Source organism: Pseudarthrobacter xylosi (genome assembly GCF_055412765.1).
On sequence record NZ_JBVAYT010000004.1, the window covers coordinates 280,545 to 395,887 of the forward strand.

The 115,343-nt window shown below is 65.5% G+C and carries 93 protein-coding genes, 2 tRNA genes, 1 pseudogene and 1 riboswitch (2 of these 97 cut by a window edge); of the genes and pseudogenes, 56 read left to right on the forward strand and 40 right to left on the reverse strand.

The genetic code is table 11. The features are described 5' to 3' along the window. Both ACZY1F_RS11390 and ACZY1F_RS11395 read right to left on the reverse strand, forming a co-directional pair. Positions 1-474 carry the 5' portion of a DUF1003 domain-containing protein gene (locus ACZY1F_RS11390; protein WP_463941785.1) on the reverse strand. Its footprint begins 306 nt before the window's first position, so the window shows 474 of its 780 coding nt (coding positions 1-474); it begins with the start codon at positions 472-474; the stop codon falls past the left edge of the window. Further along, complete coding sequence (locus ACZY1F_RS11395) at positions 467-1,750, reverse strand: magnesium transporter MgtE N-terminal domain-containing protein (RefSeq protein ID WP_463941786.1); 1,284 nt, start codon at positions 1,748-1,750, stop codon at positions 467-469. Before ACZY1F_RS11395 ends, ACZY1F_RS11390 begins: the two co-directional genes overlap by 8 nt. 77 nt (positions 1,751-1,827) lie before the next feature. Between ACZY1F_RS11395 and ACZY1F_RS11400 the strand changes: the two genes are divergently transcribed. Continuing rightward, positions 1,828-2,880 carry a YflT domain-containing protein gene (locus tag ACZY1F_RS11400; protein ID WP_463941787.1) on the forward strand — a complete coding sequence of 351 codons (1,053 nt, stop codon included), beginning with the start codon at positions 1,828-1,830 and terminating at the stop codon, positions 2,878-2,880. Positions 2,881-2,996: 116 nt separating this feature from the next. On the opposite strand, the gene ACZY1F_RS11405 is transcribed toward ACZY1F_RS11400, so the two are convergent. From ACZY1F_RS11405 to ACZY1F_RS11420, 4 genes are all read right to left on the reverse strand, one after another. Next, entirely contained in the window at positions 2,997-3,830 is an 834-nt protein-coding gene (locus ACZY1F_RS11405; protein WP_463941904.1) for a carbohydrate ABC transporter permease, read from the reverse strand. An 80-nt stretch (positions 3,831-3,910) separates the two neighbouring features. Beyond that, positions 3,911-4,894: a carbohydrate ABC transporter permease gene (locus tag ACZY1F_RS11410; RefSeq protein WP_463941788.1), complete on the reverse strand. Its 984-nt coding sequence runs from the start codon at positions 4,892-4,894 to the stop codon at positions 3,911-3,913. Between the two features lie 33 nt (positions 4,895-4,927). Then, entirely contained in the window at positions 4,928-6,292 is a 1,365-nt protein-coding gene (locus tag ACZY1F_RS11415; protein WP_463941905.1) for a sugar ABC transporter substrate-binding protein, read from the reverse strand. Positions 6,293-6,495: 203 nt separating this feature from the next. Next, positions 6,496-8,094 (reverse strand): aminopeptidase P family protein, encoded by a 1,599-nt coding sequence (locus ACZY1F_RS11420; protein ID WP_463941789.1) that lies wholly within the window; start codon positions 8,092-8,094, stop codon positions 6,496-6,498. An 82-nt stretch (positions 8,095-8,176) separates the two neighbouring features. Here ACZY1F_RS11420 and ACZY1F_RS11425 point away from each other — a divergent pair, with 82 nt between their 5' ends. Next, complete coding sequence (locus tag ACZY1F_RS11425; RefSeq protein ID WP_463941790.1) at positions 8,177-9,025, forward strand: PHP domain-containing protein; 849 nt, start codon at positions 8,177-8,179, stop codon at positions 9,023-9,025. 15 nt (positions 9,026-9,040) lie between these two features. Here ACZY1F_RS11425 and ACZY1F_RS11430 read toward each other — a convergent pair whose 3' ends face one another. The 4 genes and pseudogenes from ACZY1F_RS11430 to thiE all read right to left on the reverse strand — a co-directional run bounded on the left by ACZY1F_RS11430 (position 9,041) and on the right by thiE (position 14,271). Continuing rightward, positions 9,041-9,913, reverse strand: coding sequence for a DNA-methyltransferase (locus ACZY1F_RS11430; protein ID WP_463941791.1), 873 nt, complete (start codon positions 9,911-9,913; stop codon positions 9,041-9,043). A gap of 8 nt (positions 9,914-9,921) precedes the next feature. Next, a complete protein-coding gene (locus ACZY1F_RS11435; RefSeq protein WP_463941792.1) occupies positions 9,922-11,616 on the reverse strand; it encodes a DEAD/DEAH box helicase in 1,695 nt (564 codons plus the stop codon). A gap of 292 nt (positions 11,617-11,908) precedes the next feature. Further along, positions 11,909-13,430: pseudogene (locus ACZY1F_RS11440) on the reverse strand (RNB domain-containing ribonuclease). Between the two features lie 64 nt (positions 13,431-13,494). Further along, the gene (gene thiE / locus ACZY1F_RS11445; RefSeq protein ID WP_463941793.1) at positions 13,495-14,271 is read right to left on the reverse strand and encodes a thiamine phosphate synthase; all 777 of its coding nucleotides are present in this window, start codon (positions 14,269-14,271) and stop codon (positions 13,495-13,497) included. Positions 14,272-14,298: 27 nt separating this feature from the next. Beyond that, positions 14,299-14,418: riboswitch (TPP riboswitch) on the forward strand. On the opposite strand from thiE, the gene thiO reads away from it, so the two are divergent. From thiO to ACZY1F_RS11465, 4 genes are all read left to right on the forward strand, one after another. Continuing rightward, positions 14,411-15,787 (forward strand): glycine oxidase ThiO, encoded by a 1,377-nt coding sequence (thiO, locus tag ACZY1F_RS11450; RefSeq protein WP_463941794.1) that lies wholly within the window; start codon positions 14,411-14,413, stop codon positions 15,785-15,787. (Overlaps the previous riboswitch by 8 nt.) Then, positions 15,784-16,020, forward strand: coding sequence for a sulfur carrier protein ThiS (gene thiS / locus ACZY1F_RS11455; protein WP_463941795.1), 237 nt, complete (start codon positions 15,784-15,786; stop codon positions 16,018-16,020). Before thiO ends, thiS begins: the two co-directional genes overlap by 4 nt. Before the next feature lie 4 nt (positions 16,021-16,024). Next, positions 16,025-16,840: a thiazole synthase gene (locus tag ACZY1F_RS11460; protein WP_463941796.1), complete on the forward strand. Its 816-nt coding sequence runs from the start codon at positions 16,025-16,027 to the stop codon at positions 16,838-16,840. A 75-nt stretch (positions 16,841-16,915) separates the two neighbouring features. Further along, complete coding sequence (locus ACZY1F_RS11465) at positions 16,916-17,242, forward strand: 4a-hydroxytetrahydrobiopterin dehydratase (RefSeq protein WP_463941797.1); 327 nt, start codon at positions 16,916-16,918, stop codon at positions 17,240-17,242. Positions 17,243-17,308: 66 nt separating this feature from the next. Here the strand turns inward: ACZY1F_RS11465 and ACZY1F_RS11470 are convergent, their stop codons facing one another. Genes ACZY1F_RS11470 through ACZY1F_RS11480 form a run of 3 tightly spaced genes read right to left on the reverse strand, consistent with a single transcriptional unit; the run spans position 17,309 to position 18,605 of the window. Continuing rightward, on the reverse strand, positions 17,309-17,611 hold the full coding sequence (locus tag ACZY1F_RS11470) for a hypothetical protein (protein ID WP_463941798.1): 303 nt from the start codon (positions 17,609-17,611) through the stop codon (positions 17,309-17,311). A gap of 53 nt (positions 17,612-17,664) precedes the next feature. Next, positions 17,665-17,889, reverse strand: coding sequence for a DUF3107 domain-containing protein (locus tag ACZY1F_RS11475; protein ID WP_463941799.1), 225 nt, complete (start codon positions 17,887-17,889; stop codon positions 17,665-17,667). 50 nt (positions 17,890-17,939) lie between these two features. Continuing rightward, entirely contained in the window at positions 17,940-18,605 is a 666-nt protein-coding gene (locus ACZY1F_RS11480) for a TetR/AcrR family transcriptional regulator (protein WP_463941800.1), read from the reverse strand. A gap of 84 nt (positions 18,606-18,689) precedes the next feature. Here ACZY1F_RS11480 and moeB point away from each other — a divergent pair, with 84 nt between their 5' ends. Then, positions 18,690-19,889, forward strand: coding sequence for a molybdopterin-synthase adenylyltransferase MoeB (gene moeB / locus ACZY1F_RS11485; protein WP_463941801.1), 1,200 nt, complete (start codon positions 18,690-18,692; stop codon positions 19,887-19,889). A gap of 150 nt (positions 19,890-20,039) precedes the next feature. On the opposite strand, the gene ACZY1F_RS11490 is transcribed toward moeB, so the two are convergent. Next, a complete protein-coding gene (locus ACZY1F_RS11490) occupies positions 20,040-21,353 on the reverse strand; it encodes a glutamyl-tRNA reductase (RefSeq protein ID WP_463941802.1) in 1,314 nt (437 codons plus the stop codon). Positions 21,354-21,511: 158 nt separating this feature from the next. Between ACZY1F_RS11490 and hemE the strand changes: the two genes are divergently transcribed. The 10 genes from hemE (at position 21,512) to hemL (ending at position 32,460) form a co-directional block, all read left to right on the forward strand. Then, complete coding sequence (gene hemE, locus ACZY1F_RS11495) at positions 21,512-22,630, forward strand: uroporphyrinogen decarboxylase (protein WP_463941803.1); 1,119 nt, start codon at positions 21,512-21,514, stop codon at positions 22,628-22,630. A 4-nt stretch (positions 22,631-22,634) separates the two neighbouring features. Beyond that, a complete protein-coding gene (gene hemG, locus ACZY1F_RS11500; RefSeq protein ID WP_463941804.1) occupies positions 22,635-24,077 on the forward strand; it encodes a protoporphyrinogen oxidase in 1,443 nt (480 codons plus the stop codon). Positions 24,078-24,177: 100 nt separating this feature from the next. Then, on the forward strand, positions 24,178-24,981 hold the full coding sequence (locus ACZY1F_RS11505; protein WP_463941805.1) for a hypothetical protein: 804 nt from the start codon (positions 24,178-24,180) through the stop codon (positions 24,979-24,981). A gap of 120 nt (positions 24,982-25,101) precedes the next feature. Then, positions 25,102-25,803, forward strand: coding sequence for a hydrogen peroxide-dependent heme synthase (hemQ, locus tag ACZY1F_RS11510; protein ID WP_463941806.1), 702 nt, complete (start codon positions 25,102-25,104; stop codon positions 25,801-25,803). Then, entirely contained in the window at positions 25,800-27,065 is a 1,266-nt protein-coding gene (locus ACZY1F_RS11515) for a ferrochelatase (protein WP_463941807.1), read from the forward strand. The genes hemQ and ACZY1F_RS11515 overlap by 4 nt, the downstream gene beginning before the upstream one ends. Beyond that, positions 27,062-28,045 (forward strand): hydroxymethylbilane synthase, encoded by a 984-nt coding sequence (gene hemC, locus ACZY1F_RS11520; protein ID WP_463941808.1) that lies wholly within the window; start codon positions 27,062-27,064, stop codon positions 28,043-28,045. Before ACZY1F_RS11515 ends, hemC begins: the two co-directional genes overlap by 4 nt. Beyond that, complete coding sequence (locus tag ACZY1F_RS11525) at positions 28,032-28,922, forward strand: uroporphyrinogen-III synthase (RefSeq protein ID WP_463941809.1); 891 nt, start codon at positions 28,032-28,034, stop codon at positions 28,920-28,922. The genes hemC and ACZY1F_RS11525 overlap by 14 nt, the downstream gene beginning before the upstream one ends. Further along, the gene (gene hemB, locus ACZY1F_RS11530) at positions 28,919-29,899 is read left to right on the forward strand and encodes a porphobilinogen synthase (protein ID WP_463941810.1); all 981 of its coding nucleotides are present in this window, start codon (positions 28,919-28,921) and stop codon (positions 29,897-29,899) included. Before ACZY1F_RS11525 ends, hemB begins: the two co-directional genes overlap by 4 nt. A 43-nt stretch (positions 29,900-29,942) precedes the next feature. Beyond that, complete coding sequence (locus tag ACZY1F_RS11535; protein ID WP_463941811.1) at positions 29,943-31,061, forward strand: LLM class flavin-dependent oxidoreductase; 1,119 nt, start codon at positions 29,943-29,945, stop codon at positions 31,059-31,061. A 79-nt stretch (positions 31,062-31,140) separates the two neighbouring features. Next, entirely contained in the window at positions 31,141-32,460 is a 1,320-nt protein-coding gene (gene hemL, locus ACZY1F_RS11540) for a glutamate-1-semialdehyde 2,1-aminomutase (protein ID WP_463941812.1), read from the forward strand. A gap of 114 nt (positions 32,461-32,574) precedes the next feature. Here the strand turns inward: hemL and ACZY1F_RS11545 are convergent, their stop codons facing one another. The 4 genes from ACZY1F_RS11545 to ACZY1F_RS11560 all read right to left on the reverse strand — a co-directional run bounded on the left by ACZY1F_RS11545 (position 32,575) and on the right by ACZY1F_RS11560 (position 36,040). Further along, a complete protein-coding gene (locus ACZY1F_RS11545) occupies positions 32,575-33,312 on the reverse strand; it encodes an amino acid ABC transporter ATP-binding protein (protein WP_463941813.1) in 738 nt (245 codons plus the stop codon). Next, positions 33,309-34,073 carry an amino acid ABC transporter permease gene (locus ACZY1F_RS11550; RefSeq protein WP_463941814.1) on the reverse strand — a complete coding sequence of 255 codons (765 nt, stop codon included), beginning with the start codon at positions 34,071-34,073 and terminating at the stop codon, positions 33,309-33,311. Before ACZY1F_RS11550 ends, ACZY1F_RS11545 begins: the two co-directional genes overlap by 4 nt. A gap of 17 nt (positions 34,074-34,090) precedes the next feature. After that, positions 34,091-35,026 carry an ABC transporter substrate-binding protein gene (locus ACZY1F_RS11555; RefSeq protein WP_463941815.1) on the reverse strand — a complete coding sequence of 312 codons (936 nt, stop codon included), beginning with the start codon at positions 35,024-35,026 and terminating at the stop codon, positions 34,091-34,093. A 306-nt stretch (positions 35,027-35,332) separates the two neighbouring features. Further along, positions 35,333-36,040, reverse strand: coding sequence for a 3'-5' exonuclease (locus tag ACZY1F_RS11560; RefSeq protein ID WP_463941816.1), 708 nt, complete (start codon positions 36,038-36,040; stop codon positions 35,333-35,335). 63 nt (positions 36,041-36,103) lie between these two features. On the opposite strand from ACZY1F_RS11560, the gene ACZY1F_RS11565 reads away from it, so the two are divergent. The 3 genes from ACZY1F_RS11565 to ACZY1F_RS11575 are packed head-to-tail and all read left to right on the forward strand — an operon-like array spanning position 36,104 to position 43,499. After that, entirely contained in the window at positions 36,104-36,520 is a 417-nt protein-coding gene (locus ACZY1F_RS11565) for an MGMT family protein (RefSeq protein WP_463941817.1), read from the forward strand. Next, a complete protein-coding gene (locus ACZY1F_RS11570) occupies positions 36,517-39,972 on the forward strand; it encodes an ATP-dependent helicase (RefSeq protein WP_463941818.1) in 3,456 nt (1,151 codons plus the stop codon). Before ACZY1F_RS11565 ends, ACZY1F_RS11570 begins: the two co-directional genes overlap by 4 nt. Beyond that, positions 39,969-43,499 carry an ATP-dependent helicase gene (locus ACZY1F_RS11575; protein WP_463941819.1) on the forward strand — a complete coding sequence of 1,177 codons (3,531 nt, stop codon included), beginning with the start codon at positions 39,969-39,971 and terminating at the stop codon, positions 43,497-43,499. Before ACZY1F_RS11570 ends, ACZY1F_RS11575 begins: the two co-directional genes overlap by 4 nt. A gap of 38 nt (positions 43,500-43,537) precedes the next feature. Here the strand turns inward: ACZY1F_RS11575 and ACZY1F_RS11580 are convergent, their stop codons facing one another. Next, entirely contained in the window at positions 43,538-44,800 is a 1,263-nt protein-coding gene (locus tag ACZY1F_RS11580; RefSeq protein ID WP_463941820.1) for a macrolide 2'-phosphotransferase, read from the reverse strand. 169 nt (positions 44,801-44,969) lie between these two features. On the opposite strand from ACZY1F_RS11580, the gene nudC reads away from it, so the two are divergent. From nudC to ACZY1F_RS11595, 3 genes are all read left to right on the forward strand, one after another. Further along, positions 44,970-45,992 carry an NAD(+) diphosphatase gene (nudC, locus tag ACZY1F_RS11585; protein ID WP_463941821.1) on the forward strand — a complete coding sequence of 341 codons (1,023 nt, stop codon included), beginning with the start codon at positions 44,970-44,972 and terminating at the stop codon, positions 45,990-45,992. Between the two features lie 69 nt (positions 45,993-46,061). Then, positions 46,062-48,197, forward strand: coding sequence for an ATP-dependent DNA helicase UvrD2 (locus ACZY1F_RS11590; protein WP_463941822.1), 2,136 nt, complete (start codon positions 46,062-46,064; stop codon positions 48,195-48,197). Next, complete coding sequence (locus tag ACZY1F_RS11595; RefSeq protein ID WP_463941823.1) at positions 48,194-48,805, forward strand: M48 metallopeptidase family protein; 612 nt, start codon at positions 48,194-48,196, stop codon at positions 48,803-48,805. Before ACZY1F_RS11590 ends, ACZY1F_RS11595 begins: the two co-directional genes overlap by 4 nt. Before the next feature lie 122 nt (positions 48,806-48,927). On the opposite strand, the gene ACZY1F_RS11600 is transcribed toward ACZY1F_RS11595, so the two are convergent. Continuing rightward, positions 48,928-50,373: a zinc-dependent metalloprotease gene (locus tag ACZY1F_RS11600; protein WP_463941824.1), complete on the reverse strand. Its 1,446-nt coding sequence runs from the start codon at positions 50,371-50,373 to the stop codon at positions 48,928-48,930. A gap of 131 nt (positions 50,374-50,504) precedes the next feature. Here ACZY1F_RS11600 and ACZY1F_RS11605 point away from each other — a divergent pair, with 131 nt between their 5' ends. The 5 genes from ACZY1F_RS11605 to ACZY1F_RS11625 all read left to right on the forward strand — a co-directional run bounded on the left by ACZY1F_RS11605 (position 50,505) and on the right by ACZY1F_RS11625 (position 56,316). Continuing rightward, complete coding sequence (locus ACZY1F_RS11605) at positions 50,505-51,698, forward strand: YlbL family protein (RefSeq protein ID WP_463941825.1); 1,194 nt, start codon at positions 50,505-50,507, stop codon at positions 51,696-51,698. A gap of 135 nt (positions 51,699-51,833) precedes the next feature. Next, complete coding sequence (locus tag ACZY1F_RS11610) at positions 51,834-54,836, forward strand: UPF0182 family membrane protein (RefSeq protein WP_463941826.1); 3,003 nt, start codon at positions 51,834-51,836, stop codon at positions 54,834-54,836. Positions 54,837-54,916: 80 nt separating this feature from the next. Then, a tRNA-Met gene (locus tag ACZY1F_RS11615) sits at positions 54,917-54,990 on the forward strand. Between the two features lie 147 nt (positions 54,991-55,137). After that, a tRNA-Met gene (locus tag ACZY1F_RS11620) sits at positions 55,138-55,214 on the forward strand. Positions 55,215-55,383: 169 nt separating this feature from the next. Beyond that, on the forward strand, positions 55,384-56,316 hold the full coding sequence (locus ACZY1F_RS11625) for a cytochrome b/b6 domain-containing protein (RefSeq protein WP_463941827.1): 933 nt from the start codon (positions 55,384-55,386) through the stop codon (positions 56,314-56,316). Here ACZY1F_RS11625 and ACZY1F_RS11630 read toward each other — a convergent pair. The 3 genes from ACZY1F_RS11630 to ACZY1F_RS11640 form a co-directional block, all read right to left on the reverse strand. Further along, positions 56,306-57,778: a cryptochrome/photolyase family protein gene (locus ACZY1F_RS11630; RefSeq protein ID WP_463941828.1), complete on the reverse strand. Its 1,473-nt coding sequence runs from the start codon at positions 57,776-57,778 to the stop codon at positions 56,306-56,308. The two genes, ACZY1F_RS11625 and ACZY1F_RS11630, sit on opposite strands and share 11 nt — an antisense overlap. A 163-nt stretch (positions 57,779-57,941) precedes the next feature. Then, complete coding sequence (locus ACZY1F_RS11635) at positions 57,942-58,733, reverse strand: PspA/IM30 family protein (protein WP_463941829.1); 792 nt, start codon at positions 58,731-58,733, stop codon at positions 57,942-57,944. A 112-nt stretch (positions 58,734-58,845) separates the two neighbouring features. Next, positions 58,846-60,894, reverse strand: a complete 2,049-nt coding sequence (locus ACZY1F_RS11640) for a TPM domain-containing protein (RefSeq protein ID WP_463941830.1) — start codon at positions 60,892-60,894, stop codon at positions 58,846-58,848. A 286-nt stretch (positions 60,895-61,180) separates the two neighbouring features. Here ACZY1F_RS11640 and ACZY1F_RS11645 point away from each other — a divergent pair, with 286 nt between their 5' ends. The 4 genes from ACZY1F_RS11645 to ACZY1F_RS11660 all read left to right on the forward strand — a co-directional run bounded on the left by ACZY1F_RS11645 (position 61,181) and on the right by ACZY1F_RS11660 (position 65,608). After that, the gene (locus ACZY1F_RS11645; protein ID WP_463941831.1) at positions 61,181-62,797 is read left to right on the forward strand and encodes a S1C family serine protease; all 1,617 of its coding nucleotides are present in this window, start codon (positions 61,181-61,183) and stop codon (positions 62,795-62,797) included. 259 nt (positions 62,798-63,056) lie between these two features. Beyond that, complete coding sequence (locus ACZY1F_RS11650; RefSeq protein WP_463941906.1) at positions 63,057-63,857, forward strand: electron transfer flavoprotein subunit beta/FixA family protein; 801 nt, start codon at positions 63,057-63,059, stop codon at positions 63,855-63,857. Between the two features lie 14 nt (positions 63,858-63,871). Then, a complete protein-coding gene (locus tag ACZY1F_RS11655) occupies positions 63,872-64,825 on the forward strand; it encodes an electron transfer flavoprotein subunit alpha/FixB family protein (protein WP_463941832.1) in 954 nt (317 codons plus the stop codon). 3 nt (positions 64,826-64,828) lie between these two features. Continuing rightward, a complete protein-coding gene (locus ACZY1F_RS11660; RefSeq protein ID WP_463941833.1) occupies positions 64,829-65,608 on the forward strand; it encodes a PIG-L deacetylase family protein in 780 nt (259 codons plus the stop codon). A gap of 46 nt (positions 65,609-65,654) precedes the next feature. On the opposite strand, the gene ACZY1F_RS11665 is transcribed toward ACZY1F_RS11660, so the two are convergent. From ACZY1F_RS11665 to ACZY1F_RS11680, 4 genes are all read right to left on the reverse strand, one after another. Beyond that, complete coding sequence (locus tag ACZY1F_RS11665) at positions 65,655-66,533, reverse strand: anti-sigma factor (protein WP_463941834.1); 879 nt, start codon at positions 66,531-66,533, stop codon at positions 65,655-65,657. A 1-nt stretch (position 66,534) separates the two neighbouring features. Beyond that, positions 66,535-67,143 carry a sigma-70 family RNA polymerase sigma factor gene (locus tag ACZY1F_RS11670; RefSeq protein ID WP_463915202.1) on the reverse strand — a complete coding sequence of 203 codons (609 nt, stop codon included), beginning with the start codon at positions 67,141-67,143 and terminating at the stop codon, positions 66,535-66,537. Between the two features lie 189 nt (positions 67,144-67,332). Then, a complete protein-coding gene (locus ACZY1F_RS11675; RefSeq protein WP_463941835.1) occupies positions 67,333-67,800 on the reverse strand; it encodes a tRNA (cytidine(34)-2'-O)-methyltransferase in 468 nt (155 codons plus the stop codon). A 35-nt stretch (positions 67,801-67,835) separates the two neighbouring features. Continuing rightward, positions 67,836-68,798, reverse strand: coding sequence for a J domain-containing protein (locus ACZY1F_RS11680; RefSeq protein WP_463941836.1), 963 nt, complete (start codon positions 68,796-68,798; stop codon positions 67,836-67,838). Positions 68,799-69,047: 249 nt separating this feature from the next. Between ACZY1F_RS11680 and ACZY1F_RS11685 the strand changes: the two genes are divergently transcribed. Next, positions 69,048-69,638 carry a hypothetical protein gene (locus ACZY1F_RS11685; RefSeq protein ID WP_463941837.1) on the forward strand — a complete coding sequence of 197 codons (591 nt, stop codon included), beginning with the start codon at positions 69,048-69,050 and terminating at the stop codon, positions 69,636-69,638. Between the two features lie 36 nt (positions 69,639-69,674). Here ACZY1F_RS11685 and ACZY1F_RS11690 read toward each other — a convergent pair whose 3' ends face one another. Further along, the gene (locus ACZY1F_RS11690) at positions 69,675-70,103 is read right to left on the reverse strand and encodes a hypothetical protein (protein ID WP_463941838.1); all 429 of its coding nucleotides are present in this window, start codon (positions 70,101-70,103) and stop codon (positions 69,675-69,677) included. A gap of 90 nt (positions 70,104-70,193) precedes the next feature. On the opposite strand from ACZY1F_RS11690, the gene ACZY1F_RS11695 reads away from it, so the two are divergent. Then, a complete protein-coding gene (locus tag ACZY1F_RS11695) occupies positions 70,194-70,856 on the forward strand; it encodes a helix-turn-helix transcriptional regulator (RefSeq protein ID WP_463941839.1) in 663 nt (220 codons plus the stop codon). Positions 70,857-70,912: 56 nt separating this feature from the next. Beyond that, positions 70,913-72,145, forward strand: a complete 1,233-nt coding sequence (locus ACZY1F_RS11700) for a cysteine desulfurase family protein (RefSeq protein WP_463941840.1) — start codon at positions 70,913-70,915, stop codon at positions 72,143-72,145. Here the strand turns inward: ACZY1F_RS11700 and ACZY1F_RS11705 are convergent. Then, entirely contained in the window at positions 72,121-73,392 is a 1,272-nt protein-coding gene (locus ACZY1F_RS11705; RefSeq protein ID WP_463941841.1) for an NAD(P)/FAD-dependent oxidoreductase, read from the reverse strand. The genes ACZY1F_RS11700 and ACZY1F_RS11705 overlap by 25 nt on opposite strands. Before the next feature lie 207 nt (positions 73,393-73,599). Between ACZY1F_RS11705 and mnmA the strand changes: the two genes are divergently transcribed. The 7 genes from mnmA (at position 73,600) to ACZY1F_RS11740 (ending at position 81,966) form a co-directional block, all read left to right on the forward strand. Then, a complete protein-coding gene (mnmA, locus tag ACZY1F_RS11710; protein WP_463941842.1) occupies positions 73,600-74,724 on the forward strand; it encodes a tRNA 2-thiouridine(34) synthase MnmA in 1,125 nt (374 codons plus the stop codon). A gap of 174 nt (positions 74,725-74,898) precedes the next feature. Next, on the forward strand, positions 74,899-76,539 hold the full coding sequence (locus tag ACZY1F_RS11715; protein WP_463941843.1) for an ABC transporter substrate-binding protein: 1,641 nt from the start codon (positions 74,899-74,901) through the stop codon (positions 76,537-76,539). Between the two features lie 111 nt (positions 76,540-76,650). After that, positions 76,651-77,733 carry an ABC transporter permease gene (locus ACZY1F_RS11720; protein WP_463941844.1) on the forward strand — a complete coding sequence of 361 codons (1,083 nt, stop codon included), beginning with the start codon at positions 76,651-76,653 and terminating at the stop codon, positions 77,731-77,733. Then, entirely contained in the window at positions 77,733-78,746 is a 1,014-nt protein-coding gene (locus tag ACZY1F_RS11725; RefSeq protein WP_463941845.1) for an ABC transporter permease, read from the forward strand. The genes ACZY1F_RS11720 and ACZY1F_RS11725 overlap by 1 nt, the downstream gene beginning before the upstream one ends. Then, positions 78,743-80,458 (forward strand): ABC transporter ATP-binding protein, encoded by a 1,716-nt coding sequence (locus ACZY1F_RS11730; protein ID WP_463941846.1) that lies wholly within the window; start codon positions 78,743-78,745, stop codon positions 80,456-80,458. Before ACZY1F_RS11725 ends, ACZY1F_RS11730 begins: the two co-directional genes overlap by 4 nt. 120 nt (positions 80,459-80,578) lie before the next feature. Continuing rightward, a complete protein-coding gene (locus ACZY1F_RS11735; RefSeq protein WP_056343785.1) occupies positions 80,579-80,965 on the forward strand; it encodes a chorismate mutase in 387 nt (128 codons plus the stop codon). After that, on the forward strand, positions 80,956-81,966 hold the full coding sequence (locus tag ACZY1F_RS11740; protein WP_463941847.1) for a uroporphyrinogen decarboxylase/cobalamine-independent methonine synthase family protein: 1,011 nt from the start codon (positions 80,956-80,958) through the stop codon (positions 81,964-81,966). The genes ACZY1F_RS11735 and ACZY1F_RS11740 overlap by 10 nt, the downstream gene beginning before the upstream one ends. Positions 81,967-82,048: 82 nt before the next feature. Here the strand turns inward: ACZY1F_RS11740 and ACZY1F_RS11745 are convergent, their stop codons facing one another. From ACZY1F_RS11745 to ACZY1F_RS11770, 6 genes are read right to left on the reverse strand one after another with little or no spacing between them, the layout of a single operon-like run. Then, complete coding sequence (locus tag ACZY1F_RS11745) at positions 82,049-82,762, reverse strand: DUF4166 domain-containing protein (protein ID WP_463941848.1); 714 nt, start codon at positions 82,760-82,762, stop codon at positions 82,049-82,051. 41 nt (positions 82,763-82,803) lie between these two features. Next, positions 82,804-84,096, reverse strand: coding sequence for a DUF58 domain-containing protein (locus ACZY1F_RS11750; protein WP_463941849.1), 1,293 nt, complete (start codon positions 84,094-84,096; stop codon positions 82,804-82,806). Between the two features lie 11 nt (positions 84,097-84,107). Continuing rightward, positions 84,108-85,109, reverse strand: coding sequence for an AAA family ATPase (locus tag ACZY1F_RS11755; protein ID WP_463941850.1), 1,002 nt, complete (start codon positions 85,107-85,109; stop codon positions 84,108-84,110). Next, positions 85,106-86,341, reverse strand: a complete 1,236-nt coding sequence (locus tag ACZY1F_RS11760) for a DUF4350 domain-containing protein (protein WP_463941851.1) — start codon at positions 86,339-86,341, stop codon at positions 85,106-85,108. Before ACZY1F_RS11760 ends, ACZY1F_RS11755 begins: the two co-directional genes overlap by 4 nt. A 14-nt stretch (positions 86,342-86,355) precedes the next feature. Then, positions 86,356-87,012, reverse strand: a complete 657-nt coding sequence (locus ACZY1F_RS11765; protein WP_463941852.1) for a DUF4129 domain-containing protein — start codon at positions 87,010-87,012, stop codon at positions 86,356-86,358. After that, on the reverse strand, positions 87,002-88,084 hold the full coding sequence (locus tag ACZY1F_RS11770) for a DUF7847 domain-containing protein (RefSeq protein WP_463941853.1): 1,083 nt from the start codon (positions 88,082-88,084) through the stop codon (positions 87,002-87,004). Before ACZY1F_RS11770 ends, ACZY1F_RS11765 begins: the two co-directional genes overlap by 11 nt. A gap of 358 nt (positions 88,085-88,442) precedes the next feature. Between ACZY1F_RS11770 and mtrA the strand changes: the two genes are divergently transcribed. From mtrA to secA, 7 genes are all read left to right on the forward strand, one after another. Continuing rightward, positions 88,443-89,117 carry an MtrAB system response regulator MtrA gene (mtrA, locus tag ACZY1F_RS11775; protein ID WP_056343773.1) on the forward strand — a complete coding sequence of 225 codons (675 nt, stop codon included), beginning with the start codon at positions 88,443-88,445 and terminating at the stop codon, positions 89,115-89,117. Continuing rightward, complete coding sequence (gene mtrB, locus ACZY1F_RS11780; RefSeq protein WP_463941854.1) at positions 89,089-90,936, forward strand: MtrAB system histidine kinase MtrB; 1,848 nt, start codon at positions 89,089-89,091, stop codon at positions 90,934-90,936. Before mtrA ends, mtrB begins: the two co-directional genes overlap by 29 nt. Further along, complete coding sequence (locus tag ACZY1F_RS11785) at positions 90,933-92,651, forward strand: LpqB family beta-propeller domain-containing protein (RefSeq protein WP_463941855.1); 1,719 nt, start codon at positions 90,933-90,935, stop codon at positions 92,649-92,651. The genes mtrB and ACZY1F_RS11785 overlap by 4 nt, the downstream gene beginning before the upstream one ends. 63 nt (positions 92,652-92,714) lie before the next feature. Then, positions 92,715-93,671, forward strand: a complete 957-nt coding sequence (locus ACZY1F_RS11790) for a ComF family protein (protein WP_463941856.1) — start codon at positions 92,715-92,717, stop codon at positions 93,669-93,671. A gap of 199 nt (positions 93,672-93,870) precedes the next feature. After that, on the forward strand, positions 93,871-94,596 hold the full coding sequence (hpf, locus tag ACZY1F_RS11795) for a ribosome hibernation-promoting factor, HPF/YfiA family (protein ID WP_463941857.1): 726 nt from the start codon (positions 93,871-93,873) through the stop codon (positions 94,594-94,596). Positions 94,597-94,628: 32 nt separating this feature from the next. After that, positions 94,629-95,894, forward strand: coding sequence for a winged helix-turn-helix domain-containing protein (locus ACZY1F_RS11800; RefSeq protein ID WP_463941858.1), 1,266 nt, complete (start codon positions 94,629-94,631; stop codon positions 95,892-95,894). A gap of 47 nt (positions 95,895-95,941) precedes the next feature. Next, entirely contained in the window at positions 95,942-98,680 is a 2,739-nt protein-coding gene (gene secA / locus ACZY1F_RS11805) for a preprotein translocase subunit SecA (RefSeq protein WP_463941859.1), read from the forward strand. A 121-nt stretch (positions 98,681-98,801) separates the two neighbouring features. Here the strand turns inward: secA and ACZY1F_RS11810 are convergent, their stop codons facing one another. Together ACZY1F_RS11810 and ACZY1F_RS11815 are read right to left on the reverse strand one after the other, a co-directional pair. Further along, the gene (locus tag ACZY1F_RS11810) at positions 98,802-99,269 is read right to left on the reverse strand and encodes an Rv3235 family protein (protein WP_463941860.1); all 468 of its coding nucleotides are present in this window, start codon (positions 99,267-99,269) and stop codon (positions 98,802-98,804) included. A 43-nt stretch (positions 99,270-99,312) separates the two neighbouring features. Continuing rightward, complete coding sequence (locus ACZY1F_RS11815) at positions 99,313-100,146, reverse strand: LysM peptidoglycan-binding domain-containing protein (RefSeq protein WP_463941861.1); 834 nt, start codon at positions 100,144-100,146, stop codon at positions 99,313-99,315. A 148-nt stretch (positions 100,147-100,294) separates the two neighbouring features. On the opposite strand from ACZY1F_RS11815, the gene ACZY1F_RS11820 reads away from it, so the two are divergent. Continuing rightward, positions 100,295-100,867, forward strand: a complete 573-nt coding sequence (locus ACZY1F_RS11820; protein WP_463941862.1) for a hypothetical protein — start codon at positions 100,295-100,297, stop codon at positions 100,865-100,867. Between the two features lie 118 nt (positions 100,868-100,985). Here the strand turns inward: ACZY1F_RS11820 and ACZY1F_RS11825 are convergent, their stop codons facing one another. Then, positions 100,986-101,201, reverse strand: a complete 216-nt coding sequence (locus ACZY1F_RS11825) for a helix-turn-helix domain-containing protein (RefSeq protein WP_111909281.1) — start codon at positions 101,199-101,201, stop codon at positions 100,986-100,988. A 152-nt stretch (positions 101,202-101,353) separates the two neighbouring features. Between ACZY1F_RS11825 and ACZY1F_RS11830 the strand changes: the two genes are divergently transcribed. The 4 genes from ACZY1F_RS11830 to ACZY1F_RS11845 are packed head-to-tail and all read left to right on the forward strand — an operon-like array spanning position 101,354 to position 109,711. Next, the gene (locus tag ACZY1F_RS11830; RefSeq protein WP_463941863.1) at positions 101,354-101,995 is read left to right on the forward strand and encodes a hypothetical protein; all 642 of its coding nucleotides are present in this window, start codon (positions 101,354-101,356) and stop codon (positions 101,993-101,995) included. After that, positions 101,995-103,302 carry a CpaE/TadZ family protein gene (locus ACZY1F_RS11835; RefSeq protein WP_463941864.1) on the forward strand — a complete coding sequence of 436 codons (1,308 nt, stop codon included), beginning with the start codon at positions 101,995-101,997 and terminating at the stop codon, positions 103,300-103,302. Before ACZY1F_RS11830 ends, ACZY1F_RS11835 begins: the two co-directional genes overlap by 1 nt. Before the next feature lie 57 nt (positions 103,303-103,359). Beyond that, positions 103,360-108,213 (forward strand): NAD-glutamate dehydrogenase, encoded by a 4,854-nt coding sequence (locus ACZY1F_RS11840; protein WP_463941865.1) that lies wholly within the window; start codon positions 103,360-103,362, stop codon positions 108,211-108,213. A 28-nt stretch (positions 108,214-108,241) separates the two neighbouring features. Beyond that, positions 108,242-109,711, forward strand: a complete 1,470-nt coding sequence (locus ACZY1F_RS11845; protein ID WP_463941866.1) for a sensor histidine kinase — start codon at positions 108,242-108,244, stop codon at positions 109,709-109,711. 174 nt (positions 109,712-109,885) lie between these two features. Here the strand turns inward: ACZY1F_RS11845 and ACZY1F_RS11850 are convergent, their stop codons facing one another. Continuing rightward, positions 109,886-110,134: a WhiB family transcriptional regulator gene (locus ACZY1F_RS11850; protein ID WP_003804966.1), complete on the reverse strand. Its 249-nt coding sequence runs from the start codon at positions 110,132-110,134 to the stop codon at positions 109,886-109,888. Between the two features lie 231 nt (positions 110,135-110,365). On the opposite strand from ACZY1F_RS11850, the gene ACZY1F_RS11855 reads away from it, so the two are divergent. Then, on the forward strand, positions 110,366-110,803 hold the full coding sequence (locus ACZY1F_RS11855) for a hypothetical protein (RefSeq protein ID WP_463941867.1): 438 nt from the start codon (positions 110,366-110,368) through the stop codon (positions 110,801-110,803). A gap of 14 nt (positions 110,804-110,817) precedes the next feature. Here ACZY1F_RS11855 and ACZY1F_RS11860 read toward each other — a convergent pair whose 3' ends face one another. Continuing rightward, positions 110,818-114,831: an FtsK/SpoIIIE domain-containing protein gene (locus ACZY1F_RS11860; protein WP_463941868.1), complete on the reverse strand. Its 4,014-nt coding sequence runs from the start codon at positions 114,829-114,831 to the stop codon at positions 110,818-110,820. 257 nt (positions 114,832-115,088) lie between these two features. On the opposite strand from ACZY1F_RS11860, the gene ACZY1F_RS11865 reads away from it, so the two are divergent. Further along, positions 115,089-115,343 carry the 5' portion of an acyltransferase gene (locus ACZY1F_RS11865; RefSeq protein WP_463941869.1) on the forward strand. 336 nt of this gene lie beyond the right edge of the window, so only the first 255 of its 591 coding nucleotides appear in the window; its start codon is at positions 115,089-115,091; its stop codon lies off the right edge, out of view.

Below are 115,343 nucleotides of genomic sequence, written 5' to 3' on the forward strand. Positions count from 1 at the left end.
GACGTAGTCGCGGGTGGCAACCTCGCGCAGCGCGATCCTCAGCGACGCCAGTTCCCGGGTGAGGTACTCGGTGTCGGAGAGATTGCGTTCGGCGCGCTGCCTGTCCTGCTGGAGCGAGACCCGGTCCCGGTCATCCTGCCGGTTCTGGGCAAGCAGCAGTAGCGGAGCCGCGTACGAGGCCTGCAGCGAAAGCATCAGGGTCAGCAGGGTGTAACCCAGGAGGCGCGAATCGAACTGCCATTCTCCCGGCGCCCACGTGTTCCAGACCAGCCAGATGACAACGAAGACCGTCATGTAGACCAGGAACTGCGGCGTGCCCATAAACCGGGCGAAGCCTTCCGTGGCGTGGCCGAACGCGTCCGGATCCGGCGAGAATTTGGGCAGGATGCGTTGGCGGCCGCTTAAGGGTGTGTCGAGCCCGCCCTTGGCCGCGGCCTTCTTGTTGGGATTCTTGGGGGCGCCGGTGTCAGCCAATGCGGCCTCCCAGTTTTCTTATCGGGGCTTCGCCATCATAGGCGCGCCAGTCATCGGGTAACAGATGATCCAAGACGTCATCAACAGTCACCGCCCCTACTAGCCGGCCGGCGTCATTGACCACCGGAAGGGAGTTCAGGTTGTACGTTGCCAGGGTGCGGGCCACTTCGCTGATGTGGGCCTGGTCGGACAATGGCTCAAGGTTCTTGTCCACCAGGTTGCCCAAGGGCTCGAAAGGCGGGAACCGCAGCAGCTGCTGGATGTGGACCACACCCAGGAAGCGTCCGGTGGGGGTTTCCAACGGAGGCCGGGTGATGAAGATAGAGGAGGCCAGGGCGGGGGAGAGTTCTTCCCGGCGGACGTGGGCCAGTGCCTCGGCGACAGTCGCCTCCGGAGGAAGGATCACCGGAACAGGCGTCATCAGGCCACCGGCAGTATCCTCGTCGTATTCGAGGAGCCGCCTGACGTCCTCGGCGCCTTCGGGTTCCATAAGCTGTAGCAGTTCTTCCGCCTGGGCTGTCGGCAGTTCGCCAAGGAGGTCTGCGGCGTCGTCGGGATCCATCTCCTCCAGGACGTCGGCTGCGCGTTGGACGTCAAGGGCGGACAGGATTTCCACCTGATCGTCCTCGGGCAGTTCCTGCAGGACGTCAGCCAACCGTTCATCCTGGAGTTCGCTGGCCACTTCGAACCGGCGTTTGTCGCTCATCTCCTGTAGCGCCTCGGCGAAGTCTGCGGGTTTGAGGTCCTCGTGGTTGGCCACGAACTGGGTAGCTGCCTGAGGTTCAGTGCGGGCACCCTGGCGGGCGTCTGCCCAGTCGATGATCATGGTCTCGTTCCGGCGCAACCGGCTGAGCGGGGACAGGGAGTGGCCCCGGCGGACGAACAGCTTGCTCACGAACCAGTCGCGGGACCGGTGCTGGTCCATGGCGATGTCTTCGATCGTGGCGTCTCCGCTGCCGTCCCGGAGTGTGACGCGGCGATCGAACATTTCGGCGACCACCAGCGTCTCCGCTCCGCGCTGCTCAAAGCGCCGGAGGTTGACCAGACCCGTGCAGATGATCTGTGTCTGGTCGATGGAGGTAATACGTGTCATCGGCACAAAGACGCGCTTTTTGCCGGGAACTTCGACGACGATACCCACCACGTGCGGGGCACCGCGGCTGCCACGTGAGAGCACCACCACATCGCGCAACCTGCCCAAGCGGTCGCCCAAGGGGTCGAAGACGTCAAGACCCAGCAGGCGGGCCACAAAGACGCGCGAAAGATTTGTACTCACGTCTACAGGCTACCGAGTCTGCTCTCTTTTAGCTGAATTTACAGGCGGCATACATGCTGATGGGCAAGAATGGGTGTATGTCAAACATTTTTGGTGCTCCCAAGGCCGGTGGCCCCAGTGGGCCCGACGACGCCAGGACGGTGCCCACCGGCGACACCGTGGGCTCGTACACCTCCTACTTGGATGCCCAGAAGGCGGTGGACTACCTCGCAGACCAGCAGTTCCCGGTCCACATGGTTTCCATCGTGGGCAACGAACTGAAGATGGTTGAGCGGGTGACCGGCCGCCTCAGCTACCCGCGGGTGGCTCTCTCCGGGGCTCTCAGCGGTATGTGGTTCGGCCTTTTCGTCGGCGTTATGCTTTCCTTCTTCGCGCCGTCGCCCGGCTACTTCTCCATCCTGGCGTCCGTGCTGATGGGGGCCGCCTTCTTTATGCTGTTCGGCATCGTCACCTATGCCATGCAGCGCGGAAAGCGGGATTTCACATCCACCAGCCAGGTGGTGGCCACCAACTACGACGTTGTGGTGTCGGTGGAAGCCGCCCATGATGCGCGCCGGCTGCTCCAGCAACTGCCCATGAACCGTTCGGACGCAGCTGCCCCGTACAATCCCCAGGGCTACCAGAACCAGCCGTACGGCCAGTCGGGTCCGCAGGGCCAGCAGCCCGGCCAGCAGGGCCAGCAGGGCAATCAGTCCGGTCCGGCGCCCGCACGTCCTGCCACGTGGAATGACCCTTACGGGCAGCAGGGTGCTGGCACACCAGGCGAGGGGGAAGCCCAGGGCGGCCAGGTGCACGCCGCCGGGCCGGACCAGGGCGCGCAGCCGGAGGCAGCGGCTCAGCCCCCGAAGACTCCCGCCGCCGCCGTCCGCTACCCGGACCTCCCTGACGGCCGGCCCCAGTACGGCGTCCGTGTCTCGGACCAGCCCGCCTCGGACCAGCCCGCCTCAGAACAGGCCACCACTGGCCAGCCCGCCTCAGAACAGGCCACCACTGGCCAGCCCGGCGCGGAACAGCCTGGCTCAGAACAGCCGGGTTCGGCACAACCCGGCGCAGGCCAGCGGACCACAGAACACTCCCGGACGCCGTCCCAGGCTGACGCCACCAAGGACTCCGGCGACTCCACACCTTAGGCCGCGCCCCCGGAGTCCTGGTTATCCATGGCCCGGGGAGCGATGCCCGCAGTCCACAAACAACTCCGCCCGGTGCAGCACTTGCTGCACCGGGCGGAGTCGTTTGTGAAGCTGTCTTACTTGACGCTGCCGGCTGTCAGGCCGCCCACGAGGTATTTCTGGAACATGAAGTACAGCACCACCACAGGGACGGCACAGACCAAGGAGGCCGCCATCAGCTGCGAATACACCGGAATTGCGCCACCCTCAACCGCGGACGCGAAGACCTGCAGCGCAACTGCGGCAGTGTGCGTGTCCGGCCGGGTGAACACGGACGCGAAAAGCACGTCATTCCAGCCCAACAGGAAGGCAAAAATTGCTGAAACGATGATGCCGGGCCAGCTGAGCGGAATGATGATCCGGAACAGGATCCCGAGGTTGGACGCGCCATCGATACGCGCCGCTTCCTCCAGTTCCCTTGGCAGGCCGCGGAGGTACGTGACCATAACCCAGGTCGAGAACGGCAGCGCGAACGTCAGGTAGGCGATAAACAGGCCCCAGAGGGTGCCGATGACGGTCACACCCAAGTAAGTGCCGGCGGAGGAGAAGAGCACAAAGACCGGCAGGAGCATCAGGGTGCCCGGGACGGACTGGAGACCCAGCAGCCCGCGCAGCACCGTCAGGCGCCCGCGGAACTCAAACCGGACCAGGACGTAGGCCGTGCCGATGGCCATGATGGCCGAGACGACTGCCGTGGCCCCGGAAACGATCAGGCTGTTGCCGATGGCTTTGGCCAGGCCCACGGAATCCCAGATTTTGGTGTAGCTGTCCAGCGAGAAGCTGCTCGGCCAGAACTCGCCGCTGGCGACTCCCACATCCGTGTTCAGCGAGGCCAGGAAGATGTACACGATGGGAACGAGGACCAGGGCGCAGAGCAGGACCGTGAGGATGGCCAGCAGCGGCCGAGGCATGAGGCGTGTGACCTCCAGGGCTGCGTCACGCCGGATGGGCTGCTTCTTCTGCTGCTCGATCGGGTTTGCCGCGTCGATGGTCATTTCTTTCCTCCTTCGTGCACATCAAGCCGGACTGCGCGCAGGTAGATGAAGAGCGGAATGGCGATCAGGATCAGCGATACGACCGCCATGGCGGCGCTGAGGCCAAACCGGAAGCTCTGGAAGCTGGTGACGTACACCAGGATCGGCAGCACATTCACATCCGACGGCGCCGGCGCACCAAACAGGACGTAGGGGAGGGTGAAGTTGTTGATGTGGTTCAACGTGGCCAGCAGGAAGGCCAGCGAAACCGGTCCCTTCAGGTAAGGGAAGATCACGTAACGCAGCTTGTTCCACCACAGGGCCCCATCAAGGGCAGACGCCTCGTGGACCTCGTGGTCCACCGCCTGCAGACCGGACAGCGCCAGCAGGTAAATGAACGGCCAGGCCGCCCAGATTTCCACCCACACCAGCGTCCAATAGGCGTTCGGGCCGTTGAGCCACAGTCCGCCGTCCATTCCCATGTTGGTCAGCGTCACGTTCACGATGCCATCAGGCTGCAGCATGGTCCGCCACACGCTGGCCACCACAAACGACGGCAGGACGTAGGGGATCAGGAAGATGGAGCGCACCACGGCACGGCCCCGGTAGGCGTTCTGGGTGACGACGGCGGCGGCCACGCCAAGCGGGATGGTCACCACGGTGGAGATCAGCGCGAAGGAAACAGACAGCCAGATGGAGCGAAGCAACTCGCTGGTGAGCGCCGCTTCAATGTAGTTCTGGACGCCGATGAATTCGGCACTGACCCATTGGCGAAGGGTGTACTGATCCAGATCGATCAGCGACATCCAGATGCCCATGGCCAGGGGGACGAGGATGACGATCGTCATCAGCAGCCCGCCGGGAATCAGGAGCCACAGGGGCCGGTTCTTCTCGCTCAGCCCCTTGCGGCGCTTGCCAGGGGGTGAAGTTTCGCCGGGTCCGGCGGCCGCCCCGGCCGCGGGACTGCCCAACGGCCGGGGCTCGGTGACGCTGCTAGCCATTTTCCGTAACCTTCCGCAGTTGGTGGGTCGGTCCTACTTCTTGGCCCGGTCCAGTGCGGTCTGCGATTTGGCCTGTTCGTCCTTGAGCCGTTGGGACAGGTTGGATTCGCTGACTGCACCGGAGGCAAGATCCGGAATGGACTGGACAACTACGTTGGTCAGCGCCAGCTGCACATCGCCCCACGCACCGCTGAAGGGCGTCGCTACTGATTTGGCTCCCGACTCGAGGGCTGGCGCAATCACTTCATTGGTGGCGAGTTCCTTCGCGGCTTCCTGGTTTGCGGGAAGCTGGCCGAAGACCTTGAAGTAGTTGAGCTGGACGTCCTTGCTGGTGATCATCTTGATAAACGCAAAGGCGAGGTCTTTCTGCTTCGAGTAGTCAGCTACCACGAGGTTGTCACCGGAGAGGATGCTGGCGGCAGGCTTTCCCCCCGAAGGGTTGGCGGTCTGGCCCGGGGGAACAGTGGGCATCAGTGCGTACTTGTACTTGCCCTTGACGGCCGAGGCATCCAGTGCCGGGATGGACAACGGCGAGGTCATGGGGAAGTACGCGGCCTTGCCGGCGGCGAAAGCGGCCAGGGCCTGCGGGTTGGCCCAGCCGACGGAGGAGGGGTCAACTACCTTGTCCTTGGTCACCCAACCGAAGTAAGTCTCGTAGGCCTTCTTGGTAATGGGGTCATCGAGACGGACCTTGCTTCCGTCAATGATGGGGTTGCCAGCTTGGATGGACATGCCCCAGATGTACTTCCAGGGGTCGAAGTTGTCCTTGTATGCCACGGCAACACCGTACTGGTCGCCCTTGGTGAGCTTCTTTGCCTGCTCGGTGAACTCATCCCACGTGGTGGCAGGCTTTTCAATGCCGGCGGCTGCCAGGAGATCAGTGTTGTAGGCCATCACGAACGGCCGGCTCACGAAGGGGATACCGATCTGGTTGCCGTCATCCGGACCGGAAATGCCGAGTGCCGCGGGAACGAACTTGTCCTTGCCGCCGAGCTGGTTCCATTCGTTGTCGCCCAGTTTCACGAACGCCCCGGTGGAGTACGCCGTGGGGGTGAAGGTGGTGCCCAGTCCGTAGACGTCAGGTCCCTGGCCCGAGACGACAGATGTCTGGATCCGGGTCATTTCGTCATTGGCGGTGGCGAAAGTCTCCCACTGGATGTCTGCTCCGGTTTCCGTCTTGAACTTGGCGCTCATCTCCTTGAACCAGGCCTGCTGCTCCTGGGGGTACTGCGCGGTGACGTTCATTAGGACGTTGAGCGTTTTTCCCGTGCCGTCCACCTTGCCGCCCGAGGCGCCGGAGGTCGCACCGACCGAGCCGCCCGAGCCGCCGCACGCGGCAAGCATAAGAACGGAAATGGCCGCTGCGGCGATAGTGCCGACCCGGCGCGGTTTGGACATACCCATGAGACTTCTCCTTTGAAGACATACATTGCGGCAGAGACCCGAGACTCAAATTCAGTCTACGATTTCTTTCTCCGCGGCTAGCGTAATCATCAACGCCAACTTTTGGCAAGCGATTGCCAAAAACTGTTATGAGAGCTTCATCCAGGGGTGTGGCCGTCCAGCGCATCACGGCGGTGATGCGCTGGACGAAAGTACTTCTAGCGGATGTCTCCGGTTGCCAAACCGCCGTCCAGCTCCTGGTAGATGCCGGCCATCCAGGACTGGATGTCGTCGGCCTTGCGGGGCAGCGCGGCGCTGAGGTTCACCGGACCATCGGCGGTCATCAGGATGTCGTCCTCGATCCGCACTCCGATGCCGCGGTATTCCGACGGGATGGCCAGGTCCTCGTTCTTAAAGTACAGGCCGGGTTCGATGGTAAAGACCATGCCCTCCGTAAGGATCCCATCGAGGTAAAGCTCGCGCTTTGCCTGGGCACAGTCGTGGACATCCAGGCCGAGATGGTGGCTGGTGCCGTGGGGCATCCAGCGTCTGTGCTGCTGGCCTTCGGGGCTGACGGCTTCCTCGACGCTCACCGGGAGGAGCCCCCACTCGGCGAGGCGTTCCGCCAACACAGTGGTGGCGGCGGTGTGGATGTCACGGAACCTCGCACCCGGCCGGGCAGCGGCGAATCCGGCATCGGCAGCATCCAGGACTGCCTCGTAGACCTTGCGCTGGACTGCGGTGAACGTGCCGTTGACGGGCAGCGTCCGGGTGACGTCGGCGGTGTAGAGCGAGTCCGCTTCAACGCCGGCGTCCAGCAGCAGCAGTTCGCCGGCGTTGATCCTGCCGGTGTTCCGCGTCCAGTGCAGGACCGTGGCATTGTTGCCGGCGGCGGCGATGGTGTCGTAGCCGAGTTCGTTGCCTACCTCGCGGGCACGGGCAAAGAACGCGCCTTCAACGACGCGCTCGCCGCGGGCATGGGTCAGGGCCCGGGGCAGGGCCTTGACCACCTCCACGAAGCCCTCGACAGTCGCAGCCACCGCAGTCATCATCTGCTCGATTTCCCACTCATCCTTCAGGAGCCGGAGTTCGGACAGCGCTTCGGAAAGCTTTTCATCGAGTGCATCCAGGACAGCGAGGTCCAGGTTGTCCGGGTCCTTGGCAGTGTTGTACCGGGCAGTATCCACCAGGGCGTCGATGTTCTCGTCCACCTTGCGGACCAACCGGATGGAGATGCCGCCGATCTCGGGGGCGCCCACGTTCTTGGTGATCGCTGATTCAAGTCCGTCGATGTGGGCCGTGGCCAGGCCAAGGCGCGCTTCGAACTCTGCAAGGGTGGGCCGTGTGCCGATCCAGAACTCGCCGGAACGGGAGTCAGCGTAGAACTGTTCTGTATCCCTGCCTGCCAGCGGACGGAAGTACAGCGTGGCACGGTGGTGACTGCCGCCGTCGCCCTTTCCTTCACCGGCAGGCTCCAGAATGAGGACAGCGTCCGGTTCGTGGTCCAGGCCCAGGCCAGTGAGATGCGCAAAGCCCGAATGCGGACGGAACCGGTAGTCGCAGTCGTTGGAGCGGACCTTCAGGGGACCGGCGGGGATGACCAGGCGTTCGCCTTTGAACTTCTCCGAGATGGCCTTGCGCCGGGCCGCTGCGTAGTTGGCCACGGCGTCGAGCGCCGGCAGTTGTTGCTCGGACGGCGCCCAGTTGCCGGCCATAAAGGCCTTGAAGGCGGCGGAACTGGGCCGCTGCGAGCGGTTGTTGACGCGCTCGTCGAGGGGCTGGGAGACAGAGGTCGGGGTGTTTTCGGCATCGTTCACGGCACCATCGTCTCACCAGCACCGGGGCGCGCGCGACAAAGGATCCAATGCCGGCGCGGGCGCGGTCAACTAGGCTGGGTAAGTGAGGATTGACCTGCATGCCCACTCGAATGTTTCGGACGGCACCGAAACCCCCGCCGACGTGATGGCTTCGGCTGCCCGGGCGGGCCTGGACGTGGTGGCACTGACCGATCACGACTCAACCGGAGGCTGGGCCGAGGCGTCCCTCGCGGCGCTGGAAAACGGGGTGGCGCTGGTTCCCGGCATGGAGGTTTCCTGCCGGACCGGGCAGGGCATCAGCGTGCATCTGTTGAGTTACCTGCACGATCCTGCCCACCCGGGGCTGCTTGAAGAGATCACCAAGGCCAAGGACGCACGCCTCACCCGGGCCGAACACATGGTGACCTTGCTCGCCGAAGACTACCCGCTGACGTGGGACGACGTCATCCACCATGTGGCTCCCGGGGCGACACTGGGGCGGCCGCATATTGCTGATGCCCTGGTGGCGGCCGGCGTGGTTTCGGACCGCTCCGAGGCGTTCACGTCCATCCTGACGTCCCATTCACGCTACTTTGTCCAGCACTACGCGCCCGACCCAGCCACCGCCGTCGAACTTGTCCGTGCCGCTGGCGGGGTGCCCGTGTTCGCGCACCCCGTGGCGTCCGGCCGGGGCCGGGTCGTGGGGGAGCGCACCTACCGGGACATGATCGACGCCGGCCTGGCCGGCCTGGAGATCGACCACCGTGATAACCCGGAGGAAGGGCGCGAGTTCCTCCGGGGCCTTGCCGCCAAGCACGGACTGCTGATCACAGGCTCTTCGGATTACCACGGAACGGGCAAGCCGAACCTGCTCGGAGAGAACCTGACCACAGAGGAAGTGCTGGCACGGATCGAAGAACTCGGCACGGGAACCGCCGTGGTCCGTCCCTAACGGGTCCGCATCGACCTAGCTGGCCGGGAACGACGTAAAGCTCGCCTTGGCACCCAACCGCTTGGCCATCACGTCGATGGCAGGCTGGTTCTGGTCCACACACACGAATTTCCGGTCGAGCTTGGCCGCCACGGCGCCAAGGGTCCCGGAACCGGCGAAGAAGTCCAGGCACCAGTCACCGGGCCGGCTTGACGCCGACACCACCCGGCGGATGAGGCCCTCGGGTTTCTGCGTGGGGTAGCCGGTCTTTTCCTTGCCGGTGGGGGAGACGATGGTGTGCCACCAGACGTCGGTGGGCAGTTTCCCGAGCTCCCGCTTCGCCGGAGTCACCAGGCCAGGCGCCATGTAAGGCTCGCGGTCCACCTCGGCGTTGTCGAAGTGGTATTTCGCCGGGTTTTTGACGTAAACGAGGATGTTGTCGTGCTTGGTAGGCCAGCGGTACTTGGCACGGGCACCGTAGTCGTACGCCCAGATGATCTCGTTGAGGAAGCACTCGCGGCCGAAGATCGCGTCAAGCATCACCTTGGCGTAGTGGACTTCGCGGTAGTCGAGGTGGAGGTAGAGCGTGCCGTCGTCTGCCAGCAGCCGCCAGGCCTCCACGAGCCGGGGTTCCAGGAACGACCAGTAGTCGCTGAAGGCGTCATCGTACCGGTGCAAGGCTCCCTTGATGGTGTCGTAGGAACGCCCCTTGAAGCCCACGCGGTCGCCGTCACCATCGGTGTTCAGGACCATCCGCGTTTCCTGGCGCTTCTGGACCCTGCCCGTGTTGAACGGCGGGTCAACGTATATCAAGGTGAAGGCGCCGTCCGGCAGCGAGGGGAGGTACTCCGCGTTGTCCGCGTGAACCACCAGGTTGCTGCCGTCCGGCGCCCAGACGGTGTCAGTCATCGAGGCTGTTATGCCTCGGTGCTGCGCTGCTGCGGGCCGTTGTCGGCACCGGCCACCACTTCGCCGTTGCGGCGGCGGGTCCGGGTCCGGCTGCGACGGGCGCGGGGGTCCACTTCGCCTTCGGCCGGAGCCGCGGTAGCCGGCTCTGGGGCGGGGCTGGTGCCGGCGGTCGCCGCATCAGAGGTACGACGACGGCGGTCACCGGAGCGTCCGCCGGGCTCGCTGGTGCGGCGGCTGCTGCTGTCCCGAGCGCCGGAGCGGCCGGCGTCGCGGTTGCTGTCGCGGCCGCCGTCACGGCCGCCGCTGGGGCGGGTGTTCTTTTTGCCGGTCTCGCCCAGATCTTCGAGGACCTCTGCGTCGACACCGGCCAGCACGCGCTTGTTGCGGGGCAGGCGGCCCTTAGTGCCTTCCGGGATGTCCAGCTCTTCGTAAAGGTGCGGCGAGGAGGAGTACGTTTCCACCGGCTCCGGGACACTGAGTCCCAGGGCCTTGTTGATCAGGCCCCAGCGCGGCATGTCGTCCCAGTCAACGAAGGTCACGGCGGTGCCCTTGTTGCCGGCGCGGCCGGTCCTGCCCACACGGTGCAGGTAGATCTTTTCGTCTTCAACGCACTGGTAGTTGATGACGTGCGTGACGTCGTCGACGTCGATGCCGCGGGCGGCGACGTCGGTGGCCACCAGGACGTCCACCTTGTTGTTGCGGAAGGCGCGGAGGGCCTGCTCGCGGGCGCCCTGGCCCAGGTCGCCGTGGATGGCGGCGGCGGCGAAGCCACGGTCCACAAGCTCCTCGGCAACCTTCGCGGCAGTGCGCTTGGTCTTGGTGAAGATGATGGTCCGGCCGCGGCCGCGGGCCTGCAGGATGCGGGCCACAACTTCGATCTTGTCCATGCTGTGGGCACGGTAGATGAGCTGGCGAATGTCGCGCTTGGTCAGGCCCTCGTCGTCAGGATCAGCGGCCCGGATGTGGGTGGGCTGCGTCATGTAACGGCGGGCCATGGCGATGACCGGGCCTGGCATGGTGGCGGAGAACAGCAGCGTCTGGCGGACCGCAGGGGTACCGGCGATCAGCGTTTCCACATCCGGCAGGAACCCGAGGTCCAGCATTTCGTCAGCCTCGTCAAGGATGACCATCTTGACGTTCTTCAGGACCAGGTGCTTCTGCTTGTAGAGGTCGATGAGGCGGCCCGGAGTACCGACGACCACCTCGACGCCGTTCTGCAGGGCCTCCACCTGGGGCTCGTAGGCGCGGCCACCGTAGATGGTGGTGATGCGGGCGTTGCGCTTGCGGGACGCGTTCTGGAGATCGTTGGCCACCTGGACGGCCAGTTCGCGGGTGGGCACGATGACCAGGGCCTGCGGTGCACCCGGAACGGCGAGCTTGTCATAGCCGGCGTCGTCCGGACCCACCACACGCTGCAGGGCGGGAATGCCGAAGCCGAGGGTCTTGCCGGTGCCGGTCTTGGCCTGGCCGATGATGTCGTGGCCCGAAAGCGCCACCGGCAGGGTCATGGCCTGGATGGGGAAGGGGTGGGTGATCCCGGCATCGGCCAAGGATTCCACAATGTCGGCGCGGACGTTGTAGTCCGCGAAGGATTTCTCCTCGATCTCGTGCGGCTTCTCGTCCGAGATGATGGTTTCTTCCGGCTCGAGGACTTCGAGGCCGGAATCGTCGATCAGAAGTTGGTGCGTATGCAATTCACTCACAGTGGAGTTTCCTTAATTCATTGGGCATTGGCGCTGCCTGCTCAACGGGCCGGCCAACGTGGCCGTTCCGGAGCACGCTCGAAGCGCGCAAGCAAATCCAGTGGAAGCCGATCGCGGGCTATCAAATGCTGGCACTGGTGACCAACGGGTGCATCTCAAGATCGCGTAGGGGCGGGCTTGTTGAATTCAAAATCAAGGAAATCAACGACCGGGCATCCATATCTACTTCTTCAGTCTAGCCGTACGGACCCGGAATCCCGGCTTTGGGCTGAACAGGCAGGGCGCCAAACCGTCAGGCCAGCAGCTCGAAGTGGACTTCGCGGGCGGCAATATCGGAGGAGATCAGGCGGACCCTCACCTTGGTGCCCGATTCCAGATCGCCGGCGCAGCGGGCCGTCACGGCGGGTTCGGCGATCTGGATGATCCCCGAGGGACCGTTCCCGTTTTTCGCGGCGCCGTTTCTCGCAGTGCCGTTCTTGGCGCCGTTGCCGTTTTTCCCGTTGCCGTTTCCGTTGTCCTTTTGTGGCTTGGAGCCGGAGATCACGATCGCATCGAATTCCTGGCCCACATGGTTGACCAGGAGCGCGGCTTCCACAGTATCCAGCGCCATGCGTTCCATCCGCGATGCCAGTTGGTCGGATCCGGCCATGATCTCCGGCAGGGACGGCAGGGCTTCCCGCGCCCAGTCCGGTACAGGGTTGCCGTTGCTCAGGGCTTCGCAGATCACCAGCACGAAGCGGTCGATAAGGCGCCGGAGCGGTGCCGTGGTGTGGGCGTAGGCGGCGCCGATGGCGGACTGGACGGCGGCGTCCGGGACGGTGCCGTCAAACGCCGTGTAGCTGGCGCCGCGGAACAGCATGCCGGCCGAGTGCAGGATGGCCAGTTGCCGGGGCTCTGTCGGATCAAGGCTGCGGAGGTATTCGCCGTAACTGATTTTGCCGTCCCACGGCTTGCCCAAGGCCTCGGTCTGGAGGCGGAAGTGGCGCAGGGAGCGCTCGTCCGGCGCCGGCATGGTGCGCAGGATGCCCACTTTTCCTGCCAACATCAGGTTCGCCGCCGCCATTCCGGTCATCAGGGAAATCTGGGCGTTCCAGTCCTCCACCGGAAGCTGCGGTGCCGCGGCAATCCGGTAGCCGCCGTCGGGCAGTTGCACGATTTCCTGCTCGGGCATGTTCAGGCTGGCGCCGCCACGCTGCCGCTCCAGCTCAACACGCTTGAGCCCCACTTCCTTCAGGAGCTGGAGCACGGGACCGGCTGTCCCGGCGTCGAGTTCGGCCTGGACTCCCTTGTAGCTCAGCTTGGCCCGGCTGCGGATGGTGGACCGCCGCACGCTCACAGTGGCGACCTGTGCGGCGTCGTCCAGCCCGAACTCCCAGACATAGGCGGAACAGAGCTGACCGGCCAGGAGGCTGCCGGCCCCTTCGCTGATGACCTCCGGATGCAGCGGAATACGGCCGTCAGGGACGTAGAACGTCTGGCCGCGGCGGCGGGTCTCTGCGTCCAGTCTGCCGCCAGGGCGGACAAAGGACGGCACGTCAGCGATGGCGTAAAGCACCCGGTAGCCAGTGTCTGCGCGCTCGATGAACAGCGCCTGGTCCAGGTCAGTGGAGGACGCCGGATCGATGGTGAGGAAGTCCACGTCCGTCAGGTCAGCGCCCGGCAACTCGTGTGCGGCCACGGCCGCTTCCGCGTCCCGGACCGCCTCCGCGGGGTTAGGGCCCCGGCAGTTCAAGCTCGGTCCGCAGGGCGCTCAGTGCCGCCGCGAGGTCGTTGGTCTGCTCGTGGACATTTGGGGCCAACCGATGATGTGACACGAAAATTAGGTTAGCCCGATTTCCATGGATCGTGCACGCCCACCGTCCGCCACGCGGGGGATTGTCAGGATGCGCCCGCGTCCAGGGCGGCCACGAATGCCGCCGCGGCCGCTGCGGGATCGGAGGCCTCGGTGATGGCACGCACCACAACAATCCTGCCGGCACCGGCCTCCACCACCTGCTCCACGTTGCCAAGATCGATGCCGCCGATGGCAAACCAGGGCAGCGTGGCCTGGATGCCACCGGCAGCGCGGACTGCTTCGGCCGCATACCGCACCAGGTCAAGGCCGACGGCGGCCCGACCGGGTTTGGTGGGAGTAGCCCAGACCGGTCCGACGCAGAAGTAGTCCAGGCCGCGTTCGGACGTCAGCCCGCCGGACAGCCGGATGGCGCCTTCGATCTGCTCGGCGGTGTGCGTGGAAAGACCGACCGCAACGCGCCCGCCCAGCAGCGTACGGGCGGAAGCAACCGGCAGGTCCTTCTGCCCGATATGGAAGACGGGGGCGCTGGACAGCAGCGCGATATCGGCGCGGTCGTTGACCGCCCACAGCCTTCCGTGGCGCTCGGCCGCAGCCTGAAGCACGGCCAGCAGCTCCAGTTCCTCCGCCGCCTCGATGGACTTGTCGCGGAGCTGGATGATGTCCACGCCACCGGCAAAAGCCGCGTCCACAAACTCGCCAAAGTCCCCGCGGTCCCGGCGCGCATCAGTGCACAGGTAGAGCCTGGCACTGTGTGGGATGCCTGTGGCCACGCCGCCGGTATGGTCTGTTCCGGCTAGGGATTCGGGAGCGGAGGAGGTGGCGGAGGGCGTGCCTGCAGCGGCGAAGGATTGCGCGTTCATGGAAACCAGCCTAATTCCCCTAAACTGGGCGGGTACTGCGGGAGCCCGTTACAGCCGTCACAAAGCGGCCGGGCTGAGAGGGCGTCAGAGCCGACCGCTTGACCTGATCCGGCTAGTACCGGCGTAGGGAAGGAACCAGATGCCCCCCGCAATAAGCAGCCCACCTGTGACTGCATCAACCAGCGTCCCGGCCAGCACGGCCGCCGTGCTGCATGCCGACGTGGCAGTCATCGGCGGTGGAGTGATCGGCCACGCCATCGCCTGGGAGGCCCGGCGATCCGGCCGTTCCGTTGTGCTGATCGATGACGCGCCCGGGAGCGGCGCCAGCTGGGCAGCCGCCGGCATGCTTGCCCCTGTGAGCGAACTGCATTACCAGGAGGAAGACCTGCTGGAGCTGATGCTTGCATCCTCCGGCCTGTGGCCCGCCTTCGCGGCAGACCTCGCCCTGGCGGGGGCTGGCGAGACCGGATACCTGACGACGCCGACCCTCGCCATCGGCGCGGACGCTGCGGACCGCCGGGCGCTGATGGACCTCCGGGCTGTGCAGCAGGCCAGCGGCCTGGTGGTGGAACCCCTGACTGTCCGTGAGGCCAGGTCCAGGGAATCCCTGCTCAGCCCGGCCATCTCCTGTGCCCTGGACATCCCCGCCGACCACCAGGTGGATCCACGGAAGCTGGTGGCGTGCCTCCAGGAAGTCCTGGCCCTCCATGAACCGGGGGCTGGAACCGCCGTGGCAGGTGCCCGCAGGGGATTCGCCGTTGACCACCGGGCCACTGCCCTTCTCTGGCAGGACGGCCGCGTCAGCGGCGTGGCGCTCGCCCACGGCGGAACTGTCCGGGCCCGGGAGACCATCGTGGCCAACGGATTGCAGGCGGCCTCGCTGGAAGGCCTGCCGGCAGGACTGCTCCTGCCCCTGCGGCCCGTCTACGGTGACATCCTTCGACTGGCTGTTCCGCAGCACCTGCGCCCGCTCCTCACCTCGACAGTCCGCGGAATGGTCCATGGTGTGCCGGTTTACATCGTTGCCCGACAGGACGGCACCGTGGTGATTGGGGCAACGCAACGGGAGGACGCGCTCGCCGGGACAGGCGATGGTGCCGTCTCAGCCGGTGGCGTCTACCAGTTGCTGCGTGACGCCCAGGTCCTGGTGCCAGCCGTCTCGGAGCTTGAACTCCTGGAATGCACGGCACGGGCAAGACCGGCGACGCCGGACAACGCGCCGCTCCTGGGCCGCGTTCCGGTTTCCGCACCAAGGCCGGGGAACGCGGGGAACCCGGGGAGCACAGGAGACATTGCAGGGCTGATCATTGCCACCGGATTCTTCCGCCACGGTGTGCTGCTTGCTCCCGCGGCGGCAGCCATCTGCCGGGACCTGCTGGACGGCCGGACAGACCCGCGATGGGGGGCGCTCAGCCCCGCCCGCTTTTCTGGAAAGCACCACGTAGCCGGCACACAGGCCCCACCCAAGGACATCAGCAGCATGAAGGACCTCGACCCGCAGAAGGAATCAGCATGAACATCACCCTCAACGGCTCGCGCCATTCCGTGGCGGACGACGCCTCCATCACCACCCTCATCAGCCAGATCACAGGCCGGCCCCTCGCAGCCAACGGCCAGGCGGAAGACGGGCAGAAACTCGGCGTCGCCGTCGCCCATAACTCGGAAGTAGTACCCCGCAGCCAGTGGTTCGTCACGGCGCTCGCCGAAGGTGACGACGTCGAACTGGTCACAGCAGTCCAGGGAGGCTGACACCATGACAGTAACCAGCAACATCAGCACACAGAACCCGCCGGAGGCCGCCGACAGGCTGGTGATCGACGGCGTCGAGCTCGGCTCCCGCCTCATCATGGGCACCGGGGGAGCCCCTAGCCTGGACGGGCTGGGCGCTGCCCTGCTGGCGTCCGGAACCGAACTGACCACGGTGGCCATGCGGCGCTATTCGCCGGCCGAATCAGGGTCCCTTTTCCAGCTTCTGGTGGACCACGGGATCCGGATCCTGCCCAACACCGCAGGCTGCTTCACCGCCCGGGACGCGGTCATGACGGCGGAACTCGCCCGCGAAGCGCTGGAAACCGACTGGCTCAAGCTGGAAGTCATCGCCGACGAACAGACCCTGCTGCCGGACGCCGTGGAGCTGGTGGACGCCACGGAACAGCTGGTAAACCGGGGCTTCAAAGTGTTCGCCTACACCAACGATGACCCGGTCCTGGCCCTGCGGCTGGAAAACCTGGGTGCCACCGCGGTTATGCCGCTCGGAGCGCCCATCGGCACCGGCCTGGGAATCCTGAATCCGCACAACATCGAACTGATCGTCTCGCGCGCCTCGGTGCCCGTGGTGCTGGACGCCGGCATCGGCACGGCGTCCGACGCCGCACTGGCCATGGAGCTTGGCTGTGACGCCGTGCTGCTGGCCACAGCGGTCACGCGTGCGCAGAACCCGGCACTCATGGGGGAGGCCTTCAAACACGCCGTCATCGCCGGTAGGCTGGCGAAAGCGGCCGGTAGGATTCCGCGCCGCGAGCACGCTTTGGCGTCATCAGCCATGGAAGGCCGGGCAGAGTTTCTCTAGGCCGTTTCATCCAGGCCGGCCGGACCCGTCGACCAACGCCGCGGCGGTCTCACCAGACGAGCCAAGGAGGCCGCCATGGCCGGCAAGCACGACACACTCACGCGCGAGCGGATCGAGGCCGTCCTCGCCGCGCTGCCCGACTGGCGGTACCGGCTGGGCGGGTTCGTGGCTGTCTATAAGACGCCGACGGCGGCCGCCGCACTGGAGCTGATTGCCGCCGTCGGACGCCTGGCCGAAGAACAGAACCACCACCCGGACTTGGAATGGCGCTACAACAAGGTCCATCTCCGCTATACGTCCCACGACGCCGGCGGGGAGGCCACCGAGCGGGATGCCAAAGCTGCGGCGGCCGTAAGTGCTGCTGCCGCCCGGCTCGGTGCCACTGCCCAGCCGGCGAGTTAGACCGCCGGGTAACAGAACGGCGACCACCACCCTGCTGGGTGGTGGTCGCCGTTTTTAAGAAATTGCCTACAGCTTGAGCGCTTGCGTCAGCCGCTGCGTGTCGTGGCCTTCGCGGGTCCGCCCGAGGTAAACGACCGTTCCAACGGCAGCGACGGTGCCCAACGCCATGGGCACGACCCAGGGAATCCACGTCAGGCCCGGTTGGTAGCCAAACCCTGCCGCGATGAAAATGATCCAGCTGACCGCACCCACCACAACGGCAACCCCTGCGGGCAACCCCGTCCCATACCGGGTGTGGCGCTTGTCATTGGCCCAGACAACAAAGCCTGCGGCCACTGAGACCAGGACAACGATGGTCAGCGAAAGCATGAATCTCCTCGGAAAGCAGCGGCCAACCGCCAGGGCGGCTGGCCGCGGACGTGCTAGAACTGGCCGAAACCGACCTTGCGGGCCTCTTCGGCGCCGATTTCCACGTAGCCCAGGGCATTGCCGGGAACGATGATGATGCGTCCCTTGTCGTCCTTGAGGCGGAGGTCGGTGCCCTTGTTGATGGCTTCTTCAACGACTGTCGCTACAGTGTCAGCATCCTGAGCCGATTCCAGGACGATTTCGCGGCCAATGTTCTGAATGCCGATCTTAATTTCCAACAGGGGGCCTCCCAGCCAATCAAAGTTTCTTGGGTTCTCTTATTTGTAGTCTAGGACTCTTTGGGGAAGCGAGAGATTCCGCGCCAAGCTAAACGGTAAATGAGGTCGCTGGCCACATCCAGGTCCAGGTTCCCGTCCGTTTCAAGCCAATAACGCGCGCTGACCTGGGCCATTCCTGCCAGGCCGCGTCCCAGAAGCTGTGCCTCCAGGTGCGGCAGTTTGGTGTCCTCGGCAATGACACGCGCCACGGCGTCCGCAAACGTCTTGTTGAACGTCTCGAGGCGTGAACTGACATCGGGATCATTGATGAGGTCTGATTCGAAGACCAGGCGGTGCGCTTGGTCGTCGCTGGCGATGAAGCGGTAGTAGGCGCGCATCACCGCCTGGACACGTTCGTCATTGTCGGTAGTGGAGCTCAAAGCACCGAGCATCAGGTCGGTCAGGGACGCTAGATGGCTGTCCAGCAGGGCAAGATACAGCTCCCGTTTGGACGGGAAGTGCTGGTACAGCACCGGTTTGCTGACATGGGCCGTTTCGGCGATTTCATCCATGGCAGCGCCGTGGTAGCCGTTGGCGACAAAAACCTCCTGCGCCGCAGCCAGAAGCTGCGCCCGGCGCTCATCCCGGGGAAGCCGTGCGGACCGCTGGCCCGCAGCCCGTTGGGGTGCAGCCGGTTCGCCGCCGGACGCCCGGTCAGCCCGTGCTTCATGGACCACAGTTGCCCTACTTTCGCTTGCCGTTACCTACACAATACTGCGCGGTAATATGACCGGGCGGCATCTCGGGGCATACATTGAAGTATGGCTTCGACTTTGACCGCAAATGATTCCTCTGTCTCGCTTAAACCGCTCGTGGAGCCTGCCGGCGAGCTGACGCCGGCCGAGGTGGAACGCTACTCGAGGCATCTCATCATCCCCGAAATCGGAGCGGTGGGGCAGCGGCGGCTGAAAAACGCCAAGGTGCTGGTCATCGGTGCCGGGGGACTCGGGTCACCGGCCCTGCTCTACCTGGCTGCAGCGGGTGTGGGAACCCTGGGAATCATCGACGACGACGACGTAGACCTCAGCAACCTCCAGCGCCAGGTGATCCACGGCGTCGCCGACGTAGGACGGCCCAAGATCCAATCTGCGCGGGACGCCATCGCGGCCCTGAACCCGCTGGTGGACGTCCGGCTGCACAATGTCCGGCTGGATGCCTCCAACGCGCTGGAGCTGTTCGCGGACTACGACCTGATCCTGGACGGGGCGGACAACTTCGCCACCCGCTACCTGGTCAATGATGCCGCGGCCATCCTCGGCAAGCCCTACGTGTGGGGATCGATCTTCCGCTTCGACGGCCAGGTCAGTGTGTTCTGGGAAAAGCACGGACCCACCTACCGGGACCTCTACCCCGAGGCCCCGCCGGCCGGATCCGTGCCCTCCTGCGGCGAGGGAGGCGTCTTCGGCATGCTCTGCGCTGCTGTGGGGTCACTTATGGTGACCGAGGCAGTCAAGCTGATCACCGGCGTCGGGCGTTCACTCCTTGGCCGGGTGGCACTGTTTGATGCGCTGGGCGGCAGCTGGCGCGAGATCCGCGTGTCCAAGGACCCTGCAGCGGAACCCATCACGGAACTGACGGACTACGAAGCCTTCTGCGGCATCACTCCTGCCGTCTCCGCAGACACGGAGCACACCGTGACGGCAACCCAGCTGGCCACCATGCTCGCGTCCCGGAAGGCAGGCCTGAAGGACTTCGAGCTGGTGGACGTCAGGGAAACCGGCGAACACGAGATCGTGAGCATTGACGGCTCGGTGCTGATCCCGCAGGGCAGGATCCTCGCAGGGGAGGCCTGGGCGGAACTCCCGCAGGACAAGGACATTGTGTTCCACTGCAAGGCCGGCACCCGGTCGGCCAACGTGCTGGAGGCTGCGCGGAAGGCCGGCTACCAGCGCGTCAGCCATCTCGACGGCGGAATCCTGGCCTGGGTGCGCGACGTGGAGCCGCAGAAGCCGGTCTACTGACGATACGAACGCTCTCTCACCTTTGGGCCCTAAATCAACAACGCTCTCTCACTACCTTGAAGGTAGTGAGAGAGCGCTGTTGAGAAACCTGCTATACGTGAGAGAGCGTTGTTGAGAAACCTGCTATAGGTGAGAGAGCGTTGTTGGGGGTCAGGCGGTTTCGAGGCCCCGGTGGTCCACAGGGCACTCCGCCTGCGCTGCGGTGGCCGGCTGCTCCACGGTGATGCCGTAGAGGGTTTCGAGCGCCGACACGTAGTCGTCCTGCTGGCCGTTGGCGGCCAGCTCACGGGCACGGACGGTGGGCACGTGCAGCAGCTGCTTGACCATCCGGCGGAGGGCGAACTCCACTTCCTCGGCGGCGGCCGTGCAACCGTGGCGGGCCCGGACGCGTTCCATTTCCGCGTCCAGGACGTTCATGGTGTGCCGGCGGAGCGCCACGATGGCGGAATCCACCGAGCGGGCTTCACGTTCCTGCTCGAAGGCCCGGGCTGCGCCGGACACAATGCCGCTGGCCTGAGTGAGGGACTCGGCCTGTTCCTGGGGTGCCGCCAAACGCACGGATTCCAGCGTGAGCAGCTCAACGCCGTCGAGCTGGCCGACTTCCGGGTCAAAATCATGGGTGAGGGCAAGGTCAATCGCGATCAGCGGCTGAGGAGAGTCCGCGCGGATCTCGGCAAGTTCGCCGGCCTCGACCCGGGTGTCGGAGCCGCTGCAGCCGATCATAACGTCGGCCGCCGCCACGGCTACCGGCAGGGAATCGCTGTCCAGCGATGTTCCGCCGCGGGTGGCGACGAACGCTTCGGCGCGGCCCGAGGAGGAGAACACGGAGATGTCGGAGCAGCCCCTTTCGCGGAGCAGCGCCATGGTGGCGCCGGCGTAGGCGCCAGTGCCGAACACCACCACCTTCTTCGCTGACCAGTCGGGGCTCTCGGAAAGATCGGTGGCCAGATCCAATGCCACTGAAACGATGGACAGGCCACGGGAACCGAGGGCGGTCTGCGCGCCCACGTCCTTGGCCGTCTTGGAGGCGGCCTGGAAGAGGCGGACCAGTCCGGAGCTGGCCGTGCCTTCCTGCTGGGCAGTGATGAGTGCGCGGCGGACCTGGCCTGCGATTTCACGTTCACCCACCACGGCGGAGTCCAGTCCGGAGCTGACGGCGAACAGGTGCTGGCTGACTTCAGGGCCTGTGCGTGTGCTGAAAGAGCGGGACACGAGCTGTTCGTTGAGGCCGCTGAGGCCGCTTATCTCGGACACAAGAGCCGCGCGAGCAGCCTCAACATCGTCAGCGTGGGGCGCTTCGCCATAGATTTCGTAGCGGTTGCAGGTGGCAAGGACAATGGCACCCGTCACTGCCGGCGATCCGGAGAGTGCGGATGTTGCGATACCGGAAGCACCGTTGCTCAGTTGAGCAACGGTCTCAAGGTCGATGTCGGCGTGTGTAGCCACCAATGAAAAAAGAACCACAGCAGATCAATCATAGCTTTTTCGTTGCCCGGTAGAACAACCCGGCAAACAGCCATGGGCGCCGAAGGGCCGTGTTTCCTGCCACGGCGCGGCCGGGGCGGCCGCAGGTGACAGGCTGTCGTTATCTTTTAGGGCCGATTTTGGGCACAATCAAAGGCATGACTTCCAGCTCCGCCGTGTCCAAAGCCGTGTCCAGTGCCTTGTCTAACGACAGCGCGCTGGCCGCCGGCCATCCGCTGATGGACGGCCGCACCGCAGATTCGCCGCTCATCACCGCCTACCGTGGCGGCAAGCCGTCGCGGCGTCCGGTGTGGTTCATGCGCCAGGCCGGGCGCTCGCTGCCGGAATACCTGAAGGTGCGCGAAGGCGTGGCCATGCTTGATTCCTGCCTTCGGCCCGAGCTCGCAGCTGAAATCACGCTGCAACCTGTCCGGCGCCATGACGTGGACGCTGCCATATTCTTCTCCGACATCGTCATTCCGCTCAAGCTCGCCGGCGTCGGCGTGGACATTGTGCCGGGCGTGGGCCCCGTGCTGGACAAGCCGGTGCGCACGGCTGCCGACGTTGCCGCCCTGCCCCAGCTGACCTGGGAAGCACTGGAACCGATCCGCGAAGCCGTGCGGCTGACCGTCGCCGAGCTGGGCAAAACCCCGCTGATCGGCTTCGCCGGTGCCCCGTTCACCCTTGCCGCCTACATGGTTGAGGGCAAACCCTCCCGTGACCATCTGGGCCCGCGCACCATGATGCACGCGGACCCGGAAACCTGGACGGCGCTGGCCAACTGGGCCGCCGACGCCTCCGGGATGTTCCTCCGCGCCCAGCTGGAAGCCGGCGCCTCCGCCGGACAGCTCTTTGACTCCTGGGCAGGATCACTGGGCCTGGCCGACTACACCAAGTTCGTGGCACCGGCTTCGGCCCGCGCGCTGGACCACGTCCGCCACCTCGGCGCGCCGCTGATCCATTTTGGTACCGGAACCTCCGAACTCCTCGTTGCCATGCGCGACGTCGGTGTGGACGTAGTGGGCGTGGACTACCGCCTTCCGCTGGATGAGGCCAACCGGCGCCTGGGCGGAACGGTTCCGCTGCAGGGAAACATCGACCCCGCGCTGCTGTCCGCGCCGTGGGACGTGCTGGAAGCCCATGTGCGTGCGGTCATTGCGGCCGGAGCCTCTGCGCCCGGCCACGTGCTCAACCTCGGCCACGGGGTGCCGCCCGAAACCGATCCGACGGTCCTGACCCGGGTTGTCGAACTGATCCACTCCATTTCCCCGGAGTAGGACCGTGGGCAGCTCCTTGACGCCGAACCAGGCCGCCCTCGTCCTGGGCGGCGGCGTCTCAGGCCTGCTGGCCGCACGGGAGCTGGCAGCTGCCGGACTCACGGTGACCGTCCTGGAAGCCACAGCATCCTGGGGCGGCTGCGTGGGCAGCCACGTGGTGGCCGGGCTCACCCTCGACAGCGGCGCGGAGTCCTTCGCCACACGCTCCGCCGCTGTGGCGGACCTTGCTGCTGAACTTGGACTCGGCGCCAATATTGTGGCGCCCCGCCCGGGCGGTGCCTGGGTGCAGCTTCCGGAGGGCCCGCGCGAACTGCCCAAGACGGGAGTTTTGGGCATTCCCGCCAATCCCTGGGACCCGGAGGTCAGGCGGTCCTTGGGATTTTTGGGCTCGCTCCGGGCGTCCCTGGATAAGTACCTGCCGGCATCGATCGGCGCATCCGCGGACGTCACCAGCGTCGCGGCCTTGGTGCGGGCACGGATGGGCCGCCGTGTGTTGGAACGCCTCGTGGCCCCGGTGGTGGGCGGCGTGCACTCCGCGGACCCCGGCCTCCTGGACGTGGATATGGTGGCCCCCGGCCTTCGGGCCGGAATCCGCGAACACGGTTCCCTCGCAGCCGCGGTGGCCGCCCAGCGGCGCGGCTCCACCCAGCCGTCCGTCGCGAAGGCGGGTTCCGCCGTCGCCGGCCTGGAAGGCGGGATGCACACCCTGGTGGTGGCCCTGCTCAGCGATCTCCGCGGCCGTGGGGTCACCCTGATAGGTGGAACAGCCGCGGACGCCGTCGAACGGACGGCGGACGGGTGGCGGGTCACCGCCGGTGACGCAACGTACGACGGCGGCCTGCTGGTGGTGGCGCTGCCAGGCCCGGCAGCCGTGGGGCTGCTTCAGGGGGCCGTACCCGCTCTCGCCGGCAGGAGTCCGGAAAGCGGCCCGGACGTCAGGCTGGTCACCCTGGTGGTGGACGTGCCCGAACTTGACCGCCGGCCGCGGGGCACCGGGATCCTGGTAGCCCCCCAGACCCCGGGCGTCCAGGCAAAAGCCCTTACGCATGCAACCGCGAAGTGGGATTGGCTGGCCGCCGCGGCCGGTCCCGGAACACACGTGCTCCGGCTCTCCTACGGCCGGCGGGAAGCCTCGGAAACCGCGACCCCGAAAAACGGCGGCTCCGCCCCGGCCGCCGACACTGAACTCCTGGCTGCTGCCTTACGTGACGCTTCGGCCCTGCTGGACGTCCCGGTGCAGGGGACCGACGTGGTTGGCTGGGATGTTGTCAGGTGGCAAGGCGCCCTGCCGTTCGCGGCCGTGGGACACAAAGCCCGGGTAGCCGAGGTCAGGAAGCTCTGCGCCGCAGAGCCCGGCCTTGGCATTGTGGGCGGATGGGTGGCCGGGAACGGACTCGCCGCCGTGGTGGCCGATACCCAGAAAGAAATTCGCAGCCTGCTCAGCTGACCATCGCCCCTGTTCAGTGGAATATGGGCCTCGAAGGGCCGCTTCGGGGTGCACTTTCCGGTTTTTCATCCGCCCCCTGATGTGGCTAGGGTCGATAACTATGGTTATTTACAGGTCCGATTTTTCCCGTTCCCGGACCAGTATCCATGGGGGAATCCGGCGTGGCGCTGCAGCGGCCGGCGTCGGAGTGGTACTGGTCCTGTCCGCCGGCGTGTCGGCATCCCAGGCGGCCGATGACAGTGCTGATCCCACCGCCTCTGCCGAGGTCGTAGCGGACGGCGACCTCGCCGGGGTTACTGGCCTGCTGAATGGCCTCCTAGGCGGTTCCGGCGGACAGGCCAAAGCCTCGCCCCAACCTACTCCCGCGCCCTCAGGCTCTCCCACTCCGACGTCCACGGCTACACCGTCTCCCGCACCTACGTCCACGGCGCCCACGTCAATTGCGCCGACGTCAACTGCGCCGACGTCGTCCGCTCCAACGACGTCTGCCGGCCCAGTGCCCCAGGGCCCAACTCCGCAGGGCCCAACTCCGCAGGGCACGATGCCGCAGAGCCCAGGATCGCCGTCCAGCGTTCCGTCGCCGATCAGCACTTCCCCGGATGCCGCCGGTTCGCCGGCGGGCACGCAGCCGATCGGACAGCCCGGTGCGCCCGCCGACGGGACGCAAGAGGACGGCCAGGATGGCGACCCCACTGCGGACCAGCCCGCGGGCTCCCACAGCGCCAACGCCACGCCTGTTTCGGGACCGGGGCGCCACGGAAACGCACCTGCCAGCCGGGACAATATCGCATCGGCCACGGCAGCAGCTGCGGCGGCGGAACCCGCAAAGGTCTGGCTTGGTGTGGGACTGGTGGGGTCTGCCGGGGCCGCGGGACTCCTTTTTGCCCGGATCCGCAAGATCTGACCACTGAGGCGGATCGGCTCAAGACCCGCACTGGGCCGAAGCTGTGACTTTAAGCACTTCTACGTCTTGTAGAAGTCGCCGGTTTCGACTTGGCGGTAGGGAAGGGGCAAACTGGTAACCATGAGCCACACTTCTGCCGAATCTGTCACTAAAACCGAAGAATCAGCCGAGCAGTTCTTCACTCTCTGGACTGTCTTCAAGCGGTCTGAAGAACTGGTACGCAGCGCTGACGCTGCCGCCGATTTCGATGCCCTGCTGGTCCGCCTGGCCGAGGCCGGAGTGACGCACCGCGGCAGCTACGACGTTTCCGCTATGCGCGCCGACGCCGATGTCATGGTGTGGCTGCACGGCCCGAAGCCCGAAGCGCTGCAGCAGGCCATCCGCGACATCCGCCGCAGCACCCTTTTCGCCGGAACCGAGATTGTCTGGTCCGCCATGGGTGTCCACCGGGAAGCCGAATTCGCCAAGAACCACACCCCGGCTTATTCACGTGGTGTGGCCCCAGCCGAATGGCTCTGCGTCTACCCGTTCGTGCGTTCCTATGAGTGGTACATCCTCCCCGACGACGAGCGCGGCAAGATGCTGCGCGACCACGGCCTGCTGGGCCGGGAATTCCCGCAGGTCATCTCCAACACGGTATCCTCCTTCGCCCTGGGCGACTGGGAGTGGATCCTGGGCCTGGAAGCCCCCGAGCTGGTGGACCTCGTGGACCTCATGCGCCACCTCCGCGCTACCGAAGCACGCAACCACGTACGGGAGGAAATCCCGTTCTACACCGGCCGCCGCATCACCGCTGTAGAGGTCGCTGAGGTCCTCGCATGACCAAGCCTGAGCCCGCGGCGGGCGCCGTATTCACCGGAATCAACCCCGTTACCGAAGCCGGCCGGATGGCGCCCAAAAACTATGACGGCGTCCTGCTGGCCTCCTTCGGCGGGCCCGAGGGCCAGGACGACGTTATCCCGTTCCTGCGCAATGTCACCCGCGGCCGCGGCATCCCGGACGAACGGCTCGAAGAGGTGTCCCACCACTACCGGGCCAACGGCGGCATCAGCCCCATTAACCAGCAAAACCGCGAGCTCAAGGCTGCCCTAGAGGCGGAGCTCTCGGCCCGCGGCATTGAGCTTCCGGTGCTGTGGGGCAACCGCAACTGGGACCCCTACATTCCGCAGACCCTGCAGAACGCGTACGACGCCGGCCACCGCAAACTGCTGATGGTCACCACGAGTGCCTACTCCTGTTACTCCAGCTGCCGCCAGTACCGCGAGGACATCGGCATCGCCCTGACGGAGTCCGGGCTGGACGGCCGGCTTGAGGTGGACAAGGTCCGGCAGTACTTCGACCACCCGGGATTTGTGGAGCCCTTCATTGAAGGAACCGCCGCCGGGCTGGCGGATGTGCGGGCGCAGCTTGCGGCCGCCGGAACACCAGACGCCCCCGTGCATATCCTTTTTGCCACGCACTCCATCCCCACCCGGGATGCCGAGGCCGCCGGACGGTCCGGGGACGAGCCGCGCGAGTTCGAGGAAGGTTCCGCGTACGTGGCCCAGCACCTGGCCACCGGCACAGCTGTCATCAGCCGTGTGGAGGCCGAGTCGGGCCTGACCGCGCCCTGGTCCCTCGTCTACCAATCCCGCTCGGGTGCGCCCCACGTGCCGTGGCTGGAGCCGGACATCAATGATGCCATCGCCGACCTGGCGGATCAGGGCATCAAAGGCATCGTCATCGTCCCGCTGGGCTTCGTCAGCGACCACATGGAAGTTGTCTGGGACCTGGACACCGAAGCCCTGGAAACCTGCCGCAACCTTGGCCTGGCCGCTACGCGTGTACCCACGCCCGGCACGCACCGGAAATTTGTGAACGGCCTGGTTGACCTCATCTCCGAACGGACGCGCGCCAACAACATCGGCGACCGGCCCGCCGTGACCGGGCTGGGCCCCTGGTACGACGTCTGCCGGCCGGGATGCTGCGCCAATTTCCGCGGCGAGAAGCCCACCATCGCCGGAGCCGACACCACCGTCGGCACCGGACATGACGCATACCCGGCCGCATCAGCGGGCGCTGCCGGGGGAGAAGGAACCCCGTGACAGTACGGATCGGAACCAGGGCCAGCAAGCTCGCCCTGACCCAGACGCAGCAGACGGCGGACCAGCTGGCTGCCGTCGGAGGCTTCCCCGTGGAGCTGGTGCACGTCACCACCGAGGGCGACGTCAAGACAGGATCACTGTCCCAGATGGGCGGCACCGGGGTGTTTGTCGCCGCCTTGCGCGATGCCCTGTTGCAGGACACCTGCGATGTCGCCGTGCACTCGCTCAAGGACCTCCCGACGGGCGCGGCGTTGGGCCTCACTATCGCCGCAACACCCAAGCGCGCCGATGTGCGGGATGTTCTGTGCGCACGCGACGGCCTCAAGCTGGCTGACCTGCCGCAGGGCGCCACGGTGGGCACCGGCTCGCCGCGCCGAGCCGCCCAGCTGCGGGCCGCCCGGCCTGACCTGGACGTGCAGGACATCCGCGGCAACGTTGATACCCGTCTGGGCCGAGTACCCGGTCTGCCCGGAAACGCGGCAGACGCACCAGGGGACCTCGACGCCGTCGTGCTGGCCGCAGCCGGCCTGGAACGCATCGGCCGCCTGGATGCCGTCAGTGAATTCTTCGAGATGGACGTGATGCTGCCGGCCCCGGGACAGGGTTCGCTGGCCATCGAATGCCGGAGCGCCGACGCCCCCCGCAAGGCAGGTTCCACCGAAGGGTCGCACGGTGTTTTGGCGCAGGCCCTGGCAGCGCTCAACGATGAGGACACGCGCCTTGCCGTGACCGCGGAGCGTGCCGTGCTGGCCCGCCTCGAGGCCGGCTGCGCCGCCCCGGTGGGTGCCTTCGCCTACCGCAAAGGCAGCATCCTGTACCTCGAAGCCGCCGTCTGCGCCGTGGACGGCACCAGGACGGTGCGCGAAAAGAAGGCTACGGACGGTCTCACCGAAGTTGGGGCCACACTGCTGGGCATCGAGGTGGCCGAGCTCCTGCTGGCCGCCGGCGCCGCGGAGATCGCGGACCTTGCCGCATCCTGATGCACCGGCAGGCACGCATCTGGCCGCCGCTCTGGGTGGCCGGCGAGTCCTGATCACCAGGAGCGCCGACCGTGCCGGCCCGCTGGCCGCGCTGCTCGGCAGCCTGGGGGCCGAACCGCTGGTCCTGCCGCTCATCGACTTTGAACGGGCCGCCGACCAGCCGGCCTTGGATGCGGCCTTGGCTGCCCTGGCGGCCGGTGGCTTCGACTGGCTGGTGGTCAGTAGCATCACCACCGTGCGTGTGCTCGTGGAAAAGGCGGCCGAGCGGGGCACCACGGCGGCTGTACTGGTGCCGGCGGGAACGCGTGTGGCCACGATCGGGCCATCCTCCCGGCGGATCCTCGAAGCCGCAGGAATCCCCGTGGCACTCGCCCCGGTGGACAGCCAGTCCGCCGAAGGGCTCGTGGACCTCTGGACCGCCGCCCCGGCCCGCGTGCTGTTGCCACAGGCTGACATCGCCGCGCCGGCACTGCGCGACGGCCTGACAGCCAAGGGGGCCGACGTCACCGCAGTCGTGGCCTACCACACCGTGGATTACCCGGCCCGGCCCCAACTCCGCCTGCAGGCGGAGCTGCCGTCCGCCGTCGGGGTCTCCCACCCCGGCGCTCCCCGTGAGCTCAGTCAGTCGCAGACCCGCAGGGAGCTCGACGCCGGCATGCTGGACGCCGTCGTGGCCGCCTCGCCGAGCGCCGCGCGGCGCATCGCCGCGACCTTGTTGCCGCTGGGCCGCTGCCGTTTCGTCGCCATCGGACGCCCGACGGCGGCGGAAGCTGCTGCCCTGGGCATCCCGGTGGCTGCCACGGCCGAAGTCCCCACCCCGGACGGCATAGTGGCCGCCCTGGGTACCGTATTTGCCAACGAAGGGAACACCCGATGAGCTTTCCGAACCACCGCCCGCGCCGCCTCCGCACCACGCCCGCTCTTCGCCGGCTCACCGCCGAATACCGGCTTGCGCCGGCGGACCTGATCCTGCCTGCGTTCATCCGTGAAGGCCTCAGCGAGCCGTTGCCCATTTCCTCCATGCCCGGTGTTGTGCAGCACACCACCGATTCGCTCAAGCGTGCCGCCGCGGAAGCCGTCGAGCTTGGCGTGGGCGGCATTATGCTGTTTGGCGTTCCCGCCGTGCGAGATGCCCGTGGCACCGCGTCCCTGGACCCGGACGGCGTGCTCAACAAGGCCATCCGCGACGTCCGCGCCGAGGTGGGCGATGACCTGGTCATCATGGGCGATGTCTGCCTGGACGAATTCACCGACCACGGCCACTGCGGCGTCCTGGATGCCGCTGGTTACGTGGACAACGACGCCACGCTGGAAATCTACGCCCAGATGGCCGTGGCCCAGGCCGATGCGGGCGCCCATGTCCTGGGGCCCTCCGGCATGATGGACGGCCAGATCGCCGTCATTCGCCAGGCCCTCGAGGAATCCGGCCATAAGAACACCGTCATCCTGGCCTACGCGGCCAAATACGCCTCCGCCTTCTACGGCCCCTTCCGTGAAGCCGTGGATTCGCAGCTCAAGGGAGACCGACGCACCTACCAGATGGACGCCGCCAACCGCCGCGAAGCCATCCTGGAGGTGGAACTGGACCTTGAGGAAGGCGCAGACATGGTCATGGTGAAGCCGGCCATGAGCTACCTGGACATCCTGGCCGACGTCGCCGCCATGAGCCCTGTGCCCGTCTCGGCCTACCAGATCTCGGGTGAGTACTCGATGATCGAGGCCGCCGCGGCCCACGGCTGGATCGACCGTCGGGGGGCCATCACGGAGTCCATCCTCGGCATCAAACGGGCCGGCGCCAACACTGTGCTGACCTACTGGGCCGCCGAAGTAGCAGGCTGGCTGAAGGAATCCTGACGCGGCAGGGAATGTTTCCGGATGTTCCGTGGTTTGTATGCGTATGCATGAAAATAGCGAGCCTTCCGTGACCACTCCGTCAACCCCTGGCAACCCCACTGCCCCCGTCCCCGCGGACACCATCCTGCTGGGCGTCAGCACATTCGGCGACGTTGATCTGGCTGCCGATGGCGCACCCAAGCACCACGCCGAGGTGCTGCGCCAGGTGGTGGAACAGGCCAAGGTGGCCGACGCCGTCGGACTTCACTCCTTCGGCGTAGGGGAGCACCACCGCAGGGACTTCGCCGTCAGCGCGCCGGACGTGGTGCTGGCAGCCATCGCCACGGCCACGGAAAACATCCGGCTCGGCAGTGCGGTTACAGTCCTGAGCTCGGACGATCCCATCCGCGTTTTCCAGCGCTTCGCCACACTCGACGCCGTTTCCAACGGCCGCGCCGAAGTGATCCTGGGCAGGGGTTCATTCACGGAGTCCTTCCCGCTCTTTGGCTACGACCTGGGCGACTACGACGCCCTCTTCGAGGAGAAGCTGGACATCTATGACCGCGTTCGGTCCCAGAACCCGGTGAACTGGGACGGCCGCACCCGGGCGTCGCTTCGGGGCCAGATGGTGTACCCGCATGTGGAAGGCCGACTGCTTCCCACCTGGATCGGCGTGGGCGGCTCACCCCAGTCCGTGGTCCGCACGGCAACCTACGGCTACCCGATGGTCCTGGCGATCATCGGCGGCGAGCCCGAGCGCTTCCGTCCCTACGCCGATCTGTACCGCCGCACGCTGGCCGAAGCCGGCAAGGAACCGCAGGCCCTGTCCGTTCACTCGCCCGGCTATGTGGCAGAGTCTGACGAGCAGGCCCTTGAGGAGTACTACCCGCATTGGCTCGCCACCCGGAACAAGATCGGGGCGGAGCGCGGCTGGGGACCGGCCGGGCGCGGCGAGTACGAAGCTGCGGCGGCCGAGGACGGTGCCCTGTTTATTGGTTCGCCGGAAACGGTGGCGGCGAAGGTAGCCCGGCTCAAGCGCACCCTCGGGGCGGACCGCTTCGAGATGAAGTACAGCAGCGGTACGCTGCCCCACGAGCAGATGATGCGTTCCATCGAGCTGTTCGGTTCCAAGGTGGCGCCTCTCGTTGCGGATAAGCTCGCGGACATGCTCGCGGACCGCTGAGCCAGGCGGCCACTGTATCCGGCGTCCCGCCAGTAGCGTGGCGCCGGATACCACCGCACGGGATGGAAGAATAGGGGGCATGACTCGTTCCGAAGACCTTTTCGCCCGTGCCCAGACCCTGATGCCCGGTGGCGTCAACTCGCCCGTCCGTGCCTTCGGTTCGGTGGGCGGAACCCCGCGGTTCATGGTGTCGGCCAAGGGCCCATACCTGACAGATGCCGACGGCAAAGAATACGTGGACTTGGTCTGCTCCTGGGGCCCGGCACTGCTGGGGCACGCCCACCCGGCCGTTCTGGAGGCTGTCCACGCGGCGGTTGACCGCGGCCTCTCTTTCGGCGCGTCCACTCCGGACGAAGCCAACCTGGCAGCCATCGTGCAGGAGCGCGTCCCCGCCGCCGAACGCGTCCGCATGGTCTCCACCGGGACCGAGGCCACCATGACGGCAGTCCGGCTGGCCCGAGGCTTCACCGGCCGTAACCTCATCATCAAGTTCGCCGGCTGCTACCACGGACACCTGGACGGACTGCTCGCCGCCGCAGGATCGGGTGTCGCCACCCTGGCACTGCCGGGCTCGGCCGGCGTCACCGAAGCCACGGCCGCCGAAACGCTGGTCCTGCCCTACAACGACCTCGCCGCCGTCGAAGCCGCTTTTGCTGCGCACGGGCCCAACATCGCGGCCGTCATTACCGAAGCCGCACCCGCCAACATGGGCGTGGTGACACCGGGGGAGGGCTTCAACCTGGGGCTGTCCCGCATCACCCGCGAGTACGGCGCCCTGCTGATTCTGGACGAAGTGCTCACCGGCTTCCGCACCGGCTACTCAGGCTACTGGGGGCTCACCGGCGGCGCTGCTGACGCAGCGGACCCGTGGACCCCTGACCTGCTCACCTTCGGGAAGGTCATCGGCGGTGGAATGCCGACGGCGGCCCTCGGCGGGCGTGCCGACGTGATGGACTACCTCGCGCCGCTCGGCCCGGTGTACCAGGCGGGCACGCTCTCCGGGAACCCTGTGGCCATGGCAGCCGGCGTAGCCACACTGACGCACGCCACCCGCGACGTCTACTCGTTTGTGGATGCCCGCTCGCTGGAGCTCTCCTCGGCGCTGTCCGCGGCCCTGGACAGTGCCGGCGTGGACCACTCCGTCCAGTTCGCCGGAAACCTCTTCTCCGTGGCGTTCGGCACGTCCGCGAACGGCGTTCACAACTATGCCGACGCCCAGGCCCAGGAATCCTTCCGGTACGCGCCGTTCTTCCACTCCATGCTTGATTCCGGCGTTTACCTGCCGCCGTCGGTCTTCGAAGCCTGGTTCCTCTCGGCCGCCCACGACGACGCCGCGATGAACCGGATCTTTGACGCTCTCCCGGCCGCCGCAAAGGCCGCCGCAGCCGCACAAGGTTAGTCGCGGCGTCGGGCATCAACAACGGCTTCAGCAAGAAAATCCCCGTCTCCCGGACAAATCCCACACCAGGTGTGGGGGGAATGTTCGGGAGGCGGGGATTTGCTGTTGGTGCGTCTAGAGCACGTCCGAAAGGAAGCCCTTCAGGCGGTCCGTCGCGGGCGAGGTGAAGATCTGCTCGGGCGGACCCGATTCGACCACCACGCCGGCATCCATGAACGTGACGGTGTCCGAGACGTTGCGGGAGAAGCCCATTTCGTGGGTCACCACCACCATGGTCATGCCGCCCTTGGCGAGGTCGGTCATCAGCGCCAGGACTCCCTTCACCAGCTCCGGGTCAAGGGCCGAGGTGGCCTCGTCAAAGAACATCACCTCAGGCTTCATGGCCAGCGCGCGGGCGATCGCTACGCGTTGCTGCTGGCCGCCCGAGAGGTTTGCCGGACGGGCATCAGCTTTGTGCTTGAGGCCCACCAGGTCCAGCTGCTCCAGGGCTTCGGCGCGCGCCTGCTCGTTGGAGAGCTTCCGGAGCTTGCGGAGCGCGAGCGAGACGTTGTCCAACACGGTCTTGTGTGGGAACAGGTTGAACTGCTGGAACACCATGCCGATCCGCTGGCGCAGCTCGTCCGGGTTGTCCTTAAGGACCGACCGGCCATCGAGCAGGATGTCGCCCTGGTCCGGTTCGATCAGCCGGTTCATGACCCGCAGGAGCGTTGACTTTCCGGAGCCGGACGGGCCAATGACCGAGGCCGTGGTGCCCTTCTCAACGTGGAGGTCGATGCCGCGGAGCACATGGTTATGCCCGAACGAAAGGTGCAGGTTCTTGCCGGTCAGGGTGCCGGAAGTAAATTCCGTCATGCCTGTGCCCCCTTGCCGATAGGTGCCGCCAGCTCGTCCGGTTCCTTCTTCTCCGGCCGGCCGGTACGAAGCCGGTTGTCGATGAAGTTCACGAAGTGGGTCAGCGGCACAGTCAGGATCAGATACAGAACGCCGGCGGCCACCAGCGGCGAAAGGTTCCCCGTGTTGGCCATCGCATCGTTACCGATCCGGAAGATCTCGCGGTCGGAGGCAGCCAGGCCCAGCACGAACACCAGGCTTGAATCCTTCAGCAGCGAAATGAACTGGTTCACCAGGGCCGGCAGCACACGGCGGATGCCTTGTGGCACCACCACCAGGCGCATCGACTTGCCGTAGCTGAACCCCAGGGCACGCGAGGCCTCCAGCTGGCCTTTCTCCACGCTCTGGATACCGGAGCGGAAGATCTCACCGATGTAGGCGCCGGCGATCAGTGTCAGCGCCAGGATCCCGAGCGGATACGGGTTCCGGCTACCGGTGAGTTCCCGGGCGATGGGGCTCAGTCCGATGCCGATCACCAGAATGACTAGGATGGCGGGCAGGCCCCGGAACAGGTCGGTGTAGATCCTCGCGGCCCAGCGGGCCGCCGGATTCCGGGAAATGCCCATGAGTGCGAGCAACAGCCCCAGCAAGGAGCCCAGGACGCCCGATGCCAGAGCCAGGATCAGGGTGTTGGGCAAGCCCACCGTGAGAAGGGAGGGCATGACTTTCGCCATTTCCTCCCAGTTAAGGAACGTTTCACCCAGCTGGTCCAAGAGATCCATAAGCGCTTAGGCCCAGATCAGCTCTGGGGAGCCGGAGCAGCCTTGCTGCCCGGCTTCCAGTCGGCAGGGGTCTCGCGGTCCGGGTACCATTCCTTGGTCAGCTTGGACCAGGTACCGTCAGCAATCACGGCGTCAAGGCCGGAGTTCAAAGCGTCGATCAGGGCCTTGTTGTCCTTGTTCACGGCGTAGGCGGTGAAGTTCTGGGTGTTGACCACGGATTCGGCGATGACAGTTCCGTCGCCTTCCTTCACCTGGCCGGTGGCCTGCTGCGAGGGTGCTACCCAGGCATCGATCTGGCCGTTGCGCACGTTGGCGTACACGGTGGCGTAGTCCGGGAATCGGACCGGCTCAAGCTTCAGGGTGTTGGTGACGTAGTCGTCCTGGACCGTGCCCTGGACGACGCCGATGCGGACATCGGCATCCAGGTTTGCGAAACCCTTGACGTCGCTGTCTGTCTTGGCAACGACAGCCATAAAGCCGAAGTCGTAGCCGTTGGTGAAGCCCACGTTGGCGCGGCGGGCGTCAGTGGTGGAAATCGAGGACGATCCCACATCGAACTGTTTGGTCTGCACCTGGGCGAGCAGCGCCGAGAAGTCGGTGGCAACGAATTCAACCTCGAGGCCGAGCTTGCCGGCAACGGCGCGCAGCAGCTCGTTGTCGTAACCGGTGAACTTGCCGGCCGGGTCGATGAAGATGTTCGGCGGCGCGTCGGAGAGTGTGCCAACTTCAAGCTTGCCTTCAGTGTTGAGGCCCAGCTTGGTCTTGTCGATCTTGTCCAACGGCGTGACGTCGGCGGTGGTGTACTTGTCCAGCGTCTGCTGGTCGCTGCCGGCGAGGGCATCGGTGGGCGTGCCGCTCGGCTGGGCAGTCCCCGAGCCGCAGGCGGCCAGCGAGACAGCAAGGGCAACCGCGACGGGAACGCTGGTCAGCCACTTCATGGCTTTGGTCTTCATGAGAAAGTCACTTTCATCAGAGTCATAAATTCAACCGGGCCTGAGGCTGCGCGTGTGGCGTCTGGCGCCTTGCTCCCAACTGCCGGCCGGCCGGGGCGGGATTACCGCTGAACTTAATCATCTCATTTCCGGCTTTCAGGGCTTTCGGACGAATAAAGACTCGACCATTGCTGCTTTTTTCCGAACTAATGGATGACCGAAACTCTTCCTGAACATCTGATGAATGAATGCTGCCTTTGCGGCCGAATCCGAGTGTTCCTGCGGTGGCAGTCCGCGGTTCCGGCCTAATTGTGAGTTAGCTCTCAGCTAGAATTCACTGCTGGCATCTTCGGGTGGAAGGACGGGCCATTCCCCTTCGATCACGGCGGCGGGCTTGGTCTTGCGCAAGTAGTTCTGGAAGTCCGCCGCTTGGCTGACGGCCCAGTCCTTTTGCAGTTCGTGAAGCTGGCTGGCCGGCATCTTGAGCTTCGGAAACTTGATGGCCATGGCGTCCAACATCCGGAGCGTGGCCAAAGCATCCGCGGCCGACGTATGGGCGTTGTCCAGCGTGATGCCGTACTCCTCGCACAGGGCCGTCAAAGTGCGCTTACCCTTGCGGTACCGGTCCACCTGCTTGTTCATGATGAATGGGTCCAGGACGGGGAACCGGCTCAACTGCCGGACGCCGTACCGGGCGGACTCAGCGGCCAGGACGGTGAAATCGTAGCTGGCGTTGAAGGCAATGACCGGAATGCCGGCGTCAAACAGGTCCTGCAGGACCGTAGCCAGCTCCCCGGTGACTTCATGGGCCGGCCGTCCCTCACTCCGGGCCTGCTCCGTGGTGACGCCGTGGATATCGCTGGCCTCGGTGGGGATTTCGACGCCGGGATCGGCCAGCCATTCGTGTTCGGTGATGACGTCCCCCTTGTGGTCCACCACGGTGACCGACGCCGTGACGATGCGCGCGGCACGCGAATTCCGTCCGGTGGTTTCGAGATCGAAGGCTGCGCGGGGGAGGGTGTTCCAGGAGGTCATGCTTCCACGCTACCGGCCAGGACCGACAGGACCCGCCAACGCCACTGCCGGTAACCTTGATGTATGCGGACTGAGTACATTGAGGCGGTGCTCGCGCTGGTCGAGCTGGTTCCAGCCGGCACCGCACTGGCCTACGGTGATGTGGCCGAGCTGCTGGGATCCGGCGGTCCCCGGCAGGTGGGCCACGCCATGAGCCACTACGGCAGCCAGGTCGCGTGGTGGAGGATCCTCAAAGCAAGCGGTCAGGGTCCGGAAGGCCATGAGGCCGAAGCACTGCGCCACTACCTGCAGGAGGGGACGCCGCTGCTCGGCAACTACGATGCCTTCCTGCGTACCGGCGAAGGCAAATGGCGGGTGGACCTGATGGCAGCACGCTGGGCCCCGGGCGAGGGTGGCTTCGACCGGATCGACGCCATTGCGGAGCAGCTGGAGCGGCGGCTGCATAGATTGTCGGTGGCAGATGATGAAATGTCTGTGTGACCGTATCAATCCCCGTAGTTGACCCCGCCAAGTCCACACGCACGTCAGCCAGGCCCGCGTCCGCGGCCGGACGTGCCAGCGGAACGGGCCTGCGTCTTCTTCCGCCGCGGCAGCTGCACGCCGATGTTCCGGCGTTGTCTGCAGACCAGCGCGACGCCGTCGACGTTCCCCACGGCTCCGGACCGGTCCTGGTTCCCGGCGCACCGGGAACCGGAAAATCAACGGTCCTGATCGAAGCCGCCGTACGTCGCGCCCTGCAGGGCGACGTGGACCCGGAGCGGATCCTTATCCTGGCGCCCGGACGCCTCGCCGCCGACTCACTCCGCGACCGGTTCACCGCACGCTTGGACCGGAGCCTGAGCACCACTCCGGCCCGGACCTGGGCATCCTATGCCTTTGACCTGATCCGCCGGGCAAAGGCAGAGGGAATCCTTCCGCTTCCGCGCGCGCCGCGCCTTCTGTCCGGCCCGGAACAGGACCTTATCATCCGCGAACTATTGGAGGGCCACCGGATGCCCGGGCTGGAACTTCCATGGCCAGCGGACCTGGAAGCGGCACTGGAGACGCGGGGCTTCCGCCACGAGGTACGCCAACTCTTCGACCGGATCATCGAATCCGGCCGGACCGCCGGTGACCTCGAGGAGCTGGGCCGCCAGTGCGGCCGGCCGGACTGGATCGCCGCGTCGGCACTGTACGCCGAGTACCGGGACGTCCTGGACCTGCGCATGCCGGAGGCCTTCGATCCTGCCGGCATCATCACCACGGCACGGCAGATCTTCCAGGACGAGCCTGAGTTCCTGGCCGCGGAACGGGACCGGCTCCAGCTGGTGCTGGTGGACGATGTGCAGGAGGCAAACCCCGCCGTTTTCGAACTGCTCGCCGACATCGCCGCCGGCAAGGACTGCTATGTCGCCTTCTCCCCGGATACCGTTGTGCAGGGATTCCGCGGGGCCAGGCCCGACCTGGTTGCGGAACTGCCGCACCTGCTTTCGGCGGAAACCGGCATCATCGAGCGGCCGCTCTGGCACACCCATCGGCACACCCCCGCCATCGCAGAAGCCTGGCTCGGCATTGCGGGCCGGATCTCACAGCGTGCGGGCGGCCAGCTGGCCAGGCGGCTTGAGCAGCCCGAACCCCTGGCCGGAACCGCGCACGGCCCCGCCGCCGTCGTCGAACCCCAACCACAATCCGCCGGAACGGTGGAGGCACACCTCGTTCCGTCGCCGGTCCACGAACTGCGGTACGTTGCCCAGCGCATCCTGGACCAGCACGTCAACCATGGCCGCGACCTGGCCGAGATCGCCGTGATCGTGCGTAACGGCGGCCAGCTCAGTGAGCTGCAGCGATACCTCACGGGCCAGGGGATCCCGGTGCGCGTTCCGGTAGCTGAGTCCGCGGTCCGCGATGAGGTGGCCGTCCGCCCGCTGCTGGACGCCTACGCCATTGCGCTGGATCCGGAACTGCTGACCCCGGAAGCCGCCGTCGCCCTGCTGACGTCGCGGATCGGGGGCGCCACGTCCATTGAACTGCGCCGGCTACGTCAGTCGCTCAGGCGGGAAGAACTGCTGGGCGGCGGCGGACGCACCAGCGACGCCCTGCTGGTTGAAGCATTATCGGAACCCGGTGCCCTGGGGACGCTGGGCCTGGAAGGCCGTTCCGCGCGCCGGACCGCCCGCATGATCCAGGCAGGGCGGAGCGCCGCCGCCGAGCCCGGAGCCAATGCCGAGACTGTTCTCTGGGCCCTGTGGCACTCCACCGGACTGGCCAACGCGTGGACCGAATCCGCCCTCACCGGCGGTTCCCATGGAGCCCGCGCCGACCGGGACCTCGATGCCATGATGGCGCTTTTCCACACCGCCGAGCGCTACGTGGACCAGATGCCGGGCGCCGGGCCGGAGCAGTTCCTTGAGTACCTCCTGAACCAGGAGCTGCCGATGGATACCCTGGCCGCGCGGGCGCAGGTGGACGACGCCGTCGAGCTGATGACCCCGGCCAGTGCTGCCGGGCGGCAGTGGCCCGTGGTCATTGTGGCGGGGCTGCAGGAAGGCGTCTGGCCTAATACCCGGCTCCGCGGTGAGCTGCTGGGCAGCAGCCTGTACGCTGACGCTGTGGAGCACGGGGTCAGCTATGCATTGCAGCTGGACCCGCTGAGCCGGCTGCGGGAAATCCGCTACGACGAACTCCGAAGCTTCTCCACGGCCGTTTCCAGAGCATGTGAGATCCTGATTTGCACTGCGGTTTCGTCCGAGGATGACCAGCCGTCGTCTTTCCTTGACTATGTAGCGCCGCTTGCCGCTGGCGCCGAGGGCAGGGGGTTTACCCCGGTGGAACGGCCCATGACCCTTCGCGCCCTGGTGGCAGAACTGCGCCAATACGCGCAGCTGGATGGAAAATATGAGCCCGAAGCCGCCGAGGCCGCCAGAGTCCTGGCCGGACTTGCTGCCGTGGAACCGGCGGTCCCCGGAGCGCATCCGGACAGCTGGTGGGGCCTGTCGCCTTTGACGACGTCGGAGCCGGTTGTCCCGCCCGGAGGGACGGTTTACGTCTCGCCGTCGAAGGTGGAATCCGTCCAGAAATCACCGCTCGACTGGTTTGTGCAGGCGGCTGGTGGAGAAGCCGCCACCGACTTCGCCCGGAGTCTGGGCACGCTGGTGCATGCCATCGCGCAGGACCTGCCGGACGCCTCCGGGGGCGAGTACGTCGCCGAACTCATCCGCCGGTGGCCAACCCTGGGCATGAAGGACAACTGGGAAGGCAAACTCGACTTCCAGCGTGCCGAAACTATGGTGCGCAAGCTCGCACAGTACGTCCTGGTGATGCGGAGCGAGGGGCGGAGCCTGCTGGGCGTCGAGCAGGACTTTGAGGTCCGGCTGCCCGACGTTCCGCCGGCGGATGCCGGGCAGCACGATGCCCGGTCCGTCGGAGATTTGGACGGCGGGACCGTCCTTCCCCGCGCCGCCGTGCTCCGCGGCCAGGTTGACCGGCTGGAGGTCGACGCCGAAGGAAGGCTGGTCATTGTGGACCTCAAAACCGGTAAAAGGCAGCCCGGCAAGACAGAGTTGTCTCGCCATCCCCAGTTGGGGGCCTACCAGGCGGCGGTCCTTGCAGGCGGTTTCGCGGATGTACACGGGCTGCCCGGCTCAGCAGAACCCGACACGGTAGTGCCGGACTTACCAATACCGGGCGCACCTGTGCCGGGCTCACCTGTGCCGGGCGGCGCGGTGCTGGCGCAGCTCGGAACAAGCACCAAGAGCCCCGGCATCCAGCAACAGGATCCCCTGGAGGCCCAGGATAACTGGGCTCTGGACATGGTCACGGATGCGGCCGCCGTTATGTCCGGCAACAGCTTCGAGGCCAGGCACGACCCCGCAAAGAGCAGCCACGGAGGGCACGGTTGCCGGCTCCCCGAGGTCTGTCCGCTCTGCGTCCGCGGAAAGCAGGTCACTGAATGAGCCAGCCCCAGGTTCCAACGCCGCTGTTTACCCCGGAGCAGCTGTCCAGGCTACTGGGCGAAAAGAATACGCCGACGCCCGAACAGTCCGCCATTATTTCCTCACCCCTGGCTCCCCGGCTGGTGATCGCGGGAGCGGGCTCCGGCAAGACCGCCACTATGGCCGACCGCGTGGTCTGGCTCGTCGCCAACGGCTGGGTCAGGCCTGAGGAAGTCCTGGGCGTGACCTTTACCCGGAAGGCGGCGGGTGAGCTTGCCACCCGGATCCGGGCCAAGTTGGCCGCGCTGCAGCGGGTCGCTGCCCAGGACACGCGGCATGAAGTGTTCCCCGAGGGGCTGCTAAGCACCGACGCACTTGAGCCAAAAGTGTCCACGTACCACTCATTTGCCAGCGGCATCGTTTCTGACTACGGGCTGCGGCTGGGCGTGGAACGCGACGTTGTGCTGCTTGGCGGGGCCCAGGCCTGGCAGCTCGCCAGCGAAGTGGTGGAAGCGTTCGACGGCGATTACAGCCACTTCAAGGCCGCCAAGTCCACGCTCGTCAAGGCAGTCATCCAACTCGCGGGGGAGTGCGCGGAGCACCTGCAGGAACCGGCCGACGTCGAGGCCTGGCTGCTGGCGCGGCTCACCGAGTTCGAAGAACGTCCCTATGTGGCCGGAGCGACAAAAAACGCCCCCCAGGCAGCCGGTGAACTCGCCGCGATGCTGCGTACGAGGGCCAGCGTGGCTGACATGGTGGGCCGATACGCCACCGCCAAGAAGTCACGGGGAGCCTTGGACTTCGGCGACCTGGTGGCACTTGCGGCCCGTGTTGCCCGTGAGATCCCCCTTGCGGCGGATATGGAACGCCAGCGCTACAAGGTGGTGCTCCTCGACGAGTTCCAGGACACGTCGTATGCCCAGCTGGTCTTGTTTTCGCGGCTATTCGGGGAGGGCCATGCGGTCACCGCTGTGGGAGACCCCAACCAGTCGATTTACGGCTTCCGGGGTGCTTCGGCAGGTCAGCTCTTCCACTTTGTCCGTGAATTCCCGGTCCGCGTGGACACTGACTACGGGCCGGGACGCTTCGAGCCCGCCCCTACGTCATACCTCACCACGGCGTGGCGCAACGGCCGGGCCATCCTGTCTGCTGCCAACATCATGTCAGAGGCCTTGGGGCGCGCCGAGGCCCAGAAGGCCCCTGCCGGCAGCGCTGCGAAAGGCACCATTCCGGCGGGCACGGCACCCGCGGCGGCGAATGTGCCGCCCCTGCAGCCCAGCCCCTTCGCGGTGGAGGGGCGGGTGGTACTGGGCCGCTTCGGCACAGACCTCGACGAAGCCGCAGTCCTTGCCGAGGACGTCTTGAAGTACCGGATCACGGACTTTGAACGTGAGGCTGACGGCACCCCGGTGCCACCGGCACTAGCCGTCCTGTGCCGGCGACGTGCCCAGATGGAGACCATCCGGCGGGAGTTCGAGGCGCGGGGGATTGCCTACGAAATTGTGGGGCTAGGCGGGCTGCTCGACACCCCCGAAATCGTTGACCTGGTGGCTACGCTCCGGGTGCTGGCCGATCCTGGACGCTCGGACTCCCTAATGCGCCTCCTGGCCGGCGCGCGCTGGCGGATCGGGCCGGCAGACCTGATGGCCTTCCGCGACTGGTCCAGCCAGCTCGCACGCCGCCGCGGCCGCCCGTCCTCCGGCGCTGCTACACCGGAGGTCGGGCCCGTAGACGCGTCCGAGGAGGCCGTCATCGAAAGTGACCTGACTGACGGCGCCAGCCTGGTCGAAGCACTGGACTGGCTGCCACGCGCAGACTGGACCTCGTCCCACGGCCGGACGTTGACCGAGCCGGCCCGCGACCGCCTCGGCAGGCTCTCAGCGGAACTCAGGCAGCTGCGTGGCTACCTCGGGGACGAGCTCACCACCCTGCTCGGCGAGGTGGAACGCGCCATGTTGCTCGACATCGAAGTGGCAGCGCGCCCGGGAACCAGCATCCACCAGGCCCGCCGAAACCTGGATGCCTTCCAGGACGCGGCGGCCGGTTTCCTGCGGACCTCGGACCGGGTGGACATCCTTGCGTTCCTGGCCTGGCTTGAAGCCGCCGCGGCCGAGGAAAACGGCCTCGAAGCTCCGCCGTCGGATATCAACCGCGAGGCCGTGCAGCTGCTGACCGTTCATGCGTCAAAAGGCCTGGAATGGGACGTCGTTTTTGTTCCGGGCCTCAACGCCGGTGCCTTCCCCAGCAGCAAGGACTCCCGTTGGAGCAGCGGCGCGGCGGCCCTGCCGTGGCCGCTGCGGGGCGACCGTTCGGATCTGCCCCAGTGGGATACCGACCAGCCGGACCAGAAGGGCTGGCTGGACGCCGAGAAGGACTTCAAATCAGCGGTCCAGGCCCACGGCGAGGGCGAGGAGCGCCGCCTCGCCTATGTGGCGTACACCAGGGCAAAGCACGTCCTTTGGGTCACCAGCGCAGCATGGGTGGGCTCCCGGGCAGGGCGTGCTGAAATGTCACCGTTCCTCGCTGAACTGGAACAGCTTGTCGGCTCCGTCCCTGACAGCGCTCCGGGAAGGGACATGGAAACGAACTGGGCCTTGGTCCACCCGGCGTCAGTGGACGAGGCCTCCTTGCCGGAGAAGAGCCCGTTGACTACCGAAACTGAGGTGGCCAGATGGCCCTATGACCCCCTCGAAGGCCCGGTGGATGCGCGGACCGGGGAGCGACTGCGGGTTGTTCCCGGCAGGAGGCTGGCCATGGAGCACGCCGCGGCTTGTGTCCGCGACGCCTTGGAGCTCTTGGTTTCCGGGAACCAGGTGCCGGTCCTTGAACATGCATCCGGCAATGAGTCCAGGCCAAAGCTCCGGGGCAATGCGGCTGGCTGGGCGAGGGAAGCGGCCTTGCTGCTGGAACGGCGTTCCAGGCGCGCATCCGGGCAGGACGTTCACTTGCCCGGTCACATCTCTGCGTCCACGCTGGTGGATCTTGGCGAGGACCCGGCGGGGGTAGTGGGCCGGCTGCGAAGGCCTGTTCCGCGTGAGCCCGGCATGTCGGCGCGGAAGGGGACGGCATTCCACGCCTGGGTTGAAGAGTACTTCGGCGCAGCCGGCATGCTGGATCTTGGCGAGGCCCCCGGCTCCGACGATCACATTGACGCCGCCTATGATCTAGACAGCATGGTGGCCACCTTCAAAGCCTCCGAATGGGCGGACAGGTCACCGGCATTTGTCGAAGTGCCGGTGGAAACGCGCGTGGGCGACGTGGTTGTCCGTGGACGCATAGATGCTGTCTTCCAGGACGCGGACGGCAGGTGGGACCTGGTGGACTGGAAAACCGGCCGCCGGCCCTCAGCCGCCCAGCTGAAGGCCAAATCGGTGCAGCTCGCCGCGTACCGGCTTGCTTGGGCCCGGCTCAAGGGCGTGGCAGTGGAGGACGTCAGGGCCGCCTTCTTCTACGTTGCGGACAACCAAGTGGTTCGGCCGCACGATCTGGGCACTGCTGAGGAGCTCGAACAGATCGTGTCCGCCGCCCTGGAAGTCAGCGTTCCCTGACACCAATGCTCCCTGAATTCAGGAAGCGATTCCGGGTGTCAGTGCTTCCTGACTTCGACGATGCTGATGGCGGCGGTGGACGTGTCCTCGGCGGACGGCCGTACTCCCGGCTTGTCGTCAGGCTCTTCGTCCGCAGAGTCTACGTCCGCCGGTGCCACGTCGGACGGGATGGGCTCGGCGGGGATAGGGCTGACTTGTACTGCGGGCACGGCCGGAACGGGCTCCACCGATAGGACGGGCACCGGCGCGACGGTCACCGCCGGAGCAGCGGCCAGACCCACCGGCTGGGACCTGCCCGCTGCCGGGGGGTGGGCAGCAGGGGACTGGGCGGCGTCGTCGGCCGGGGCAGCCGGTGCGGGCAGCGGTTCGACACTGATGGCCTGGCCGCCGTGCTCTTCGACGTCGGCCGCGAGCGTTTCCAGCATGCCTTCGGCTTCGGCAACCAGCCCGTCGTCGCCGGCCGCAATGCCCTTGACGAGGTATTGCGCCAACGCGAACTCGGCTGACAAAGCGGCCCGCCGGATCAGGTGCTGGTCCGGTACGTCGCGGCGGCTGCCGGTGTAACTTGCCAGTACGGCGTCCACAAAATCCTGTTCATTCGAGGCAACCAGCCAGGCAAAGTCGTCGGCGGGATCCCCGATCCGAAGGTCCGTCCAACCCGTAACGGCCGTGACACGGCCGCTTTCGACGAGCAGGTTGTCCTCGTGGAGGTCGCCGTGGACAACGCACGGGTTGAACCGCCATAGCGAGACGTCTTCGAGTGCATGTTCCCAGCGGAGCAGCAACGAAGCCGGGATTTTTCCGGTAGTTGCTGCCTGGTCAAGCTCGTTGAGCCGGCGCTGGCGGAATTCGTTGGGGGTATAGCTGGGCAGGTCCGCGTTGCTGACCAGGGAGTGCGGAAGATCATGGATGGCTGCCAGGGCTGTCCCGATTTCCCGGGCAAGCGCGGCGGGACCCGCGGTGAGTTCCTCAACACTTTGCGTGCTGCCGGCCAGATGGGAGTAGACAAAGGTGCTGAGGCTGCCCAACCGGACGCTGCCGGCAACCGTGGGCATCAGGAAGGGCAACTCGGCCCGGATGGCAGGTGCGAATGCGCGGAGGACAAGGAACTCCGTCTCGAGCCTCGCGCTTGCTTCCGCATGCCGCGGCGACCTGACCCGCCACCGCTTGCCCTCCGAATCCAGCAGCAGCGCGGAGTCGAAATCCGCGGGATCGTCCGCAGCGGAGCTAACGGCGGTAGGGGTCAGCCCGGGGACTGCCGCGGTTGCCACGGCTGCCAGTTCGATCGGTTTTCTTCTCACCGTTCCACGGTAGATTGAGTGGCGGCCAAGACAACGATGTGCGGCGGCGAGTCTCCAGATATGCTGCAAAAGTCGGCTTCGGCACACCGCCTGGAGGCCCATGCCACATGTGCTGGCCGAATGTCCCCGCCGAATGTAAATTGTCCGTCCGAGTCAGTACGGTGGACACATGAGTCATGCGGAGTCCGCTATACCGGCCTACCAGCCGCAGGCAGTCCAACTGCCGGCCAACCACCTGTTTGATACCGTGCTGCCGGTCCTCCCGGCTGCCGTTGACCGCGGCTCCGCTGATCGTGTCCGGCCAGGCATGGTTGAGGAACTGCTGGACAGCGAGCATACGCGGGCAGTGGTCCTAGCCGGGCGGCAGGCCCTGGTGCAAGGCAACCAGCTGCTGCTGCCCGCCGCCGCACAATTGCTCGCTCACCTGCGGGACCGCGGCTCAGCCCCGGAGCAGGTCATCTATCTTGGCGCCGCGTTGGACGGCTCGGATCTTGCCGCCGGCACCGAAGTGGTCCTTGTTATCCTTCCCGAACCTGCCGAGCCCGGCACTGCGGGAATCCCGAACGATGCGCAGTGGGCCGGCTTCCGCGACATCGCTGCCGTCCTGAACCCCACTGACACGGCGTTGTTCGTCGAGGCCAGCGCCATCGCCAACTGGCATGCCGGCCATACACACTGCCCCCGTTGCGGAGCACGTACTGAAGTGGCGGCCGGCGGCTGGGTCCGCCGCTGCCCCGAGGACAGCTCGGAACACTACCCCCGGACGGATCCGGCCATCATCGTCACGGTGGTAGGGCCGGACGGACGGCTGCTGCTCGGTGGCGGCGGCCCGGTTGACGCCAAGAACTACTCCACGCTGGCAGGATTCGTCGAACCTGGCGAATCCCTGGAACAGGCCGTCATCAGGGAAATCCACGAAGAGGTGGGTGTCAGGGTCACCGGCTGCCAGTACTTGGGCTCGCAGTCCTGGCCGTTCCCGGCCTCCCTTATGCTTGGATTTACCGCCATCACCGAAGACGCCGTGGCAAAGCCCGACGGCGTGGAGGTAACCCGTGCGCGCTGGTTCAGCCGGGAGGAACTCCAGGGCGCCGTGCTCACAGGTGAAATCACCATCTCCAGCCGGCTGTCCATCGCCCGCTCGCTGATTGAGCACTGGTATGGCGGCCGGATCATGGACCGTACGGATACCTGACCCCCCGGATCAGGCATCACCATTGGCCAGACGCCAGCATGTGGCAGTCGCGACAACAGAGCAGCAGAAGTGACCACAGAGAATTTTGACAGTACCGAGTCCCTTGAGGAACGAATCCTTGGGGGGCTTGACGCTGAACAGCGCGAGGTCGCCAGCACGCTGAATGGGCCGCTGTGCGTCCTCGCCGGTGCCGGCACCGGCAAGACCCGGGCCATTACGCACCGGATTGCCTATGGCGTGCACTCCGGGGTGTATAGCCCCCAGCGGCTCCTCGCCGTGACGTTCACGGCCCGGGCCGCAGCGGAAATGCGCAGCAGGCTGCGGGACCTCGGCGTAGGCAATGTGCAGGCACGCACGTTCCACGCCGCCGCCTTACGGCAGTTGCAGTTTTTCTGGCCACAGGCGGTCGGCGGCACCCTGCCCAACCTGTTGGACCACAAGGCCCAGATGATCGCCGAAGCGTCCCGCCGCCTGCGGCTCAGCACTGACCGCGCGTCCATCCGGGACCTCGCCTCCGAAATCGAATGGGCCAAGGTGTCCATGCTGACCCCGGCCAACTACCTCGAGAACGCGCAGGGCAGGGGAACCCCTGGCGGGTTCGACCTTACCGCCGTCGCCCGGGTCTTCCAGTCCTATGAGGACGTCAAGACGGACCGCAACGTCATCGACTTCGAGGACGTACTCCTGATCACCGTAGGGATCCTGCAGGAGGACCAGAAGGTCGCGGCCACTGTCCGCGAGCAGTACCGGCATTTTGTGGTCGATGAGTACCAGGACGTTTCGCCGCTGCAACAGCGACTCCTGGAACTGTGGCTTGGTGGCCGGGACGAGCTGTGCGTAGTGGGCGATGCGAGCCAGACCATCTACTCGTTTACCGGCGCTTCGCCCAAACACCTGCTGGGATTCAAGGCCCAGTACCCCGAGGCCAATGTGGTGAAACTGATCCGGGATTACCGTTCCACGCCGCAGGTGGTCAAGCTGGCCAACGATCTCCTTGCCGCCCGTCGCGGCGGCGGACCGGTGGCCGATGCTGCCTGGGCGGCTCCGCTGCAGCTGGTGGCCCAGCGGGCGGCGGGGCCGGTGCCCCAGTTCACCGAATGCAGCGACGATGAAGCCGAAGCCGCCACAGTGGCCATTAAGATCCAGGAACTGCTCGACGCCGGCACTCCCGCCAGCCAAGTGGCTGTCCTCTTCCGCACCAACGGGCAGTCCCAAGCGTACGAACAGGCGCTCGCTGCGGCCGGGATCAGTTACCAGCTCCGTGGCGGTGAGCGTTTCTTCGCACGCAAGGAAGTGCGTGACGCCATCCTTCAGCTGCGCGCGGCCACCAGGGCCGTCGCCGAAACTGCGACACCGGAACCGCTCGGCCAGCTGGTCCGCGATATCGTGGCCTCGCTGGGATACACGGAGGCTCCACCCCATAACGGCGGCGCGCTGCGCGAACGCTGGGAGTCCCTGGCGGCGCTGGTGGCGCTCGCGGACGAGCTTGTCCACGTCCGCGGCGAGCACTTCAATCTCGGGGACTTCGTTAATGAACTCCAGGAGCGGTCCCTCGCGCAGCATGCTCCCACTGTCCAGGGCGTGACGCTCGCGTCGCTGCACGCCGCGAAGGGCCTCGAATGGGATGCCGTGTTCCTGGTGGGCCTCTGCGAAGGCCTGATGCCTATTTCCTTCGCTGACACACCCGAAGCCGTGGATGAGGAGCGCCGCCTGCTCTACGTAGGTATCACGCGTGCCCGTGAGCACCTATCGCTTTCCTGGTCCACGGCACGCACGCCGGGCGGCCGGGCCAACCGCAAACCTTCACGCTTCCTCGACGGGCTCCGGCCCAATTCGGTGGCCAGCTCCAGCGCCCGCGGAAAAGGGCCGGTGCCGCGCCGGAAATCAGCTGCCCCCGCCACTTGCAGGGTCTGCGGGAGCATGCTGTCCAGCGGCGCCGAACGCAAAGTGGGCCGCTGCAACGACTGTCCCCCCAGCTACGAAGAACAGACATTCGATGCCCTTCGGCAGTGGCGGAAGGAAATCGCCTTGGCTGCCGAGGTGCCGGCGTTTGTGGTCTTCACGGATGCCACGCTGACGGCCATCGCTGAGGCCAAACCGTCCACGCTGGAGGAGCTTGCGGCACTAGCCGGCGTGGGTCCGTCCAAGCTGGAAAAATACGGCGAACACGTGCTGCGGGTGCTCGTCGAAAGCACCACCCTGTGACCCGCCGGCCGGCGGGACAGGACACCTTCCCCCTTACCACGGCGGACGGAGCGCCCGTTGAGGTTCGGCGGTCGGCCCGCCGGACCAGGACCGTGGCTGCCTTCTGGGAGAACGGGACGGCGGTGGTGGCCATTCCTGCCCGGTTCACCGCCGCGCAGGAGTCCGAATGGGTGCACCGCATGCTGGAGAAGCTGCACCGCCAGGGGGAACGGCGCTCACGCAAAGGAAGCAAGCAGCCAGCCACAGATACTGCGCTGGCCGCCCACGCCGCAGCCCTTTCGGCCAGGTACTTCGGCGGCAGGGCAGTCCCGACGTCGGTCCGCTGGGTCAGCAACCAGAACTCGCGCTGGGGCTCCGCAACGCCGTCGGAAGGATCCATCCGGCTCTCCGACAAGCTCAGGCCCATGCCGCAGTGGGTCATCGACTATGTCCTCTTGCATGAGCTCGCCCACCTGCTGGTGGCCGGGCACAACGCCGCCTTCTGGAAGCTGTTGGAGGCCTACCCCGACACGATGAGGGCCAAGGCATTCCTGGAAGGCGTCTCCTTCGCCACTTCCCGGGGTCTGACCGCGGGCAGCAACGATTCAGCGTCAGGTGACGCCGACTAAGGAGGGTCGCTTAAACGTCTCCATCGCGCAAGGACACCGACATCATCAGGATGATACGGCGCATTCGAACACCACCAGCGGCGGCGTAAGCCGGTGTGGCCGCGTCGTAGCGTGGGGTCTGGCTAAGCCTTGGGCTGGTCACCGTCGCCGGCGGGCTGGTCACCGTCGCCAGTGGGCTGGTCACCGTCACCGTCACCGGCGTCGGAATCATCCTGCGGCGCGTCGTCGAAGCCGCCGCTCAGCAGCTTCTGCAGGGCATCGTCCACTTCGCTGTCGCTGGCCTCGGCCAGCTGGCGGCGGCCGCTGAAGCCCTGCGGGTCATCTAGGTCCTCGGCGGTAGGCAGGAGGTCGGGGTGCTGCCAGATGGCATCGCGTCCGGCAATACCGCGCTCGTCCTTAAGCGCGGCCCACAACGTGGCCGCCTCGCGCAGGCGGCGGGGACGGAGTTCCAGTCCCACGAGGGAAGAGAACGCGTGCTCCGCCGGACCGCCGGTGGCACGGCGCCGCCGGACTGTTTCCCGGAGCGCGCCGGCGGAGGGCAGCAGCTTCTCCGTGGCCGCAGCGGTGAGCTCATCCACCCAGCCTTCAACGAGGGCCAGGGCGGTCTCCAGTTTTTCAAGCGCCTGCTCCTGTGCGGGGGTCCGCTGCGGCATAAAGACACCCTGGGAGAGTGCTTCCTGGATGCCTTCAGGGTTGCTGGGGTCCAGGTCGCGGGCCAGTTCTTCAATCCTGGACGTGTCGATGTGGATGCCGCGGGCGTAGGCCTCGATGGCGCCGAGCAGGTGGCCGCGCAGCCAGGGAACCTGGACAAACAGCCGCGCGTGGGCTGCTTCGCGGACGGCCAGGAACAGCCGGATGTCGTTCTCCGGGAGGCTCAGGCCCTCCCCGAACTTGGTCACATTGGCCGGCAGGAGCGCCATTTCCAGGTCGGCCAGGGGAACGCCGATGTCGGTGGAGCTGACAACCTCGGCGGACAGTGCGCCGATGGCCTGCCCGAGCTGCATCCCAAAGATCGCGCCGCCCATGTTCTGCAGCATGGATGATGCCCCGCCCATCATGGACTTCATCTCTTCGGGCATCTGTTCGGTCATGGCGCTCGAGAGTGCGTTGGCGATGCTGTTGGCTACGGGCTCGGTCAGCCGCTTCCACGTCCCAAGGGTGGCTTCCACCCACTCAGCACGGGACCACGCACGGCCGATCAGGCCGGTTGCAGGCAGGTCGGTCACGGGATCGAGCCACAGTTCCGCCAGTCGGAGGGCCTCGTCGACTTCGCGGGTCTGCAGCGACGTGACGGACGGGTCCGCGCTGCTGGCGGCAACCCGGCGGGCGTTCTCGTGCGCGAGCTGCCAGTTGACGGGCCCCTCGGACGGGGCACTCATCATGGCCTGGACCTGGGAGAACATCTGGGCCAGGAGATTGGGGTCGTTCGGCAGGCCAGCTGCCTTCGCGAGTTCGGCAGGATCGAAGTTTTCCATGCCCTTGCCGCCCATCAGGTTCTGCAGCATCTCGGTCAACGGATCCTTCGGCGTATCGTCGCCGTTGGACGGATTGAGTGGGTTGGAGGTCATGATCCCGCCGATCGTCGGTGTGACTGTTCACTTCACGGTACCCCGGGCCGGAGCGGCTGTCTGCCGGACAGGCGTCACGTTCGCTGTAGGCAAAGAGCTGGCCGGCGGCGGCACCGCGTACTGTTGATTCAGTGACTACAACCCGCGGCGATCATCCGCATGAGGACCACACTCCAGAGTTCGACGCCGCCACCACAGCGAGTGCCGCAGCACCCGGAACGGGTGTGGCCGGCATCCCGCCGACCGGGCAATATGCCCCCCGCAGCTCCCCGCCGGGGGACCGGCGCGTGTCCGTGATGATGCTCTCCGGGGTCCTGGCGCTGGGTCTAGGGATCGCTGCCGTCACCGTCCCGGTGCCTTATGTTGTGGAGTCTCCCGGACCCACCTTTAACACCATCGGCCAGAGCCAAGGCAGTCCTGTCATCAGCGTGACGGGCCACGAAACCTATCCCGCCAAGGGAAATCTGGACCTAACCACCGTTTATGTTGACGGCGGCCCTAACGGCCCGGTGAGCGTCTTGGGTGCTTTCACCGCTTGGCTGGACGGGTCCAAGTCCGTTCACCCGGTGGAACTGCTCTACCCCACTGGGACCACGAAGGAGGAGGCCGACGAGCAGAGCTCCGTGGCCATGACCTCGTCGCAGGAGAACGCTGTGGCATCAGCACTCAAGGAGCTCGATATTCCCTTCGGCCAGCAACTCCAGGCCGCGGGACTGCCGGACGGTTCGCCGTCGGCCGGCAAGGTTGAAAACGGCGACATCTTCGAATCGATCAATGGCAAACCCATCACGTCGCTCGCCGTTGTGCAGGAGGAACTTGCCGCCGGCCAGGGGACACCGGCCAGCCTGGTGGTGCAGCGTGGAGGGGAATCCGTCACGCAGACCATCACCCCCATGGACAACGGTGCGGGCCGCTACATTCTCGGAGTCATGCTCAAGTACCTGTTCACGTTTCCGTTTGACGTGAAGATTTCCCTGGACAAAGTTGGCGGACCAAGCGCGGGGCTGATGTTTTCGCTCGGCATCATTGACACCGTGACGCCGGGGGACCTTACCGGCGGCAAACATGTCGCCGGAACGGGGACCATCACCCCGGACGGCGCGGTTGGCCCCATCGGCGGCATCCGGCAGAAGATGCTCGGCGCGCGTGAGGGTGGAGCCACCGTGTTCCTCGCCCCGGCAGAGAACTGCGATGAAGTTGTAGGGCATATTCCGGACGGGCTGCAGGTGCTCAAAGTGGAGAACATCGCAGAGGCGCGGCACGCCGTCGAAGTCGCCGGATCCGGGCAGGACATGGGCGCTTTGCCGGTCTGCACCAGCAACTAGACTGAGGCAGGAACTAAGCTTTACCGCCACTCGTGGCAGATATGACGGACGTTGCCACACGCTTGACCGGTGCCGGACGTCAACCGCACGCACGCTTCTCATGTAAACCTGACGACCAGCTATGAGGTACCGAGTTTGTCCCGTCCTACCAGCCCCATCCCGCCCGGAAGACCCCCCTCGCGACGCGGGGCCCTAACGCCCACGCTGATCGTTGTTGCCATCGCAGTGGTGGGCTTCATCTTCTTCGCCAACGTGTGGACTGACGTCCTCTGGTACCGGCAGCTCGGCTACTTCGAAGTGTTCGTCACGGAAAACCTCGCCCGGATCGGGATCTTCCTCGCCGGCTTCGCGCTTATGTTCGTGGCCGTCTTTTTTGCCATCCGGGTTGCCTACCACGCACGGCCGGTCTATGCACCGGACTCCGAAATGCGCGATAACCTGAACCGCTACCAGGCCCAGCTTGAACCGGTCCGCCGCGTCGTTATGGTGGGCCTGCCCATCCTGTTCGGCCTCTTCGCCGGCAGCGCTGCGGCCAGCCAATGGCAGAAAGTGCTGCTGTTCTTCAACCAGGAGCCGTTCGGCAAGCAGGATCCTGAGTTCGGCCTGGACCTCAGCTTCTACCTCATGACTCTTCCGTTCTTCGGATTCGTCACAGGGTTCCTGATCAGCGTGGTGGTAGTGGCCGGCATTGCCGGCATCCTCACCCACTACCTCTACGGCAGCATCCGGCTGATGGAACGCGGCGTGTTCACCAGCCGCGCGGCACAGATCCACCTCGCCGTGACCGGCGCAGCCTTCCTGATCCTGCTCGGCCTCAACTTCTGGCTGGACCGCTACGCCGCGCTGCAGGGCAACGGCGGGCGCTGGGCCGGAGCGCTGTACACGGACGTGAACGCCGTTATCCCCACCAAGGCGATCCTCGCCGTGGCGGCAGGCCTGGTGGCCATCCTCTTCATAGTCGCGGCGGTCATCGGCCGCTGGCGCCTGCCGGTCATCGGCACCGCCATGCTGATCATCACCTCAATCCTGGCCGGCGGCGTGTACCCGTGGGTCATCCAGCAGTTCCAGGTGCGGCCGTCCGAGCAGACGTTGGAGAAGGAATTCATCCAACGCAACATCGAAATGACCCGGGCTGCCTATGGCCTGGACCAGATCCAGGTGGATCGCTACGACGCCACGAACACCGCCAGCACCGGTGCGCTGGCCCCGGACGCCCAGACCACGGCAAACATCCGTCTCCTGGACCCCAACCTGATCTCCGATGCCTTCTCCCAGCTGGAGCAGTACCGCCCGTACTACCAGTTTCCGGAGGCACTGAACGTCGACCGCTACGAGGTTGACGGCAAAATCCAGGACACCGTCATCGCCGTTCGCGAGCTGAACCCGGAGAATGTCGCCACCAACCAGCAAGGCTGGCTCAACCAGCACGTTGTCTACACCCACGGCTATGGCGTCGTGGCGGCCAAGGGAAACAAGTTCACCGTTGACGGCAAACCGGAGTTCCTCCAGTCGGGTATCCCGTCCACTGGTGTCCTTGGCGATGACTCCACGTATGAGCCGCGTATCTACTTCGGCGAAGACTCCCCGGAGTACTCCATTGTTGGAGCGCCCGAGGGATCACCGCACCGCGAACAGGACAGGCCTTCCGGCAAGGAAGGCGATGGGGAAACCCAATACACCTTCACAGGCAACGGTGGACCCAACGTTGGCAGCTTCTTCAACAAGGTCCTCTACTCCATCAAGTTCCAGTCCTCGGACCTGCTCCTCTCCGATGGGGTCAACGCGGAATCCCAGATCCTGTACGACCGCAGTCCGCGTGACCGTGTGGAAAAGGTTGCCCCGTACTTGACCGTTGACGGTAACGCCTACCCGGCCGTTGTTGACGGCCGCGTCAAGTGGATTGTGGACGGCTATACCACCAGCCAGTACTACCCGTACTCGCAGCAGGAGCAGCTCTCGGCGGCCACTGCGGACTCCCAGACCACGTCAGGCCGGACGGTTGCCCTGCCGAACAGCTCGGTGAACTACATCAGGAACTCCGTCAAGGCCACGGTCGACGCCTATGACGGCTCAGTCACGCTCTATGCGTGGGATGACCAGGACCCTGTTTTGAAGGCCTGGCAGAAAGTTTTCCCCACATCCCTGAAGCCCTACTCGGAGATGTCCGGAGACGTTATGAGCCACGTCCGGTACCCGGAAGACCTGTTCAAGGTCCAGCGCGAACTGCTGGGCCGCTACCACGTCACAGACCCTGTGAGCTTCTTTAAGAGCGACGACGTGTGGAGCGTGCCGAACGATCCAACCGTGGATACCGAAGTGAAGCAGCCGCCGTTCTACATGTCGCTGCAGATGCCTGATCAGGACGATCCGGCGTTCCAGCTGACCTCGTCCTTCATTCCGCAGCCGGGGAACGGCACAGCCCGGAACGTGCTCTACGGCTTCCTGGCGGCCGACTCCGACGCCGGAAAGGAGAAGGGCGTGAAGGCCGATACCTATGGCAAGCTCAGGCTGCTGCAGATTCCGCCGGCGATCCAGGTTCCCGGGCCGGGCCAGGCCCAGAACAAGTTCAACTCCGATCCAACGGTGTCCCAGGCTTTGAACCTTCTGAGGCAGGGTGCTTCCGAAGTGCTCAACGGCAACCTGCTGACTCTGCCTGTGGGCGGCGGCATCCTGTACGTCCAGCCGGTTTACCTCAAATCGACCGGCGAGACGTCCTACCCCACCCTCCAGCGTGTGCTGGTGGCCTTCGGTGACAAGGTCGGCTTTGCTCCGACTCTCGATGGGGCCCTGAAGCAACTCTTCGGTGGCGACTCCGGTGCTGCCGCAGGTGACTCCGACAACACCGGCCAGACCCCGCCCGCTCCAGGGACTACACCGCCGGTGAGCGCAGGTGCCCAGGCTGACCTGAAGGCCGCGCTGGATGAGGCGAACGCCGCTATCAAGGCCGGCCAGGCAGCCTTGGCAGCCGGGGACTTTGCGGCCTACGGGGAAGAGCAGAAGAAACTGGCTGCGGCCCTGCAGAAGGCACTTGACGCCGAGGGCAAGATCCCGGCGCCGGCCCCTGAAGCCACGCCGTCGCCCGAGGCTACGCCGACGGCTACACCTACGGCGACGCCCTCACCGGCAGCCAGCAACTAGGGGGCTTGACCCAGCGAGACGCACATCACGCCACCAGGATTTGGCCTCCCGTTCACCGAACGGTAGAGTTGATCTTGCGACGCGGGGTGGAGCAGTTCGGTAGCTCGCTGGGCTCATAACCCAGAGGTCACAGGTTCAAATCCTGTCCCCGCAACTGGTGAAAAGTCCGGATTCTGGAAACAGAATCCGGACTTTTTGGTTTAACTGAACCCGTCCCAGATAGGCAACCTCGGGGCTGCGGCGTCCTGCAATCACGATTGGTTTTTACCTACTCCAAAGTACGGTAGTGTTGTTCTTGCGACGCGGGGTGGAGCAGTTCGGTAGCTCGCTGGGCTCATAACCCAGAGGTCACAGGTTCAAATCCTGTCCCCGCAACCATGTAGAAGACCCCGACCGGCATTACGCCGGTCGGGGTCTTCTTTTGCCCGNCGACCGGCATTACGCCGGTCGGGGTCTTCTTTTGCCCGATTACATGTGGTTCCTAGTATTCTCGTTCGCAAAGCCCTTTGAGCACCTGGTCAGTCATTCTCGAGAGGAATGTTGTTCGATGTCCACACCCACGAAGAAGCCCGGTTCCTCTACAGGCAAGCGGTCCAGGCTCTACTGGGGTGTTCCTGCCGCTCTAGTAGTACTGGTGCTGGTGGTGCTGGTGGCGAAGTGGATGACAGGCCTTCCTGCGGTGGCCTCGTTCCTGGCTGACTATCCCGGACATTCGGAACTGCCTGAGGGCGCACCCGTCGGATTCCCGGCGTGGCTGGCCTGGCAGCACTTCCTGAATGGTTTCTTCCTGCTGCTCATCATCAGGACCGGCTGGCAGGTGCGGACCACCACCCGACCCAGCGGCCACTGGACGCGCAACAACAAGGGCCTGATCAAGACCAGGAACGCGCCTACCAAGATCACGTTGGAGCTTTGGTTCCACCTGACGCTGGACGCATTGTGGATCCTCAATGGACTGGTGTTTGCCGTCCTCCTGTTCGCGACAGGACAGTGGACGAGGATCGTCCCCACTAGCTGGGATGTCTTTCCCAACGCGCTGTCCGCAGCCCTGCAGTACGCATCCCTGAACTGGCCCACGGAAAACGGCTGGGTCAACTACAACGCCTTGCAGTTGCTGACCTACTTCCTCACCGTCTTCGTCGCTGCGCCACTTGCCTTCATCTCGGGCATCCGGACGTCCTCCGCCTGGCCCAAGAAGGCTGTCGCGCTGAACAAGGCGTACCCGATCGAACTGGCGCGGGCCATCCATTTTCCCGTCATGATCTACTTCGTGGCTTTCATCGTGGTGCATGTCTTCCTGGTACTTGCCACTGGTGCACTGCGGAACCTGAACCACATGTACGCAGTGTCCGACGGCGGCGGCTGGCTCGGCTTCTGGATCTTCCTCGTGTCTGTGGCTTTGATGGTCGCGGCATGGTTCCTCGCCCGGCCCATCTTCCTGCGCCCCATTGCTTCCCTGATGGGCAAAGTCAGCCGCTGATTTCCGAGCCGGTGGGCGCGTCCCGGCCTGGCTGGTCCTCCCGAAGCTTCTGATAGGTCGCAAGCGCCCGCTCCCTGGACTCGGGGAGTCCCACCACGGGAGCGGGGTAGCCGTGGACGTCGGGCTGCTTCCACGGTTCATGGATGGCCTTGCGGTCCATCCGGGCGAGCTCCGGAATGAACTCGCGAAGGTACCGGCCCTCGGCGTCGAACTTCTTGCTCTGCGTCACCGGATTGAAGATCCGGAAGTACGGGGACGCGTCGGCGCCTGAGCCCGCCACCCATTGCCAGTTAGCGGGGTTGCTCGCCGCATCGGCGTCCACCAGGGTGTCCCAGAACCACGCCTCTCCCAGGCGCCAGTCGGCCAGAAGGTTCTTGACGAGGAAGGACGCCGCGGCCATCCGGACCCGGTTATGCATCCAGCCTGTCTGCCAAAGCTGCCGCATCCCCGCGTCCACCAGCGGGTAGCCGGTCCGGCCCTGCTGCCAGGCGCCCAGTTCCGCCGTGGTGGGCTGCTGCCATTCGAACCGATCGAATTCCGGCCTATAGTTTCGGGTAGCCAGCTGGGGGTTGGCATAAAGCAGTTGCCAGCAAAACTCCCGCCAGCCCAGTTCGGAGCGGAAGATCCCGACGTCGGGAGTCACTTCGCGGGGGAAGCGGAGGCGAAGCTCATGCCAGACGCGGAACGGGCTGATCTCACCAAAACGGAGGTGCGGGGACAGCCTGGACGTGCCTTCCACCCCGGGAATGTCCCGGCCCGTGCCGTACTCCTGTGCGGGCCCGTCCAGGAAGTCCTCCAGCCTGCTGTGTGCTCCGGCCTCGCCGGGTTCCCAGCTTGCGGCCAGCCCGCCGCTCCAGTCCGGGGACATGGGCAGCAGTGACCACTCCGCCAAGGCGTCGCTGCCGGGCTTCATCGAACCGGCGGCTGCGGGGGAGGGCAGGCGGGCCGGCGCATCCAGCGGCGGACGGGGCTCGCCGGACGCTGTGCAGGCCCGCCAATAGGGGGTGAACACCTTGTAGGGGCCGCCGCTGCCGGTGGTGATGGTCCACGGCTCGAAGAGCAGGTTGGCCTGGAAGCTGACTGCTTCGATGCCGTTCTCCGCCGCCCAGGCCTTGAGGTCCGCGTCCACGGACCGCTCAGGACCGCCGTAGCGGCGGTTCCACAGAACGTGCTGCGCGCCAGTTTCCGCGGCGAGCTCCCGGATCACACGGCCGGCGGGTCCTCGCCGGAGGGTGAGCGTGGAACCGGCCTCAGCAATCGCCGCCGCCAGGGACGTCAGTGAGTGGTGCAGCCACCAGCGGGCCGCGCCTCCCAAGGGACGGATTCCGGGGGATTCCTCGTCGAGGATGTAGACCACAGTGAGCGGTAGTCCGAGTTCGACGGCGTGGGAAAGTGCGGGGTTATCGTCCAAGCGAAGGTCATCACGGAGCCAGACGATGGAGGATGCAACGAGGGAGGCCATGGCCTCCACGCTACACACCCGCGTCAGGACCCGCACGGCCGCATGGGGCTGGTTGCCCCGCCGGTGGCACTACCGGTTGGAGGTTCTGCCCGGGCACAACAAGGGCCGGGGTTCATGATGAACCCCGGCCCCGGCTGGCCCGCTAAGTGGCGGACGCGGCTGGCTACAGCTTGTCGAAGTCGGCTTCGTCGACCGTGGACGCGGACGCGGACGTGGCGCCGGAAGCGCCGATGGCCGGCTTGGCGCCGCCGGACTTCAGGGCTGCCAGGCGTGCCTCGATTTCCACCTGCTCGCCGAGGTCTTCCAGCTGGTTGAACTGGGCGTCAAGACTCGACGCGGAAAGCTCCTGCTGGCCGCGGACCTTGGCCTCTTCGCGGCGGATTTTCTCTTCGAAACGGCCAACTTCGCTAGTGGGATCCATGAAGTCGATGCTCTTGATGGCATCGTGCACCTGGGACTGCGCCGCTGCAGTCTTGGAGCGTGCAACCAGCTCGTTGCGCTTGCTGGTCAGCTCGTTGAGCTTGCCCTTCATCTGATCCAGGCCCGACTTGAGCTTGTCCACGACCTCGGTCTGCGAGGCGATGCTCGGCTCAGCACCCTTGGCTTCGCTTTCCGCGGACATCTGGCGCTGCAGCGCCACCTTTGCGAGGTTGTCGAACTTCTCGGCATCAATACTGTCGCCGGCACCGCGGTATTCGTCAGCCTTGCGGGATGCGGCAAGGGCCTTGTTGCCCCAGTCCTGGGCGTTCTTGATGTCCTCGCGGTAGTCATCCTGGAGCATACGCAGGTTGCCGATGGTCTGGGCGACTGCGGATTCCGCCTCCGCGATGTTGTTTGTGTAGTCCCGGACCATTTGGTCCAGCATCTTCTGCGGATCCTCAGCGTTGTCCAGCAAAGTGTTGATGTTTGCCTTTGCCAGCTGTGCGATCCGGCCGAAAATGGACTGCTTAACCATGGTGTTACCTTTCGTCCTGCTCAATGGTGGCCACTGAGATCAGTGAACAGTTGTTGTACCGCTTCTCTTCGCCAGCAGGTTCGTTCCTGCCGGCGCCTAGCCTGTTGTCGGATCAGAAACTTCCGGAGTCTCCGCCGCCAAAATCTCCGCCGCCGAAGTCCCCGCCGCCAGAGTCCCCGCCCCAGCTGCCGCCGTCGCTGTGGCCTCCGCCCCAGCCTCCGCCGCTGCCTCCATTGAGGATGGAGTTGATGAGGATCCCGCCAAGGATGGCGCCACCGAGCCCGCCACCGCCTCCGCCGCGCCCGCCGAACATGCCTCCGCCGCCGAAGCCCTGGTTGGCGTAGCCACCAAAGTTGTCGACGTCGGCCTGGGCCAGCTGCGCTGCCTGAGCCGCGAGGGCGTGGGCCTGCTGGGCGTAAGTCAGCGCGGTGACGGGATCGTTGCGGGAGATGGACAGTGCGTAGTCGAGGTTGCGCTGGGATTCTGCGAGCCGCGTGCGCGCTTCGGTGCCCACGCCGCCACGGCGGGCGGTGATGTAGTCCGAGGTGGCGCTGATCTGCGCCTGCGCCGACATGATGGTTTGTTGCAGCGAAGCCTGCGCACGGCGGGCCTGGTCCTGCTGGTTCCGGATGCCGGTGAGGGACTGGTCCAGGGCCTGGTGTGCTGTTTCGACGCGCTGCAGGGTGGCGATTGGATCGATTTTCCCGCCTTGGATTTCGGCCTTGACCTGGCTCAGTGCAGCTTCAACGCCGGCGACCGGGCCGGCCAGTTCGGGGTGCTCGCCGGACTGGATCATAGCCTTCGCCTGCGCGAGGTCCTGGGAGGTTTCGACGACGGCCGCCTCCAGGCCGTTGCGGGCCTCGTCGAGGCTGGCGGAAACCTTGGCGATGGCATCCAGGAGGACATTGGTCTGGTGCAGGCTCTCTTCAGATGCCCGCACGGCGACCGCGGCAAGGCTGCCCTCGCCCGCGGTGAGCTTGTCCTGGGCGGTGGCCGTGGCGTTCTGCACAAAGGCCAGCCGTTCCTTGGCCTGGGTGATGTTGTCGGCGACCTGCACCAGTGCACTGTCCGCGTACTTGGCCCGCAAGGCCGTCAGAGACTGTTCGGCGCTGGCGATCTTGGCGTCGGCTTCGTGGGCTCCGGCGCTGATGGCTGCCAGTGCCTGCGGGGCGTTCTTCTCAAGCTCGCGGAGCGAGTCGAAGTCGGCCTTCTGTTCCTGGAGCGAGCCAAGCGCTGCCTCTGAACGGCGGATGATTTCGCCGAGCCAGCTGCGCTGCTGTTCCTCCGTGTCCGGGATATGGTCGTCAAGCTGCTGCTGGAGCTTGAAGGATTCGGACATGTGGGCCTTGGCTTCGGCCAGGGCCCTGGTGAAGTTTCCCACCGCGGCATCGCCGTACTGGGCCTCCGCGAAGCCGAGTTCCTGTTCGCTGGACTTGATGGCGTCATCGGCCTCGATGATCAGCGAGCCGCTCTTGCGGCGGAGTTCCTCGATGCTGAGTGAAGCCAGCGGATCCAGCTCGGCGCCCTGGGGGCCGTAGCTGGCACTGGACGCCTGGGCGGCCTTTTTCCGTTTGTTGCGGAAGTAAAGGTAGGCACCGGCCCCACCGGCTGCGACTACGCCCGTGCCAACGAGCACAGCTGCGCCGGCGCCGTCACCCGAAGGCACGTTGCCGCTGCCGCCGCCTGCGGCGTCGCCAATGGCTCCAGCGGTGTCAATGGCTGCCTGGGCGAAGTCCCTTTTGCCGCCAGCCAGGTTGGCCGTGACGGCGTTCTGGCTGATGGCTCCCTGCTTGGACTTGATGGGGCTGGCAGAGTTCAGGGCAAAGCTGAATTTGCCGTCCTCCTTAGCTATCGCCAGAACGGCGTCGGACCTGCCCATGCCCTTGTTCGTCGCAACGGCCGCGGCCCAGTCAGCTGGAACCGTTGGGTTGGTGAAAGAGTCCACTGTGACCACATAGAGGTTGTATTTGTGGTCCTTCAGGAGCTTCTGGATGGCTTCCTGGACTTCGCCACTGCGTCCGCCGAGAACCTTGGCGTTATCCACAATGTTGGTTCCGGATGGGATAGTCACCGGGTCTTCAGCCCAGGCCGCGCCGGCAGGAACCGCGAGCAGCCCGGTCAGGCCGATCACGGCGAGGATACGTTTGAACTTTGACCGCATGTGCAACCCTTCAGCACGACTGACACCGATTCGGGACGAATAAGCGTCTCAGAATGCAGCAGCGCCCCCACGCGTGGTGTAAAGCCGCAGGTCGCTGTGGCAATTCCTTTTGATTCTATGGTGCACCTCCTGGTGCGTCCACAGCGGCGAATATGCCACCAGCGAAACCACCGGAAGTGCCTGCTTGCGCGCGAATTCGGTCTCTCAGCAACCTCCCAGCCAACGTTCGCCCCAGTTCCAGCCAGACAGTACATAGTTAATGCAGACGAGGATGAAAGGAAGTCCAATGACTGAGAACCCAACCCAGGGTGCAGCGCCGGAGAACCGCAATCCGGACGAGAACCGGAATGCGGGCCAAAGCCCTGCGGAGGTCCGCAGTGACGCTGCCGGTCAGGCTAATCCGACGGAGCAGCTGGACCGCTCCGGGGCACCAGAGAACCACACCCAGCCGCTGCCGGGTGCGCCCCGTCCGGTTTTTCCTCCCCGCGAGCCGTTCTACGGTCAGCAGACACCGGGCCAGCCCGCTTCCGGACACCAGTACGCCCAGCACGGAGCGCATTCGGCAACGCCCGGCGGCCCTGCTGGCCAGCACAACCCAGGCCAGCACAACCCAGGCCACAACGGCCCGGGCCCGTACAACGCAGGCCAGTACGCCCCGAGCCAGTACAACGCTGCCCCGAATCCGGCCGACGCGCCCCGCCGGAAGGCCGCGTTCGGCGTCGGCACCCTGGTGGCCAGCATCCTTGCCGCCGGCCTCGTGGGTGGCGGCGTAGCAACAGTCGGTTCCGGCAACCTCTTCAACAACGGCTCTCCGTCGGCGGCGAGCAGCAGCAGCCAGCCTGACACCGTCATCGTCAACAACAAGGACGACGTCAACGCCATCACGGCGGCAGCTCTGAAGGCTTCCCCCAGTGTGGTGACCATCAGTGCCACCAGCGGCAGTTCCGGCGGCACGGGCTCAGGCATCGTCCTGGACGACGACGGGCACATCCTCACCAACACGCACGTGGTTACCCTGGATGGCCAGAGCGCCAACGCAACCCTGGAGGTTCGCACCAGCGCGGGCAAGGTCCTCAAGGCCACGCTGGTGGGCACCGACCCCCTTTCTGACCTGGCGGTCATCAAGGTGGACGACACTTCCGGACTGACTCCTGCGACGCTCGGCGATTCCGGCAAGCTCAATGTGGGTGATACGGCCATCGCCATTGGCTCTCCGTTGGGCCTCACGGGCACCGTCACTGACGGCATCGTGTCTACCCTGAACCGGACCATCAGTGTTGCCTCTTCGGCAGCACCCAAGGAGGGTGACGGGACCGAGAGCGGCGACGGCGGCTTCCAGTTCGCCCCGCCAAACGGCGGGCAGGGCCAAAGCACCGCGAACCAGGGTTCCATCTCCATCAACGTGATCCAGACGGATGCAGCCATCAACCCAGGCAACTCCGGCGGCGCCCTGGTGAACACCAAGGGCGAAATCATCGGCGTCAATGTGGCCATCGCGTCCGCCGGCTCCGATTCTTCGTCCTCCAGCGGAAACATCGGCGTGGGCTTCAGCATCCCCATCAACAACGCCAAGCGGGTGGCCCAGGAGATCATCGACAACGGCAAGGCATCCCACGGCCAGTTGGGTGTCAGCGTCCGGGACAAGTCATCCAGCGGGGCGACCTCAGGGTTCTCCGTCGGCGCTGACGTGGCCACGGTAGAGGCAAACTCACCAGCAGGCAAGGCCGGCATCAAGGTTGGCGATGTGGTGACCAAGTTCAATGACCTGGTCATCAGCGAGCCAAACCAGCTGACCGCGGCCGTCCGCGAGCAGCCCGGCGGCTCCAAGGTCAAGCTCACGGTCCTGCGCAACGGCCAGGAGCAGACGTTCGACGTCACGCTTGGCACTGCAGCTGACCAGTAAGGCCTGAGCCGCAGAACACACGGCACACGATAAAAACGGACGACGGCGGCGCTCACCAAAGGTGATCGCCGCCGTCGTCGTACGTGTTCCCCGCGGCGCCGGGGCTGGGCCGTGACACAGGCGTTAACGGGACGGCAACAGGGGACGGCTATATGGTTAGCTAGGATCTACCCGTACCCCGGGCGTTCCGAGGCCATGACCCCATCCGGCTGGCTGTCCACAAGCATGGAAGGCTGCTGTAAATACAGTGGAAGAGACATTGAAGATCATCGTCCTGGTCAAGCATGTACCGGACGCACAGTTTGACCGTCACCTTACCGGCGAGGGCTACACGACGGACCGTGACGAAAGCATCCTTTCCGAGCTGGACGAATACGCGCTGGAGGCCGCATTGCAGCTGGCGGAGGCCCGCGGTGGCGCCAAAGCCGGTAACCAGGTCATTGCGCTGAGCATGGGTGCGTCCGGTGCCGTGAACGCGGTGAAGAAATCACTCCAGATGGGCGCCACGGAAGGTGTGCACCTCACCGACAGTGCGCTGGCCGGTTCAGATGCCGCCGCCACGTCGCTTGCGCTCGCGGCCGCGATCCGCCACCTCGGCACCGGCGCCCCGGTGGACCTTGTCCTCACCGGAATGGCGTCCACCGACGGCGAAACGTCCCTGGTCCCGGCCCAGCTCGCCGAGCGCCTCGGCCTGCCCCAGGTCACCTTCGCGTCCTCGCTGACGGTCGACGGCGGACGGCTCACCGCACGCCGCGACGCCGACACCTACTCGGAGACCGTCGAAGCTTCGCTCCCCGCGGTGGTCTCCGTGACAGACCAGATCAACGAGCCGCGCTACCCCAACTTCAAGGGCATCATCGCGGCCAAACGCAAGAGCATCACCACCCTGTCGCTGGCCGACATCGGAGTTGATCCCGCGCACGTGGGCCACGCCGGCTCCTGGACCGCGGTCACCGCTGCTGAGGAACGTCCGCCCCGCACCGCCGGAACCATCATCACCGACGAAGGCGACGCCGGCATCAAGCTCGTCGACTTCCTGGCCGCCCAGAAGCTGCTCTAAGAGGGATCACAGACATGGCAAACGTACTCGTATTCATTGACAACCCCGGGGATGCCCTGAAGAAGAGCACCCTTGAACTGCTCACCCTGGGACGCTCCCTCGGCGAGACCGCTGTTGCGCTGAACGGCGAACTGCGCCAGGGTGTTTCGGCCACGCTCGCCGAATACGGCGTCACCGGCGTTTTCCGGCCCTCCGCCCAGGACCTGGATGACTACCTCGTCTCGGCGAAGGCAGCCTATCTCGCGGCCGCCGCCGGTGCCGCCGGTGCCGGCACGGTCCTTCTGGACAACTCGCCCGAAGGCAAGGAGATTGCTGCGCGGCTGGGAATCCGGCTCAACGCCGGCGTCATCACCGACGTCGTGGCGGTCGACGCCGACGGTACAGCGCACAAGTCGGTCCTGGCGGGCTCCTACACCACCGCTGCCAGGACCACCACGGCGGTTTCCGTCCTGACGGTAAAGGCCAACAACGTCACGCCCGAGCCGGCCGCCGTGGCTTCCGCCCCGGAGACGTCCACCGTCGAAGTGCCGGCGGACGGCACCGCCACGGCGGCCCGCATCACCGGCCGCGAACAGAAGGTGGCCAGCGGCCGCCCTGACCTGTCGGACGCCCGCATCGTGGTGGCCGGCGGACGCGGGGTGGACGGTGACTTCGGCCCCGTGGAGCAGCTTGCGGACGCCCTCGGTGCTGCGGTCGGTGCTTCCCGTGCAGCCACGGACGCCGGCTGGATCAGCCACGACGCCCAGGTGGGCCAGACCGGCAAGACCGTGTCGCCCCAGCTCTACATCTCCGCCGGTATTTCCGGTGCCATCCAGCAGAAAGCCGGGATGCAGACAGCCAAGGTCATCGTGGCCGTGAACAAAGACGCCGAGTCACCGATCTTCGAAATCGCCGATTTTGGGATCATCGGGGACCTCTTCGACGTCCTGCCGCAGGCAACCGAAGAAATCAAGAAGCGAAAAGGCTGACCCTTGGCCCACTCCGCTGCCTCAGCACAGAGCCCGTTCAGCCCGGACATCCACCGGATTGGGCGGGTGCTCTGTTTCGCCGCCCACCCGGACGACATCGACTTCGGTGCGGCGGGCACCATCGCCGCCTGGACGGCCGCGGGAATCCCCGTCAGCTACTGCATCATGACCGACGGCGACGCTGGCGGCTTCGACCCGGCGCACCGGACGGAGATCATCGCCCTCAGGGCGGCCGAGCAGCGCCGGGCCGCCGAACTCGTGGGTGTGACCGACATCCACTACCTCCATGAGCGTGACGGCTACCTGGAACCGACGCACGAGGTCATGAAGGGTGTGGTGAAGCTGATCCGGGAACTCCGCCCCGACGTCGTGCTCGCCATGCATCCGGAACGGAACTGGAACCGCCTGCAGAAGAGCCATCCGGACCACCTCGCCGTGGGGGAGGCGGTGACCCGGGCCGTCTATCCTGCTGTGGAAAACCCGTTCGCCTATCCGGAGCTGGCTGAGGCTGGCCTCGCGGCGTACAAGCTGCCGTGGCTATGGCTCTACGCCGGGCCGGAGGAACGCGAGAATCATTTTGTGGACGTCACCGACCACGTGGACGCCAAGCTTGAGGCGATCCACGTGCACGTGAGCCAGCATCCCGACGTCGGCGCCATGGAATCAGCGGTGCGGAATGGAATGCACGTGAATGCCCGGCGCGCGGGCTTTGCCGAGGGACGCAGCGCCGAAACCTTCCACGTAGTCGCCGTGAACGGCCCGGGAACCATCGCGGGTTTCTAGGACTTCCGGCGAGGGGCGGCTGGCCGTTGGTGCAGCCGCCCCTGGCTTAGGCGCCCAGAGGTGCGGCAGCCACGGTGGGGAACGTCGGGGTGGACGAACCGCCTACCGGCTCCACGGTGATGCCGAGCGCAGAAGCGGACGCAATGCCCTTCACCACGGCAGGCTTCGAAAGGGCGGCTTCGTCCATCAGGCCCTGGGAAACCGGTGCCGAGCCGTCCTTCGGGATCAGCCACATCTGGTAGACCTTGCCGGCCGGCGGCGCGGGTACACCGTTCATTTTGACCACCACGGCATCTTTGGATGACGAAATCAGCACGGTGGCGGTGCCGCCGGCCGAGACGGGTACGGATGCTTCGCGGACGTCGCCTGCCCGGACCACCTGGTTCAGGGGGTCGTTCTGGTCTGAGATGTACGCGCCCACGCCCACGCCACCGAGGGCGATCACAGCGGCTGCCGCCACGGCGGTGAGCCAGCGGCGGGCGCCGGCAGGCCGGCGTCGTTCTTCCCGGCGGACCCTGGCAGCGGCGAGCTCATCCAGGGCTTCTGCCGGCGGCTGTGCGGCCGGCGTGGCCGTGGCGGCAGGGGCAGCCATGACTGCGGTGGGACCATCGGCAGGCAACTGCGCGAGGGACGGCAACTGCGACACGATACGGGCGAAAAGATCCGCGGGAGGCTCCGCGTCGGCCGTGAAGGACGTCGCGAGAGTCTCCCTGGCCTGGCGGACACGCTCAAAGAAGGCGCTGCGCTCGGCGTCGGGCGCGGCGGAGATGTAGCGATCAATGGCGGCGCGTTCGGTATCGCTGATCGCGTCCAGGGCATAGAGCTCAGCGAGATCCACGGCCCGCCCGGATTCGAGGTCGGCAGCGATCTCAGTTCCGAAAGAGCCGGGACGGCGGGTGCCTCCCTGACTATTCATTTCTGTCATCTCAACTCACCCCCAGACAGGTCTTCAAGCGGATCAGTCCGTCGCGGATGCGGGACTTGATGGTGGGTACTGCTGCGTTTAGCTTTTCCGCGACTTCGCGGTAAGTGAGGCCGCCGTAGTAGGCAAGCCGCACGGATTCCTGTTGTGTATCGGTCAGCGTTTCCAGGCACCGGACCACCGCCTCGGCCTCGAGCCTGCTGTCCACCTCGGCGGAGACGGAGTCGTGGTCCACGTCCTGGCTGCTGGCGCCGTACTTGGCCTCACGGTCTGTGGCCGACTGCGAGGAACGGACCTTGTCCACCGCCCGGCGGTGCGAGATGGTCATCAGCCACGACAGCGGACTGCCTGCTTCCGGGTTGAACTTCGCGGCGTTCTGCCAAACCTGGAGGAAAACCTCCTGCGTGGTGTCTTCGCTGAGTTCGGGATCGATGAGGACCCGCCGCGCCATGCCGAACACCCTGCGCGATGTCAATTGGTAAAACTCGGCAAACGCGGCCTGGTCGCCGCCGGCTATGCGGGCTAGTAGCCCGGCCAAGCGCTTGCTGAGATCCGCCGGTGAGTCTGTGACTGCGGCCGGGGCCTCGGGGTTTGGCGCATTGGGAGTTTCCATCACTACCCAGCATAAGTCGCCCGGCGGTGAAACCTGAGCATCGCGGCCTGTGCTGCCCCTGGGAGGGGGGGAAGCCGACGGAGACGCGCGCCTCGTCCGTAGCAGTGTCACCTTCCGCTCCTTCCTCGCCCCGGAATTGCTGTCAGGAGTGATTCGGTGCGGGCAGCCCGGCGGATGGGCCGCAGGCGCTCAAATCTGGGCGCCGGGAAATCCGTGCTGGCGCCAGGCCTCATAGACAGCAATGGACGCGGCGTTGGCCAGGTTCAGCGAACGCAGGGACGGCAGCATTGGAAGCCGCACGGTGGCCGTGACATGCGGATCACTCTTGAGGTGTTCCGGGAGGCCCACTGATTCCTGGCCGAACATCAGCACATCGCCGGGGCGGTAGGCGATGTCCGCATAGCTGGCGGTGCCGTCCGAGGTGAAGGCGTACACGCGTTCCGGCTGCAGTTCGCGCCAGGCATCCTCGATGGTTTTGTGGACGGTGACGACGGCAAGATCGTGGTAGTCCAGGCCGGCACGCCGGAGCTTGGCGTCGGAGAAATCAAAGCCGAGGGGTTCCACCAGGTGCAGTTCGGCGCCGGTAATGGCTGCCAGCCGGATCGCATTGCCGGTGTTGCCAGGGATTTCGGGGGCGTGGAAGAGGATTCGGAACACCGTCCAATCCTAGTCAACCAATCCGGTTCAACTGTTCAGTGCATGCCGCGAAGAAGCCTGGCGAGCACGGACACATTGACGGTGTTGGGCGTGGGGCCGGAGGAGAGGAATTGTTTGAGGCCGCGGACCAGGCCCGCTGCGTTGACCACCTGAATGGTTTCGGAGGTGCCGGCTGTTCGCCGGTGGTGGTCGATGACGGGCTCGTGGAGGTTGCCGTCGGCGCTGTGGATGACTGTCCAGCCCGTGACGTTCAGCTCCGGGAAGATGTCCTGCATGGCCCGGACAACATGGGCCAGTTGCGGCGGCGCGATGGAGCGGCCGCCGTGGTTCAGCGTCTGCCCGTCCCAGGCATAGGCTCCCTTTGGCAGCAGCATGGACCCGATCAGCGCCAGCCGGTAGCCGGACAGGAGCGCGTGGTCGATGTGGCTGTTGTCAGCGGGGGACTGCAGGCCGTTCACCAGCCGGGCCGCAGGGATCGTGGGCAGGACCTGGCGGGTGATGAGCTGCACGGTCCGCAGTTCACGCTGGATCCTTGCCTCAGCGCCAAAAATGCCCCGTTTGCGCGGCATCCCGTGGACCTGCTGGCTGGCCTGGGCGAACGGGATGAGCGGTACCGTGCCCGACGCCTCGTAGGCCGCAGCATCGTAGGGCGGGACGTACGCGGGAGGGTCGCCAGCGGTGTTCCGGGGCTTGGTGGTCCTGTGCACGGTGGCCGAGGCGTGGCTGCCCGCCGCCGGCGCATCAAAGTGCGGCCCCGCGGCGGAATCGTCCGTGTTGCGGGATGATCCTGCGGCGTAGGAGCGGTCGTAGGCCTTCCGGCGCGTCGGGTCCATCAGGGTTTCGTACGCCGCCGTCACCCGCCGGAAAGCAGCGGCGTCCCCGCCATGGTCAGGATGGGCCTTTCGCGCGGCCCGGCGGTAGGCCACCTTGATCTCCTTGTCGGTGGCCGTCACGGCGACACGGAGCACCTCGTAGTAGGAGCTGCTGCTCTCGGTCAAGCACTCATCCTTCTTCTTCGTCTGGCCAGTCCACGGCACGCAGCCCGGTGGGCCCCAGTTTACGGCCTGCCCACACAACGTCTGCGCAGGCCTCAGTGGTTCCCGCGGCCCGGCGTCTAGACTCTTTGAGGATGACGGCAGGCTGGCCGTCCGGGCGAACAAATTGGGGTGGACGTGAAGGCACAGGCGGCTGTAGTCGTGGCGGGGGCGCTGCTTGGCGTGACAGCACTGGGAGGCTGCAGTGTTGGTATGCCCGATCCGACCGCCCCGAAAGTGGAGCCAACCGGCACCGCCCTGGCCACCCCTACCATTACCCCCGGCCACGACGCAGAAGCAGTGGCCGGAAAAGACATGCCGTTCTCCGCCGGCGGTTCCCTGGCTGCCGGGGTCCCCGTGGCGATCTCGGACGGACTGAAGAAAGTGCCTGGCTGGCAGCAGGTCAAGGATAACGTTGCCGGCGAGAGCCAGTACCTGAAGGCCGATGGCTGCGTCGTGGCGGCCAAGGTCCGCACCAATCAGGTCCCGCTGGTGCGCGAGGACGATAAAGAGTCAACCATTGGGCTGTTCACGTACCTTGATCCCACCATCTTGCCCGGTTATCTGAAGACCGGGACGCTGCGATGGGGCGGCGAGGTTGGCAAGCCGGGGCCATCCACCGAGGTGTTGGTGCTGGAGAAACCCGGCCAACCGGGCGTCAGGCCCACGGCGGTGATGGCGCGGGTGTTCGGCACCGCCGCATCATCGGTCTACATTTCCGTGGCCTGCCCGGACGACGCCGCTCTGGCAGCCGCCCGGGCCGACGTCGCAGAACACCTACTGGTGCTTCCGCCGTCGAATTAGCCGTGCCCGTTCCAACCCTCCAGCTGGCCCTGACGGTTACCTGCCGTGCCTGCGCCAAGAACCGGTAGGGGAAAGACGGTTCAGGGCGAGCGCGCCCACAAGCAGGCCGAAGTCCCGCAAAGCAACGTCGTAGAAGCTGCCCAGGACCAGAAGGTTAATGATGATGCCCAGCAGCCAGACGGCAACCAGCAGGGAACCGAACCGGGGACGGACCGCCACCGCGATGCCGGCGACGATCTCCACGACGCCGACGATGTACATAAAGGCCTGCGCCGACACCGGCACCACGGTGGTGGCAACGGGCGCAAGGTAGTTGGTCCAGTCCGTCAGGATATTGGCGAACTTGTCCAGACCGAAGAGAATCGGTGCGACGGTGAAGACTGTTCGCAGCAGGAAGAACGCCTGCCGGTTCGGGGCCATCGACTGAAGCCGACCGCCGGCGTCGATGTTCGCGTTGGTTGTCATGGTGGACTCTTTCTAAAAGTAGGTATTATTATTTTAGAAAGATCAAGATAATTAAGCAATGGATGTTGTTTTTAGAGCGAGAGGCAAAGGATGCGCAGACTTCCGTGGGGCCGCCGCATGGCCGCCGTCGCGTCATTGGGCGATGAGAAGCGCCGGCAGCTTTTTGAACTGATCGCCGCCTCGGATGCCGCCGTAGGGCGCGATGAGGCAGCGCTGGCCCTCGAGCTGCCAAGGAGTACGGCATCCTTCCATCTCGACAGGCTTGTCCAGGACGGACTCCTGGCCGTGGAATTTCACAAGGCTGCCGGGAAGTCGGGTCCAGGCTCCGGGCGGCCGGCGAAAATGTACCGGCAGGCAGCGGGCGAGGTCGGGGCATCCGTGCCTGACCGCAACTATGATCTCGCTGCTGAGCTGTTGGTCGCAGCCATCGAGCATTCTACAGAGACGGGCGGCGCGGTGCGCGATTCGCTGCTTGCAACGTCGTACGGCAAGGGCCAGGCGCTGGCCTCCGGCGCCGCAACCCTGCGGGACTTCCTGGACGGAGAAGGGTACGAGCCCCGGCCCGACGGCGCGGGCGGCTTCGTGCTGGCTAACTGCCCGTTCCATCGGCTCTCGGACGGGCACCCGGGCGTGGTCTGCGCCATGAATGGATCATTCCTGCAGGGCGCGGCAGCGGCATGCGGGGAGCCGGAGGAGCGCGTGGCGCCGAACAGTGTGCCGGGCCAGTGCTGTGCCAGGATCACCCCGCCATGACGCCTGATCGGCCAGGGCCGCGGCTGCACCCTCCTGCCCGCCGCTAGAATTGAAGCGTGCCCGTCTACCTCGATCATGCAGCCACCACGCCCCTTTCTGCCGAGGCGCTGGCAGCCCTGACCCGGGAACTGTCCCGCACTGGCAATCCTTCGTCCCTGCACGGCTCGGGCCGCCGGGCCCGCCGCTCCGTGGAGGACGCCAGGGAGGCCATTGCGACAGCGGCCGGCGCCCATCCTTCCGAGGTCATCTTTACGTCCGGAGGCACTGAGTCGGACAACCTCGCCGTCAAGGGCCTGTACTGGGCCCGTTCCGGCGAGGACCCGGCACGGCGGCGCATCCTTTGCTCCGCCGTCGAGCATCATGCCGTGCTGGACACGGTGGAATGGCTGGAGCGGCACGAGGGCGCCATTGTCACCTGGCTTCCGGTCGACAGCGAAGGGGTGGTGGACCTGGATGTCCTCGCCGCCGAGCTGGCCCGGGACCCTGGGACCATTGCGCTCGTGACGGTTATGTGGGCCAACAATGAGGTGGGCACCATCCAGCCGGTGAGCAGGATTGTGGAGCTGGCGCATGCCGCCGGGGTGCCGGTTCATTCGGATGCCGTGCAGGCCTTCGGCTCGCTGCCGGTGGGTTTCAGGGCCTCTGGACTGGACGCCATGTCGGTTTCCGGGCACAAGATCGGCGGACCGGTGGGAGTCGGTGCACTCCTGTTGGGACGGGCCGTTAAGCTGACCCCGGTGCAGCACGGTGGCGGCCAGGAACGCGACGTGCGTTCCGGGACGCTGGACACGGCGTCCATCGCCGCTTTCGCTGCAGCCGCCGAAGCCGCCGCCGCACAACTTGCCGCGGAGTCCGCGAGGATCGCTGCCCTGCGGGACAGGCTCATCGACGGCGTTCTCGAGCAGGTGCCCGAAGCTGTGCTCCGTGGCGCGCCGGGGGAGGGGCGGCTGCCGGGCAATGCGCACTTCACGTTCCCTGGCTGCGAAGGTGATTCCCTGTTGTTCCTGCTGGATTTGGCGGGGGTGGAATCCTCCACGGGATCAGCCTGCACGGCCGGTGTTCCAAGACCGTCCCACGTGCTGCTGGCCATGGGGTTGGACGAGGCGACGGCCCGCGGTGCGCAGCGCTTCACGCTGGGGCACGCCTCAACCGACGCGGACGTGGATGCCTTGTTGACAGCCCTCCCCGGCGCGTACCAGCGCGCCCGCCAGGCAGGGATGGCCGGGCACGAATCCTCGATCCAGACTGCGGGAACGGTAGCGCGTCAGGCGTCCTCCGGCAGGAGCTGATCAAGTCCGGCGGAGCTGTCGGCCAGACGCTCCGCTGAGACGGGAGTCCTGGCCGAGATGAGGGCCTTGATGGTCTTCTGCGCGCCGGGCTGTGGCTTTCGCGGCCAATTGACGCTCATGCCGGCCACCACCCTGGAATCCTGCTGCCAGAACGCGAGGAACTCCTTGTCCTCCAGCGATCCTCGGATCACCGGCTCAGCACCGGCAGCCAGTGCCGGGAAGCCTGAGTACTCCATGCTGACGTCGTACTGATCGGTGTAGAAGTAGGGGATAGTGCTCAGGACGGCGTCCTGGCCGAGCATGGCCCTGGCGGCCACCTTTCCGCCGTTCAGGGCGTTGGACCAGTGCTCGCTGCGGTGGTGCTGGCCGGTGAAGGGGTGCAGGGCGTTGGCGATGTCCCCGGCGGCAAAGATGCCGGGTGCGCTGGTCCGCAGGGAGGCGTCCGTAAGGATCCCGTTGTCCACGGCGAGGCCGGCCGCCTGCGCGAGTCCCGTCTCGGGAACCACGCCGACGGCGATGACCACGATGTCCGCCTGGAGCACCTCTCCGGAATCGGTGATTACCGCGGTGACAGCCCCGCCGTCGCCGGTAATTTCCCGTGCAGAGGCAGGAAGCCGGAAGCTCACGCCGTTGGCTTCGTGGAGTCTGCGGAAGAACCGTCCGAGGTCAGGACCGATGGCCGAAGCCAGGGGGATCGCTTCCAGTCCCAGCAGGGTGACCGTATTGCCGTACGTGGCGGCAGCCGCAGCCAGTTCCATACCGATCCAGCCGGAACCGATCATCACCACGTTCAGGCCGCCCGTCGCGAGGCGGCTGCGCAGCCGCCGGCTGTCATCCAGGGTGCGGAAGGTGGAGACGCCGGCAAGGTCGCGGCCGGGCAGGCGCAGGGTGCGCGGCGTCGCTCCTGTGGCGAGCAGCAGGGAGCCGTAGTCCAGGGTGCTTCCGTCGTCCAGCTCCACCGTCCGGGTGTCCGGCCGGATGCCCGTGACGCGGGCACCCAGGCGGAGTCCGACGTCGTTCTCCGCGTACCAGCCCGGCGGCACCACCGGGATGGTCTCCTCTGCGGCCTTGCCCAGCAGATACTCCTTGGACAAGGGCGGACGCAGGTAGGGATGATGGGCCTCGGCGCCGATGATGGTCACCGGCCCGGCGAACCCCTCCGCCCGCAGTGTCTTGGCGGCGGTGGCCCCGGCCAGCCCGCCGCCGGCAATCACAATGCCCTCCGCGGTCGCAATGTGCTTAGTCATGTCCGCCCGATTCCCGCTGGTGCGCGCTCGAAGTCTAAAACTGTATATCCTGACTTTAGAAGGATGGGCTGGCCGGGTCAAGGGTCTTTTGGGCAGGATTCGGCGTGGCGATAGACTGGTGCGGCAGGCATTGTGCTATTTCTGCGGCCGCCGGTTGATCGGCAGCCGCCCTCTGCCGGCATCCCACGAACCCTAAAGAAAGCCAGCATGCGAGTTCTAGCAGCCATGAGCGGTGGAGTCGATTCCGCCGTCGCCGCAGCACGTGCCGTTGAAGCCGGGCACGACGTCGTCGGCGTTCACCTTGCGCTGTCCAGGATGCCCGGCACCCTGCGGACCGGCAGCCGCGGCTGCTGCACCATCGAGGACTCGCGCGATGCGTGGCGGGCTTGCGATGTGCTGGGCATTCCCTACTACGTCTGGGATTTCTCGGAACGCTTCAAGGAAGATGTGGTCCAGGACTTCATCGATGAGTACGCCGCCGGGCGGACGCCGAACCCCTGCATGCGCTGCAACGAGCGGATCAAGTTCGCAGCCTTGCTGGAAAAGGCCATTGCCCTGGGGTTCGATGCCGTCTGCACCGGCCACTATGCCAAGGTCATCCAGGATGCTGACGGCAATCCGGAGCTGCACCGCGCCGCCGACTGGGCCAAGGACCAGAGCTACGTCCTGGGTGTCCTGACCCACGAGCAGCTCAAGCACTCCATGTTCCCGCTGGCGGACACGCCTTCCAAGGCCGAAGTGAGGGCGGAAGCTGAGCGGCGGGGACTGTCGGTGGCCAATAAGCCCGACAGTCACGACATCTGCTTCATTCCCGACGGTGACACCGCGGGCTGGCTCGCGGAAAAAATCGACATGACCACCGGTGACATCGTGGACGAGACCGGCTCGAAGGTGGGGGAGCACCCGGGAGCCAACGCGTTCACTGTGGGCCAGCGCCGCGGCCTGAAGCTAGGCACGCCCGCAGCGGACGGCAAGCCCAGGTTCGTCCTGGAGATCCGGCCCAAGGAAAACAAGGTAGTGGTGGGGCCACAGGCGCTGCTGGCCATTGACGAGATCCGCGGCATCAAGGTCTCGTGGGCCGGCCTGCCCATCGCGGAAATCGAGACCGGCGCCGAGTTTGACTGCTATGCCCAGGTCCGTGCCCACGGGGACCCGGTGCCGGCAACCGCGCGTATGCTGCCCGGAGAGGATGCGCCTCAGCTGCTGGTCACCCTGACCACGCCGTTGCGCGGTGTGGCGCCCGGCCAGACGGTGGTCCTCTACCAGGGCAGCCGTGTCCTGGGTCAGGCAACGATCGACGCTGCCCGGTCGTTGCAGCGCGCGGAGCTCTGACGCGGAGCGAATTTACCCTGGTCAGGTAAATTTTGTGTCTCAACTCACAAAAAAGCCGGTTGATGAGTCCGGCGTCTGGTTGAATCTAGGCATCAGGACAGCGCGCTGCCCGCTCTAGCCAAGACACCCATTAGCGGGCGGCGAGCGCGTACTCATCGAACAGAAAGTTCACAGATGACTAAGAGCACTAAAGCCTTGCGGAGCGTAATCGCGCTCGCAGGCGTTTCCGCCTTCGCATTGACGGCCTGCACGGGCCCAACAGAGGGCGGCGGCGGTGGCAGCACAGCATCGGAGAATGCAAGCAGCGTCATTGCGTACGGAACCACAGACAAAGTCACCGCACTGGACCCGGCGGGCTCGTACGACAACGGTTCGTTTATGCTGATGAACCAGATCTACTCTTTCTTGTTAAACTCCAAGCCTGGTGGCGCCGATCCCGTGCCGGACCTGGCCGAATCGTCGTCGTTCACCAAGCCCACGGAATTCACCGTCAAGCTGAAGAGCGACCTCAAATGGGCCAACGGACACGTGCTGGATTCCAAGGACGTGAAGTTCTCGTTTGATCGCCAGGTCGCGATCAACAACCCCGACGGACCGGCATCGCTGCTGACCAATATTGAGTCCATCGCCACGCCTGATGCCAGCACCGTGGTTTTCACGCTGAAGAATGCCAACGACCAGACGTTTCCGCAGATCCTGACCAGCCCGGCCGCTCCGATCGTTGACGATGAAGTCTTCCCGGCAGACAAGCTCCTCAGTGACGAGGAAATTGTCAAGGCCAATGCCTTCCACGGCCAGTACATCATCGACTCCTACAACAAGAACACTCTGGTCAGCCTGAAGGCTTGGCCGGACTACAAGGGGGTCCTGGGCAAGCCTGCCAACGCAGGGGCAACGATCAAGTATTACACCGACCAGACCAACATGAAGTTGGAGGTCAAGGGCGGCCAGATCGATGTTGCCAACCGCAGCCTGAGTGCCACGGACATCGATGACCTCAAGAAGGATTCGAACGTTACGGTCCACGTTGGACCCGGCGGCGAGATGCGTTACATCGTCTTCAACTTCGACACCATGCCTTTTGGCGCCAAGACCCCCGAAGCGGATCCGAAGAAGGCGCTTGCTGTCCGGCAGGCCACGGCAAACCTCATTGACCGCCAGGCCATCTCGGACCAGGTCTACAAAGGCACCTACCTGCCGATGTGGTCCAACGTTCCCTCCGGATTTGTGGGGGCAAACGAATCCTTCAAGCAGGCCTACGGCGATGGCTCCGGCAAACCAAGCCTGGACAAGGCCAAGAAAGTCCTGGCCGACGCCGGTATCAGCAGCCCGGTGAACATCAAGCTGCAGTACAACCCTGACCACTACGGCAAGTCATCCGGTGACGAATACGCCATGGTCAAGGACCAGCTGGAGAAGAGCGGACTGTTCACAGTGGATCTCCAGTCCACCGAGTGGGTCACCTACAACTCTGCGTCGAAGAAAGACAGCTACCCTGTCTTCCAGCTGGGCTGGTTCCCGGACTTCAGCGACGCGGACAACTACCTGACTCCCTTCTTTGTGGGCGGCGGGTTCATGAACAACCACTACTCCAACAAGGAAGTCGAAACGCTGATCGCAAAGCAGCTTGTTACAGGTGACAAGGCCGAGCGCGAGAAGTCGATCCAGGAAGTCCAGAACCTCCTCGCCAAGGACATCTCCACATTGCCGTTGCTGCAGGGCGCCCAGGTTGCTGTCTCCGGGACGAAGGTCAAGGGCGTGGATGCCACCCAGGACGCGTCGTTCAAGTTCCGGCTCGGCACGGTTTCCAAGTAGCGGCCAGGTTCACAGGTAACACCCAACACCGCGTGAGGAGGTGGGGCCGGACGGCCCTGCCTCCTACGTGTTGGCTCCCAAAGTTCTAGATCCAAACCAAGCAGGGACAGCATGGCCACATTAATAGATGCGCCGCCGCCGACGGTTGCGGCACCCAAATCCAAGTCAGCGGGAGGTGGCCTGGGGAAATACATCCTGGTCCGCTTCCTGCTCATTTTCCCGACGATTTTCATCCTGGTTACCCTGGTCTTCTTCCTGATGCGGATCACCGGCGATCCCATTACGGCGGCCCAGGGCGGACGCCTCCCACAAGCCCAAATTGACGCCCTGATACACCAGGCCGGTTACGACCGGAACCTCTTCATCCAGTACATCGAGTACCTCGGCAACATCGCCACCGGCAACTTCGGCCGGACCATTTCAGATGGCCGGCCGGTGGTCGAGATGCTGGCCAAATTTGGTGCCGCCACCCTGGAACTGAGCATCAACGCCCTCGTGGTGGCGCTGCTGGTAGGAATTCCGCTGGGTATGTTTGCCGCCCATAAGCGGGACAAAGTTCCGGATGCAGTCCTGCGGATGTTCGCCATCCTTTGCTACGCCACCCCTGTCTTCTTTGCCGGCCTGCTGTTGAAGCTGACATTTTCGGTAGGCCTGGGCTGGTTCCCAGTGGCCGGCCGTGCTTCCACCACAACGGAATTGGCGATGGGCAGGCTCGCAGCGCCATCAGGTATCTACTGGCTGGACGCCCTGCGCAGCGGCAACCTGTCAGCCTTCGGCGACATCGTCCAGCACGCGGTTCTTCCCGCAGTCGCGCTAGGCCTCCTGACCGCCGGCGTCTTCCTCCGTCTGGTCCGCACCAACGTGATCGGCACGCTGGGCAAGGACTACGTTGAGGCAGGCAGGTCCCGGGGAGTCAGCGAATACCGACTGGTGACTAAGCATGCCTACAAGCCGGCCCTGATCCCCATCATCACGGTGATGGGTCTGCAGATCGCCTTGCTGCTCGGCGGTGCAGTGCTGACGGAAACCACGTTCGAGTGGAAGGGCCTGGGCTATCAGTTGGCCCAGTACCTCACCGCGCGTGACTTTGTCGCCGTCCAGGGCATCGTGATGTTGCTGGCCGTCATTGTGGCACTCACCAACTTCGCAGTGGATATTGCTGCTGCCCTGATTGACCCGCGAGTGAGGTACTGATGGGCACCGCAGTCTTGGAACCGAGAAAGAAGTCCTTGCTGGACCGGCTGCCGGTCTCGTCCCACATCCGCCAAAGCGTTGGACTGCAGCGCACCATGCTGCTGGCCGGCGTCGTGCTTTGCACGGTTTTTGTGCTGGCCGCTATATTTGCGCCGCTTCTGGCGCCCTACGGATATTCCCAGATCTCCGACGACGCCGGCTCGTTCCCGGCACAGGCCGAACCCGGTGGCAAACATCTGCTGGGAACGACAGTGGGTGGCTACGATGTCCTGTCCCGGGTGATCTGGGGATCGCAGACAGCCTTCGCGGTGATTGTTGCCGCCGTGCTGATGTCCATCTTCCTGGGCGTATTCCTCGGACTGGTGAGCGGTTATTTCGGCGGCTGGCTGGACCGCGTGCTGGTGGTCATTGCCGACGCAATTTACGCCTTCCCGACACTCCTTGTGGCTATCGTGATGTCGATCGCCATCAACAAGGGCCAGTCTGGATTCTGGGGCGGAATCCTCGCCTGCGGGTTCGCCATCACTGCAGTGTTTGTGCCGCAGTACTTCCGAGTTATCCGTGCTGAGACCATCCGGCTCAAGGCTGAACCGTTTGTGGAATCAGCGCAGGTTGTTGGCGCCTCCAGCGCCAGGATCATCAGCAGGCACATCTTCTCCAACGCGACCCGGACCCTGCCGCTGATCTTCACGCTGAACGCCTCCGAAGCCATCCTCACACTGGCAGGCCTGGGCTTCCTCGGTTTCGGTATTGAGCCAAGCTCCGCCGCTGAATGGGGCTTTGACCTGAACAAGGCGATGTCCGATGCCTCATCCGGTATTTGGTGGACCGGTGTGTTCCCCGGCATCGCCATCGTGTTGACGGTTGTCGGCCTCACCCTGGTAGGAGAAAGCATCAACGACCTGAACGATCCGCGGCTGCGCGGGCGCAAGGCTGCCGGCGCCAAGGGCGCCCCGGGACAATCAACCGCGGCCGCGCAGGCTGCCATCGCAGCGGATGTGAGAGGACTGTGACCATCAATATTGATTCGGTATCTGACCAGTCCAGGCCGGCAGACCAGCCAGTACTGGAGATCGACCACCTTAAAGTCACCTTCGCCACCGACGGCGGAGACGTCTACGCCGTGAAGGATGTCAGCCTCGACGTCCGCACCGGCGAGGTCCTGGCCATCGTGGGCGAATCCGGTTCCGGCAAGACTGTGACCGCGAAAACCATTCTCGGGCTGCTGCCGGAGACTGCCACCAGCGGGGGCGCCGTCCTGATCAACGGGAACGACGTGATCAGCGTCAGCGCCGCGAAGCTGAGGCAGATCCGCGGCCGCGATGTGGCCATGGTGTTCCAGGAGCCCTCCACGGCCCTGAACCCGGTGTTCACCGTAGGCTGGCAGATTGCCGAGGGCATCCGTGCCCACGCCGGCGGTGCCGGCGGGAAGCGGGTTTCGGCCAAGGATGCCAAGGCCCGTGCCATTGAGGCGCTGCGCAAAGTGGGGATCCCGGATCCGGAACACCGGGTCAACTACTATCCGCACCAGTTCTCCGGCGGCCAGAAGCAGCGCGTGGTGATCGCCGCCGCGCTTGCCCTGAACCCGGGACTGATTGTGGCCGACGAACCCACCACGGCCCTGGATGTCACGGTCCAGGCCGAAATCCTGGAGCTGCTCCGGGACCTTCGGGACAAGTACGGCACATCAATCGTGCTGATCACCCACAACATGGGTGTGGTGGCCGACCTCGCGGACCGCGTGGTGGTGATGTACCAGGGTGATGTGGTGGAGGAAGCGCCGGTGCGGGTGCTGTTTGCCGAACCCAAAGAGGACTACACCAAGAAGCTGCTGGCCGCCGTGCCCCACCTGGGCCGGAACTCGGCCTCGGAGGGCCTGTTGGAACGCGCCCACCAGGGCTCATCGGTCCTGGTGGAGGCAACCAACCTGACCATCGAGTATCCCGGCAGGCTGGGAACGCCGGCCTTCAAGGCCGTGGATGGGGTCAGCTTTACGGTGTCCCAGGGTGAAGTCTTCGGACTGGTGGGCGAATCCGGCTCAGGGAAAACCACCATCGGCCGGGCCATCGCCGGCCTGAACCGGACCACCGGCGGCAGCCTGAAGGTGCTCGGCTACGAGATGCTGAACTTTAAGGAACGGACCTTCAAGCCCCTCCGGAAAGATATTGGCTTTGTGTTCCAGGACCCGGCAGCGTCCTTCAACCCCCAGCTGACCATCGGCGACTGCGTGGCGGAACCCATGATCATCCACACCAACCCGAGCCCGGCGCAGGCGCGCAAACGCGTTGCTGAACTGCTCGAATCCGTGCAGCTGCCGGCGTCGTACGCTGAACGGTACCCGCACGAGCTGTCCGGTGGGCAGCGGCAGCGGGCGTCGCTGGCGCGGGCACTGATCCTGAACCCGCGGCTGCTCATCGCTGACGAGCCGACGTCGGCATTGGACGTCTCCGTGCAGGCAAAGGTCCTGGAACTCTTCAAGGAAATCCAGGCCGAGTTCGGGTTTGCGGCCCTGTTCATCAGCCACGACCTCGCGGTGGTGGACATACTGTCGCAGTGGGTGGGCGTCCTCTACAAGGGCAAACTCGTGGAGCAGGGCATCGGCAGCCAGGTGATGGGCGCGCCGCAGCACGACTACACCAAACGGCTGATTGCCTCCCTGCCGGTTCCTGATCCGGACGAACAGGCCCGACGCCGGGAAGCACACCGGGCGCTGTTGGCGCAGTAACCACCATCGGCGGCCCCACATCCGCGGCACCACCAGACGGACATCCCGCCCACCAGGCGGGGTGTCCGTCCGCCGCTTAACACCGGAAGGATTTCCGCGGCGGCCCCATAGACTTGGACCATGACGCAGCAAAACCACGATGTTCCCGACACCGACACCTACGATGCCGCCGCGAGTTCGCTGGCAGGCCAGGTGGACAACTCGGTGATGGCGGAACTGCTGTCCATCCGCTCCAGCATCGACAACATCGATGCGACCCTGGTGTACCTCCTGGCCGAACGGTTCAAGGCCACCCAGAAAGTGGGCTTCCTCAAGGCCGCGCACCGGCTCCCCGCAGGGGACCCCGGCCGGGAATCCGCCCAGATCGCACGTCTCCGGCGGCTGGCAGAGGATGCACACCTCGATCCCGCCTTTGCGGAGAAGTTCCTGAACTTCATCATCGGCGAGGTCATCCGCCATCATGAAGCCATCGCCGAGGACCACCAGGCCGCTGCAGAGTGGAAGTAACTGCCACCGGGCTCGGGCCCTGGCCGGGGGAGGACCCCGTGGAGGCTGCCCGCATTATCCGCGGCGAGCTCGGCAGCCCGCACCTGCCGTTCCTGGCGGAGCTTCCGGACCGTGGAGTCGGCTCCGACGCCCTGGGGCGGACAGCCGCACTCCTGGTTGAAATGGCCGTGGATGTCCAGCCGTACGGCTGGCGGCTCGTTGACCGTCCGGGCAAGGATTTCCGCCGCGCCGCGTCTGCCCTGTCCACCGACATCAACGTCCTCGCAGACGTTGCCGGCGCCGAGGACACCCCGGCCCCGGAACTCAAGGTCCAGCTGCTGGGACCGCTGGGTCTTGCCGCCGGGCTGCACCTGCACAACGGCGAACGGGCACTGATCGATTACGGCGCACGCCGGGACATTGCCCACTCGCTTGCCGCCGGGGTTGGTGGCTACCTGTCCCGGATCTCCAGCGCGGTTCCGGGCGCGCGGCTGGTGGTCCAGGTCGATGAGCCTGATATCGCCGCCGTACTGGCCGGCACCATTCCGACCTCGAGCGGTTACCGCACGCTGCGGGCGGTGGGTGGCCAGGAGGTCGCCGAGTCTTGGCAGGTGGTGATCGAGGCGCTCCGTGCGGCGGGCGCCGCCGAAATCGTTATCTCCGTGCCTGAAATTGAGGCCCCCATCGACCGGATCATTGCCGCCGGTGCCGACGGCGTGGCCGTGCCGCTGAAGGCATTGACCACACGGCAGTGGGAGCAGTTGGCCACAGCGGTGGAGGCAGGCAAGCGGATCTGGGCTGGTGCCCTGGACGTCAGCCGCGGCACACTGCCCAGGGCGGCCGACGTCGTGGAGTCCGTCTGGCGGCCGTGGCACGAGCTGGGGCTCCCGGCGTCGTCCCTGGCCAGTATCCGGGTCACCCCCTCGGCCGGACTTTCCGGCCATACGCCGGCCACCGCCACAGCGGTGTTGGGCCGGCTCACCCAGGTGGCCGACGGACTGAACCAGCGCGCGCACGGGTAACTGCAACGCGGGGTCACTTCCGGCCCAATAATTGCTGAGTATTAGGCCGGAAGTGACCCCGCGTTGCGTTTTGGTTTGGGAGCTACACGCGGTCTTCCCAACGGTCCGGCTGGGCGTAGCGGGGCAGGAAACTTTGCGCCGAACTGCCGCCGATGTATGGGCGCAGGCGGTAGTCGAAGCCGCCCGCATAGACAAGGACCTGCCCGATCTGCGGCTGGAGGACCTTGACCTGGATTCGGTGCTGACCGTTCTCGCCGGCGGCGCCGTCCCACCACTGCTCGGCGTAGGCCTTGGCGTCGACGGTGGCCGGGAGCGGCAGGCGGAGGGGGCCTAGGAAAAGCCGCGACGCATCGGAAACACCGCGCAGCCTGCCCTCGGCTGTCACGCTGAGTTTGAGGTCGGTCACCATGCGTCGGTAACGGCCCAGGTAGTCCACAAGCCGCGGGCTGCCGTCGGAATCCACGAGGCTGGTGGTGTCCTGGAAGATCCGGAGATGCCCTGGGAAGCGGATTTCCCTTCGGGCAGTCAGGCTGGAGCGGCCGAAAGGATCCTGGTGCGCATGGTTTTCAATCCGGAAGGGGATGCCTTCGCCGTAATCCGGGAAGAACGCGTCCTCGCCGGAGGTGAGCTTGAGCAGGGGCCGAAGCCATGCCTGCCGGCAGCCCACAACGTCGAACACGCCCTCCCCGACGCCGTAGTGCCCCGAGCCCGGTGCGAGGGAAAAGTACTCCTGAAGCTCGGGCTGCAGCCGCTGGAAGTCCTCGCCCAGGGCCTGCCGGTAAATAGGGACGTTCATCATGACCTCCTGGCCGGTACCGTCAGCGGTGCTGCCGTAATTCACAATCTACCGGCCGCCTTGAGCCGGATGTACATGTCGGCGAGCTGCGGCGGCAGCTGGTGTGGTTCCGCGTCCACCACTTCCACCCCGTGGTGCCGGAGCTCGGCGCTGACCGCCGCCCGCTCCAGCAGTACGCGTTCAGCCGCTGCCGCCCGGAACACCCCGGCGGCGTTCTCACGTTCACGCAGCATCTGCCCCAGCAGAGGATCACGGACGGCGGCCACCACCACAACGTGCTGCTGGGCGAGCTGCGCGGCCACGGGTATGAGCCCCTCCTCCGGTGCCCCGCCGTCCAATGCGGTCAGCAGCACCACCAGGGACCGGTGGGCGGAAACCGCCCGGATCTGCCCCGGAAGGCTGGACCAGTCCAGCTCGATCAGTTCAGCCTCGAGGGGCGCCATTGCCTGCACCAGCTGACCCAGGAGGTTCCCCGTGGTTGCGGAACCGGCCCGGGCCCGCGGCCGGCGGTCGTAGGCCAGGAAATCTACCCGGTCCCCGCCACGCTCGGCCAGGACCGCCAGCAGGAGCGCCGCTTCGATGCCGGTATCCAGCCGTGGTTCGTCCTCGATCCTCGCCGCTGATGTGCGGGACGTATCCAGCATAATCACCACGCGGCGGTCGCGTTCCGGGCGCCAGGTGCGGACGACGACGGCGGACCGGCGGGCGGTGGCGCGCCAGTCGATGGACCGGACGTCGTCCCCGCGGACGTAGTCCCGCAGCGAGTCGAATTCGGTGCCGGCACCACGGATCTGCACGGCGGCCTTGCCGTCGAGTTCGCGGAGTTTCCTGAGCTTCGACGGCAGGTGCCTGCGGGAATGGAACGGTGGCAGGACCTGCAGGAGGCCAGTGCAGTCAAACGTGCGCTGGCGTGCCGCAAGCCGAAGTGGTCCATGCGAGCGGACAGTGACGTGCCGGGCGCCCACGTCGCCACGGCGGACCGGCCGTAACCGGACTGTCATCCGGCGGCCTTCCAGGGCGGGAATGTCCAGGTCCTGGACCGGATTCACCGCCCCGGCAGACGGCTGCCACGCGTCCCGGACGGTGGCCCGCAGTGGTCGCCGGCCACCGTTGCGCAGGGTGAGGACCGAAGAAGCCATGCCATGCAGGGCTACGTTTCCGGGTTCGGCGCGCGTGACGATGATGGCCCGCGGGGACGCGGCCAGGCCAAGGTCCAGACCCAGAAGGGCAGCGAGCGCCACGACCACGCCCAGGACCGTTCCCCAACCGGGGAACAGCAACACCGGCACCAGGCCCAGCAGTGCCAGCAACACGAACCGTCCGGAGAGTGCCATGTGCAGGCGGATCAGCGGGGGACGGGGACGGAGGCCAGGATGCTGCCCAGGACATCGTCCACGCGGACCCCGTCCATCTGGGCATCAGGCTGCAGCGCCACCCGGTGGCGCAGGCACGGCAGTGCCAGTGCCTTCACGTCGTCGGGGGTGACGAAACTGCGGCCGGACAACCATGCCCAGGCGCGGGAGGTGTTCAGCAGTGCAGTCGCGCCACGGGGCGAAACGCCTAGCTGGAACGACGGCGCCTGCCGGGTTGCGCGCACCAGGTCCACGATGTAGCCGATGATTTCCGGTTCGACGGCAACGGTGGCCACAGCCTGCCGCGCCCGTTCGAGGTCCTCGGCGCCGGCCACCGCACGGACACCGGCCGCAGCAAGGTCGCGCGGATTGAAACCGGCGGCATGCCGCCGGATCACTTCCACCTCGTCAGTCCGGCCGGGCAGCGGCATGGTGAGCTTGAGTAGGAACCGGTCCAACTGCGCCTCGGGCAGCGGATAGGTTCCCTCGTACTCCACAGGGTTCTGGGTAGCCGCCACCAGGAAGTTCGCCGGCAGCTGCCGGGACACGCCGTCCACCGAGACCTGCCGCTCCTCCATGGCCTCCAACAGAGAAGCCTGCGTCTTCGGCGGCGTCCGATTGATTTCGTCGGCCAGCAGGATGTTGGTGAAGACCGGGCCCTCGCGGAAACTGAACTCCGAGGTGTGCGAGTCATAGACCAGGGAACCAGTGATGTCGCCGGGCATCAGGTCAGGGGTGAACTGCACGCGTTTGGTGTCCAGGCTCAGCGCGGCGGACAGTGCACGGACCAGGAGTGTCTTGGCCACACCGGGCACGCCTTCGAGGAGAACATGCCCTTGGGAGAGCAGCGCGATCAGGAGTCCCGTGACGGTGGCATCCTGGCCCACCACGGCTTTCGCAACCTCGTGGCGGACATCCAGCAGTGCCTGCCGGGCGGGATCCAGAGTCCGCGGGGAAGTGTCCATGATATGCGGGGCGCCGTACGGTTCGTTCATCGGGTCCTGACCTCGTTCTCTAGTTTGTCCAGTTCCTGTGCCCATTGCACCAGCCGGGCTGCGGTACTGGGGCTTTCCACGATCAGGCCGCTGATATCGGTGACCGGCCGGCCCAGGTGCCGGGCCGCTGCCTGCACGACGTCGTCGGCAGTGGCCTCGGATCCCACTCGAAGGGCGTGTGCCAGACGAACCAGGGTGCCTGCCCGTAGGTTGTCCCGCGCCCGGTCCAGTGCGTGCGAATCCTGATAAAGGCGCGCGCGGCCTTCGGCGGTCTCCACGGCTTTAACCACCACGGGCAGCGGTTCAAAGACGAGCGGGCCCAGGCGGCGCCCCCGCCATACGACGGCGAGCACGGCCACAAAGACCAGCCACGGCCCCAGGAAAGCCATCCAGTCAGGGGCGAGGTCATCAAGTGTCTGCGTTGAATCCGCAGCGGCAGCGTCGCTCAGTCCGGGCAGGTACCAGACAAGGTCCCCTGAGCTGCCCAGCGTCCGCAGGGCCAACGCGGCATGGCCGTGGTCGGCAAGCCCGCCGTTGTTGAGGAGGGCGGTGCTGCCGAGGACGGTCAGGCCGCTGTCGTCCGTGCGGGCAAGCAGCCCGGCGGTGCTTCCCGGCGGGCTGAAGCACACCGTGCCGCCGTCGTACAGGAAGCCGCCGGTTCCGGACACGGCACCTGCCGCGGCGGGATCGCTGAGATCGCAGCCCGGTGCCAGGAGCGCCGTTGACTCAGGCACCACGCCGGCCTGGCTGATGCCGGTATCGAGGGCCCTCAGCGTGCCCAGCCGCGGCGTCACCACTACCACCCGTCCTGCACTTGCGGTCAGCTCGTCCAGCCGGGATTGGTCCAGGAACCCGCTCCGGTCGTACAGGAGCAGGGTGGCACCTGGCCGGTCCGCGAGTGCCGCCGTGGCGGCATCAAAGGATTCAACATCCTGCACCTCCACTCCGTGGCGGCCCAGTATCTCGCTCACCGCCCTGGCGCCGTTCGGCCCGGCGTTGTGGACGGACAAAGGCAGGGAATCGCCCTTTGGCGCGAGCTGGGAGGAAATAACCACGGCCAGTCCGACGGCGGCCACCGCGCCGATCGCTGCCCCGCCGCGGTGCCGCCGGAGCCAGGAACCCGCACCGGGCCCGGAATCCGATCGGAGTGCAGGGGCGGAACCCGGCTGCGCCTCCTCTGCACTCTGCGTCAGTAGGTTGGGCGTCAGGCGATCCTGCGAAGGGTTCTGCATGGTGGGACCCTGCGTCATCGCGGAACCGCCGGTTCGTCACGTTCAGCGGGCAGGGACGCGCTCGCCGGCGTGAGGGACTGCAGGGTGACGTCCAGCCTGCGCACGGCGGCATAGTCGGCCTGGTCTGCGTATTCATTGCCGTAGCGGATCCCGTCGAACGTACGCGCAGTCTCCGTCAGGCGGCCGGCCTCTGACGGAAACGGTGCGGCCAGTTCGTGTGCCACCTCGTCCGCGGTCCGGCCAGGCCGCGCGTCGAGAACCGTTCTGTCCTCGGCCGTTCGCACCAGCGCACGGAAACAGTCCACGACGGCGGCACTATAGTTGCCGGCCGCGGCTGCGGATTCCGCGCGCTGGCGGTAGGCCGTGGCACTGACTGTTGCGTCGGCGTCGAACACGTCTCCGGCACGCTTGGCTTTCGCGTTGAGGCGCGGACGGGCCAGGATGACCGCGGCGCCAATCAGCACGGCGATGGCCACGCCGATCCACGGCGCCGTCACGGTGCTGTCCGGGCCGGAGCCGCCGTCGAGGGACCGCAGCCAGTCCAGGATGTCGGCCCAGACGCTGTCCAGCCAGCCGGGGGCCGCGTGACGGTATTCCGGCTTGGCAAGTTCTTCGGCGGCCCAGCGGCGGGCCTCATCGCGGCCAGGCAGGACCGGCGGTTCAGCGGCCATCCGGCCATGCCCCGAATGGTGGCGCTTCGTTTGGCGGTGTCCCGTAGGGCGGCCGAAGAGTTTGGCCGGGTCCTGTCCCGTAGACCGGGACGCCGCGGCCCGGGACGCCGTCGGGATCCGCCCCCGATTCCAGCAACCGGAGCAGGGCGATATCCAGTCCATCCCGGCGCATCCTGAGGTCAAGGTAGAGCAGCGCCATGACGGAGGTCTGGAAAGCGAACCCCACCGCTCCCACCACTGCACCAACGATCGCGGTGGCAACGCCCGCCACCACGGCCGCCGTCATGGCCTGCTCTGCACCGCCATGTGGTGAGACCACGCCGGTGTAAAAGCCGGAGAGGAGAGAGACCGGAATGGTGACGATCTGGGCGATAACCCCCACCATGATGCCCACCACCAGTGTGATGCCCAGCAGCCGCCACCAGCTGTTTCGTGTGAGTTCCCAAGAACGGCGTATGCCGGCCACCGCCCCGAGCTCCTCCACCACCACGGCGGCCGGCGCCACCATCAGCTTGATGTAGACCCACACGTACAGCACAAAGCACACAAGACCCAATGGGATCAGGATCAGGGCGCCCATTCCACCCACCGTGCTGACCAGCAGCACTGCCAGCGCCACAAACAGTAGTGCTACGAGGAGCCCGGCGCCGACCAGCAGCGCCGCGAGACGGATGAGGGCCCACGCGCGGGACCGCGCCAGAGCCCACATCTGCCTGAAGCCAGTGGGACGGTTAAGGACGGACCTGGCGACCGGAACCACCATGGCGCCCTGAAGGACCGCCGAAAGGAAAACGGTCAGTACCGACACGAGCACGACGCCGGACGCGAACGTGAGCACCACCGGGACAAGGTCCTGCTCCGTCAGTCCCTCCGCCCAGGTCTCCAGCGAGGCAGCGGACGTTGCGGAAAATGCCGTGAGGACTGCCGTGAGCACTGCGGCGAGCGTCTGCGCCAGCAGCGCGGCGCCCAGCATGGCCTTGGCATTGCGCCGGATCGCCTGGAAGGAGCCGTCCAGGATCTCGCCGAACATCAGCGGGCGCAGGGGGACGATGCCGGGTTTGGGAGGTGCCACGTAGCGGGGCTGTTGGTAGGGCGACGGGGCGCCGTAGGGGTTGTGCGGAGGAGTGCCCCAAGCCGGCGGGCCACCCTGAGACGGGCCCCAAACCGGCGGTCCGCCCCAGGAATGCTGTGCAGGGCCGGGCTGCGGACCCCACGGAGTCGGGCTCCCTGGCGGCTGGCTGCTCCCAGCCTCGCCGGCAGGATTCGGCTGCTGTATGTTCGGATCCTGGTTTGGCACCCTGTTCCTTCCCCCGTGCGGGACTGTCCGCGTGTTGCCAGCCTATAGTTCCGGCGTCGGGCGTCATAGCGCGGCGCCATGCCGTAAGCCCGTTGAGCAGGACAAACCCTGTTCAATGAGGGAACATATAACTATGAAGGCACGCATTCTGGTAGTTGACGATGACGAAGCGCTGGCCGAAATGATTGGGATTGTTCTGCGCAATGACGGCTTTGAGCCGGTTTTTTGCGCCGACGGCAGCCAGGCGCTGGATATTTTCCGTTCATCGAAGCCTGACCTCGTGCTGCTTGACCTGATGCTTCCCGGCGTGGACGGCATCGAGGTGTGCCGGCAGATCCGTTCCGAATCGGACGTGCCCATCGTGATGCTCACCGCGAAGTCGGATACGTCCGACGTCGTCCGTGGCCTTGAGTCCGGCGCAGACGACTACGTGCCCAAGCCGTTCAAACCCGCCGAGCTGGTGGCACGGGTGCGTGCCCGCCTGCGGCCCGGCGACCAGAAGGCGCCTGAAACCCTGCGGATCGCAGACATCACCATCGACGTGGCCGGCCACACCGTGAAGCGTGCCGATGAGCGGATCTCGCTGACGCCCCTGGAGTTCGACCTCCTCGTAGCGTTGGCCCGGAAGCCATGGCAGGTGTTCACCCGCGAGTTGCTCCTGGAGCAGGTCTGGGGCTACCGGCATGCTGCGGACACCCGGCTGGTCAACGTTCACGTCCAGCGCCTCCGGTCGAAAATTGAACGGGATCCGGAAGCTCCCGAAGTTGTATTGACGGTTCGTGGTGTCGGCTACAAAGCAGGTTCCTGAGCCCTCAGGACCAGAAGCGCACCGCGCCCCGGACCCTCCCGCTGCCAAGGGCCCGGAGCATACGGATGCGCTGCCGGCGGAGCTGGCAACACTGCCGTTCCGGGCGCGGATATGGCGGCGCCGTGGAGTCATCGTGGGGCTACGGGTTGGCCGCCTCGTCCAGATCGGCGTGACCCGTTTCTTTCCTGCGGTCCGTTTTGCCGGGCGGTCCATGCGGCGGCGCTGGCGCCGGTCCCTTCAGTTCCGGACCGTCCTGACTACCCTGCTGTTGGCCGTGACATCCTTTGGTGCCGTTGGCGCCTACCTGTCCAACCAGATCGCAAACAACCTTTTCCAGGAGCGCCTGACCCAGGCAGAATCCGAAACCCGTTACTACGTCAAGCAGGTCCAGGAGACGTTCGACGGCGCCCAGGTCACCGACCAGTCCAGCGTCATCACGTTGGTCTACGACACTCTGAACGCCGTGGAGGGCCGCGGCTCTGTCATCCAGCGCCGCTACGTTTTCGAGGCCAAACCCGAGCAGACCAAACCCAGGAACCGCTGGGTGGAGTCGCGGGCGTCGGATCAGCTGACCGTCAGCGTCATCCCGCCTGAACTCCGCACGGCAGTCCAGGCGTCAGGCAAAGACCAGTACTGGGCATCCACCGTGATTCCGGTAGGTACAGAGGACAGGCCGGGCATCGCCGTGGGCAACCTGGTGACATTCAACGGGACCGTGTATGAGCTGTACCTGATCTATGACGTCAACACGGCCCAGCAGACGCTCGACGAAATCCAGAGTGTCCTCTTGGCCGGCGGCGCGGTGCTGGTGCTGATGATCGGGGCTATCGCCTGGTACGTCACCCGAAACGTGGTCAGTCCGGTCAGCCACGCTGCCCTGGTGTCGGAGAAGCTCGCGGCCGGCCAGTTGCAGGAGCGGATGGTGGTCAAGGGCGAGGACGAGGTGGCACGCCTCGGGGCTTCGTTCAACCACATGGCCGCCAGTCTCCAGGAGCAGATCACCCAGCTGGCCATGCTGTCCCAGATGCAGCAGCGGTTTGTCTCCGACGTCTCGCACGAACTCCGCACGCCCCTGACTACCGTCCGGATGGCCGCGGAGGTGTTGTACGACGCCCGCCACGACTTCGACCCAATCAACAAGCGCTCCGCCGAACTCCTTTACAACCAGGTTGAGAGGTTCCAGTCCCTGCTGGCCGACCTTCTCGAGATCTCCCGCTTCGATGCGGGAGTGGCCATGCTAGACGCCGAGCCCGAGGACATCCTGCAGGTGATTGCCCACGTCATTGACGGGGCGGCGCCCGTCGCGGCCGAATACGGCTCAGAGATCATCCTCCGGGCGCCCGCCGAGGGAATTGTCGCGGAAATGGATGCCAGGAGGATTGACAGGATCCTGCGAAACCTCATCCTGAATGCTGTGGAGCATGGCGAAGGCAGGCCGGTCACCGTGACTGTGGCAGCCAACCAGTCAGCGGTGGGGGTTGCTGTCAGGGACCAGGGGATCGGCATGACTCCGGCCGAGGCCGCCCGGGTCTTTGACCGATTCTGGCGTGCGGATCCGGCCCGGGCCCGCACCACCGGAGGCAGCGGCCTGGGCCTGTCCATCGCCATGGAGGACACGAAACTCCATAACGGCTGGCTGCAGGCATGGGGAAACAAGGGGAGAGGGGCCAATTTCCGGCTGACCATTCCGTTGCGCCAGGGCGAGGAGATCGACCGCTCACCCGTGCAGCTTGAGCCGGAGGACATCATCCTCCCCGACCTTCCTCATGCCGCGAGCGCGCTGGTACTGGGACCAGGAACGCCGAAGGAGTCGTCATGACGGGACGAGAAGTGCGCATAATGCTGAAGAGGAGCGTTGTGCTGCTCGTAGTTGTCCTGCTGCTGGCTTCGTGCGCGCGCATCCCCACTGCTGGGCCGGTGGGGAAAAGCGCGGAAGGCAGCGCCGGAAACGTTAATGCACCGGTATTCCTCCCGGCCGCGCCCCAGGCAGGCGCTTCTCCGGAAAACATCATTGATTACTTCTACCGTGCCGGCACCGGTTACGAGGGTGACTACGCGGTAGCCCGCGAATACTTGACGCAGGCGGCATCTGTGTCCTGGAAACCCGACCAGCGCGCACTGGTTTATCGTGAAGCGAAGGTGGTGGGCACCGGCGTCGACAACGTTTACAACTACCAGCTGGATGTTTCCTACAGCGTGGATGTTGATGGTATTGCCACCCAGATGCCCGAAGGCACCATCGAGAACATTCCGGCCACGCTCACCCAGGTGGACGGCGAATGGCGGATCTCAGCAATCCCGGACGGAACCGCGATCCCTGAGGAAACCTTCAAGGTCATTTACGGGGCGTACCCCATCTACTTCTACGATCCCAGCTTCACATATGCCGTGCCCGACGTCCGCTGGTTCATCAAGAACAAGACCGTCAAAGCGATGACCAGCGCCCTGCTTGCCGGCCCCGCACCCTATCTTCGCGGAGCCGTGGTGAGCGCCTTCCCGTCAGGCATCAAACTTGCCCGCGAATCGGTTCCGGTGGTGTCCGGAGCCGCGCAGGTGGACCTCACCGCCAAGGAACTCACGGAGGCGTCCACGGAGGACAGGCTCCGGATGCAGACACAGCTTGCACTCACGTTCCGCAGCCAGCCCGACGTCGTTAATGTGGAGCTGCACGCGAACCAGGACCTGGTCCGGGTCGAGGACAACGGCTCGGTGCTGCCCCCGGTGCGGGACAAAAACGTGCCGGTCCGCGAGATTGCCGTCAGCGGCAACGAGCTGGTTCGCTACGAGAACAACAGGGTCTCCCCGCTGCCGGATATGCAGCCTGTTTCCTCGCTCGGGCCGCGCTACCCGGCGGAATCCCCGGTGTCCCAGACTGTGGCTTTCCTAAATGAAAGCCGGACGACGCTTTACAGCATGGTGCCGGGACAGCCGGCCCGGGCGCTGACAACGCGCACCACCATCACGCACCCTTCCTTCAGTCTCTATGACTGGGTGTGGGCCGCAGGGCCGGGAGCAACCGGGGGTACTGAGGTGGTGGCCTATCGGCCCATCGGGGTGGCCGAAGGTGCGGCCGTTCCCACGGGTACCCTCACGCCGTCCTGGCTGGCGGGACGAATCGTCAAGGAGCTGAGGATTTCCCGCGAGGGCGTTCGGGCGCTGGTCATTTCGGAACAGAACGGCAACACGAAGGTGCAGATTGCCGGGATCATCCGGAATGCCGACGGGACTCCCCGGGAACTGACTGCCCCGATCACCCTGGTGGCTTCCGGCGACCCGGACCAGGGCGTCTGGGTGAACGACACCACCGTTGCCGTGATGAAGGCATCGGCAGGCTCGAACGTCACGCCGGAGCTGCTGTCCCTCACATCCGGACAACCCCAGCAGCTGGCGCCCTGGCCTGGCCTCGTGTGGCTCAGCGCCGGCAACGGGCTGGAGGAAATCTACGGCCAGTCGGCCGAGGGTATTTTCCAGCGGCTGGGCAACGGCTGGTCTCCCCAGCTTAAGGGTCCCATCGACCCCTCATTCCCCGGCTAGCGTGTTCTCCACATAGCGGGGCCGGGGGGTTCCGGGGCCGCGGCCGGGAGGCCACCATAGGGTGTGACCGAAGCTCAGCCCGCACGTCCTCCTGCGCGGCACCTTCCTGTGCTGCGCTCTCCTGCGCGCAACTCCGAGGGCCGTGCCGCGAGTGGCGCCGAGGACAGTCCTGCCAGAAGTGCGGCAGGCCTGGATCCGGATCTCCTGCCTCCTGCGCCGCACGCCAAGCATCGCGGCGGCCACCGCCGCCGTTGGCTGCGGGCGGCCGACCAGATGGGCGCCGCCGCCGCGGAGCTGCTGGCACTTGCCGTTCCCGTGGACTGCGTCTGCTGTGGTGCGGAGGACCTGGCCATATGCGTCGCGTGCGAACGCCAGGTGCGCCTGCTGACCAGGCAGCCGTTCCGGGCAGAGGAACAGGCGCCGGCCCTGATGAACGTCGACGGCGGCCTGATCCTGCCCGTGGTGGCGGCGGGGGTGTACCGCGAGGAGTTGGCTCAAGCCGTGCTGTCGTTCAAGAGCCATGGCCAGCACCAGCTCACTACTGTCCTGGCGCGGGGCCTGGGGCGGGGCATTGCCGCGGCCGTGGCCGGCGTAGACGGCGTCTGCCTGGTTCCGGTGCCCAGCAGTACGGCCGGCTATGTCAAGAGGGGCTTCAGCCCGGTCCACCTCCTGCTTGCAGAGTTGCGGCGTGGGACCACCCTTCCCGGGGCATCGGTGGTTGACGTGGTCCGGAAGTCCAGGCGCCGCGCCGCACTGGAACGGCTGCCTGGAGGTCAAAAGGGACTCGGCCGTGGTGCCCGGGCGAGCCGGGTCAGGGGGTCCATGAAAGTCCCGGAACGTCTGGTCGCGCGAGTGTCCGGCCGCCGGTGCATCATTGTCGACGACGTCCTCACCACAGGGGCCACATTGGCGGAAGCAGCCCGCGCCCTCCACCTCAGCGGCGCCGTGGTGGTAGGGGCGGTTGTGCTCGCCGCGACACGCCCGCCGGATTCAGCTGGCGGCGAATCGCCAGGCCCGTGAGGTGGCGGAAAGCGGCCCGTCTTAGAAAAAAATAAACGAAGAAAGGATGAATAACAGGTGGCTATGAACTAACGTCGGTTGTGGGTACCAAGAACAAGTTGTACCTTTCGATGGCGGCTCGGAAAGGGGCTCGACTGTCAAGCAGATCGGCCCATGGGAAGTGTCGCCGTCGTGTCACCGAAGTCATTTGGAGGGCACCATGGAGTTTATGATCAGCGGACGAAATCTGACGGTCTCAGACCGCTTCCGCGAATACGCCGGTGAGAAGATCTCGAAGATCGAATCACTTGGCGACAAGGTCCAGCGGGTTGATGCGAAGGTTTCCAAAGAAACGAACGCACGCCAGACCGGAGACCAGCTCACTGTTGAAGTGACGGTTCTGGGCCGGGGACCCGTAATCCGTGCCGAAGCCAGCGCCGCAGACAAATTCGCTGCGTTCGATCTCGCCTACACCAAGCTGCTTGAACGCCTCCGCCGCGCCAAGGACCGCAAGAAGGTCCATCACGGGCGCCACACCCCCAAGGCAGTACGTGAAGCCACCGCGTCACTGGAACCCGCCAGTGCCAGTGAGCCCCTTTACGTCGAGGCGAGCCATCACAGCGAACCCCAGGCAGCACCAGTTCAGCCCTCGCCCTACGAGGTGGAGAACGACATTCCGGCAGGGGACTCCCCGGTGCTGATCCGGCGCAAAGTGTTCCCTGCGGCCTCCCTCACCCTTGACGATGCCGTGGACAACATGGAGCTCGTGGGCCACGATTTCTACCTCTTTGTGGACAAAGCCACCAACACGCCCTCGGTGGTCTACCGGCGCCGTGGCTGGACGTACGGCGTAATCACCCTGGACCACGAATGCGAACCGGGGGACACCGCCGTCGAAGAAAAAATCATCGCCTACCGCTCCGATGACGAGGCTGCGAAAGTCTAGGGTGGTTCACACCCCTCAATGAAAGGACTGATGTGCCAGCGACGCTGAGCCTTAACCAGGCCCGGCGGATCGCCCTGGCAGCTCAGGGACTCGACAAAGGACGGCCCGCCGGCCCCGTGACCACACGGACGGTGGGCCGTACCTTTGCCCGGATCCAGCTTGTCCAGATCGATTCCGTCAACGTGTTGTCCCGCAGCCACTTTCTGCCCTTCTTTTCAAGACTCGGCAACTACGACCGCAACATCCTCCAGCGGATGGCCAGCTCGCCTCCCAGACGAATGATGGAGTATTGGGCACACGAGGCCAGCTTCATCCGGCCCGATCACTTCCAGGACCTCCGATTGTGGCAGAAACGCACGTGGGTGGGGGCGTCCGCCATGGACCCGGAGCTGCGCGACGCGGTGGCCGGAAAGATCCTTGGCGCCCTCGCCGCCGGGCGGCCCATGACGGCGGCGGAACTGACGGTCGACATAGGACACGTGGAGGACCGGAGGGGCGACAACTGGGGATGGAACTGGAACGCCGTCAAACGCGTGCTTGAAGACCTGTTCGAGGCCGGCATCATTTCGGCGGCATCCAGAACCGAGCAGTTCGAGCGGAAATACACGCTGACCGCCAGGGTGCTGCCGCGCGGGCTTGCCCCCGAAGCCACGCCGGACCCTGTTGGGGCCATGCATCGGCTCATCGACGCGGCCGCGCAGGCCCATGGCATCGGAACCGTGAAGTGTTTCGCGGACTACTTCCGGACGCCTGTCAAGGCGGCAGCCGCGTCGGTGGACCATCTGGTCAGCCTCGGGAGGCTGGAACCGGTGGCTGTCGCGGGCTGGGACCGGAAGGTGTACCTCCATGCCGACGCCGCCAGGCCGCGGCGGGCAGCTGGGCGGGCCCTCCTCAGTCCCTTTGACTCCTTGGTCTTCGAACGGCGCCGGCTGGAGGAACTCTTCGGGTTCCATTACCGGATCGAGATTTACACGCCCGCACACCTCCGGCGCTTTGGGTACTACGTCCTGCCGTTTCTCCTCGGCGACACCATCGTGGCGAGGGTGGACCTTAAAGCGGACCGTGCAGCGGGGAAACTGTTGGTCAGGTCCGCTTATGGTGAGCCGGACGCGCCGCCAGGGACCGCCGTCGAACTCGCCGCCGAGCTGGAACTCATGGCCGGGTGGCTGGAGCTGGGGGACATTGTGGTCAGCCCGGTAGGGGATCTGGCGGAGTCCCTCGCGGGTGCATTGCACCACCGTGCCGGTCCGCTCAGCTCTGAGGGAACACCGGCCGCGTGGCCTGTGTCTCTCCCGTAGACTAAAAACGCCAGAATTCGGCGGCATAAGACTGGGAGTATCTTCACGTGGCATCACTTATCGAAAAACTTCTCCGCACGGGTGACAAAAAAACCCTGCGGCAACTGCGGAACTATGCCGACTCCATCAATGCGCTCGAAGACTCGTTCAAAACCTTCACGGATGCTGAGCTCCGCGAGGAAACTGACCACCTCCGCGCCCGCCACCAGGACGGCGAGCAACTGGACGATCTGCTTCCGGAGGCGTTCGCCGCCGTGCGCGAGGCCTCGTCCCGCACCCTGGGCATGCGTCACTTCGACGTCCAGCTTATGGGAGGCGCGGCACTCCACTTGGGCAACATCGCCGAAATGAAGACCGGCGAAGGCAAGACCCTCGTGGCCACTGCGCCCGCCTACCTTAATGCCCTCACCGGCAATGGCGTCCACGTCATCACTGTGAACGACTACCTGGCCGAGTACCAGTCAGATCTCATGGGCCGGGTCTACCGCTTCCTTGGCCTGACCAGCGGTTGCATCCTGTCCAACCAGGATCCCGCGGTGCGCCGGCAGCAGTACGCCGCGGACATCACCTACGGCACCAACAACGAATTCGGTTTTGACTACCTCCGCGACAACATGGCGTGGGACCAGTCAGAACTCGTCCAGCGCGGCCACAATTTCGCCATCGTTGATGAGGTCGACTCCATCCTCATCGACGAAGCCCGCACGCCGCTCATCATTTCCGGCCCGGCCCAGGGCGACACCAACCGGTGGTATAGCGAATTTGCCAAGGTGGTGCAGCGCCTGAAGGCCGGCGAGGACTACGAGGCGGACGAGAAGAAGCGCACGGTGGGCGTCCTTGAAAGCGGCATCGAAAAGGTGGAGGACTACCTGGGCATCCAGAACCTCTATGAATCCGCGAACACTCCCCTCATCGGGTTCCTGAACAACGCCATCAAGGCCAAGGAACTGTTCAAGCGGGACAAGGACTACGTCATCCTCGACGGCGAAGTGCTGATCGTTGACGAACACACCGGCCGCATCCTGGCCGGGCGCCGCTACAACGAGGGCATGCACCAGGCCATCGAGGCCAAGGAAGCCGTGGAGATCAAGGCCGAAAACCAGACCCTGGCCACGGTGACGCTCCAGAACTACTTCCGGATGTACTCCAAGCTGGCAGGCATGACCGGCACGGCCGAGACTGAAGCCGCCGAGTTTATGGGCACGTACAAGCTCGGCGTGGTGGCCATCCCCACCAACCGGGACATGCAGCGTCTCGACCAGTCGGACCTGGTGTTCAAGAACGAGAAGGTGAAGTTCGACGCCGTTGTGAAGGACATCGCCGAGCGTCACGATGAGGGCCAGCCGATCCTAGTGGGCACCACGAGTGTCGAAAAGAGCGAATACCTCGCCGGGCTGCTCGCTAAAGAAGGCATCCGGCACGAGGTCCTGAACGCCAAGAACCACGCCCGTGAAGCCGCCATTGTGGCGCAGGCCGGACGCAAGGGTGCTGTCACGGTGGCCACCAACATGGCAGGCCGAGGCACTGACATCATGCTGGGCGGCAACGCCGAATTCACCGCGGTGGCCGACATGGCCAAGCGCGGGCTGGACCCGGAAGAGAATTCCGAAGAGTACGAGGCCGCCTGGCCGGCTGCCCTGGAGGCGGCCAAGCAGTCCGTGAAGGATGAACACGAGGAAGTGCTGAACCTCGGCGGGCTGTATGTCCTGGGAACTGAGCGTCACGAATCCCGCCGCATCGACAACCAGCTCCGTGGCCGTTCCGGCCGCCAGGGCGACCCCGGCGAATCACGCTTCTACCTCTCCCTGACCGATGACCTGATGCGGCTGTTCAATTCCGGCGCAGCCGAACGGCTCATGAACAGCTCCGTCCCGGATGATGTGGCCTTGGAATCGAAACTGGTTTCCCGGGCCATCGCGTCTGCGCAGGGCCAAGTTGAAGGCCGCAACGCCGAGCAGCGCAAGAATGTCCTCAAGTACGACGACGTCCTGAACCGCCAGCGCGAAGCCATCTATGGTGACCGACGCCGGATCCTCGAAGGTGACGATCTCCACGAGAAGGTCCAGTTCTTCGTGGAGGACACCATCACCGCCCTGATCGACTCCGCCACGGCCGAAGGCAATGGCGACGACTGGGACTACACCCAGCTGTGGACCAACCTCAAGACGCTCTACCCCGTCAGCGTCACAGCGGAAGAGATCATCGAGGAGGCCGGTGGCAAGTCCAAACTCACTGTTGAGTTCCTCAAGGAAGAACTGCTCTCCGACGCCCGCGTGGTCTACCAGACCCGGGAAGAGACCATCGGTTCTGAAAGCATGCGCGAGCTGGAACGCCGCGTAGTGCTGTCGGTCATTGGGCGTAAGTGGCAGGAACACCTCTATGAGATGGACTACCTCAAGGAAGGCATCGGCCTGCGCGCTATGGCACAGCGTGACCCGCTGGTGGAATACCAGCGGGAGGGCTTCACCATGTTCCAGAGCATGATGGAGGCCATCCGCGAGGAAAGCGTCGGTTTCCTGTTCAACCTTGAAGTTGAGGTGACTCCGGCCCAGGATGTGGTGGTTCCGGACGCGGCCGGTGGCCACACCGAGCACGTCGAGCCGCAGATCCACGCCGCCGGCCTGGAAGCGCCGGAGAAGCCTGTTCAGCTCCAGTACACGGCTCCCGGCGAAGACGGTGCATCCCAGACCCGGGTGGAAGGCCGCTCCTCGTCGAAGTCCGGCAACCCGGCCAAAGCTGCAGCGCAGGACGCCACCAAGCGTCCGGCCAAGAAAAAGCGACGGTAAAGCAGCCACGGTTCCAGGAACGAACCTGTAGGACGTAGCTGGATACAAGAAGTGCCCGGGGCAATTTGGCTTCGGGCACTTCTTCGTCTGTGAACACTTCCTGCCAATTGTGGGCAACCGGTCAGCCGACCATGAACTCAGTCACCCGCCAGACCTGCTTGCTGCGTTCAAGCCGGACCGCTACTGCCCGGGCGCGGACATCGTCAACCACCACGGCGCTTGCCTCATAAATGCCCGGGGCGACCTCGCAGGCGCGGACCGAGCGCACGATGGAGTTCCTGTGCAGCCGGGCCAAGGCTGGCGAAGCTGACCGGGCCTGTTCGCGGCGGATCAGGGCCGAGCGGTGCTGCAGAACGGCGAGGCAGCGCGGATCCAGGCGGCGGGCGAGCTGGTGGATCGGCCGGATGCCGGCGAGGACTTCCATGGCCGCCTGCACGGTACTGCGTGTGATCGCCAGGATTTCGGAGTTCTCGTCTGCAGCACGCAGTGGTGCCGCTGGCGCGGAAGTGGTTCGCGGAGGTACCTGGCGGACTGCTGCCCCGCGGCCCGGGCTAACTGTGGCGGAGCGGATTGGCGTAACTGCGTACATGTGATTCCCCTTAGTGGTGAGCTGATGAATGTCGGAACGTCGGTCAGGCGGTGGAAGGTGCTTTCAATATCTGCCCGGGCAGCAGGACATGCGGAGTCTCGCCGATCTGGGATTTGTTGGCCTCATACCAGCGGGGCCAGTGCAGGGCGACGTCCACATCCGAAGCGGCCGGGCCCAAGTGGCGGGAGGCGATGTCCCACAGTGTGTCGCCGGCCAGTACCGTGACCTCACTCAATGCCGGCGTTGTGGTCTGCTCCGCCCGGACGGGCTGGGCAGCCATCAGGCCGGGATCCATAACCGGCGGGCTGGGACGCCAGTCGGGACGGATCGCAGCCGCAGGAGCCTGGGTGGTCTGTTTCCCTGGATCCCCGGGAGCTGTTGCCTCTGCTTCCGGGATCAGCGGGTGGTCGCTTGTGGGGGACCACTGGGCCTGGATGGCTGCGCCGTCGACCCGTATGTCCTGGACGGCCACTTCCTGTGTGGGTACCCAGGCGGGTCCGGCCGGCGGTATGGCGGCATGGGCCAACGGTGCCGTCAAAAGTTGCACCGCGAGTGCGGCCACAGCGAGCCGTCGCATAAAGGCCGGGCAGCACATGCCTGCTCTGTCAGCGGCCCGCCGATTACCGCATTTGTCCAGCAGGGCAGCCGTTGCAGCCGCAATCATCGAGAAGACCCACCACGCCACGATGGCCAGCCCTGCGGCAACTGCCGCGGCACCCAGTAGGTCATCGACGTCCGGGCCTTGCCGACGGGCTGTGGACAGTTGCCACCGATCCACCATGCCCCAGCCGGCAGCGCAGAGGAAGAATCCCAACAGGAGGATGGACGCCGCCATAACGGCGTCTGCGCGGAGTCCGCGTGCTGCAGCTGCCATCATGGTGCTCCAATCTTATGTTTGATGCAGTTTGATGCTGTTTGATCGATCTAAGATCAGTTTGACGCAGCTGGGCTGGATTTGTCCAGAGACTGGAGAGAAGTTGTTGGTGAATTGACCCCGGATAAAGCCGCGCCCTACGCTTGGCCCCATGCGTTGGGATGCTCTGTTCACTGACATGGAGGCACAGTTCGCCGAGGGCGAGCGGCTGACCGCTGATGCCGAGATCTCTGAGCGGGCGAGGGCGGAAACAGCCTCCGTAGCCCTGGCTGACCGCTTGCGGGGTTCCTTGGACAGTCACGTGGCCGTGCACCTGATGTGTGGACGCGTCTTTGAAGGAACCTTGAGTCATGCCGGCGCGGACGCCCTGGTCCTGAACGAGTTGCGTCACCAAGTACTGATTCCGTATGGCGCGGTGGCGAGCTACACAGGCTTGGGGCGGGTCTCCGTGGCCGAGACGTCGCAGGTGCGGCGCCGGATCGGATTGGCACATGCGCTGCGGGGCCTCGCGCGGGACCGGGCCGAACTTGCCATTATCATGCGCCACGCGCCGGAAAGAGGCTTCGGGCTGGCCGGAGTTATTGACAGGGTAGGCAGTGACTTTCTGGACCTGGCGCTGGTCAGTCCCGGGGAGTCCCGGCGGGCATCGCAGGTCCGGCAGGTTGCCACGATTCCGTTTGCGGCGCTGGGTGCCCTTCGGTCACGGAGTGTAGGGGAGCTCTAGCTGCGGGCCGGAGTTTGTCCAGACAATCCAAATTCCGGGCCCTTTGCAGGCGATTATCTGGACAAAAACTGCGGACCGGGGTCGGAGCCGGTATCGGCGGCAGCCGCCCGGGCCTGGGTCAGCCCTGCTTGGCTTTGGCTTCCTGGATCACGCGGCTGGCCTCGGCGTAACGCTCCTCGATGTATTGTTCCAGCATCTTTTCCTCGACGCGCCACTGCCCCCGGCCACCCACCTGGATGGCCTTCAGTTCTCCGCTGCGGACCAGGGCATAGGCCGCCGGTGAGTTGATCTGCAGTTGTTCAGCAACATCGGCAAGAGTGAGGAATCTGGGCATGGTTCCATTTTGCCATTGAAGGTGCCATCTGGTGCGGTTATCCACAGTTTGATGTTGTTTGGTGTTTTGACTTTCGTTCCGGGGCCCATGCCGTAACAATGAGGTGTCCGGGCGCAGCCAACGGACTGGGCCGGAGCAAGGGGGAGAAAAGCATGAGTCACGATGCAGCTAGTACGGGTGCCCGGTTGAAACCACCGTCGTGGAAGGATCCCCGACTGCTGGTTGGCCTGCTGCTGGTCCTGGCATCGGTGGTGGGAGTGATCTCCCTGGTTGGCAGCGCCGATCAGACCACCGAGGTTTACGCGGCCCGGGATTCCATTGCGGTGGGGGAGAAGCTGACCGCGGACAATGTGGTCCGGGCTAAGGTCCGCCTGGGTGAGACTGAGCAGCATTACGTCACCGTTGAGGCAGGGCTGCCGGACGGTCTGGTGGCAGTCCAAAGAATCGGCAAGAACCAGCTGGTACCCAGGGAAAGCCTGGCCACTGTGGATGCGTTGGACCGCAAGCCCGTGGCCGTGACCATTGATGAAGCACTGCCGCCGCAGGCGGTGGCCGGGACCCGGGTGGATGTCTGGGTTGCCTTGCCGGATGCGCGAAACGGTTTCAGTGAGCCAAAGCTCCTGCTGCCGAGCGCGGAAATTGCGCAGGTAACCACGGGCTCCACGGCTTTGGGGTCCTCCCGCAACACAGTGCTGATGGTGCTGGTTGCTGACAGCCAGATGCCGGCGATCCTCGGCGCGCAGGCGAACCAGGCCAAGATTTCAGTGGTGTGGAACCCGGGCGGCGGAGCCTAATGAGCATCCCCGTGGTCACCGTGGGCCAGGCACGCGAGGACGTGGTGGGCGGGTTGGAGCGCCTGCACGGCCCCGTTACTGTGGTCCGGCGCTGCGCCGAACTGACTGAACTGCTGGCCGCCTGCCAGAGCGGCCTGGCGCGGGCAGCGGTTGTCGCAGATGGCAGCGAGGGCTTGACTGCTTCGCTTGTTGACCGGCTCGGAGCCGTTGGCGTTGCGATTATCGCCCTCACGGATGACGCGGCCGAAGCCGCCAGGCTACGGGGGATCGGTGTGGCGTCCGCGCTGACCGGAGTGGAGTCTGCCGCCCTGGCCGGCAGGATTGCCGAGGTGGTTGCCCAGCTGACCGGCACTGCCAAGGAGGCGACGTTCGGGAGTGGGCTGGGGGATACCAGTGCTGCGTTGCGCCAGCGTCCCGCCGACCAGGCGGATGTGCCGTTGGCCTCCGGGGCGGGCAAAGTCATTGCCGTGTGGGGTCCCGCCGGTTCACCTGGCCGTACCTTCGTTGCGGCCAACATCGCGGGGGAGTTGGCTGCAGATGGCAAATCCGTGCTCCTTGTCGACGCCGACAGTTACGGGGCGAGCATCGCGGCAGTCCTTGGCCTGCTGGATGAATCTGCCGGACTAGCGCAGGCCTGCCGGCTTGCGGACCAGGGATTACTCGACGCCGAGGCGCTGCTGAAGGTGGCCACGCCTGTCACTACCAAGCGTGGAACTTTCCGGGTCCTGACCGGCATCACGCGGGCCGACAGATGGACGGAATTACGGGCCGCTGCCCTGTCGCTGGTGCTGGAACGCGCGAAGGAGGTTGCCGACGTCGTGGTTGTGGACACGGGTTTCTGCCTGGAGGCGGATGAGGAGCTCAGCTTCGACACGATGGCTCCGCGCCGGAATGCCGCGACCCTGCGCAGCCTGGAGCTTGCGGACACCGTCTATGCCGTGGGGGCCGCCGATCCCGTTGGCGTTCCTCGGCTGGTCCGCGGACTGGCCGAGCTCGAGTTGGCAGTTCCGCATGCGTCGCCTGTTGTGGTGATGAACAAGGTTCGGGCGGCGGCGGTGGGGAGATCCCCGGAACGCCAGCTGAAGGATGCATGGGGGCGGTATGGCCCCTCGGCGCAGATCGCGGCTTTCCTGCCCGCGGACAGCCCCGCTGCCGACGCGGCGCTGCTGGGCGGCTCTCTGCTGCTCGAGACAGCGCCGGATTCCAAGCTCAGACGTGCGATCGCCGACTTGGTTTGTGCACCTGTCCAGCGATTTTCGCAATCCTCTGTATTTTCTTCCACACCGAGGCTTCAGCGAAAGGGCTAGGCTCACCGTAGGAGCTGCAACGGTGCAGCATCAAACTTGTGATGGAGGCGTTTGTTGATGTCGTCTGGATCCAGCGTGGAGGATCAAGCCTTGGCTATTGGTGACCGGGAGGGATTCCTGGCGGATTATTACCAGCATCTTGCCGAAGAGGATGCCCGGACTTATTCCCCGGAGGCGCTGGCCAGCCGGGCGGAAACCCACCGTGGTGTCGCCGCGAACCGGCAGCCGGGCCAGGCGCAGGTTGCCGTCGTCAACGAGGCGGACAGCAGCGTTGTCTATGTCGTCACGGACGATATGCCTTTCCTTGTTGACTCGGTCAACGCCGAGCTGGTGCGCCAGAACGCCGCCATCGGGCTTGTGCTTCATCCACTGTTTGTGGTGACCCGGAACCGGGAAACGGGGCAGTTGGTCAAAGTTGATCGCGTCCCGTCCCACATCGGTCTCTCCAGCGGTGATACGGCGGCGATGCCCATGCTGTCGCACCTCATCGCGCAGGGCGAAAACGCCTCGCACATGGAGTCGTGGATCGCCGTGGAAATCAACCGCGTCTCCGACGAGGCAAAGGCGTCGTTGCTGGACGGGCTGGACCGCATTTTGGGAGACGTGCGCGCCGCCGTCGAGGACTGGCCTAAGATGCGCAACAAGGCCCAACAGATTGCCGCGAGCCTGGACCAGGTGTCCCACCCGGCCCAGATTGCCGAACTGCGGCAGGCGCAGGAACTTCTGCGCTGGCTCGACGGCGGCAACTTCACCTTCCTCGGTTACCGTGAGTACGACCTCGTGACCGTCGAAGGTGAAGATGTACTGGAACTGCGTGAAGACAGCGGCCTTGGACTGCTCCGGGCGAAGCCGGGAGCTCCGCACATGCAGCACCTCACCGACGCCGGCCGCAAAAAGGCCCGGGAAAAGCGGGCACTGGTAATCACCAAGGCAAACTCGCGGTCCACCGTCCACCGCCCCGCGTACCTGGACTATATCGGCGTGAAGAGTTTTGACGCGGCAGGCAACGTCACCGGCGAGCGCCGCTTCATCGGCCTGTTCGCGACCAGCGCCTACGCCGGATCCGTCCGGAACATCCCCGTTGTGCGCGAAAAAATTGACGCCGTGCTGGGCAATGCCGGCTTCCCCCCGGACTCTCACTCCGGCAAGGACCTCTTGGGGATCCTGGAGACGTACCCCCGGGACGAGCTGTTCCAGATCGAGACCGAGGACCTGGCGGCTACCGCAACCGGCATCCAAAAATTGCAGGAGCGGCGGCGGACCCGGCTGTTCCTCCGGCCGGACATCTACGGCCGTTTTATGTCTGCGTTGGTGTACCTTCCGCGTGACCGGTACACCACCAATGTTCGGCTCCGCATCGAGGAAGAACTACGGACCACGTTCCAGGCTGAGTCCATCGACTACGAGGCGCGGATGACCGAATCGGCCCTCGCGCGCCTGTTCTTCCGGATCCGCCTGCCCAAGGGCAGCGAGGTCAGCCACTTCAACGCCGATGAGCTTGAAGCGCGGCTGGTCCGGGCGGCCCGTTCCTGGAGTGAGGGCATCGCTGAAGTCCTACGGGAACGCGGCGCCGATGAGAAGGCCAAAGAGCTCTCCGCCATCTGGTCGGAGGCTTTCCCGGCCGGCTACCGGGTGGATTACGAGGTCGAAGACGCGCTGGAGGACATTGCCCGTTTCGAGAGATACGGGGCCGAAGCCGAGCGCACAGCCGGTGCAAGGCAGGAACGGCCGGGCGTCCACGTGTACTTGCCCAAGGGAGCCGGTGAAGTCCTCGAAGAGGATGCCCGCGTCAAGCTGTACATGTTGGAGCCCAAGAGCCTGAGCCAGATCTTGCCGTTCTTCCACAACCTGGGACTCGAGGTGCTGGATGAGCGGCCCTTTGAGATCGAGACGGCTGACCAGCGGGACTTCTTCCTCTATGACCTCGGGCTGAAATATCCCGCCGGCATTGATCCGCTGGCCACGGGACAGCTGCTGGCAGATTCGTTCGGTGCCGCCGTATCCGGCGCCGTTGAGTCGGACAGTTTTGACCGGCTGGTGCTGCGTGAGGGGATGCAGTGGCGCCAGATCACGGTCCTGCGGGCCTACGCCCGGTATATGCGGCAAATGGGAAACACCAACTCGGTGGGCTTCATGGCGGACACTCTGCTCGCCAACCCCGATGTCACTAAGGCCCTGACGGCTCTTTTCGCGGCCCGGTTCGACCCCGCCCTGAGCGGGACCGAGCGCCTTGCGGCGCAGGAGAAGGTCCGCGGCGAGCTGTCGGCTGCCATTGACGAGGTGGCAACGCTCGACGCCGACCGTGTGCTGCGGACCTTGGCGAACCTGATCGAGGCGACCCTACGCACCAACTACTACCAGTACAAGACGCACCTGAGCTTCAAGCTCGATCCCGCCAGGATTGAAGGTCTGCCGTTCCCGCGGCCGATGTTTGAAATCTGGGTCTATTCCCCGCGGGTCGAGGGAGTCCACCTCCGCTTCGGCAAGGTGGCCCGCGGCGGCTTGCGCTGGTCAGACCGGCGCGAGGATTTCCGGACCGAGATCCTTGGCCTGGTGAAGGCGCAGACCGTCAAAAACGCGGTTATCGTTCCCACCGGGGCCAAGGGCGGTTTCTTCGCCAAGCGGCTGCCCGACCCTGCCGCGGACCGTGCGGCGTGGATGGCTGAGGGTGTCGAAAGCTACAAGACGTTCATCCGGGGTCTTTTGGACCTCACCGACAACCTCGTTACCGGAGCCGACGGCGAAACTGTAGTGCCGCCGTCAGACGTTGTCAGGCACGACGACGATGATTCCTACCTCGTGGTGGCGGCGGACAAGGGGACAGCCACGTTCTCTGACATCGCCAACGGGCTGGCGGCAGAATACGGGTTCTGGCTCGGCGACGCGTTCGCCTCCGGAGGTTCGGTGGGCTATGACCACAAGGCCATGGGCATCACGGCCCGCGGCGCCTGGGAGTCGGTCAAACGTCACTTCAGCGAGCTCGACGTGGACACCCAGACCCAGCCGTTCAGCGTGGTGGGCGTGGGAGACATGTCCGGGGACGTGTTTGGCAACGGCATGCTCCTATCCCGGCACATCCGGCTGCTGGCTGCCTTCGACCACCGGCACATCTTCCTGGACCCCGCACCGGACACGGAATCGTCGTTCGTGGAACGGCAACGGCTCTTCGAACTGCAGCGGTCCTCCTGGGACGACTACAACAAATCCCTCATCAGCGAAGGCGGCGGCGTGTACGCCCGCCAGGCCAAGTCCATTCCGGTGTCGCCGCAGGTCCGGGCAGCCCTGGGCCTGCCCGAGGCGACCACCGAGCTGAGCCCGCCGGAGCTTCTCCGCGCTATTCTGCTCGCCCCCGCCGATCTGCTCTACAACGGCGGGATCGGAACGTACGTCAAGGCCAGCACCGAGTCCAACGCCTCCGTGGGTGACAAGGCCAACGACGCCATCCGCGTGGACGGCAAGGACCTGCGGGTCAAGGTGGTGGGCGAAGGCGGAAACCTGGGCATGACGCAGCGCGGCCGCATCGAAGCCGCCCTGCAGGGCGTCATCCTGAACACCGACGCGATCGACAACTCGGCCGGCGTCGATTGCTCCGACCATGAAGTGAACATCAAGATCTTCGTTGACCGGATGGTGGCCGCGGACAAACTGACTCCGGACGAGCGGGCAGGCTTCCTCGCCTCCATGACGGACGAAGTGGGGCGGCTGGTCCTCGAGGACAACGTGGACCAGAACATCCTGCTCCTGAACGACCGGATGCGCGTGGCCGAGTGGAGCCCCAGCTATGAGCGCCTGATGGACTGGCTGGAAAAGTCGGCCGACCTCAAGCGTGACCTTGAAGCGCTGCCCAGCACCGAAACGCTGCGGGAACGCCTAAGCCAGGGCCAGGGTCTGACATCACCGGAGCTCTCGGTGCTGGCGGCCTACGCGAAGATCGAGCTGGCCTCGGCGCTGCGTGACAGCGACCTCGCCGACGATCCGTGGTTCCGCGGGACGCTGCGCGCGTACTTCCCGAAGCAGCTGCGCGAGCGGTTCGACGCCGAACTGGACACCCATCCGCTGCGGCGCGAGATTATTGCCACAGTGGTGGCAAACGACATGATCAACATGGGCGGTATCACCTTCGCTTTCCGCACCATGGAGGAAACCTCGGCCACGGAGGTGGCTGTGGCTAAGTCCTTCGTGGCGCTCCGCGAGATCTTCGACCTGAACACGATGGTGGGGGAGCTGAACAGCCTGCCGGCGTCGTTCCCCACCGAGCACTGGAGCACGGTCCACCTGGACATCCGCCGTCTGCTGGACCGCGCTGTCCGGTGGCTGCTGGCCCAGGGCGGCACGTCCCGGCCCATCGCAGATACCGTGGCCGAATTCAAGCCGCTCCTGGACCCGATGCGCGCGCGGCTGCTGGATTATCTCCGTGGCGATGACCGTGACCGGGTTGGCACCTGGCTGGAGACTGCCCGCGGATGGGACCTTCCGGAGGGGCTTGCCTTCCGGTGGGCAGAGCTCTTCGAGAGCTTTGTCCTGCTGGACATCGCCAAAATCGTGCATGCCCGTAAGGAGCCGGTGGAGGAGATTGCGGCGGTCTACTACACCGTGTTCAACCGCTTCCACGCTGACTCGCTGCTAGAACGGATCAGCAGCCTGCCGCGCCAGGACAGGTGGCAGGCATTGGCTAGGGCAGCACTGCGGGATGACCTCTATTCCACCGTTTCGGACATGACGACGGCGGTACTTGAGTCGACGGTGGCCGGGGCATCTGCGGAGGACAGGCTGAAAGACTGGGAACGCCAGAATGCCGAGCAGCTGGGCAGGGCGAAGAGCATGTTTGACGAGGTCAACTCGCTCGAAGCCGACGATATGGCGTCACTGTCGGTAGCATTGAGGCTCTTGAGATCAATCGTCCGACGCTAGGAATCCCGGCGTCGTAACTGGAGGTGCAGTGGCAATCTTTACGGACCCCATCAGGGAACACGCTGATTTCGGGCCGGGCGATGCCGAATGGCTGCACCTCCTGGTGGGCGACTGGCAGATGGTCGCTGACCTGGCGTTCGCTGACCTGGCGTTGTGGTTCCCGCACCCGGATCATGGCTATGTGGCGCTGGCGCATGTCAGGCCGTCCACCACACACACCGTGTTCCACGGCGACTTTGTGGGCGAGCCCATCCGGCAGGACCTGCAGCCGCTGGTGGATAAGGCCTGGAGCAGCCGTGCCATCGAGCGGTCCAGTGAGACCAACTGGAGCACGGACATGGCGTTGCGGGTGGAGGCTGTGCCAATGGTCCGCAACGGCCGGACCCTGGCTGTGGTGACCACTCACATGGACCTGTCCAGTTCGCGGATGCCGTCCCGTCTGGAGCTGACGTACCGGCAGTGCGCCTACGATCTCCTGCGGATGGGAACGCTGGGACTGTGGCCCGATTTTGCCTCGCCCACCGGTTCGCGCCGTGGCGCGCCTCGTGTCGGGGACGGGCTGATCAGGCTCGATGCCGAAGGAATTGTGCAGTACGCAAGCCCCAACGGGGTATCGGCCTTCCGGCGGCTAGGCGACGGCGAGTCGCTGGAAGGCCGTTCCCTGGCTGAAGTGACCGCCGGGCTGCTGAAGGACCGGAGGCTGGTGGACGAGACGCTGCCGCTGGTGGTGACAGGCCGGATGCCGTGGCGCAGCGAGATTGAATCGCGTGGCGTGAGCCTGTCACTGCGGGCCATCCCACTGCGGGATGAGCAGCAGCGCTTTGGTGCGCTGGTGCTGTGCCGGGACGTGTCCGAACTGCGGCGGCGGGAAATGGAACTCGTCACCAAGGACGCAACCATCCGCGAGATCCACCACCGGGTGAAAAACAACCTCCAGACCGTAGCGGCCCTGCTGCGTATGCAGTCCCGCCGGATGGTCAGCGACGAGGCTAAGCAGGGCCTGGAGCAGGCGATGCGTCGTGTGGCCACCATTGCGCTGGTCCACGAGACACTTTCACAGGGATTGGCTCAGAGCGTTGACTTCGACGAGCTGATCGGCCGCCAGTTCAGGCTGTCCGCCGAAGTCGCTTCGCCGTCGCAGCAGGTCAAGACCGAGCGGTCCGGACTCTTTGGCGAACTGCCCAGCGACTTCGCCACCCCGCTGGCATTGGTCATCAATGAACTCGTGACCAACGCCGTCGAGCATGGCCTCGAAGGACGTACGGGCACCGTCTGGCTCATCGCGGACCGCTCCGAAGAGGAAGACGGCGAGGAACTGCTGACCGTCACTATTGCCGACGACGGAGTGGGACTGCCGGATACGCCGCACGTAGAGGGACTGGGGCTGCAGATTGTCCGCACGCTGGTCACAAGTGAGCTAGGCGGCTCCATCGCGTGGCACCCGCGCGACGGCGGCGGAACGGCTGTCCAGATCCGCCTCAGTCTGGCGGCCAGGTAGCCAGTGGGCATAGGCCGGTGACTACCCGCTGGTGACTTAACCGCCGATGGCCGCAACCTGGAAGGGTTGCGGCCATCGGCATGTCTGTTAATTGTGGGGCTGCTAGGACCGGACCTGGTAGGACTGGGCCCGGGGGACCGAAGCTGGTTGGACCGCACCTAGGAGGCGCGGCACTTAGGAGGCGCGGCGGGCGCGTGCGGCGCGGCGCTTAAGGGCGCGACGTTCGTCTTCGCTCATACCGCCCCAGACGCCGGCGTCCTGGCCGGACTCGAGAGCCCACTGGAGGCACGTGTCAACGACGGGGCAGCGGCGGCATACGCTTTTGGCTTCCTCAATCTGGAGGAGGGCAGGACCTGTGTTTCCTACGGGGAAAAACAGTTCCGGGTCCTTGTCGAGGCACGCCGCGCGGTTACGCCAATCCATGCTGATCAGTTGCTCCAATTCTGGGATAAGCCGTTTGTGAAATAATTCACTAGTAGCTACAAAGGAAAAGGGCCCTGAGGGGCCCCCTTGGTCATCTCAGTCAAGCCTGTCATGTTAACGCTGTGTAAACAAGGGGTAATACAGCTTGAAATCCCCGGATAGCTGAGCGATACATCACACGGGCATTGCCGACCCCCGCCACCGTCCGACTATCTCCGGTAGGGTGCCAGTGTGTCAAGACCCCCCATGAACCCTGCAGACCCGCCGCCTTCACCGCGCCCCCGCGGCATTATGGCGATAGCCCTCGTTGTTGCAGCCGAAGCCACCGCGCTCTTGGTTGCAGCCGCTTGGTATGGCTACGAACTCCTGACGGGTGCGCCGGTCACGTCGTTTTGGGGTGCCGTTTTTACCCTGGGGCTGTTGCTTGCTTTCTCGGCCTGGCTCTATTCGGTAGGGCATTTTCTCTTCCGCGGTCGCCGGTGGACGCGGGCAGCGGCGCTGGTAGCCCAGTTGTTTGTCCTAACTATCGGCATTCCGACCCTTACAGGCGGCGTGATCTGGGCTGGGATCGCCATGGTGGTGCCGGCCCTTGCGGCCATAGTGCTCCTGTTTGACAAACGTGTCATCAGCTACGCCTCCCGGACAGGGGATTCGCCTCCGGCGTTCTAGGTGTTACCCGGCGTTTAGGCAGCCATACCGTCCAGCGACTGATCCGGCGGTACCCAGCCCAGCTGGACGGCCAGGGCGCGGCCGTTCTGAATGAGAATGCTCCGTCCCGGTGGCGGGTTGGCTTCCGCCTCGAATCTGACTCCTAAGAGGTCGCCGTCCATGAAGGTCCGGGGTGCGATCAGGATGCCGCAGCCCAGGTTGCGTGCCTGCAGCGCCAATGGAACCCGCTGGGCGAGTATCGGACTGTACCCCGCAGTCATCACCACCGTGATTCCAAGCGCGTTGAGGTCGGCAAGGTCGCGGTTGACGTCCGGCGGCAACAGGTCCGCATCGTCAACCAATGCCACCGAGTTCCGTTCCACACCGCCAGCGGTGGCTTGGCGCAGGATCCCGGACCAGTACGCCCCAGGCTCGGCAACCGGCTCCGGCTGGAGCCACGGTCCGGTTTCAGGGTTGACGCCCGGTAGGAGCCGGAGAAAAGACGACTTGCCCGACGACGGGCCGCCCAGCACGGCCAGCACCCCGCCCGCCGGCACCCGGACGGAAACGGGTTCAAGTTCGTCGCCGCCCACACCGATGCGGAGGGTGCGCTGCCCTGGCACGGCCCTGGTTTTCAGTCCGGCCGGGATCTGGACGGCCGCCCTTTCATCTATCCGGGCCGCCGGTGCCATGACCGGCAGAGGCTCCACCCGGAATGGTCGACGCCGCAGATAAGGCTGTTGCGGTTGGGCTGCTTCCGGATCCCGTGTGTCACCGAGGGGAGCTGTGTAGAACTGGCAGACTGCGGTTCTTCCACCCGATAGCGCGCCCACGGCCACGCCCCTACCGACCACGGACGCAGTCGAAGGCAGTTTCGGCCAGGCAATCCGGCTGTCGTCGCTGGATCCGGTCGGGAAGTACACGCGGTTGGGAACGGCTGCGAAGAACCTGGCAGTGACGAGTTCCCGCTGACCGGAGATGATCACCGTGATACCGGCTCGGCTGCCATCACGGACAAGGTCATGGAGAACGTCCTCGGCCCACGCCAACGGCCCAGCACGGAAAGCCGAGAGCCATGCTCCCCAGCCTGCGATCACCAGCACCAGCGGTATGTCGTCGCTAGCGGCGGGACGTCCCAGCCGGTGGGACTGCTCCCGGGCCAGACGCTCCAGGATGCGTACGGCGCGGCGAAGCTCATGAAGCCCTGCCCTGGCGCCGACCCGGTAGTGGGAAGCCAACCCCGCGAAAGAACTGTCCGGGTCCAGCACATATAAGTGCGATTCCCGGGTGTGGGATGCCAGACGGAGGACTGCGAGCCGGATTCCCTCAGCCACCCCTGATTCCGGACCGCCTACAAACGCCAGGTGTCCGTGGCCGGCAGGTTCCCAGTTCAAAGGGGCAGTTCGTTGCTCGGCGGGCAGGTCCATCAGGCCGAACGCTACGGACCAGTTGGCTCGGCCGTCGGCATTGGCATTGTCCCGTGCAACGTCATGGTCAGCTTCGTGGCTGTCATCAGCGGGCTCGCGAGTAGGCGACCCTGCGGGTTCGGCGAGGAGCCAGGGGAGTGGTGCAGCAATCGGCTTCCGGATTGCTGGACCGTCCATGGCCTGCCACAATCCGGTCATGGAAGCTATCAACGGGGCGGTCGCTTCGGCAGGAGTCGGATCACTGCCGGGAGATCCGGAACCCTCCGGTACGGCGGGGGTACTGATGTACTCGGAGGCCAACCATACGAAGACTCCGGCCGGTTCAGACCGGATGGCTCCGGCTGTCATCGATCCGGCCTGGAACTCCATAGGAGCCTCCGTTCCGCGGGCCAGATAAGCCCGGCCCGGCGTATCCACACTTATGTCGGCGGCGGCTTTGGAATTGATGATGTCCACCGATTCCATCTCGGACTGGACGCGCAACGCGATACTGGTGGTGACGTTGGCACGAATGTCGGCCGTCAGCGCCCCCTGGGGCCGTTGCGTGGCCATGATCAGGTGAATGCCCAGGGAACGGCCAATGGCGGCGATCCTCATGAGCTCCCGGAGCGATTCGGGTGCCTCCTCAACCAGCATTCGGAATTCGTCGATGACAATCACGAGGTGGGGAAGCGGCGAGGCCCGGCCCGCCGCAGTCGCCCGGAATGACGTCAGGTCCGGTGCCTGAACTGCCGCCAGGCGCATTTCCCGGAATCTGATCTCGGCGCGGAGCGAATGCAGCGCGCGTTCGAGCTCGTGGCTGCTCAGGTCGGTGAGCATTCCCACGCAGTGCGGGAGTCCGGTCAGGGGCCCAAGTCCCGAGCCGCCCTTGAAATCGACAAAAAGGAAGTTGATGCGGTCCGGTGCGTAGCTGAGGGCGAGGGCTACGGTCAGGCTGCGCAGGAGTTCGGATTTTCCGGAGCCGGTGGTGCCGGCGACCAGCAGGTGCGGTCCGTCGTTTTGGAGATCGAGTGTCCGGACACCCTCAAGACCGAGCCCGATGGGAACGGCTAGCCCGGGCCGGCTGCTGTTTACTGACCATCGCCTGGATGTGTCGGGCGTGGAGTGGGGGAGCATGTCGGCGAGCCGACAGGCCGTGGGGATGGTTCGTCCTGCGTCGCCGGACCGGTTCTCATCCTGCGCCAGTCCGCGGCAAAACCTGTTGAAGACATCTACGGGCGCCTGATCAGAGACGAATTGGATGCTTTCGTCGGCAGCGTTGAACACGGACGAGCGTTCACCGAGTTCCACGTCGGCTGTTGTTGGCACGGTCCCGCCTTCGAGAGCATAAAAGACCTGCCACCCGTGGTCTAAGGCAGTGGCGGTGATTTGGGCCCCGGACTCCGTCCCGTCCAAAAGGAGGAGCACCCCGTGTCCGTGAGAAGGCCCGAAGCCCTGTTTGAGCAGGGTCCCGACGGTGCTGGACTGACAGGACAGCGTGACACCCTCCAGAAAGCGTGCGGCGAGGGGGAGCCGCTCCACCTTGCCATGGATGACCATCCGGGTATTCCGGCCCCGCGGAAAGCCGGCGAGCTGCATCAGTAGTGAGCGCACCAGTCCGTCGACGGCGGCGTGTGGCCCGCGGATGGTGGTGAGGGGCCTGGCCGGGCTGAGCGTGAGCGGCAGTAAACCGGCCGAAGGAATTGCCCGGCCCCGATCCGTGGGCTCAAACCGGAGATTGGCTGGCTGGATGGCCTGGCCCAGCCGCAGCCAGATGCCATCGTTGGCGGCCGGTCCGGCCCGATCCTTCACTGTTGTGCCCGCGATGGTCAGGTCCGAGAGCGGCGGCGCGGCCCGCCGTCGTCGTTCCTGGTCCTGGGTGACAGCGGCTCTGACCGCGGCAGCGAGTTCGCGGCGTTGCCGGCGTCCGCCGATCGCCGGGACCAGGATGGAGATTGCTGAGACGGCGGTGAAGGCCAGGAACATCCACATTCCGGTTAGGACGGCGAGGCCCACGCCGATGACCAATGGCAGCACAGCAGTCAGGAGGAGGGCGCCGCGATTCGTTGGATCGTCGCGGCGGCCGACAACCAACGGCTCGTGGACATCCATCCCCGCGTCAGCCAGTCCGTTACCGGAACGCTCGAGGAACACCAACGACATGGTGGAGTTGCCGCAACGAATCCTGGAGCCGGTCGAAATCTCCGCATTCCGCACGCGCTCGCCGTCCACATTGGTGCCGTTGGCGCTGTCCAAGTCAATGATCGTGATGGCTGTCTCGGTGACCACCAGGCGCGCGTGGACGCGCGAAAGGTCGGCATCGGGGATGAGGATGTCGGCATTGCTGCGGCCCACGGTGTACGTGCCCCGCCGCAGCGGCACAACTGTCCCCGCGCCGGCACCGCTGTGGACGGCCAACGCCAGTGACGCTGGGGGCTCGGAGGCGCGCTTCCGGGACCTGCAACCCGTGAGGTCCGCTCCATCAACGAGCGTGGCTCCGTTGACCAGCGGAGGCTGTCCGAGTGTGAGCTCAGCTACGGGCTGGCTGTCAACAGACACAATCCCGGTCCCGAATTTTGCGGTCAGCGCGGCCTGGAGTTCCGGGCCGGAAGCCCCGAGTGGGCTTTTGATGGTCAGCTCCACGGGAGGTTCCTGGAGAGCTGCGCCCGGGCTCCGAACGAGCGTGCAGTGCAGCGGCATGATGCGAGAGTCCTAACGGTCGGCTTCTCTCTTCAAGCTAGCCGTCGGGCTGGAGCATGTCGCGGGGGTGAAGGCCGTATGTGGATAAAGGCTCAGGGCGTCTCCGCCGGACTCTGTCCGTAGGCCGTGGGCCTCGGTTAGGATCAGTGGCACTACGCCGCACGCAATGTCCGAGCCCTCCACCAGAAGGAGCGATTCCCGTGAGTTCAGTGGAAGCAACTGCCGACGTTTCAGCCAGCTCAGACATCGGTAAGGGGTCGAAGATCTGGCACCTTGCGCAGGTCCGCGAGGGGGCCAAACTGGGGGAGAACTGCATCATCGGCCGCGGGGCCTACATCGGTCCCGGTGTGCTGTTGGGAAACAACTGCAAGGTGCAGAACTACGCTCTGGTCTACGAGCCTGCGGTTCTTGGAGTAGGTGTGTTCATTGGGCCAGCGGTGGTGCTGACGAATGAC

Excerpts from the sequence above, each read along its gene's own strand:
- ACZY1F_RS11400 (WP_463941787.1), top strand. The coding sequence starts at position 1,828 with ATGTCAAACATTTTTGGTGCTCCCAAGGCCGGTGGCCCCAGTGGGCCC.
- ACZY1F_RS11405 (WP_463941904.1), bottom strand. The coding sequence starts at position 3,830 with ATGCCTCGGCCGCTGCTGGCCATCCTCACGGTCCTGCTCTGCGCCCTG.
- ACZY1F_RS11410 (WP_463941788.1), bottom strand. The coding sequence starts at position 4,894 with ATGGCTAGCAGCGTCACCGAGCCCCGGCCGTTGGGCAGTCCCGCGGCC.
- ACZY1F_RS11415 (WP_463941905.1), bottom strand. The coding sequence starts at position 6,292 with ATGTCCAAACCGCGCCGGGTCGGCACTATCGCCGCAGCGGCCATTTCC.
- ACZY1F_RS11430 (WP_463941791.1), bottom strand. The coding sequence starts at position 9,913 with ATGACTGACACCGTCTGGGCGCCGGACGGCAGCAACCTGGTGGTTCAC.
- thiE (WP_463941793.1), bottom strand. The coding sequence starts at position 14,271 with ATGAACGCGCAATCCTTCGCCGCTGCAGGCACGCCCTCCGCCACCTCC.
- thiO (WP_463941794.1), top strand. The coding sequence starts at position 14,411 with ATGCCCCCCGCAATAAGCAGCCCACCTGTGACTGCATCAACCAGCGTC.
- thiS (WP_463941795.1), top strand. The coding sequence starts at position 15,784 with ATGAACATCACCCTCAACGGCTCGCGCCATTCCGTGGCGGACGACGCC.
- ACZY1F_RS11460 (WP_463941796.1), top strand. The coding sequence starts at position 16,025 with ATGACAGTAACCAGCAACATCAGCACACAGAACCCGCCGGAGGCCGCC.
- ACZY1F_RS11465 (WP_463941797.1), top strand. The coding sequence starts at position 16,916 with ATGGCCGGCAAGCACGACACACTCACGCGCGAGCGGATCGAGGCCGTC.
- ACZY1F_RS11470 (WP_463941798.1), bottom strand. The coding sequence starts at position 17,611 with ATGCTTTCGCTGACCATCGTTGTCCTGGTCTCAGTGGCCGCAGGCTTT.
- moeB (WP_463941801.1), top strand. The coding sequence starts at position 18,690 with ATGGCTTCGACTTTGACCGCAAATGATTCCTCTGTCTCGCTTAAACCG.
- hemE (WP_463941803.1), top strand. The coding sequence starts at position 21,512 with ATGACTTCCAGCTCCGCCGTGTCCAAAGCCGTGTCCAGTGCCTTGTCT.
- ACZY1F_RS11505 (WP_463941805.1), top strand. The coding sequence starts at position 24,178 with ATGGTTATTTACAGGTCCGATTTTTCCCGTTCCCGGACCAGTATCCAT.
- hemQ (WP_463941806.1), top strand. The coding sequence starts at position 25,102 with ATGAGCCACACTTCTGCCGAATCTGTCACTAAAACCGAAGAATCAGCC.
- ACZY1F_RS11515 (WP_463941807.1), top strand. The coding sequence starts at position 25,800 with ATGACCAAGCCTGAGCCCGCGGCGGGCGCCGTATTCACCGGAATCAAC.
- hemB (WP_463941810.1), top strand. The coding sequence starts at position 28,919 with ATGAGCTTTCCGAACCACCGCCCGCGCCGCCTCCGCACCACGCCCGCT.
- ACZY1F_RS11535 (WP_463941811.1), top strand. The coding sequence starts at position 29,943 with ATGCATGAAAATAGCGAGCCTTCCGTGACCACTCCGTCAACCCCTGGC.
- hemL (WP_463941812.1), top strand. The coding sequence starts at position 31,141 with ATGACTCGTTCCGAAGACCTTTTCGCCCGTGCCCAGACCCTGATGCCC.
- ACZY1F_RS11545 (WP_463941813.1), bottom strand. The coding sequence starts at position 33,312 with ATGACGGAATTTACTTCCGGCACCCTGACCGGCAAGAACCTGCACCTT.
- ACZY1F_RS11550 (WP_463941814.1), bottom strand. The coding sequence starts at position 34,073 with ATGGATCTCTTGGACCAGCTGGGTGAAACGTTCCTTAACTGGGAGGAA.
- ACZY1F_RS11555 (WP_463941815.1), bottom strand. The coding sequence starts at position 35,026 with ATGAAGACCAAAGCCATGAAGTGGCTGACCAGCGTTCCCGTCGCGGTT.
- ACZY1F_RS11560 (WP_463941816.1), bottom strand. The coding sequence starts at position 36,040 with ATGACCTCCTGGAACACCCTCCCCCGCGCAGCCTTCGATCTCGAAACC.
- ACZY1F_RS11565 (WP_463941817.1), top strand. The coding sequence starts at position 36,104 with ATGCGGACTGAGTACATTGAGGCGGTGCTCGCGCTGGTCGAGCTGGTT.
- ACZY1F_RS11575 (WP_463941819.1), top strand. The coding sequence starts at position 39,969 with ATGAGCCAGCCCCAGGTTCCAACGCCGCTGTTTACCCCGGAGCAGCTG.
- nudC (WP_463941821.1), top strand. The coding sequence starts at position 44,970 with ATGAGTCATGCGGAGTCCGCTATACCGGCCTACCAGCCGCAGGCAGTC.
- ACZY1F_RS11600 (WP_463941824.1), bottom strand. The coding sequence starts at position 50,373 with ATGACCTCCAACCCACTCAATCCGTCCAACGGCGACGATACGCCGAAG.
- ACZY1F_RS11625 (WP_463941827.1), top strand. The coding sequence starts at position 55,384 with ATGTCCACACCCACGAAGAAGCCCGGTTCCTCTACAGGCAAGCGGTCC.
- ACZY1F_RS11630 (WP_463941828.1), bottom strand. The coding sequence starts at position 57,778 with ATGGCCTCCCTCGTTGCATCCTCCATCGTCTGGCTCCGTGATGACCTT.
- ACZY1F_RS11635 (WP_463941829.1), bottom strand. The coding sequence starts at position 58,733 with ATGGTTAAGCAGTCCATTTTCGGCCGGATCGCACAGCTGGCAAAGGCA.
- ACZY1F_RS11640 (WP_463941830.1), bottom strand. The coding sequence starts at position 60,894 with ATGCGGTCAAAGTTCAAACGTATCCTCGCCGTGATCGGCCTGACCGGG.
- ACZY1F_RS11645 (WP_463941831.1), top strand. The coding sequence starts at position 61,181 with ATGACTGAGAACCCAACCCAGGGTGCAGCGCCGGAGAACCGCAATCCG.
- ACZY1F_RS11655 (WP_463941832.1), top strand. The coding sequence starts at position 63,872 with ATGGCAAACGTACTCGTATTCATTGACAACCCCGGGGATGCCCTGAAG.
- ACZY1F_RS11665 (WP_463941834.1), bottom strand. The coding sequence starts at position 66,533 with ATGACAGAAATGAATAGTCAGGGAGGCACCCGCCGTCCCGGCTCTTTC.
- ACZY1F_RS11670 (WP_463915202.1), bottom strand. The coding sequence starts at position 67,143 with ATGGAAACTCCCAATGCGCCAAACCCCGAGGCCCCGGCCGCAGTCACA.
- ACZY1F_RS11685 (WP_463941837.1), top strand. The coding sequence starts at position 69,048 with ATGCCCGATCCGACCGCCCCGAAAGTGGAGCCAACCGGCACCGCCCTG.
- ACZY1F_RS11690 (WP_463941838.1), bottom strand. The coding sequence starts at position 70,103 with ATGACAACCAACGCGAACATCGACGCCGGCGGTCGGCTTCAGTCGATG.
- ACZY1F_RS11695 (WP_463941839.1), top strand. The coding sequence starts at position 70,194 with ATGCGCAGACTTCCGTGGGGCCGCCGCATGGCCGCCGTCGCGTCATTG.
- ACZY1F_RS11705 (WP_463941841.1), bottom strand. The coding sequence starts at position 73,392 with ATGACTAAGCACATTGCGACCGCGGAGGGCATTGTGATTGCCGGCGGC.
- mnmA (WP_463941842.1), top strand. The coding sequence starts at position 73,600 with ATGCGAGTTCTAGCAGCCATGAGCGGTGGAGTCGATTCCGCCGTCGCC.
- ACZY1F_RS11715 (WP_463941843.1), top strand. The coding sequence starts at position 74,899 with ATGACTAAGAGCACTAAAGCCTTGCGGAGCGTAATCGCGCTCGCAGGC.
- ACZY1F_RS11720 (WP_463941844.1), top strand. The coding sequence starts at position 76,651 with ATGGCCACATTAATAGATGCGCCGCCGCCGACGGTTGCGGCACCCAAA.
- ACZY1F_RS11725 (WP_463941845.1), top strand. The coding sequence starts at position 77,733 with ATGGGCACCGCAGTCTTGGAACCGAGAAAGAAGTCCTTGCTGGACCGG.
- ACZY1F_RS11735 (WP_056343785.1), top strand. The coding sequence starts at position 80,579 with ATGACGCAGCAAAACCACGATGTTCCCGACACCGACACCTACGATGCC.
- ACZY1F_RS11745 (WP_463941848.1), bottom strand. The coding sequence starts at position 82,762 with ATGAACGTCCCTATTTACCGGCAGGCCCTGGGCGAGGACTTCCAGCGG.
- ACZY1F_RS11750 (WP_463941849.1), bottom strand. The coding sequence starts at position 84,096 with ATGGCACTCTCCGGACGGTTCGTGTTGCTGGCACTGCTGGGCCTGGTG.
- ACZY1F_RS11755 (WP_463941850.1), bottom strand. The coding sequence starts at position 85,109 with ATGAACGAACCGTACGGCGCCCCGCATATCATGGACACTTCCCCGCGG.
- ACZY1F_RS11760 (WP_463941851.1), bottom strand. The coding sequence starts at position 86,341 with ATGCAGAACCCTTCGCAGGATCGCCTGACGCCCAACCTACTGACGCAG.
- ACZY1F_RS11765 (WP_463941852.1), bottom strand. The coding sequence starts at position 87,012 with ATGGCCGCTGAACCGCCGGTCCTGCCTGGCCGCGATGAGGCCCGCCGC.
- mtrA (WP_056343773.1), top strand. The coding sequence starts at position 88,443 with ATGAAGGCACGCATTCTGGTAGTTGACGATGACGAAGCGCTGGCCGAA.
- ACZY1F_RS11785 (WP_463941855.1), top strand. The coding sequence starts at position 90,933 with ATGACGGGACGAGAAGTGCGCATAATGCTGAAGAGGAGCGTTGTGCTG.
- hpf (WP_463941857.1), top strand. The coding sequence starts at position 93,871 with ATGGAGTTTATGATCAGCGGACGAAATCTGACGGTCTCAGACCGCTTC.
- ACZY1F_RS11810 (WP_463941860.1), bottom strand. The coding sequence starts at position 99,269 with ATGTACGCAGTTACGCCAATCCGCTCCGCCACAGTTAGCCCGGGCCGC.
- ACZY1F_RS11815 (WP_463941861.1), bottom strand. The coding sequence starts at position 100,146 with ATGATGGCAGCTGCAGCACGCGGACTCCGCGCAGACGCCGTTATGGCG.
- ACZY1F_RS11820 (WP_463941862.1), top strand. The coding sequence starts at position 100,295 with ATGCGTTGGGATGCTCTGTTCACTGACATGGAGGCACAGTTCGCCGAG.
- ACZY1F_RS11825 (WP_111909281.1), bottom strand. The coding sequence starts at position 101,201 with ATGCCCAGATTCCTCACTCTTGCCGATGTTGCTGAACAACTGCAGATC.
- ACZY1F_RS11830 (WP_463941863.1), top strand. The coding sequence starts at position 101,354 with ATGAGTCACGATGCAGCTAGTACGGGTGCCCGGTTGAAACCACCGTCG.
- ACZY1F_RS11835 (WP_463941864.1), top strand. The coding sequence starts at position 101,995 with ATGAGCATCCCCGTGGTCACCGTGGGCCAGGCACGCGAGGACGTGGTG.
- ACZY1F_RS11840 (WP_463941865.1), top strand. The coding sequence starts at position 103,360 with ATGTCGTCTGGATCCAGCGTGGAGGATCAAGCCTTGGCTATTGGTGAC.
- ACZY1F_RS11850 (WP_003804966.1), bottom strand. The coding sequence starts at position 110,134 with ATGGATTGGCGTAACCGCGCGGCGTGCCTCGACAAGGACCCGGAACTG.